Below are 115,343 nucleotides of genomic sequence, written 5' to 3'. Positions count from 1 at the left end.
GCGAACAGCCCGAAAGATAAGGTGGCGGACAGTAGAAACTCAGAAAACGCGCCTGCTGATCGCCACCGCCCACCAATTCGCAAAGCTCATCATAAAGCGGCACGATCTCGGGCATATGGGTTTCCATGGCCTTGCGGCATTCCAGGTATTTCGGGCGGGCATTATCACCCTCCCGCGCCCACCATTTATGGTAGCTGGGCCAGTATTCCGCAAAAAGCCCGGCCCATTTGGGGCCGGGTTGATCTTCGGATATGGCGCGCCAGAGGACGTCCATGAGCGCGTGTCAGAGGATCTTGTGGTGGTTGTCGGACAACTCTTGCGCGGTCGGCAGGGGCCGAGCCTCGAAAGCCGACTTGATACCGTGGATCCAGCGTTTCGCCCGCTCGTTGAGCTTGAAACCCGGCGTCATCGACCGCCCGCGCGTCACCAGGATGCCGAGATCCGCACCCTCATACCGGAAATCGCCCGGCTTCTGGATGCGCAGGAAAAACGCCTCGTTCTCGTTCTCGACCGCGCGGCGGTGATAGTCGAAGCGGTTGAACTCAACGCGCCCGTCCTCTTTCATCGTGTAGATGCCCGTGGGCGGCGCCTTGGTGATGACATCGACGCTGTCGTCCGTGTGTTTGATGACCATCTGCGACCAGTTGTCGATCATATCCGGATCGGCCCACCGTGCGTTCAACTCATCCACGTCGAGCTTGAATTTCTTGGCGCAAAACTCCAGCAGGTGGAACAGGAAGAGCGGCGCATCCGCGTGAGCAAAGGCCGCGTGGTTGGTCATCGACGACGCACCCGTAATCCGCGGGTTCAACTCGCCCAGCCAAAGATCCCCCGTCTTCTTGTCGATCAGGAAATCGAGTTCGAAATACCCGCGATAACCCTCCTTGCGGAGCTGCTCACCGAATTTGAAAGTCAGATCGCGCGCCTGTTGCCGGACCTTGGGCGAAAACGCGGTCGAAAAGATCTCGTTGCCACACCAGCCGCCGCGATAGGGCGTCAACTCCTTGAAACCCACAAGCTCGGTCATCAGCGGGCCAACAATCGTGCCCTCCGACGTGGCACAGGCCTCGATCGCCGATCCGCGGCAATCAATCCGCTTCATGATCTTGATCTCGCCCTCGCCCACGATCTCATGCTCATGGCGGCGGAAATCGGCCTCGGACTTGATGAAGAAGGTCGTGTGGCCGCTATCGCCGAAGGCCGATTGCAAGACGAGGTCATGGCCAATCCCGGCCTTCTCACAAACCTGGCGCAGATGGGCGTAATCCTTCACCACGCTCAAGGTATTCGGCACCGAGGGCACACCGGCCTTGTTGCCGATGCGGACGGTTTCGATCTTGTTGTCCATGCGCGTGCGCAGCTTGGCCTTGGGGAACCAGACCTTGCCGCCCAGCTCCTTGACCAGACGCTCGGTCTCTTCGTCGAACATCAGGAAGACAAAATTGGGCTTGCCGCCGCGCCGCTTGATAAGGTCGATCACCTCTTTGTGCTGCAGGAGATAGTTGTTGATATCCTCGATCGACTGGAACTCCGCATGGGGCGCCTCGGACGGGCAAAACACGTTCGGATGCTGGCCGTCATAGCAGTCTATGTAGCTGATAAACTTGAAATTCCTCGCCCATTCATCCAATCCCAACAGGTTGAAATTGGTGGCGGAGACGAAATAAATCGGATCTTCGCTCCGGTGGAAATACCGCCGGATTTCCGAGATATTCTGCAGCACCTTGCGCGGTCTCGGTTTGGCTTTTGCTTTCGGTTTCGCTTTGGTCGAGGTTTTCTTGGCCATGTTATCTGGTCCCTCCCTGATTATCTCTTATTCCGCGGCCCGGCTGGCGGCACCCTGCCCCATCTGGCGCGCAAGCGCCTCGGGCGAGAAGATGCGCAGACCCAGGTCGGGCCGGTATCCATGAATTTCGTTAACGTCGAGCGCCCGCATGAAGTCGAGGATTTCGTTCGAGATCACCTGCCCCGGCACAAGGATCGGGAATCCCGGCGGATAGGGGATGATGAACGAGGCCGAGACCATCTCCTGCCCTTCCTTGGCATGGGCAGTCTGCAAATCGACATAGTCACAATTACTTTCGTCATAACTCATAAAGAACGCGGTTCTGATATCGCCCTCCGGCGTTTCGTCATCGGTGCGGAAGGCATCGTGGAAACGGCTAAAATCCGGCAGGGGCGGCAGGTCTTCCATCAGGCTTTTCACCCGCGTGTCGAAGGCGCGCTGCTCCATCTGCGAGGCGTCGTCCTGCAAGTCATCCAGGTCCTGCGCGATCTGCACCAGGACCTCGATCAGGTACGCGACCGACGACCGCGTGGTGCCGATATTGGTCATGAAGAGCACGGTGTTGCGCGAGGTCTTGTTGATCTGGATGCCGAATTTCTCCATCAGGATCTGGGTCTTGAAGGTGTCGCCGTCCCAACCGGTGCCGCCAACGGAGAGCGTCACGCGGCTGGCGTCGAGGACAAATTCGTCCCGCGCCCAGCTATCCCAGATGTCGTCCCAGCCCTGCTCCGGCTCATGATAGGATTTGATCCCGCTGATCCGGTGCGCCTCGGGGATCATGTCCGAGGCGGTCAGAACCTTGAAATACTTCTTCAATAGCGGATGGGTGGCGATCGCCCGACGCATGGAAATTGCCGCCTCGATCTGCCGTTGGACGAATTCGAACCCTTCAAGTTCGACCTGCCGTCGCCCGACATCAAGCGAGGCGATGATCTGATAGTTGGGCGAGGTGGAGGTATGGGTCATGTAGGCTTCGTGGAAGCTCTGCTCGACCTCGCCTTTGAAATCCTGATCGTGGACATGGATCATCGACCCCTGCCGCAGCGAGGTCAGCGTCTTGTGGGTCGATTGCGTGGCGTAGGCCCGGACCCGGGCATCGGGCGGCGGGACCAGCCGCGTGTTAAGGAGCGCATCCATATCCGCGTCCTTGAGCGCCTCCTGCTGCGCTTCATAGGCCGTTGCGGCCCGGGGCGAGCGCAGATCATCGCGAAGCGCCTCGGCAGTGGCCATCGCCGTACGCTGGCGATAGGTCGGGTTGAACCGTGCGAAGGCAAACCACGCCTCATCCCAGAGGAACACCAGATCTTTCTTGATCGCCAGACATTCCTCCATCACGCGCCGTACGTCATAGACCAGCCCGTCGAAGGTACAATTGGTCAGCAAGAGCATCCGCACCCGGTCGAGCTTGCCTGCGGCCTTGAGCTCCAAAAGCTGTTTCTTGATCTCCCGCACCGGCACCGCGCCATACATCGAGTATTCATTGAGCGGATAGCTGTCGAGATAGACCACATTGGCGCCCGCAAGCACCATCCCGTAATGGTGGGATTTGTGGCAATCGCGGTCCACGAGCACGATGTCGCCGGGTTTGATGAGCGCCTGCACAACGATCTTGTTGCAGGTCGAGGTACCGTTGGTGGCAAAGAAAGTCTGCTTCGACCCAAAGGCCCGTGCCGCCTGCTCTTGCGCCTTCTTGATCGGTCCAACCGGCTCTAGCAGGCTGTCGAGTCCACCGCTCGTGGCCGAAGTCTCCGCCAGGAAGATATTGGGCCCGTAAAACGCGCCCATATCCTGAATCCAATGGCTGCGGGTGATGGATTTACCCCGGCTGATCGGCATGGCGTGGAAAACGCCGGTCGGTTGCTTGGAGTAATCCTTGAGCGCCGTGAAGAAAGGGGTTTTGACCCGCGACAACACCCCGCGCAGGATGTTCAGGTGCAGTTCCTGGAAATCCTCCTGATTATAGAACACCCGGCGGCAGCGGCCCAGGTCGAGCCCGGCAATCGCCTCCACCGACCGGTCGGTGATGAGGTAGCTGTCAAGCTCCGGGCGCACCTTGGCGATCAGGCGGGTCAGCTTGGGGCCGTAATCCTCGGGCCGCATCTCTTCGATATCCTCATCGACATCCATCAGCGTGAGATAGCGTTGCAGAACCGAGATTTCGTTCTTCGATTTGAGCGTCAGGCCCGGACGCACGACGACCGCCTGAATGTTGTGGTTGAACAGAATCCCGATCAGCGCATCTTCGAAACTCGGCACGATCACCGGTTCATAGGTGAACTGATCCTCGCTGCGGCGCATGCTCTGCATCGAACTGCGCAACCAACGTTCCTGGTGTTCGTTCAGATCATCAACGACAAGCACCTCGAAATAGGGCTTGGTCATGGCGCGGGCTTCGGGCGACAGCAGTGCCTCGTCTTCCAACTCCTCGGTATCGACCTCGTCCCGACCAAGCGGAATCGAGCGGCGGCGATAGGCCCCAGAGGTCAGCGCGCGGGTGATCCGCCGCGTGTTGAATGCAAGGTCCTCGAAATTGCGGTGCTCAAAATTGCGGCGCAGGTGGTCGAAGGCGCTGCTGCCGGGAAAGGCCCAATAGCTTTCGATGGGTGCAAGCTGCTGCAAAAGCTCTTCAATCCGGGGAGAGAGCTTTTGGATCGTCTTTTCTTCCGGGGATCGGGCCAGCGCATTCGCCGCCTCGTTCAGGGCGCTCCAGCGATCGGATCTCATTTGAATCGCGCTAAAGTAATTACTCATCGTCTTCATGAAAATACTCCTCCCTGTCCTGTTCAATCACCCGCACATGGCCCGATCTGCCGCCGGGTCCGTGCTTGTCGATTGTTGTCAGGGACGCGCGCTTCCGGCGCCCCTACCCGCTGGCCAGCTTATCGGCTGACGGGATTTCCTGGGCGTGACCAATATCGCCGTTTGCGGTCGGCAACGACGACACATTGGTTTCCACCCGAGGGTCACTCAACGATTGCGGCGCGCTTTTGTTCCATTGCTGCGGCATTTCGAGCGGCCCAAGCGTGTTGAGGAACGCATCCGCCCCGCTCGACCGGTCGTAAATCGGGAAATCGACCTCGCGGTCGCGGAAACTCTTGAGCACCTGGCCAAGGCCCTTCATCCCGGTCTCGCGCTGGCGACGGACCTGATCCATATCGACCTCGATCGGGAAGATATCCTCCTGTCCCGCCGCCTGGTGTAGCACCTGGGCCGACGGGTCCACCACGCAGGATCGGCCGACCCCGCCAGAGCCCAGGCCGTTCACGTCAAAGACATAGCATTGGAACTGCGCCGCCGTCGCCCGCGCAATCGCCAGCTCGGCATCACGGTCTGTCGTCCCCGTCAGGACCGGATGCAGCAGCACTTCGACCCCCTGGGCGGTCAGGTGCCGCGTGGTTTCCGGGAACCAGATGTCATAGCAGATCGAAAGGCCGAAACGGCCAACCTCGGGCACATCGAAAACGCAAAAGTCAGTACCTGCGGAAATCCCCGCCTCATAGGGGCGGAACGGAAACATCTTGTTGTAGGTCGAGACGATATCGCCATCGGGATTGATGACAAACGAGGTGTTGAAAATCCGGCCATCCGGCGCCTCGATGAACATCGACCCGGGGATCAGCCAGATCTTGTGGCGGCGCGCGTCCTCCTGCAGGAGCTTGATGGTATCGTTTTCCATCGGCTGCGCGAATTTGGTCAGCGGCCCGAAAGGCGACAATTCACTGCACAAGACCATCTGCGTCCAGGGGAACCGCGCCATGGTGACATCAATCTTGTGGCGCAGGGCATCGACATTTGAATGGGCAGCGGCAACATGCATCTGAATGCCGGCAATCGCAAAGGGTGTCACTTCGGTCGTTCCTCAATAAGCCGTATCGGCGCTTTGGTGGACTCGGAGTGTTGCATACCCACCCAAGACAGTCCACAGGCCGAAAGAAAACAATTCTGCACGTCCGGCCGCGGGCGACGCAACGTCAACCGGGCGTGCCGGCAGGGTAATTTTCGACATTGACATGACGCCGCTTAGCGTCTTCACCTGCAGACCTCAGGCAAGGACAAAGCAGATGACGAAGACGACCAGTGGCTTACCGCCCGCGCAGACCGTTTCGACCGGGTTCGTCGTCGCGATTGTCGGGTTTTTCAGCTCTTTCCCCATTGTCCTGCAGGGGCTCGACGCCATGGGGGCCAACAACGCACAGGCGGCATCGGGGCTCATGGCCGCGGCGATGTCCATGGGCTTGGCGGGTGTGCTGCTGAGCCTTTGGACGAAACAGCCGGTCAGCGTCGCGTGGTCCACGCCCGGTGTCGCCCTTCTCGCGGTCAGCGCGATGCCCGCCGAGGGGTTCGAAGGCGCCGTGGGGGCCTTTCTCGTCGCGGGGCTGCTGACCCTGATCGCGGGGCTTTTCCGACCCCTGGGGCGCCTTGCCGCGTCGATCCCTGCGCCGCTGGCACAGGCGATGCTCTCGGGTGTTCTCTTGTCAATCTGTATCCTGCCGTTCCAGGCTGCTGCCGAAACCCCCTGGACCGCGCTGCCGATCATCCTGACCTGGTTCATCATCGGCCGCATCAACAAGCTGGTGGCCGTGCCGGCAGCGGTGCTGATGGCGGCCTTCGTCGTGTTGCAGGCCAACGAATACGCCGTGCCCCTGCCCGCGTCCCCCTTTACCCAGCTTGAAATCATGTGGCCCAGCTTCTCGCTCGGGGCGATCCTGGGCATCGCGGTGCCGCTCTTTATTGTCACCATGGCCACGCAGAACATCCCCGGCATCGCGGTGATGAAAAGCTATGGCTACACGCCCGAACCCGGCCCTCTTCTGTCGGCCGTGGGTGGCGCCAGCATGATCTCGTCGCTGATCGGTGCGCCCGCCACCTGCCTGGCGGCCATCACCGCGGCGATGTGTTCGAACGAGGAAAGCCACCCCGACCCGGCGCAACGCTACTGGTCGGCGGCCATGGCGGGCGTGTTCTATTGCATCCTCGGGATCTTCGCCGCCATCATCACGGCCTTCGCCGCGGCGGCCCCGCCCTTGGTGCTTGGAACGCTTGCCGGGATCGCCCTGCTGGGCGTCTTCGCCAACAGCGCGCTTGCCGCGTTCAACGATGCCGATTACCGCGAGGCGGCGGCGATCACCTTCCTGATCACCGCCTCAGGTATCACGGTTTTCGGCCTTGGCGCCGCGGTCTGGGGCCTGGTGGCTGGCGGGATTGTGCAACTGGTGAAGAAACACGTCACTGGTTAATCGCACCCTCCGAACGATCACGGCTAGAGGCTCGAAGCAGCTCGCGCCCCTGTGCGCCGCTCACAATGAATCACAGCTCGACAACAACCTTGCCGACCACCTCTCCATCGGTCAGGTGCGCGTGAGCCGCGCCGATATCCGTCCACCCGAACGCCCGTTCGTCAACGACCGGCTTGAACGCACCTGCGTCCACCAACCCTGCCAGTGTCTTCAGGATGTCGCCATGGGTTTGCCGCCCGACATCATGCATCATCGGGATCAGCATGAAGACGACATGCAGGGACAGGCCTTTGAAATGCGCGGGCGACAGATCAATCTCGACCATGGCAACGGTTGACGCCACATGGCCGTTGAGCTTGGCCGCCGCGAAGGAATTTGCCATGTTTGGCCCGCCGACGCTGTCAAAAACCACGTCAAAGCCTGCGCCGTCGGTGTGCTCGGCCACGTAATCCTCGACCTTTTGCTTTGTGAAGTCCAAGGGACGCGCACCCAGTGCTTCGATCAGGGCCATCTGATCGGCACCACGACCCGTCGCGGACACAGTTGCGCCAAGATGCCTGGCGATTTGCACCGCAACATGGCCGACGCCACCCGCGCCGCCCTGCACCAACACGTTCTGACCCTCGCCGACACCGGCCCGGATCAACCCTTCGAAGGCGGTGATGCCCACAAGAGGAAGGGCCGCGGCTTCCCGCATGCTCAGGGTTTCTGGTTTATGTGCCAGCAGGCGGGCATCGGCGTTGATGAATTCTGCCAAGGTGCCTTGCAGGTCTAACAAACCACCGGCGCAGCCATAGACCTCGTCCCCTTCCACAAAACCCATCACGCCGTCGCCCACCGCCACGACAGTGCCTGCAAAATCCATGCCGAGGATCGCGGGCACTCCGGGTGACAAGGGCAGTTCAGCGCCCATCGTTCGGATCATCGTGTCAACGGTGTTGACGCTGCTCGCGGCGACCTTGACCACGACATGGCCCGGTGTCGCGACCGGGTCCGGTACCTCGGCCAGCTCAAACTTAGCGTCGGGTCCATAGGTATTCAAAACCATTGCTTTCATTGCAGTATTCCTTCTCAAGCGCCGTCGTTTCGGTGGGGTCGGTTCAGTTAATCTCCTGCACCTGCATCACCAGATCGCCCCATTTGCGCTGATTTTCGATGTCGTGTTCCAGGCCTTGTTCATCCGCGATAGCGAAGCGTTTGACCGCCGGGGTCTTGCTGGTCGCCTGATAAAGCCAATAGGCTTCGGCCCTTAGCGCCTGTTCAATGGGTTTGTCGATGGATTCGTAGACCATCTGCTTGCAGGCATTGATCGACGCTGCGGGGGATTGTGCGATCCGTTCGGCCAAGGCGTCGACATAGGGGCCAATTTCATCGGGCTCCAGGGCCTTGTTGATCGTCCCTAAGCGTTCCGCATCATCCGCGTCATAGTCCTGTGCGCTCAGGATGATCTCAAGGGCTTTGCCGAGGCCGGTCTGGCGCGCCATGCGGGACGTACCGCCGCCACAAGGCAGGATGTCCATGCCGACTTCCATCTGCATGAACTTGTACCTCCCGCGCGCCGCGAAACGCATGTCCAGCGCCAGGGCAAGCTCGTGCCCGCCACCCCGTGCGAAGCCTTCGAGCTTGGCAATGGTCGCTTGTGGCACTTTGCTGATCCGTTCGCAGACCGATTGCAGGTCGAGAAGCTCTACCTCGTCACGCGATACCGCTTCGGTGGACATGTCCTTGAGGAGATCGGTGTCGTAGTGGCAGACCCAGATTTCGGGATTGGCGGATTGAAAGATCACGACCTTCGTCTCGCGATCCCGTTCCAGCCGCATGGCAAGACTGTTTAGGTCGGCCAGCATCTTCTGGCCCTGCACGTTCACGGAACCGAAATTGAACGTCACCGTGGCGATGCCGTTGGCAACCGCAACATCAAAGGTTCGGAAGTTTTCATATTTCATCGGACAGTCCTTTCTTGGGCCTCTGCGCGCCACGCACGAGAGGGAGGGGGAACATAGTGGTGGATTGTTGGGGCAGTTGCGCCGCGCGGCTCAGCTTGCCTGGTTGGTCAGGTCCTTGATGGCGTTCATCACCTCGGTCGCGTGACTTTTGTCGCGTGCTGCGGCGTGCGGATCCGCAAAGGCCCCGCTGTCATTGTCAAAATAGGCCCCTGAAGCGTCAGCAAACCGCGCGCCTAGGGCCGCATCAATCAGGATGTCGGCACCAATGCCCAGGTCGTTGCCCGCCACCCCAAAGCCCTCTTTCACCATTTTCGATGCCAGAAGTGATCCGGGATTCACGGCTACCATCACCGGTCCGCCGGGCAATAGCTTGGCCCATTCCCGGGTCCAGATCGTGATGGCCAGCTTGCTTTGGGCGTAGGCGTCCATGTCCGCCATCGGCACGTTGCCGTACATGGCTTTCACATCAACCGGGGCCTGCGCCGCCGATGACAGGTTCACGACCCGCCCGTCGGTGGGCATGATGGGCAGGAGCAATTCCGTGAGCAGATATGGTGCGAACGTGTTGACCACGAAGCGGATGTCCTGCCCGTTCTCAAGCACCGATTGCGGGGCTTTCAGCACGCCCGCGTTGTTGATCAGCACGTCAAGCCGGTCATGTTTGGCCCGAACGTCCTCTGCCAGTTGTCGCACGGCCGACAGATCGCTCAGATCCGCGGCATAGGTTTCGACATTACCGCCGATGTCGGCGGCGGCGCTTTCCAACTTTGGCAGGCTGCGACCATGCAGCAGCACCTGATGCCCGTCGGCTGCCAGTTTCTTGGCCGTGAGCAACCCAATGCCATCGGTGGAACCGGTGATCAGGATCTTTTTGGTCATCTGTATCATCCTTCAAGAAAAGTCAGGCAGCACAATGTCCGCCAGATGTTTGAGAGTTGTGTCGATGGGCGCCTGGTTGAACCGAAGGTTCAATGCGACGTGATTGACGCCGAGCGTTTCGATCTCGCGCAGATAGCCGCGCAAGAAGTCGGTCCCCGAGCGAAACCCAAGGTGGATCGGGCGCGGCGGTGCGGCGGGGTCGTCGACGATATCGACATAGAGCGATTGCATGACCGGCTTATCCGGCTCTCCCGCCGCCCTCACACGCGCACGGTAATCGCCGATGACCTGTCCCTGGGCTGCGGCATTGCGCGGATAGGTCATCCACCCGTCCCCGTTCTGCGCCACCCAATCGGGCGCTTGTCGGCTGCTGCCCGTCACAAGCATTGGCAAGCGCGTGCCATGCGGTTTTGGCAAGAGGTCGATGTTGCCGGGCAATGTGCCTTGCGCGCTGTCATGTGCGGGATAGGCCGTGCCAGCCGCACGGATGTAGCCGACGCTATCGCGGAACCGCGCGCCCCGGTCGTCAAAGCTCTGGTTCATTGCAGGGTATTCCTCGGGCCGATCACCAGACGCCACACCCAAAAGCAGCCGACCCCCCGATAACTGGTCCGCCGTTGCCGCCGCCTTTGCCACATGGGCGGGGTGGCGCAGGGGCAAGATCACGCTGGCTGTCCCAAGCGCAATCCGATCCGTCGCCATCGCCAGCGCCCCCAGATAGACGAACGGATCGAATATTTGTCCGGCATCCCCGAAGCTCGGGACATTGAACGGCACATCGCGCAGCCAGAGGGCCGCAAACCCAAGCTCCTCCGCCATTTGCGCGGCCTGCAGGTGCCCGTCCAGCGTCGGCTCTGCGCCGACAGAATACGCTTCGAGCGGCAGCACAAGGCCAACGCTCAATCGCCCCGGACGAAACACGCTATTGTAGGCCGGGTTGATCTGCGCGAACTCTGTGGGCTGCATCTGGTCCAACATGTCTGGGTTTCCCTTCAATACCGTACCAAGGTGCGGCTCTCGATACTTTTGCGCGCCGTGGTCACGTTTGGATCCTCGATCATGTCGAGCGCACTATGTGCCGCGGATGGCCGCCCACGGTTATCGTAGATGTTAAAGATGGCCACCTCGTCCGGCGTCATCTTGGATTGATAAAACCATTCATGTCTTGGGTTCCCGGCCAGCCCCATGATCTGCCCTTTGCGATCAGGATAAATCAGGTCCAGCAAGATCCAGTCGGAAGGGTCCACCGATGACGGGCGCACGAAACCAAGAGGTGCTGAATTGATCGGGCGCTCCACAGGACGCCAGACGTTGACAAAGGCATAGTGACCTCGTGCCCACGCCGCTGCCGTCCTGGCACCCAGCAAATCGACAAGGCGCTGCTCCGCCCCGTTTTTGCTATAGTCGCTGTGTACGTTTCGGGCGGGTTTGCGCGTGGCCTCGGGATTATCCACACGGACCGTATGATCGAAGACCACAACCTCTTGCGCATCCAGCCTGTCCTCTAGCATCGCCGTCAGTTCCGCGTCATAGGCCGCTTTCCAGGCGTCGCCGGCAAAGTCCCTGACCTGCGACGGAAGCCGCATGAATTCCACGGCATCAGATGCAAACGTGACAGACGCCGGCATCGCACGGATATCCTCCAGTCCAACAGAGGTCGGCGCCAGTTCAGGAGAGACCAGGTTGCCTGCAACACCGCCTGCATCAAGCTCGAAAGCCTGCGGATAGGGTTTGTGCACATGGTAGTTGACTGTGGCGGTCCGTGTCATTGGCGCCTCCTGTTTGCGCTCCGTTGCGTTGTCGAAAGGGATTTAACGCCAATCAAATTCCAGATAAACTGAGCAAATCTGGATTGATAATTCGGGATACGGATATAATGGGCCTTGATACGGACGCGGTTCGATTGTTTGTAAGGGCGGCAGAGATGCTGAACATCAGTGCTGCGGGGCGCGCTTTGGGCATGGCACCCGCCGTTTCGAGCGCCAAGCTCGCCAAGTTGGAGCAAAGCCTGGGGTCTGACCTTCTGCACCGGACGACGCGTAAAGTGTCGCTGTCGCTCGAAGGCGCTGATTTCCTGCCCTTCGCCCGCGAAATCATTGCCCAGGAAGAGGCGGCACTCGCAGCCCTGGGCAAGCAGACAACCACGATCCAGGGGACGTTGCGCTTTGCGGCACCCAGCACCTTTGCGCAGCTCTACATCGCGCCGATCCTGCCGACGTTCCTGGAACAGCACCCTGACCTCACGCTGGATCTGCGCCTGTCGGACGTGCAGTTCGACCTGATCGAAGGCAGCTATGATCTCGCGCTCAGGAACGCGCCGCTTGTCGATACCAGCCTGAAGGGACGCAAACTGGCCGATGACCGGCGCATCCTCTGCGCGGCCCCAGACTATCTCGACAGCCATGGCAGTCCCAACACACCTGGCGATCTCAGCGGCCATCACTTGATCGCGTTCCAAAATCGCCAGCCACGCCCGCTGACAGGACCGATGGGCGAAACGGCCCGGTTCGACCCCGCAGCCGCCAAAAGTCAGCTGATCATGGACGACGGCCAAAGCCAGATCCGCGCAACACTTGCCGGGGCCGGTATTTCACTGAACGCCTTGTGGAGTGTGCATGACCACCTGAGGTCAGGTGAGCTGATACGCGTTCTGCCCGGCTTTGAAGCCGCAGAAGACAATGTCCTGTGGCTGATCTATCCCAAGTCCAACGTGCTGTCCCCCAAGGTGCGGGTGTTCATAGACTTTCTGATCGCAGAGATCGGCGCAAAACCGCCCTGGGAAGGTTGATCGACAAGACATCCTTCGCCTCTAGCGCGTCGCTGTATCGAGACCGCAGATGGTCGTTAACTGACCGCCTGATACGTGGTCGCAAAAGGGTGCTGCGTCCGAAAACAGACCTGCGAAACCTGACCTAGAGCGGGCTGAGGCCGTTTCGGAATTGACGCATCCGCGCCTGATAGTGCGCCGCGCTTTTCTTCAGGCCTTCGATCGCCGCCGCGTCCAATTCCCGAACAACCTTGCCCGGCACGCCCATGACCAGCGATCCATCGGGGATCTCCTTGCCCTCGGTAATCAGCGCCCCTGCGCCAATCAGGCAATTGTTCCCGATCTTCGCGCCGTTCAGCACCGTCGCGCCCATACCGATCAACGTATTGTCGCCAAGCGCGCAGCCATGCAGCATCGCCTTGTGACCGATGGTGCAGCCCTGGCCAATGACCAGCGGATACCCCATATCCGTGTGCATCACGGTGTTCTCCTGCACGTTCGTCCCCGCGCCGATATGGATAACCTCGTTGTCGCCGCGCAGGGTGCTGCCGAACCAGATTGAGGTGGCGCTTTCCAGCACGACGTTCCCGATCACATGGGCGCCGGGGGCGACCCAGTAGTCACCATCTTCGGGGGTCTCGGGGCGGCGGCCATCAAGCGCATAGAGTGTCATTGCATTTCCTCGAACTCGGTGTGGAGCATCTTGACATGGGCGTTCAGTCCGGGTTGCTGCAACCGTTTCAGGCGGGCGGCGGCGACGATGCTCTTGAGCTTCTTGTCGGTCTCTTCCAGGTCGTCATTGATGAGGACGTAATCATATTCCGCCCAATGGCTGATCTCGTCCCAGCTCTTGCGCATCCGCTTGGCGATAACCTCGGCGCTGTCCTGACCCCGCGTTTCCAGCCGGCGGTGCAACTCCTTGATCGACGGCGGCAGGATGAAGATCGACAGGGTGTGTTGCCCGAGGACCGAATTCTGCACCTGCTGCGCGCCTTGCCAGTCGATATCAAAGAGAACGTCCCGTCCCCCGTCGATGGCCGCCTGCACCGGGCCACGCGGCGAGCCGTAGAAATTGCCGAAGACATGGGCGTGTTCGAGCATCTCACCATTTGCCACGTCACGCTGAAACGCCTGCTCGGTCAGGAAATGATAATCCTCGCCATCCACTTCTCCCTCCCGCGGGGTGCGGGTCGTGGCGGAAACCGAAAAGGCGATGGTCGGATCCCAATCCCTGAGCCGCCGGGACAGCGTCGATTTACCGGCCCCGGAGGGCGATGACAGGATGATGAGAAGTCCGCGGCGGTTGGTCATGATCTGCCCCTATTCCACATTCTGTACCTGTTCGCGCATCTGGTCGATCACGGTCTTGAGTTCCAGACCGAGCGTCGTGAGCGCCACCGATCCGGCCTTGGAGCAGATCGTGTTGGCCTCGCGGTTGAACTCCTGGCTGAGAAAATCGAGCTTGCGGCCAATGGGTGACCCGGCCTTGAGCAGATCGCGCGCGGCAGTGACATGGGCGCCAAGGCGGTCGATCTCTTCGGTTACGTCCGCCTTGACCGCCAGCATGGCAAGTTCCTGCGCCACGCGGGCCTCATCCGCGCCATCGCTGTTGTCCAGAACCCGCGCCAATTGCGTCCGCAGGTTCGCGGCGACCTCGTCCTTGCGGGCTTCTGCCGCCTCTGCCGCCTTGGCGGTCAGGGTTTCGATCGTCGCCAATTGATCGGTCAGAACGGTCTCCAGCGCGCTGCCTTCGACGCCGCGCATCTTGAGGAAACTTTCGAGAACCGGTTCGAAATCCTTGAGCAGCGCCTTGCAGAGCGGCCCGGTATCCTGGTCCCCCGTCCCGGCCTCCAGCACACCGCGCACCGCGAGCACGTCCGCCGCATTGGCAGGCGCCAGCGACAGCCCCATGTCCATTGCGCGTGCCTCGACATCCCCCATGGCCGTCAGCACATCTTCGAGCTGCGCCTGATTGACCGAAAGGCCGCCGGTCTGCTCCTCGGATTGCACTCTGAGCGACAGCGCCAGATTTCCCCGGGAAACCGCCTTGCTCAGCCTTGCGCGAATGGCCGCCTCCAACCCTTCGATCCAGTCTGGCACCCTGAGGCGCAGGTCAAGCCCCTTCCCGTTGACGCTGCGCAATTCCCAGGTCCAGCTATAGGCTTCGAACGATCCCTTGCCGGATGCGAAAGACGTCATCGAGTATAACACGCAGTTCTCCACTTGAATGCCGCTCCGTCCTAGCCATTCAACCAGAGACTGGCAAGCTATCGTCTGACGGCGATGCGCTCCCACGGTTAACCAAGTACATAATTATTGTGAGCAATAACCCTAAAAATGAGTCATAATTGTTCCGAGTTGGTCAAGATGACCTACACGGTGACAGAACAAAGCTTATGGCGTAATGATTAGGTGACACATGCAAGAAGATATCAACTACGGAAAAGCGGCGCTTATGCACAGCGGCACCCGAGGTAAAGAAAAGAACCTTGCATCCTTCGTGACGTACTGGTCCAGCATGCGCAAAGGGCATGCGGTGCCGCGGCGCACGGACATTGATCCGCGTGGGATCGAGTCCCTTCTGGAAAACGCCTTCATCGCCGAAAAGATTGCACCGGGCCTGGCGCGGTTGCGGATCGCCGGCACGCATCTGAGCGATCTGATGGGGATGGAAGTCCGCGGCATGCCGCTCAGCGCCTTTATCGCGCCAGAGCAGCGCGAGGCCCTGGCGGAGCTGATGATCGAGGTGTTTGACCGCCCGGCCATCGTCAAGATCAACATTGAATCGCCCGCCGCGATCGGTCGCAATGCACTGAAGGGCACACTGCTTCTGCTACCGCTTCGCAGTGATCTGGGCGATACGTCGCGTGCCCTGGGATGCTTCCTGACCGATGGGCTGATCGGCCGCACACCGCGCCGGTTCAACATCATCAGCCATAGCGTCGAAGCGGTATCTGAGCCCGAAAGCGCCGAGTTGGTGACAAAGGTCGAAAAGGTGCGCGAAAAGGGCTTTGCGGAAACCAAGGTGCCGTTTGACGCGAAACCGCAGAAACATCCAAGCGAACGGCCCTACCTGCGGCTTGTGACCGATCAGGACGACGACAAAAGTTAATTTTCCAGAAGTGATAGTAAGAGTAGAAGCGGCGCCCTAACCGGCGCCGCTTTTTTCGTCTCGGACGTTCTCGTTTCAGACGGCCTGCGCCTCCGCCCGCGCATCGCGCAGGGCTGACAGTTCTTCGGCCACCAGAAAGGCAAGCTCCAGCGATTGGCTCGCGTTCAGCCGCGGATCGCAAGCAGTGTGATACCGCGCCGACAAATCCTCTTCGCTGACCGCGCGGACGCCGCCGGTGCATTCGGTCACATCCTGTCCGGTCATCTCGAAATGCACACCGCCGGGGATCGTGCCCTCGGCCTTGTGCACGCCGAAGAACTCCCGCACTTCCCGCAACACGCTGTCGAACGGCCGGGTCTTGTAGCCCGAGGACGACTTGATTGTGTTACCGTGCATCGCATCGCAGACCCAGACCACGTTGGCGCCCTCTTCGCGCACGGTCTTGATCAGGCGCGGCAGGTGCTCGGCCACGTTACCGGCCCCGAAGCGGGCGATAAGGGTCAGACGGCCAGCTTCGTTCTCGGGGTTGAGCCTGGACATCAGCACCTTGAGGTCATCGGCGGTCATCGACGGGCCGCATTTCAGGCCAATGGGGTTCTGAACGCCGCGGCAGAACTCCACATGCGCGCCGTCAGGCTGCCGCGTCCGGTCGCCGATCCAGATCATGTGACCGGACCCGGCCAGCCATTTTCCGGACGTGGAATCGAGCCGCGTCAGCGCCTCCTCGTATTCCAACAGCAGGCTTTCGTGGCTGGTGTAGAAATCGACCGTCTGCAACGTATGCGCCCGGTCGCTATCGACGCCCGCCGCCTGCATGAAATCAAGCGCGTTGCTGATGTTGTTGGCCATGTCGCGGTAGCGCGCAGCCTTTTCACCCTCGGTGAAGCCAAGCGTCCAGGAATGCACCTTGTGCACATCCGCATAGCCGCCCGTCGAAAACGCGCGCAATAGGTTCAGCGTCGCTGCCGCCTGGGTATAGGCCTGCAGCATCTTTTCCGGATCCGGGATGCGCGCCTCTGGTGTGAAGGCCAATTCGTTGATGATATCACCACGGTAGCTTGGCAGTTCCACGCCGTTCACGGTCTCGGTCGGCGCGCTGCGCGGCTTGGCGAATTGTCCGGCCATCCGGCCCACCTTCACCACCGGCACTTTGGCGCCATAGGTCAGCACCATCGCCATCTGCAGCATGACCTTGAACGTGTCACGGATCGCATCGGCGCTGAACTGCTCGAAGCTCTCGGCACAATCGCCGCCTTGCAGCAGGAACGCTTCACCCCGGGATGCGGCGCCAAGTGCGGCCTTCAGACGCCTCGCCTCGCCTGCAAAAACAAGCGGAGGATATTGCGAGAGTTTCGATTCAACCCGGTTCAACGCCGCGCCATCGGTATACTCGGGCATCTGCACCCGCGGTTTCGCGCGCCAGTCAGATTTTTGCCACTCAGCCATCGTCTTTCTCCGCTTTCAGACTTCGAGACCCGTCTATACTAAAACGACCTTCGGGACGCCATATATGTATTTCTCAAAAATACGCAATTTTGCATGACGACCCTTGCCAATTGCGACAGTTTCATAAATGTGGCCAAAATAGCCCAACGCACTAGGGGATTCGACTGCAATGAACTCGGGTACCACCGGCAAGCCAGACAGCAACGCCGTCAAACCTCGACGTTTCGTCTTTGTATTGCTGGACGATTTCACCCTGCTTTGCTTTGCGGCGGCGGTCGAAAGCCTTCGGATTGCCAACCGGATGGCGGATGAGACACTCTATGACTGGGTGTTGGCCGGCGAAGGCGGCAACGCGGTCACCTGCTCGGCGGGGGCAACTTTCAACGTCGATATGGACCTTGAAGAACTCAGGCGCGATGACGTCGTGATGATCTGCGGCGGTATCCATGTCCAGGCGGCGACCACCAAGAAAGTATTGAACTGGCTGCGCCGGGAAGCGCGCCGGGGATTAACGGTGGGTGGGCTTTGCACGGCGGCCTATACGGTCGCCAAGGCGGGGCTTCTCGATGGCAAACGGGCCACGATCCATTGGGAAAACCATGACAGTTTCCTTGAGGAGTTCGAGGAGGTCGATCTGACGAAATCGGTCTTCGTGGTCGATGGCAACCGCATGACCACCGCGGGCGGGACGTCGTCCATCGACCTGATGCTCAAGATCATTGCCGACGATCACGGCGAGAAGCTGGCCAATTCCGTAGCAGATCAGTTGATCTATTCCTCGATCCGCACCGATCAGGACACCCAACGGCTCAGCGTGCCTACCCGCATCGGCGTCCGTCATCCCAAGCTCAGCCAGGTGATCCAGATGATGGAGGCCAATATCGAAGAGCCGATCAGCCCCTCGATCCTGGCCAAGGATGTAGGGATGTCCACAAGGCAGCTCGAACGCCTCTTCCGCCGCTACCTGAACCGCAGCCCGAAGCGGTACTACATGGAGCTACGCCTGCAGAAGGCCCGCAACCTGCTGATGCAGACGGACATGACGGTCATTAACGTGGCCCTCGCCTGCGGCTTTGCATCGCCGTCGCATTTCTCCAAATGCTACCGGTCGCATTACAACACCACGCCCTACCGCGAACGCGGTGCACAATCGGCGCGACTATCGTTCTGAAGTTTTGAGCCGACGGCTTTTCTGATTAGGCTCGACCGGTCGCGATGGGCCCATCGCGGACATTGCCATCCTTAGTCCATAGCCGCGCGATCGCCAGACCGCGGGATGGCGACCAACCGCGGTTAGATGCGCTTTATCTTTGCAAAGTCTGAAAAAATCTCTGTGCAGTGCAAGACCCAATCAAATCGCCAGCCCTTGTGGGCGGTCTGGCGATCGCGCGGCGGCGCTACGCGCCTTGATTCCACGCGGGAAAATAGATTTGTACGGAGGCTAAGTCCCGCAAATCGTCCCCTGCCAAAATATGACCGCCCGGCCGACCGAAAACCACTCATGCCGGGCCGTCCCTTTTCTGGTCAGATATCCAGTGTGTTGTCTTTCTCCCACTGACTGAAATGGGTGACGAAGGATGTCCACTCCTGATGCTTCATCTTCAGGTAAGCCGCCGAGAATTCGTCGCCCATCATTGACTTCAGCTCCTTATCCTTGTCGTAAAGGCGCAGGGCGTCGAGCATGTTGAGCGGCAGCTTGGGTGCGCCGCGCACCTTGTGGCCCTCGGCATACATGTCGATGTCATAGCGTTTGCCCGGATCGGCCTTGTGCCGGATACCGCTGAGGCCCGCCGCGATGATGACCGCCTGCAACAGATAGGGGTTCGCGGCCCCGTCCGGCAGGCGCAGCTCGAACCGCCCCGGCCCCGGCACGCGGACCATATGCGTGCGGTTATTGCCGGTCCAGGTCACCGTGTTGGGTGCCCATGTCGCGCCGGAGGTCGTGCGCGGCGCGTTGATGCGCTTGTAACTGTTGACCGTCGGGTTGGTGATCGCCGCCAGCGCGGAGGCGTGTTTCATGATCCCACCGAGGAAATGCGCACCCTGATCGCTGAGACCCAGCTCCGCCGTCTGGCTGCCGCTTGTGGCATCGGTGGCAAAGACGTTTTTCGTGGCCTTGTCGCCGGGCGCGTCCCAGACCGAGATATGCGCGTGGCACCCGTTCCCGGTCAGCCCCTCAACGGGCTTGGGCATGAAGGTCGCGCGGAAGCCGTGCTTTTCGGCCACCGATTTGGTCATGAACTTGAAGAACGAGTGTTTGTCCGCCGTGCGCAGCACATCATCGAATTCCCAGTTCATCTCGAACTGGCCGTTGGCGTCCTCGTGGTCGTTCTGATACGGGCCCCAGCCCAGATCGAGCATGTAGTCACAAATCTCGCGCACGACATCATAGCGGCGCATCACGGCCTGCTGATCGTAACAGGGCTTCTCGGCGGTATCGAATTCGTCGCTCAAGGCCGATCCATCGGGCGTGAGCAGGAAATACTCCGCCTCGATCCCGGTCTTGACGTGCATCCCCTCGTCCGCGGCCTCAGCGATCAACCGGCGCAGCACGTTACGCGGCGCCTGCGCCACATCTTCTCCCTCCATCACCGGGTTCGCAGCGACCCAGGCCACCTCGGGCTTCCACGGAAGTTGAATGACCGAAGACGGGTCAGGCACGGCCAGCATGTCCGGATGCGCCGGCGTCATATCAAGCCAGGTGGCAAACCCGGCAAAGCCCGCGCCCTCTTCCTGCATATCGGCAATCGCCTGCGCCGGGACCAGCTTGGCCCGCTGCCCGCCAAAGAGGTCGGTGAATGAGATCATGAAATACTTGACGCCGTTCTTTGCGGCGAATGCGGCCAGATCTGTTGTCATGGCAGTTCCTTTCCCTGTTGTCGCTGTCTTGGGGGCGGTTTGGCCCGCCCCCCTGTTTGTTCAGAATGTCGTGCCGGGTTTGCCCGGCCACCAATCGGTTCCCGATAGTGGTACCTTGGCCATGGCCGCCGCTTCAAGCGTCAAGGCGCAGAGGTCCTCGGGCTCGAGATTAAGCACATGGCTCTTGCCGCAGGCCCGCGCCAGCGTTTGCGCCTCCAGCGTCATCACCTTGAGATAATTGTTGAGCCTGCGCCCGGCCTCAACCGGATCGAGGCGTTTGGACAGTTCCGGATCCTGCGTGGAAATCCCCGCAGGGTCTTGGCCCTCGTGCCAGTCATCGTAAGCGCCCGCGGTGGTGCCAAGCTCGTTATACTCGGCCTCCCATTTCGGGTCATTGTCACCGATGGCAATCAGGGCTGCGGTACCAATGGCCGTTGCATCCGCGCCGAGCGCCAGCGCCTTGGCCACATCCGCGCCGGTACGGATCCCGCCCGAGACGATCAACTGCACCTGGCGGTGCATGCCCAGATCCTGCAGCGCCCGCACGGATTCGCGGATGCAGGCCAGGATCGGTTGGCCCACATGTTCGATAAACACATCCTGCGTCGCCGCGGTGCCACCCTGCATCCCGTCCAGAACCACGACATCGGCGCCCGCCTTAACGGCCAGCGTGGTGTCGAAATAGGGCCGCGCGCCGCCGACCTTCACATAGATCGGCTTTTCCCAGTTGGTGATTTCACGCAGCTCGAGGATCTTGATCTCAAGGTCATCCGGGCCCGTCCAATCCGGGTGCCGGCAGGCGGAGCGTTGGTCTATGCCCTTGGGCAGGTTGCGCATCTCGGCCACACGGTCGGAAATCTTCTGACCCAGAAGCATACCGCCCCCGCCCGGCTTGGCGCCCTGCCCGACCACGACCTCGATCGCGTCGGCCTTACGCAGGTCAACCGGGTTCATACCATAGCGCGACGGCAAGTATTGATAGACGAGCTTGCTCGACTGCCCGCGTTCCTCGGGCGTCATGCCGCCATCGCCAGTAGTGGTCGAGGTTCCTGCCGCCGAGGCCCCGCGACCAAGGCTTTCCTTGGCCTGCGCGCTCAACGCGCCGAAGCTCATGCCCGCGATGGTGATCGGAATGTCGATCTCGATGGGTTTGGAGGCATAACGCGATCCCAGCACCACATTTGTGTCACAGCGTTCGCGGTAACCCTCGAGCGGATAGCGGCTGACCGAGGCACCGAGAAACAGCAGATCGTCGAAATGCGGCACGCGGCGCTTGGCCCCGCCGCCACGAATGTCATAGATGCCCGTGGCCGCCGCCCGCCGGATTTCGGCATTGACCTCGGGGGTGAATGTCGCCGACTGGATCGGCAATGTGCGGGGCGCGTGAGTGTCGTCCTTGGCCATGTGCGTTTCTCCTCAGTAGGCGTTGTCGATGTTGAAGTTGTAGAGCTGCCGGGCCGAGCCATAGCGTTTGAACTCCTCGGGCTTGGCATCGACGCCCGAGCGTTCGATCAGGTCCGCAAGGATCTCGATATGCTCGGGGCGCATCTCCTTCTCGACGCAATCCGCGCCGAGGGATTTGACCGATCCGCGCACGAAAAGCCGTGCCTCGTAGATTGAATCGCCAAGCGCATCGCCCGCATCACCGCACACAACCATGTTGCCCGACTGCGCCATGAAGGCGGACATGTGACCGACATTGCCCTGCACCACGATGTCGATGCCCTTCATCGAAATACCACAGCGGCTCGAGGCGTTGCCCTTGATGACCAGAAGGCCGCCATGACCGGTCGCCCCGGCATACTGGCTGGCGTCGCCTTCGACGATCACGGTGCCGCTCATCATGTTCTCGGCCACGCCCGGGCCCGCACTGCCATCGACACGGATCGTGGCCTGCGCGTTCATGCCCGCGCAATAATAGCCGGTGGAGCCGCGCACGGTCACGTCAATCGGCGCATCAAGCCCCACGGCAATAGCGTGGCTGCCCTTGGCGTTCACGACTTCCCAGGCGGTCTCATTGGTCTGCTGGCTTTGGGCCTGCAGGGCGGCATTCAGGGCGCGCAGCCCGTTGGCTTCCAGATCGAATGTCTGCATCTTAATGGTTCCAGAAATAGACGGTTGCGGGTTCGGGCTCCCAGACTTTGGCGTCTTCGATGCCCGGCAAGCTCACCAAAGCGCGGTATTCACTGCCGAAGGCCACGTATTGGTCGGTTTCCGCCATCACCGCGGGTTTGCAGGCGATCGGATCGCGGACCACGCCGAAGCCGTCCTTGGTGCCGACCACGAAGGTGTAGAACCCGTCGAGATCGTCGATGCCGCTCTCCAGCGCCTCGCCCAAGGTGCTGCCATTCTGCATCTTCCAGGTGAGGTAGGCCGCCGCCACTTCGGTATCGTTCTGCGTCTCCACATGCACGCCCTCACGCGCCAATTTGCGGCGCAGGGAGTTGTGGTTGGAAAGCGAGCCATTATGCACAAGGCATTGATCGGAGCCGGTCGAAAACGGGTGTGCGCCCAGGGTGGTCACCGCCGATTCCGTGGCCATGCGGGTATGGCCGATCCCGTGCGTGCCAGTCAGCTTCGGGATCTCGAACCGCTTGGCCACATCGCCCGGCAGGCCAACTTCCTTATAGATTTCGATCACCTCGCCTGCGCTCATCACCCGCGCTTCCGGGCGCAGATCCTTGAGTGCCGCGCGCGCCGCGCCCACCTTGTCTTCCGGCAGGTCGAGCACCGCATGGGTTTCGATCACCCGCACCGCCACATCGGTCCCGATGGCGGATTTCAGGTCATCGGCCAGATTGGCAAATGTCTGATCCGGGTCGGCCGCCTGCACGGTCAGCTTTGCGCGGCCCTCTGCCTCATCGCCATAGACCGCGATCCCGGCACTGTCCGGCCCGCGATCCGACATCGTAATCAGCATATCGGTCAGCATTTCACCCAGGCGCGGCTCCAGCGCCTTGTCCTTCAGAAACAACCCCACAATTCCACACATAGGCATCTCCATGAATCATCTCGGGATACGCTATCGGGTTGTTAATGTAATTTCAACCATAAGAATTTTTGTTTCCTGTCAGGAAAATTCTAGTGACTGGATTGCGGGTAGGAAATAACTGACAAGTAGCGCACTGGCAGTTTGATGAGTTGGTCCGGCCCGTGCGGGGCATCGGCGTCGAAAAAGAGGCTGTCCCCGGGACGCAGATGAAAGCTCTGATCGCCGTGACGGTACCCGACCTCGCCCTCAAGAACATAGAGGAGTTCGATCCCCTCATGCTGGAAGGTCGGAAAGATATCGGATTCTTCGGTGAGCGTGATCATGTACGGCTCGACCACAACACCGCTGTTATTGGCGCCCAGATGGCCCAGCAAGTTGTATTGATGCCCCGCGCGGGTTCCGGCCCGATCGGTCTCGACCGCATCGCCCGCCTTGACATGCACCGCCTCGCGCCGTTCCTCGAACCGCCGGAAAAAGGCCGTGACCGGCACGCTCAACGCCGCCGAGAGCGCCTGCAACGTGGTGAGCGACGCCGAGGTCACGCCGTTTTCGATCTTCGACAGCATCCCCACCGACAATCCCGTCACCTCGGCCAGGTCGGCAACGGTCATGCCGCGCTGCCGCCTGAAATCGCGGACCTCGCGGCCAATCGCCGTCTCGAGGTTCTTTTCCCGCACGTCCTTGACCTTGTGCGGGTCCTGGCTGAGCTTTCCGCTGGCCATGCTATCTCCCCCAATCCCCGGCGTTTTGCCGGTTATCGGCTCAAAGTAACCCCTTGTGGAACCGATGTAAAATCTCGGCGGTTCATAGCCCTGCCTTCTCGCATTCCTCGTTCAGAATGGGTGCGGCCAGTGCCATGGAGTGAATACCCATGATCGACGTGAGTTGCAGAACCTCGAGAATTTCTGCCTTGGTCGCACCTTCGCGCAGTGCGTTCTGCATATGCCGCCGCACCCCCGGCGCCCAGAGATGGGTCGTGGCCGCGTTGATCGCGATAAAGATCAGCTCCTTGGTCTTCTGCGGCAAGGGCCCCTGTTTCTGCGGCACCGCCCGAAAGGCGAGGAACGCCTCGAGGTAGTCGGGGTCCATCTCGGCCAACATGTCCCACATGGGATTCCAGTCATCGGTCTGGCGCTGCGCCTCTGTTGCGGGATAGGTCTTGTCGGTCATGATGCCTCTTTCATTGCGCCGCCCTCGCGGCGGTCCTTTACCACGGTGATGCGGTTCATGCAGCGATAGGCCGGCAGGTAATCGGCCACCGCATAATGCATGGTGCATCGGTTGTCCCACATCGCCAGGTCCCCCGCCCGCCAGCGCCAGCGCACCTGGTCCTCGGGCTTATTCATGTGGTTCGCCAGCCAGGTCTTGAGCGCATTGGCCTCGTTCGTGGGCAGGTTCAGGATATGGGTGACAAAAGCCTCATTGAAGTTGAGAAACCTGCGCCCCGTCACCGGATGGGTGCCGATCAGCGGCCGGACATTATGTCCGAACCGCGCCATGCCTTCGTCAAGCTGCGCTGGACTCTGTCCAAAGGAATTGCGGAAATCGCCCATGTCATGCACCGCCTCAAGCCCGTCGAGATCGGATTTCATGCCCTCGGACAGGCGGTCGTAAGCAGCATAATTCGACGACCACATGGTATCGCCGCCCACCTCGGGCACCACCCGCGCCACCAGGATCGAGGCAAAGGGTTGCTCGGCCTTGAAAGTCAAATCGGTGTGCCAGCTATTCGTGTCCGGCGGCGCGGTGCTGTCATTCTCCAGCTTCACGATCCGGTCGAACCCCTCCACATGCGGATAGAGCGGGTGCGGCGCGTCGATCTCGCCAAAGCTCTCGGCCAGTGCCATATGCGCCTCGGGCGTGATCTCCGTGCCCCGCAGAAAGATCACCTGATGGTCGAGCAGCGCCTGATAGAGCCCCTCGGTGATGGCCTCGCTCAGCGGTTGGCCGAGGTCCACCCCGGTGATCTCTGCGCCGATTGCGGGCGTGATCCTGTGCGTTTGCATCTACCTATCCTCCCCGATGTTTGAAGCTGTCCCTCCGGAAAGAATAGAGTGCTGCCGGATCGACGCTCACGTCAACCACGGCCGGTTTCCCGCAATCAAGCGCCGCCTCAATGGCCTGCGCCATCTCATCCAGCGTTTCGGCCTTGTAACCCTTGGCGCCATAAAGTTCCGCCAGCTTGTCGAAGGGCGGGCTTGAGATGTCCGCGCCGATATACCGCTCGCCAAAGAAGTCACGTTGATAGGCCTTCTCCGCGCCCCAGCAGCGGTTGTTCATCACAACGGTCACGGTGTTGATGCCGTAATCAACCGCCGTGGAAAGCTCCGAGACGGTCATGCCGAACCCGCCATCGCCCATGAGCGAGATGATGGGCCGATCAGGTGCCGCCAGTTTCAGCCCCAGCCCGCAGGCAAAGGAAAAGCCAACCAACCCGAAGTCGAGCGGCGTGAAAAGCGATTTCGGCGTCCAGTAGTTCAACGCATCCGTGGCTTGCAGACAGAGCGTGCCCGCGTCCATCGTGACCGCCGCGTCCTTGGGCATCACGTCGCGGAGCGTTTTGAACAGGCCCGAGGGGTGAATGGGCATGGCATCGACCTGCGCCTCCGCATCGCGTTTCGCCAGGTAAGCCTCGCGCTCGGCCTGGAACCCGATGGCCCAGGCATCCGCCGCGCCGCGGGTGTTGATCCGGCTCAATGCGTCGCGCAATTGCCGGGCCACGGTGGGCGCGTCGCCCATGATCCCGATCTCGGCCGGGAAATATCGGCCAATGGCCGTGGGTTCCATCTCCACATGGATGATCTTGGCACCTTTGTTAATGTTATCATAGCTGTAGAAAGTGGCGTTGAACCCGATCCGGGTGCCAAGGCCGAGGATCACGTCGGCCTCTTTCACCAGACGAGAAGCCACGACGTTGCCCCGTGGTCCCATCTGGCCCGCATTCAGCGGATGGCCAAAGGGGATCGCATCGCCATGGCCGGGCGAGGTCACGACCGGGCAATTCAGCGCCTCCGCCAGCCGCAGGCACTCCTCGGCCCCGCCGCTGTTCTTAATGCCGCCCCCGGCGATGATGACCGGCTGATTAGCACTGGCCAGCAATTTCGCCGCCGCCTCGACCGCCTCAGGCGCGCCACCGGGTGCCGCAAAGGGGCGGTACTGCGCCGGTGTCTGGAACGTGTCGAACTCCGCCTCAGCCGCCAGCACATCGCGCGGCAGGTTCAACTGCACCGGGCCACGACGCGGCGCCAGCGCCTCGCGGTAGGCCTCGCGCAACATCTCCGGCACGCGGTCCGCAGCAGTTGCGGTCCAGGTCTTCTTGGTGATCGGCTTGAATAGCGCGTCCTGATCGACCTCCTGGAACGCATCGCGGTAACGGTGCCCGCTGGCCAGCGCGCCACCGATGCTGACCACTGGCGAATAGGCTGCCTTGGCCTGCGCGAGGCCCGTCACGAGGTTCGTCACCCCCGGCCCGTTCTGCCCAGCCAGGATCACTCCCGCCTGCCCGCTCATCCGGGCGAACCCGTCGGCCATGTGCGTGCCGGTACGCTCGTCATGCACGCCGATGAACTTGATGTCATCCGCGTCATAAAGCGCGTCGAACATCTCCATCGTGGCCGACCCGATCAGGCCGAAGACATGGGATGTGCCCTCCGCCCGGATCGCCTCGACCGCTGCCTGACCGCCTGTCATTTTTTTCATGTGAAAGACCCCGTTCATTGTCTGTTGTTCGGTTCGCAGGACCGAACCGCGCCCGACCCTCCCCATGGGAGGGCGCATTGGTGATATTACGCACCCGGCGATTTTTGAGCATATTTCGTTGCACCGCATCGACCTGAGGTTTCCTGCGCCCAGCCAGGGTCGGGCGCGGTTCTCCCCGCATCAAAACACCCGGCCCAGGAATTCCTTCACCGGTTCTGCAAAAAGCTCAGGGCGCTCGACCAGCCCCATATGCTGCAACTCCGGCAGGATGATCACCTCGGACCCGACAATCTCCGAACCAATCGCATGGCTCATGGCCGGGGGCTGGCCGCTGTCGTTTTCACAGGTGATCACCAGCGTCGGATGTGTGATCGGCGGCTCAGGCCGAATGAGTTCCACCACCCCCGCCGCCAGCACGAAGCGATGTTTTGCGTAGTTCTCGTGATGGTTGGCCATGACCACATCCCGCACCTCGTCCAGCACGTCCTTGCGGGCCTCGCAAAAGGCGGGCGTAAACCACCGCGCCAGCGTCGCATCAATTGTCGCCCCCGGGCCGCCCGCAGAGGTATCGCGCGCGCGCTCCTCGACCAGCTTTTGCTGCGCGTCGCCGCGCTCATGCGGTGAGTTGAGGATGCAAAGCGCCGAAACCCGGTCCGGATGATCCATCGCCACCCGCCGGTTGATCATACCTCCCAGCGAAAACCCCACCAAAGCGGCCTTGTCGATACCCAGCTCATCCATCAACGCGATTAGCTGTTCTGACAGAACCGTCAGGCTGGGTTCGTCCACGGGCAAGGCGCTTTGCCCATGACCGCAGAGGTCATAGCTCAGCACCCGGAAACGATCGGCCAGCATCGGGATCATCTCCCGATACGTGGCATCCCGTGTCAGCCCCAGCCCGTGGATCATCGCCACAACCGGCGCGCCCTCGGGTCCAGACAGATCATAGGCCGTACCCGCGCGACTTACAGCCATCTAGACCCCCGCCGGATTGTCAACGTCGCGACCCATCTCTTCGAGATCCTTGTAGCGGTCCCCGATCCGATGGTTCGGATGCCCACCCAGCGACGCGCCAAGCGCCACGATCATCTCGTCTTCGGCGGGCGCATCCGGCACGCTGGTGTGGATCGTTTGGTAATGCGAGCGCCGCCCGCCATCATCCTTGTCCATCAGCGGGATCATCAGCGACGTCCCCGCCGCGCCGCGGGTGTTGGAAAAGACCAGGTAGGATTTCGCATTCACCGCATCGCGATACTGGTTGCCGAACCAGAGCGTATGGGTCAGCGCCTGCGCGTGTTCGACCTCGCCGCCCATGCCCACGACCGAGGCTTTACCGTAGCCTTCGACCGTGCCGCCGGTCTCCTTGAGGATCATGTCGGTCAAGAGTTTGCCCAGAACGGGCCCGTGTTCCTTGATCTCGGGGGTCAGATCCTCCACATGGCCCTGCCCGAACCACGGGTTGCGGATGATCGCCATCGCTGTGACCAGCTTGGTGGGCTCGGCCACCTCTTTCCAGCCTTCCTTGAAGGTCGTCTGCACCAAGGTCAGGGTGCGGCGGATTTCAACCGGCATGGGCCAGCTCCTTTTCTGCAAATGCGGGCATCACCTTGTCGATGAAAAGCTGGAGCGAGCGTTTCTGCTGCGCCATGTCCATCCCCATCGAGGCATAGTAGAGGAAAGCGTCGACGCCAATCCCTTCGTATTTCTTGAGCTTGGCGATCACCTCGTCGGGCGAGCCGAACATGAGGTTCTCCTCGAGCATCTCGGGATCAACCCGGGCATTGCCGTCAAGTTCGTCCAGCGGGACCCGGTCCGGGAAGCCATTGCGGACCTCGCCGCGTTGCATCATCAGGTTGCCGAACTGTCCCAGCACATTGCGGATCGAGGACATGGCATTCGCGCGGTCGCCTTCGTTGTCATAAACCGCCGTGTGCCGCATCACCGCCCAGGTGCCATTGTACTCCCCGCCGTGCTTGGCAATCGCGTCATCCAGACGCGCGCGATAGGTCTCGGCCTCGGAAAACGGCATGGTCAGCGGCCAGCTCAGGATGTTGCAGCCATGTTCGACCGCATAGTCAAACGTGATCGGCGCACGGGCGGCGACCCAGATTGGCACCTCCTCCTGTACCGGTTTGGGGCAGGATGTGGCGGTGGGGAAATGCCAGAACTCGCCGTCATGGGCATAATCGCCCTGCCAGAGCTTCTGCACCACCGGCAGCATCTCTTGCATGTAGCGCCAGCTATCCTTCTGATCGAGGCCGGGTTTCATCCGGTCAAACTCGCGCTGATACGCACCCGACCCGATGCCGAACTCCAGACGCCCGCCGCTGGTCAGGTCCAGAAACGCGGCCTCTCCGGCGAGGTTGATCGGATGCCAATAGGCCGCGTTCACCACGCCGACGCCAAGGCGGATGTTTTCCGTATGCTCCCCCCACCAGGTCAGGATCTGGAACGGGTTGGGGGCAATAGTCATCTCAAGCGCGTGGTGCTCGGCGGCCCAGGCAATTTCGAACCCTGCCGCATCGGCCATCTTGACCATCTCCAGCGTATGATCGCGCACGGCCTTGATATCCGTGCCGTCATCCATCCGCTCTAGATTGATCGCCAGTTGAAACTTCATCGTCGATCTCCTTTTCATCTTCGTCCCGAACTCAAGGGCTCGAAACCACGCCATATTCAATTATGCCGGTCGCCAGACCGGCCACGCGCCGACCGCCCCCATGGGCGGCGCGTTCCGCACCACCCGCGGTCGGCTTCCACATCTCTTCGTCGAACTTCGTACAACTGCATCAACACGCCTCCGGTCACCGCGCCACGAATTGGCTGCCCAATGGCTCGGACGAGGTATTCATCCACACCGTTTTGGGGCGCGTATAGTCATACATCGCCTGGAAACCGCTTTCGCGGCCATAGCCCGAATTTTTCATGCCGCCGAACTCGGCAATTGGCGACACGGCGCGGTAGGTATTGACCCAGACGATCCCGGCACGCACGGCGCGGCTCATCCGCAAAGCGCGGGCGCTGTCGCGGGTGAAGATCCCTGCGGCCAGCCCATGCTCGGTGTCATTTGCAAGTTGCAACGCCTCCTCCTCGGTCCTGAAGCGCAGCACGCTCAAGACTGGGCCAAAAAGCTCGTTATCGACGATCTCAAGATGCGGCCCAGGGCAATCGACGATCGTCGGCTCATAGAACATATCACTGCCCTGCCCGGTCGCGCGTTTGCCACCGCAGAGCACCTTGCCCCCCTGTTCAATGGCCTTGGCCACCTGCCGCTCGATGTTTCCAAGCTGGCCGTAGGTACAAAGCGGGCCCATTTCCGTCTCGTCCAGCATCGGATCACCGATCTTTGCATTCTTGGCGATCTCGACCATCCGGGCGAGGAAGTCATCGGCGATGTCTTCGTGCACGATCAGCCGGGAACCGGCGACGCAGGACTGCCCCGACGCCGCAAAGATGCCCGACACCGACCCGTTCACGGCACTTTCGACATCGGCGTCATCAAAGACAATGAATGGAGATTTGCCGCCCAACTCCAATGAGACCTCGGCGAAATTATTGGTCGAGTTCCGCAGGATATGCTTCGCTGCCACCGGCCCGCCGGTGAAAGAAATCCGCGCGACCAGCGGGTGCGAGGTCAGCACCTTGCCGCAAGGGTCCGCGTGGCCGGTCACGATATTGATCACACCGTCGGGGATACCGGCCTCGGCAAAAAGCCTGCCGAATTCGAGGATCACCGCAGGGGCAAATTCCGAGGTCTTGAGCACCACGGTATTGCCCGCCGCCAGCGCCGGTCCGATCTTGACGGCGGTCAGGAACATCTGGCTGTTCCACGGCACAACGGCGGCGATCACGCCCAAAGGCTCGCGGTCGGTGAAAACGAACATGTCGGGTTTGTCGATCGGCAGCGTCTCGCCATGCACCTTGTCGGCGGCTCCCGCGTAGAAATGTAGGAACTCGGCGATGTATTTTGACTGCCAGCGGGTTTCCTTGAGTATCTTGCCGGTGTCGCGGGTCTCGACCTCGCCGAAATACTCCGACTTTTCCGCCAAGAGGTCCGCAAGGCGGCGCAGGCAATGACCCCGCTGGGTCGCCGTCATCTGCGCCCACGGCCCGTCGTAACAGGCGCGATGCGCCGCACGGACCGCCCGATCGACATCTTCGGCGGTGGCTTCGGGGACAGTCGCCCAAATCTGACCCGTGGCCGGGTTCGACGTGGTGAAGGTGCCGCCGTCACTGGCATCCACCCAGGCACCGTCGATCAGCATCTGATAGGTTTGTGTCATGTCCGCTTATCTTTCGCGCAGCGCGCCTGAGACGCACCCAATTCCTGTTCAACTCAGACTGCCAGAGATTTACACTTCTTGAAAACGAAATTTTTTGCGTCATAAATGCGGAAATTTCGAATTATGAGTCTCGCCATGAACATCACCTCCCTCCAGACCTTCCTTGCCATCGTCGAAACCGGCAGCCTCGTGCGGGCATCACAGAAGATGAACGTCACCCAATCCACGGTCACCGCCCGCCTCAAGACACTGGAGGATGAGCTGGGGCAGATCCTGCTGAACCGGCAGAAATCCGGCACGACGCTCACCCCCGCCGGGACCAAGCTCTTGCGGTATGCGCGGATCATGACGGGCCTCTGGCGTCAGGCGAAGTTCGAAACCGGCCTGCCCGCGGGGTTAAGTTCTGTCTGCACCTTCGGCTGCGATCCGGGGCTCTGGCACGGGCCGGGCAAGGCCTTTTTCGACGGTGTCACCTCGGGCCACCCGGAGATGGCGGTATCGGTTCACCAGGGCAGCGCCCGTGATCTCGAAGAATGGCTTGCAACGGGCCTCGTCGACGTGATCCTCACCTACGATTCCGGCGCGCGCGGCCAGCAGACCGTGCATCCGCTTCCACCGGAGGAGCTTGTGCTCTATTCCGACCGATCCGACACACCGATAAAGGCCGACCCCAAATACATCTTCGTCGATCATGGCGAGGATTACCGCCGTGCCCATGGCGAAACCTATCACGACGCCGGTACAGCGCGGGTCAGTTTCGACAGCGCAAGATGGGCCCTGGAACATTTGCTGTCCCGGGGTGGATCGGCCTACCTGCCCCGCGCTCTGGCCGCACCTCTTGTCGCGCAGGGTACACTTCACGAATTGACCGAGGCGCCGATTTACCTGCGCAAGAAACACCTGATCGTGAACGACACCGCTGCGCAGAACTGGCACTGGTTCCGGCCTCTCGTCGATCAATTGGCCGGCTGACCCGCGGCAAAGGGGGCGCTTCGGTGCGGTTTTTCATGCGCTGTTCATCTTGAACAACAACGCCCGCGCCACTGGTCCACTTTCGCGCGCATATGTTCGGAAAGCCTGAAACTCGCCTGCAACAATTCGAAAAACCCGCATTATTGATAAAAAAAATTTCACTATACAAAGATTTGACCTGCTGAAAGACTTGCCATGGGCGCCCTGCTTGTGATCCTATTTCGTCAGGCAGGGGTACATCTGCCCGCCGCAACGCGGCACTAGGGAGAAAAATAAAACGTTCACGAAACCAACAACCGGATTCCGCCTAGAAGCGGGTCGAAACTGTCTGCGCCACGCAGATGTCCAACGTATGAGGAGATACATGATGAACAAGTTTACCGCCCTGATGGGCAGCACGATGATGGCAATGGCCGCGCCTGCGATGGCCGCCGATATCGTCATCGGTGTGCCCAACTGGCCGTCGGTCAACGCCACCGCGCATATCCTGAAGGTGGCCATCGAACAGAATATGGGCCTTGAGGTCGAGTTGCAGAACGGCACCAACCCGATCGTCTTCGAGGCGATGGACAGCGGTGCGATGCATGTGCACCCCGAGGTATGGATGCCGAACCAGCAGAACCTGCATGACACCTATGTGAAGGAGAAAGCCAGCGTCTCGATGAACCCCAACGGTGTCGAAGCGTTCCAGGGCATGTGCGTCGATCAGGCCACCGCTGACGCCCACGGCATCACCTCGATCGACCAGCTGACCGACCCCGACATTGCCGCGCTGTTCGACAGCAATGGCGACGGCACCGGTGAGTTGTGGATCGGTGCGCCCGGCTGGGCCTCGACCAATGTCGAGAAAATCCGCGCTAAGTCTTATGGTTACGCCGAGACCATGGAACTGACCGAGATCGACGAGACCGTGGCCTATGCCAATCTCGACAACGCCATCAAGGCGGGCGATCCCTGGGCGGGCTTCTGCTACACGCCGCACTATGTCTTCGCGCTGCATGACATGCAGATCCTCGAAGAGCCGGCCTATGACGCGGCCAAGTGGAACGTGACGCAGCCCACCGACGATCCGAACTGGCTCGAGATTTCCGATGCCGGCGTGGCCTGGGACCTGGCTTATCTGCACGTGCACTATGCCAAGTCGCTCGAAGAATCGCACCCGGACGTCGCCAAGATGCTGTCGAATGTGAAGTTTGACACGGACACGGTGTCGGCCATGACCTACGCGCTGGTGATCGACAAGCAGGAACCGCTTGCCTATGCCGAAGCCTGGGTTGCCGAGAACGAAGACGCCGTCCTGGGCTGGATGTCCGAGTGATCTTCGCCACAAGGCACTGACTTCTATGACAGGCCGCAGGGCATCCCCCGGCGGCCTGTCTCATATCGAGGGGAGAGATATGAGCGAAACAGTCGTCAAGCTGACGGATGTCTGGAAAATCTTCGGCGCCCGCGCAGACGAGGCCATGGCCGCCGTCAAATCCGAGGGGATCGGCAAGCCCGAAGTATTGGAACGCTTTCAATGCGTCGTTGGCGTTCAGGGGGCCACGTTCGATGTGCCTCGGGGCGAAATTTTCTGCATCATGGGCCTGTCGGGCTCTGGCAAATCCACGCTGGTGCGTCACGTCAATCGGCTGATCGAACCGACGGCGGGCAAGATCGAGATCATGGGTCAAGACGTGTCGGCCATTTCCGAAAACGAACTGCGCCGCATCCGCGCCCAGCAGATCGGCATGGTCTTTCAGCACATGGCACTGATGCCGCACCGCTCGGTGCGCGATAACGTCGCCTATCCTCTTGAAATCCGGAAAGTTTCCAAATCGAAACGCTGGGCGGTGTCCGACCATGCGCTTGGCCTCGTGGACCTGACCGGCTACGAAGACCGCCTTCCCAAGGAACTCTCGGGCGGCATGCAGCAACGGGTCGGTATCGCCCGCGCGCTGGCCTCGGACCCTGAAATCCTCTTGATGGACGAACCCTTCTCGGCGCTCGACCCGCTCATCCGGCTTCAATTGCAGGACCAGTTCAAGGCGCTGGTGGCGCAGCTCAAGAAAACCACGCTCTTCATTACCCACGACCTTGATGAGGCGATCCGCATCGGCCACCGCATCGCGATCATGAAGGACGGGGTGATCGTCCAGATCGGGACGCCCGAGGATATCGTGATGAACCCCGCGGATGAATATGTCCGCGAGTTCGTGCAGGGCATTTCCAAACTCAAGCTGGTCAAGGCGCATTCCATCATGGAACCGCTGGAAAAGGCCACCGGATCGCTCGACGGGGCGCCGCGCGCCGACCATGGCGCCGACCTCGATCAACTGATCGACCTCGCCGTCACCACCGAGCAACCCGTCGTCATCACCGATGGCGGCACGGATGTGGGCATTGTCACCAAACCGCGCCTGCTGCGTGGCATTCAGGGGGGTAAAGATGACTGATACCGCCACCGAACTCAAAGTCACCGCCGCCTCGGATATCGAGGTAGATCGCGACGCGCTCGACAATTCCATCCGGGAATTTGCCGAAGTGAATGGCGACTATTACATCGGCGCCTTTCACAAGATCCACGATGCCACGGGCTTCCTGCCCAACACGTTCAACCTGTGGGCCGCCGTGCTGGGGCCACTCTGGGCCGCGAGCCGCGCCATCTGGGGCATGTTCTGGACGTTCCTCATTCTCGAAGTCATCGCCTGGGTGCAGATCGGGCGCGGCTGGTGGGGCAATCCCGGGGCCGACATGTCCGAACGCGCCGCACGCCAATCGGCCCGCGCGCAGGAGTTGCTCGACAAGGCCGCGGCAGCCACCGAACAGGCCGATGTCGACCGTTTCACCAAACTTGCCAACAATATCCAGGCAGCGGCCGACAAAAGCATGGTCCAGGCCGAAGCGGCGCAGGCCGAAGCCTTCGGGATCATGATGACAGGGTTTCTGCTCCTGCTGATCTTCAAGCTGGTGCAGGGTCTCTACGCTGACCGTGTCTACGAAAAGCAGTACTCCAACTGGCGGATCGACCCGGCGAATACCGAAAGCGGCCGATCACAGAGCAATACCGTGATGGGCGCAATTCTGGCCGCCGCCATCGGACCGCTCATCGTCTACAAGTTCACCGTCAACTCGTCGATGGCATTGCTGGACGAATTCCCCGAGGAAGGGGCATCGGCACTCTTCCTTGGCGAAGGCAACGGCACGCTCTTCTCGCGGCTGGCCAATTGGATGGAAGCGCGGATTGATGCCGCCGCCGCCGCCGGGGGCGATTTCTTCGATGGCATCGTCTATGGCGTCCGCGTGGTGCTCGATACGCTGACGGTGGCGCTCAACGGCTCGCCCTGGCCCGTGGTCATGCTGGTCATTGCGGTCACCGCCTGGCGCGCCGCCGGCCCGCGCGTCGCGATCTTTACCTGCGCCGCGATGGCCTACACGGCGCTTTTGGGCTACTGGGAAGTCGCAATGGAAACCGTGGCCCTCGTGGGCGCGTCGGTGATCCTCTGCGTGGTCATCGGCATCCCCTTGGGGATCTGGTTCGGCAAATCCCGCCGTGCCTACAAGGCGGCCGAGCCGGTGCTGGACCTGATGCAGACCCTGCCCGCCTTCGTCTACCTCATCCCGATCATCGCGTTTTTCGGCACCGGCAATCCGCCGGGCATTCTGGCCACGATCATCTTTGGCATGCCGCCGGTCATTCGTCTGACCGCACTCGGTATGCGCGGCGTCCCGGAGAGCATCAAGGAAGCCGCCGTGGCCTTTGGCGCCTCCAAATGGCAGCTCCTTAAGGACGTGGAGATCCCGTTGGCCTTGCCGTCAATCATGACCGGGGTGAACCAGACGATCCTGATGTGCCTTTCCATGGTGGTCATCATCTCGCTCATCGGTGGCGGGGGATTGGGCAAGGAAATCCTCGAGGCGCTGCAATACGCGGCCAAGGGACCCGGCCTGCTCGGCGGTTTCGCCATTCTCTTCCTCGCCATGGTCATGGACCGCATTGTCCAGGGCGCCTTCCGCCGCGAAGACCAAAAGGACTGACGAACTGACGGATCCGGCATTGTGCCGGGTCCGCCTCCTCTTAGACTCCTTGAAAAACTCAATTGGAAGGGCCGTGGTCATGACCGATCCGTACCAGAAGTCGATGATGGACAACCTCTATTGGTGGGGCATCCCCACCATGTTCCGTTGCCCCAACGAACCGGCCGACGGGCAGGACATCGCCCTTGTCGGCGTGCCTCATTCGACGGGTAACGGCACCACCGAACGGGATCAGCACCTGGGTCCCCGCGCCCTGCGCCACGTCTCAGCCGTGCAGCGCCGCGTACATTCGGTCTTTGAAATCGACCCATGGCAAAGCTGCAAGATCGCGGATGTGGGCGATGTTCCCTTCCCCCGCGCCAACGACAATGAAGACTGCATCCAGCAGATCACCGATTTCTACACCGATATCGACGCCGCCGGCGCACGTCCGGTGTCCATCGGCGGGGATCATTCGATCACCGGCGGGATCGTGCAGGCATTGGGCTGCGGCAAGATCGCGGGGGACGAGCCGGTCAGCTTCCTGCATCTCGATGCCCATACGGATGTTTTCACCAAGGTCGACCATTTCCTCGGCGCCAAGAAATCTGCGGCACATTGGGGCGCCTACCTCGCCGATCAAGGTAAGGTCGATCCAAGCCGTTCGATGCAGATCGGCCTGCGCGGTCATCCCCGGAGCCTCGATTGGCTGCAACCCAGCTACGATTACGGTTACAATATCGTCACAATGGCCGAATTCCGGCAGCGTGGGCTGGAAGATGTGGTTGCTCAGACCCGCGAAGTGCTGGGCGACAAGCCGGTTTACATCACATTTGATTTAGATTGTCTGGACCCGACGGTGGCCCCCGCTGTGTCAAACCTCGAACCCGGTGAGAAGGGTTTCGATATCGACGAGGCGGTCGGCATCCTGCGCGCCGCACGGGGTCTCAACATCGTCGGGGGCGACGTCGTTTGCATGATGCCAACCAAGGATTCCCCCAATAATATCACAGCCTTGACCGCAGCGGCCGTGATGTTCGAGATGATCTCGATGATTGCCGAAAATTGCGCCAAATAACCGTCACATGAAACTTCATTGCGCGCCCGAGTGCCGGTGAGAGCAAACGGGCGCAGGCTATCAAGCGCCGGATCGCATTGCGTCAAATACGTGACGAATTGCAAATATGTAATAAAACTTGTCTGGTTTCGAACGCACTATTGGCGCATTCTTAAGTCACTGTCTGCGAATGTACTTAGTAATGGGCTCTGTTCAGCCCAATCTGGCTGAATAGCTGCCCCTGGAAAATTGGAGCAGAGCTATGGCAACAGCCACACCTCCCACACCGCCCGTCAAGGATGACGTGAAACCCGCCAGCATGGCGATTCAACCGCCCCCGGGCGCACATAGACCCAAACCGAAACCGATGACCTTTACGGATTTCGCCAGCATCTGATTGCTGACACCGGTTGTTTTGGACGAGTGACGGCGCATGTGTTCGCGCTGACCAACCTTAAACCTTATTGGTTGGACAAGATGAAGTAACGTTGGCAATACGTTATCTTCACTGAGTTTTTTCACTCAAGTCGAATTCTTTTGCTGGTTTCCCGAGGCCGGATTATTGAAAAGCCCATTTCGTATACCTATGTATACATTATGAAAGAGGCATTTCAACAAGACCTCGATACGGAACTCGAAAAGCTGAAGACGATGGCCCGACGGCTGGATGCGCTGTTTCGCATCCCCGGCACGCGGCTGACAGTCGGTATCGACAACCTCCTGGGCTTTATCCCTGTAATCGGCGACGCCGCCGCCCTGGCCCCGGCACTCTGGCTCGTGTGGAAAGCACGTCAGCTTGGTGCCACGCCCGGTGCCTTGATCGTTATGCTGGGGAACCTTGTGATCGACCTTGTGATCGGCTCTGTCCCCCTGATCGGTGATCTTTTCGATATCGCCTATAACGCCAACATCCGAAACATGCGGCTCTTGGAGACCAACCTGCGCAAACGCGCGGCTCGCGCACAGGAGGTCGGCCCGGCGCATATCAACACCTGAAAAAAGGGCGGCCACATCCGCGATGCGCCGCCCCTTGTCACAATATTCCGTGATGGCTTAGCCGACCAGTTCCAGACCCGAGAAGAAATACGCGATTTCCACCGCGGCGGTTTCCGGCGCATCCGATCCGTGGACCGAGTTTTCGCCGACCGATTCCGCGAATTCGGCGCGGATGGTGCCGGGGGCCGCATCGGCGGGGTTGGTCGCGCCCATGACTTCGCGGTTCTTGGCAATCGCGCCTTCACCTTCGAGGACCTGAACCACAACCGGCTCGGAGGCCATGAATTCACAAAGCTCGCCATAGAACGGACGCTCGGCATGCACGGCATAGAACACGCCCGCTTGCGCCGGGGTCAGGTGGATGCGCTTTTGCGCCACGATCCGCAGGCCCGCGTCCTCGAACTTGGCGTTGATCTTGCCGGTCAGGTTACGCTTGGTTGCGTCGGGTTTGATGATGCTCAATGTACGTTCGACAGCCATGTCAGTCTCTTCTTCCGTTAAAGTCCGGGCCGGCCCTTTGCCCGCCCCTCAGGATTGCGGCCCCGATACCATGGGCAAACGCGCTTGAAAACCCGCGATTTGGGAGATTCTTGCCGCACGAAATCACGACAAACCGGCGATGATTAAGCTCATATTTTAGGTTTTTTGCCGGGCCGCGTTTACGAGGCCTTGGGATGCCCTTGCGTAGTTTCGACGCGGGAAACAGACGTGGATTTGGGCATTGCAGCGCATCATCACCTTTATTGCACCGCAACGGATGATCGACTGGCCGCTTGGCGTGTTGATCTGGGGTCTTGCCGCGTCGGTCCTTGGCGCAGGTGTCGAATTCCTCATGATGGGGGAGCTGGATGATACACTACTGGATCATACGATCCTGACCATCCTGATTGCCGCACCTTTCATTCTTGTTGCGATGAAACTCATCAGCCATCTCGATCAGTTGCAGCGCAAGCTGGCACGACTGGCCGCGACGGACCTGCTGACCGGTCTGCCCAATCGCCGCGCTTTTCTGGAACAGGCCAGCGTTCAGACCGACGGCATTGTCCTGATGATCGACATCGATCACTTCAAACGGATCAACGACACCTATGGCCATGCGGCGGGCGATGCCGTGCTTCGCAGTTTTGCCGAGGAATTGCGCGCCTCGGTCCGCAGCACGGACCTGCTGGGGCGCATTGGTGGGGAGGAATTTGCCGCCTATCTCATCGACGCTGGCCCCGAAGAGGCCGAGAAAATCGCCGGGCGCCTCTGCGGTGGGTTGAAAATGGCGGTCGAAGAAAGTGATGAGGTTCTGACGATCAGCGCCTCGATTGGCGCAGTGGAATCCGTAACCGGCCAGGATATCGGCGATTTGCTCAAACACGCGGATGACGCGCTTTACGCGGCCAAGGCGCAAGGCCGCGCCAGGCTGGTCTTTTGCCCGACCTCTGCGGCCCTGGCACGGGACGCCGCGTAAATCAACGATTTCGGGCGCTGGTCCCCCGCCGAAGCCTCTGCTAAGAGCCGGGCATGTTGCGCATCAATGACATATCCTATGCAGTCGCGGGCCGCCCCCTGATCGAGCATGCCACGGCCACGATCCCCGACGGGCACAAGGTCGGCATCGTGGGTAGGAACGGCACGGGCAAGACCACGCTCTTTCGCTTGATCCGGGGCGAGTTGGCGCTTGAGACGGGTGAGATCACCCTGCCCGCCCGCGCGCGGATTGGTGGCGTCGCGCAGGAAGTTCCGGGCAATGACGTGTCGCTCATTGACACCGTGCTCGCAGCCGATACCGAACGCGCGGCGCTTCTGGTCGAGGCGGACACCGCCAGCGACGCGGCCCGTATTGCCGAGATCCAGACACGGCTCGCCGATATCGACGCCTGGTCCGCCGAAGCGCGCGCCGCGTCAATCCTCAAGGGCCTGGGTTTCACCGATGCCGAGCAAAAGCAGCCTTGTAGTGACTTTTCAGGCGGCTGGCGGATGCGCGTGGCGCTTGCCGCGGTTCTCTTTGCGCAGCCTGACTTGCTTTTGCTCGATGAACCGACGAACTACCTCGACCTCGAAGGCGCGCTCTGGCTGGAGAGCTACCTCGCGCGGTATCCGCACACGGTTCTGATCGTGAGCCACGACCGCGGATTGCTTAATCGCGCCGTGGGGTCGATCTTGCATCTCGAAGACCGGAAACTGAGCCTCTACCAAGGCAATTACGACACCTTCGCGCAGACCCGGGCCGCCCGTCTGGCCGCGGCGGAATCCGAGGCCAAGAAGCAAGAAGCCCGCCGCGCGCATCTGCAATCCTATGTCGATCGCTTCCGCTACAAGGCCGACAAGGCGAAACAGGCACAGTCCCGGATCAAGGCGCTGGAAAAGATGAAACCGATCACCCGCCCGCAAGAGGCGGCGTTGAAACGGTTCACCTTCCCCGAGCCCGAGGAGCTGTCGCCGCCGATCATCCGGGTGGAAAATGGCATTGTGGGCTATGACGACAAACCGGTTCTGTCGCGCCTGGACCTCAGGATCGACCAGGATGACCGCATCGCCCTTCTGGGCCGCAACGGCGAAGGCAAATCGACGCTGTCGAAGCTGCTGTCGGACCGCCTGCCGTTGATGCAGGGGCGCAAGACGCAATCGTCAAAACTCCGCGTCGGCTATTTTGCCCAGCATCAGGTGGATGAGCTACATGTGGACGAAACGCCCATCGACCATATCCGCCGCCTCCGCCCCGAAGAGGCCCCGGCCAAGCTACGCGCGCGCCTCGGCGGGTTCGGCATCGGCGCAGAGCAGGCCGACACGCTGGTCGGAAAGCTCTCGGGCGGGCAAAAGGCGCGGCTTTCCCTGATGATCGCCACGATCGACGCGCCGCATATGCTCATCCTCGACGAGCCCACGAACCACCTCGATATCGAAAGCCGCGAGGCGCTCGTCGAGGCGCTGACCGCGTATTCCGGCGCGGTGATCCTGGTGAGCCACGACATGCACCTACTGAGCCTCGTGGCGGATCGTCTGTGGCTGGTCAAGGACGGCGCGGTAAGCCCCTATGAGGGCGACCTGGAGAGCTATCGCCAACTGCTTCTGGGCAGCGACAAGCCCGCCAAATCGGAAGCCAAGACAAAACCTGTCAAACGTCCCACCCGCGATATGCTCCTGGCCCGCCGCCAGGAGGTCCGCAAATGCGAAGAGCGCGTCGAAAAGCTCAACGAGATGCGCGACAAGATCGCCGACAAGCTCGCTGACCCGGCGATGTATGACGAGGACAACGTGGTCGAGGCCACGAAATGGCAGAAAAAATACAGCGAGGTCATGGATGGGCTGGATCGCGCCGAAACCCTGTGGATGAAGGCGCTGGAAAAGCTCGAACAGGTTGAATCCCGCATGTAACTCATTAGGTTGGCCCGAAACCGCCTTCGGGCCACACATCCTTACAGGAGCTCCCATGAAGACCCGCACCTTTCTCCAGGCAAGTGCGCTTGCCGTGTCCCTGCTGGCCCTTGCACCGCTGGCGCAACCGGCCATGGCGCAGGAAGAGCCGATCAAGATCGCCGTCGTGAACATGGATCAGGTCATCGCCCGTTCGGCGGCGGGATCGGCGCTCAACGACAAGCTGCAGGCCTTCCAGAACGAGGCGCAGGAGCAGATCGCCGAACAGCAGAAAACCATTCAGGAGATGCGTGAGAGAGTGACCGAGGCCACGACAAATGGCGAGGATCAGGCACAGCTCATCAACCTGCAGAAGCAATTTGAGGACGCGACCCTGCAGCTTCGCCGTTTCAGCGATGACAAGCAGCGCGAAGCCCAGAAGATCCGCGCCGAAGGTCTGAAGGAAATCCAGGCGCAATTCGACCCGGTCTTTGAGGCGATCCAGCAAGAGTTCAGCTATGACCTGATCCTGAACCAGCAGCCCGGTGTCGTGCTGATGGTCGGTGATCGCGTCAACATCACCGATATGGTCATTGACCGGCTGAAGTAACGCCGTCGGCATACGCGCAGAACTGCAAATTGTGGATCTGCACCTCCCCGCCCTGAACGGTCACGACCCCAAGGGCGGGCGCCTCGGTCGCGGGAGCAAAACTGTCCCAGGTCCAGGCCGGAACTGGCGGCGGCGCCTGATAAAGAACCGCGGGTAACGTCGCAAAGGGAATGCCCCGCACCGATCCGGTGATCGGACGATGCACATGGCCGATGCAAAGCTGCCGGACCTGCGGGTGCAGCGCCAACAGGTCCAGAAGCGCCGCGCTGTCTTTCAACCTGTCCGCATCCTGCATCGGCAGACCAAGAGCCATCGGCGGATGGTGCATGACGATGATCGCAGGTGTCTCGGGGGCCGCGCTCAGCCGTTGCGCCAGCCAATCCAGGCGCCCCTGGCAAAACGAGCCGTGATCAGCACCCGGCGTCAGCGTATCGAGGCAGATGAGATGGGCCGCGTCCGTCCTTACCGCGTATTGAATGAAGTCATCCATCACGGTTTCCGGAAGCGGCATGGCGCGACGCAGAAGGGCGCGGTCATCGTGGTTGCCAACCATCGGCAGACAGGGCACCGCCAGACGGCCCAAATGTGACGCAACCGCCGCATAATCCCGCTTCGTGGCACGATCAACCAGATCTCCCGAGATCACGCAATACGCCGCGTCCGGGTGGTGCATGTTGATAAAATCGACCGCCCGTGAAACCCGCTCAACCGGATCATGCCCCTGCACCGTGCCATCGGCCACGAAATGCAAATCGGAAAGCCAGATCAGTTTCATGGGGGCTGCCATCCTTTACGTCACACTGCGTCTTGCGCGCCAGTCTAGGCACCTGAACCGTGGCGGCAAGCCACGCAGTTCGTCCTTGGCAAAGCGCCCCATCCATGTTGAAAGAGAGCAACGCAACAGCATGGCACCTCTATGGATTCTGCCTTTCTCATCACGGCCTTTGTCACGCTTTTCGTGATCATGGACCCGCCGGGCATGACGCCCATGTTCCTGGCCCTGACCCAGGGCATGGATAGCGCGCGCCGCCGGGTGATTGCCCTGCGGGCCTGCCTGACCGGGGCGATCATGCTGATCGCCTTTGCGACATTTGGTGAACAACTGCTCGGGTTCATCGGCATTTCGATGCATGCGTTCCGCATCGCCGGGGGGCTTCTTCTGTTCCTCACCGCGCTTGAGATGCTGTTCGAACGCCGCAGCAAGCGCCGCGAAGACCGCGCCGAGGAAGACGACCACGAGGATCCATCGGTCTTTCCTCTGGCCATTCCGCTGATTTCCGGCCCCGGGGCCATCACCTCGGTCATCCTGCTGGCGGGTCAGCAACCCGGTTGGGCGGGCCTCGGTGTGGTGATCGGCGTGATGCTGAGCGTGATCCTGCTGGTTTATCTCTGCTTCCTCTCCGCCTCCTTCTTCGAGCGCCTTCTGGGCAAGACCGGCATCATCGTGCTCACCCGCGTGCTTGGCATGCTGCTTGCGGCACTGGCGGTGCAATTCGTGCTGGACGGGATCAAGGGCTTCGGTTTTGGCGGCTGATCTTTCGCAAAGCCCGCCCTGCCCCTATATGTGATCCGTGACGACGCCCCGGGGAGGCCCATGCAAGATTTCGAAACCGCACATCTGATTTACCTGATTGTCCTGGGACTGGCTGTGGTCTTCTGGTTCGTGGCCCAGAACCGCGAAAAGCTTGGCACCGTTGTGCAGCAGGCGCTGATCTGGGGTCTGCTTTTCATCGGTGTCATCGCCGCCTATGGCCTTTGGGACGATATTCAGCCGGTGGGCCAATTCAGTCAGAAGATCGCTGCCGATGGCGACCGGATCGAACTGCCGCGCCATGTCGATGGCCACTATTACCTGACCGCGGATGTCAACGGCGAGGCCATCACCTTCGTGGTCGATACCGGCGCCACCGACATCGTTCTCAACCAGGATGACGCGCGCAGGGCCGGCCTGGACCCCGACGATCTCGCCTATGTCGGACGCGCCTTCACCGCCAATGGCGAGGTGCGCACCGCACCGGTTCGCCTTGACAGTGTCGAGATCGGCCCGATCCGCGACACCGGCGTCCTGGCGGTGGTCAATGAGGGCGCGCTTGACCAATCGCTTCTCGGGATGAGCTATCTGCAGCGGTATTCAAGCATCCAGATTGCGGAGGGGCGGCTGGTCCTGACCCGTTAGACCCTATCCGGGCCGCAAGTCGTCCTGATAGGCAAAGAGCGCCGGAACTCCGCCGGTATGCACGAAGAGTACCTTGGACCCACGGGCAATCTCGCCGCTTTCGATCAGGTCGATCACCCCGGCGAAACACTTGCCGCTATAGACCGGATCGAGGAACAGCCCCTCGCCCTCCGCCATCATCCGGATCGCCCGCATGACCTTTTCGCTCACCAGCCCATAGCCGGGCGCAAGGGCGCTGTCATGGGTGTGGATATCGGCCTCCCGGAGCCAGGGCCGCGTCCCCAGCAGATCGGCCAAGCGGTCGGAAATCTCCTTTAGTCGCGCGAATTGCGCGGCCCGGTCACGACGGACGCAGATGCCGTGAACCGGTGTGCCGACGCCAAGGGCGCGCAGCCCCGCCAGAAACCCACCATGGGTTGCGCCACTACCGGAGGGGATGACGATGGCGTCGAACATGTTGGTCTCTTCCATGACCTCCTGGGCCGCGATCACATAGCCGAGCGCACCAAGCGGTTTGTTCCCCAAACCCAACGGGATGACATAGGGGTGCCGCCCCTCCTGCCGCAGGCGCGCGGCATGGTCGTTCAACGCGGCGTCGGCACCGGCCTCATCCTCTCCTCCGGGATAAAAAACATGTTCCGCCCCGAGGAGTTTCGCCAGAAACACGTTGCCGGAACTTTGGTATGCCGCGCCCATTCCGGGCACCCGGTCTTCGAGCTGCAGAACCGATTTCATGCCGCATCGCGCGGCTGCAGCGGCGGCGGCACGGACATAGTTGGACTGAACCGCGCCGGTGATGAGGATCGTATCGGCACCCGCGTCTCGAGCGGCGCCAAGGTAGAACTCCAACTGCCGGATCTTGTTGCCCCCGCCGCCGAGCCCTGTCAGGTCATCGCGTTTGATCCAGAGCTCCACACCCAGTTGTGCCGACAACCTCGGCAGATGCTCAAGCGGGGTCGGGCCGGTCAAAAACTGCTCGCGCGGGAACGCCGCCAGCCTGTCGAAGATATCCGCTTGCACTACCGCCTCCCGGGTTCACCGCCCGCAAGACTGCCGCATCCGTGGATCAATTGAAACATCGTTTCAGGTCGGCGCGTCACCTTCCCAGTGCAGCGCAACCCAGGACAGGCGCCAGCAGAACGTCAACCAATACGCAATCCCGAAGAGCTTGGCACCGTCTTCGAGGATACGGTGTGGCACACCGTCCAGCAGGTAAAAGACATCGGTCGTCAGGCTCACAACGAAAAACACAGTCGCCACGACGAGAAGGCCACCGGCCATGCGGCGGATCTCGGTAAAGAAGACAACGATAATCGTGAGGAGCGCGGCGACATAGGTCAGGAAAAACAGCTTTTCGGGGATGCCAAGCAAGATTGGGCCGACCCGTTCGTGTATGATGAAAAAATCATCGACCGCCAGGACGAGCGACAGGACAGCCAAAGCGCCCAGCATGACCGAGGTTCTCTTGGTGGCAGCCATTGTCGCGGCGAAACCCGCCGCCGCGGAAGATGCCACCCAGGCCATGATGCCGAAATTCGACAGGAATCCAGCCAAGGGGATCGTGTTCCGGTCTTCCATCTTGAACACGACCGCCTGAACATCACGCAACGCCTCGGTCAACGTGATCCAGGGTTGAAGACAGGCAATGACAAGGAGGAACGAGGCGCAGATTGCCGGCAGGGCAAAAATCCAGCTCGGCGTGCGCAGGACGGGGACACGGGTTGGCAAATCGGTAACAAACATCAGGGGGTGATAAGCCATGGAAGCCTGTTTGATAAGCCCTTGAATTCGAAACATTTGACCCGTGGTGTTTACCATTGGGTTACAATTCTCCTGTGGGGCACGGGGACTGTTTCTGCGCACAAAACAAATGTCGGGAGTTTGCGGGAATGGACCCAAGTCCACCCGGCAATGGCCAGTCTGAAGCATTGTCCTTGATCCAATGGCGACGGAATGGCGCGCATGTCCTCCCTGCCCGCAAAAAACAGCCGTTCGGGCGGCGCCATGTGGACATTTGATGTTTGCCCGGCCATGGTCCGGCGAAAGAGTTTGAGGCCCTCAATGACATCGCGCAAGATCATCATCGACACCGACCCCGGCCAGGACGACGCCGTGGCCATCCTGCTGGCGCTGGCCAGCCCGGAGGAGGTTGAGCTTCTCGGCATCACCTGCGTCGCGGGCAATGTGCCGCTAAGTTACACGACCAAAAATGCGCGTATTATCTGTGAGTTGGCGGGCAAAACTGATGTTCTTGTCTATGCTGGCTGCGATGCGCCCCTGGCGCGGAAACTGGTGACGGCCGAACATGTCCATGGCCGCACCGGCCTTGATGGCCCTGATCTGCCGGACCCGCACATGCCGCTGGCAGAGGGTCACGCCGTTGACTTCCTCATCGAAACCCTGCGCAGCCATCCCGCGGGCAGTGTCACGCTCTGCCCGATCGGGCCGCTGACCAACATAGCCACAGCATTCAAAAAAGCCCCTGATATCATTGAAAAGGTGCAGGAAATTGTCCTCATGGGCGGCGCTTACTTCCAGGTCGGCAACATCACCCCGGCAGCAGAATTCAACATCTATGTCGATCCCGAAGCCGCCGGGATTGTCTTTGCAGCCGGTGTGCCGATCGTGGTGATGCCGCTTGACGTCACGCATCAGGTCCTGGTGACCCGCGCGCGCAACGACGCCATTCGCGGCCTCGGGACGCCGGTCGGGACCGCCGTGGCGCAGATGACCGACTTCTTCGAACGTTACGACCGCGAGAAATACGGCTCCGACGGCGCGCCGCTGCATGATCCTTGCGTGATCGCTTATCTCATCCGACCCGAGCTCTTTTCGGGCCGGCACATCAATGTCGAGATCGAAACCGCTTCCGAGCTGACCCTCGGCATGACGGTCGCCGACTGGTGGCGCGTCACCGACCGCCCGGCCAATGCAACCTTCATGGGAAGCGTGGACGCCGATGGCTTTTTTGACCTTCTGACCGAAAGGCTGGCCCGCCTGTGACCGCTCTCAACCTCGCCAAACCGGACGACCTCGACCGGCTCATGCCGCTTGTCACCGCCTTTCACGCCGAAGAAGGTGTCAACCTCGACGAAGACGCGCGCCGTGCCGCGATCCAGCCGCTGCTTGACGGCTCGCCCCATGGTGCGATCTACCTCATAGGTCCGGGGCGCGCGCCCATCGGGTACATCGTGATTACCTTCGGCTGGTCGATCGAATTTGGCGGTTTGGAAGGTCTTGTGGACGAGTTTTTCATCCGTCCCGGCGTGCGCGGGCGCGGAATTGGCTCCGAAGTGCTTCGGCAACTCCCCAAGGCCCTGGGCGCTGCGGGCGTCAAGGCGTTGCACCTTGAGGTTGCCCATGACAACACCCGCGCGTTGCAGCTTTACAAACGACTGCGGTTCGAACCACAAGAGAACTACATGCTAATGTCCCGGAAAATATAGGAAATCATGCCCCTCCATATTCCTTTTTACAACAGCTATGTACGTTTGCCGGGGAAGTTCTTTGCGCGCCTCGATCCGTCCCCTGCACCCGATCCGCACCTGATCCGTTTCAATACCGACCTGGCGGAGGCGTTGACCATGACGCCCGGCACCCCCGACGAGGTGGCGCAGGTCTTCTCCGGCAGCCAGGTGCCCGACGGCGCAGAACCGCTGGCGCTGGCCTATGCCGGGCATCAGTTCGGCGGGTTTTCCCCACAGCTCGGCGATGGCCGCGCCAACCTTCTGGGCGAGGTGATCGACGCGACCGGCGCGCGGCGGGACATTCAACTCAAAGGCTCAGGCCCCACGCCCTGGTCGCGCAGCGGGGACGGCCGCGCCTGGTTGGGGCCTGTGTTGCGGGAATATGTCGTCAGCGAAGCGATGCACGCGCTCGGCATCCCGACCAGCCGCGCATTGGCCGCCGTGGCCACCGGCGCCCCGGTTTACCGCGAAACGGGCGCCCTGCCCGGCGCCGTCCTGACCCGTGTGGCCAGCAGCCATATCCGCGTCGGCACATTCCAGTACTTTGCCGCCCGGCGCGATACCGAGGCGCTGCGGGCCCTTTATGACTACACCATTGACCGCCACTACCCGGATGTGACCGACCCCGCCGACCTGCTGCGGCGGGTGATCGACAAGCAGGCCCGGCTGGTGGCGCAGTGGATGTCCGTGGGCTTCATTCACGGGGTGATGAATACCGACAACACCACGATCTCGGGCGAAACCATCGACTATGGCCCCTGCGCCTTCATCGACACCTATCATCCGCAGACGGTGTTCAGCTCGATCGACGCCCATGGCCGGTATGCCTATGACAACCAGGCGAATGTGATCGTGTGGAACATGGCACAACTGGCCACGGCGCTGGTACCGCTGATGCCGGATACCGAAAAGGCCATTGCGGTGTTTACCGAGGCCGTGCACGCCATGCCGGACTTGTTCCAGGCCGAGTGGCTAGGCGCCTTTGGCCGGAAAATCGGTCTGTCGCAGGCGACCGGCGACGATGCCACGCTCATCAACGACCTGTTGACCCGGATGGCGCAGGAACGCGCGGATTTCACCAACACGTTCAATGCGCTCAGCGGCGACAAGGCCCGCGATCAGTTCACCAACCCGGAGAGTTTCGACACCTGGGAGGGTGATTGGCGCCGGCGGCTGGAGGCCGAAGACGCGCCCAATGCGGTGATGGCGGCGGCAAACCCGGCCATCATCCCCCGCAACCACCGGGTCGAGCAGATGATCCAGGCCGCGGTTGACGGCGATTACGCGCTATTCCACCGGCTGGTCGATGCCCTGTCCTCCCCGTTCGACGCTGGTGCTGATGTCGATGACCTTCGGCGCCCGCCGGAGCCATCGGAGGTTGTTCAGCAGACGTTTTGCGGCACCTGATCCCCGGCACGGGGGCGATTTTCATCGGCGAGTGGCCCATTCACGCTCGGCGCAATGCCACCCATGAGGCGAATTATTAACTATTCCCCTCACCTCTTTGCCCAAAAATATGCCAGTCTGGCCAAGGAGATTTTGGGAGGACATCCATGAGTATGATGAAGACACTGGCCAAGGTGGCCATCGGCGTGGCGCTTGCGAAGGGGGCAAGCAGCATGATGAAAAAGGGCGCCAGCACGCGCGGAGCCGCGGGCGATGGGGGGCTTTTTGGCGGCGCGCATTCGCCCGAGCGGCAGAAGCAGGCGCAGGCCGGCGGCGGGCTTGAAGAGATGCTGGGCGGGCTTCTGGGCGGTGGCGGTGGCAGCGCCCAACGGGGCGGCGCCGCCGGTGGTCTTGGCGGATTGCTGGAGCAGCTCGGCGGTGGCACGTCTTCGCGCGGTGGCGCGTCCGGCGGCTTGAACGACCTTCTGGGTGGGCTCGCGGGGGCGGCGCAAAAAGGCGGCGGGTCCGGTGGCGGTCTTGGCGGTCTGCTCGGTGGTTTGCTGGGCGCAGGGGCCGCACAGGGCGGATCGCAAGGCGGGTTTGGTGATTTGCTCAACCAGGCCATCGCCCGGCAGGACGAACCCGAGGTTCAGCCCTCGCAGGATCAGGAAGCAGCCGCGGCGCTGATGCTGCGGGCGATGATCCAGGCGATGAAATCAGATGGCGAGATTGACCAGGCCGAGCAGGCCAGGTTGATGGACCGCCTGGGCGACGTATCCCGGGAGGAGCGTGAGTTCGTGCAAGGCGAAATGCAGCGGCGCATCGACGTGCAGGACCTGGCCAATGACACCCCGCGCGGGTTGGAACAGCAGGTCTATGCGATGTCGCTGATGGGGATCGACCTCGATAACCAGAACGAGGCGCAATACCTGCACCAATTGGCCACCGCGATGGGGATCGCGCCGGAAATGGCGAACCACATCCACGACCAGATGGGCGCGCAACGGATCTACTCCTGAACACGTTTCGTCCGTGGGGGCGCAAACTACCCCGGCGCCACCGAAAACGTCTGGTTGAGCGCGATGAATTTTGTCTTCAGCCGTTGGCGGCTGAAGGCGGAAATTATGGCTCTTCCGCCCGGAACACTTTTTGCATACCGGCTCTGGCCTCCCGCTTTGCGGGTTATACCGTCATCCGCTGACCCTAAACAAAGCTGATTTCCTGTGCGGTCGCCTGACTGATCAGGGCACCAGTATTCACGGCCGAATAGATTGGTGTGGGTGGGCGCGCGGTCTCATCAACGCTCCGACGCACCCAGCTTCTTCCTTCCATCGTTTGCAGTGATTGCGATAATGCTCGATCCGTGATCGAGGGCAGGCCTCGCTTGATATCTCTGAACCGTCTCGGTGTGTGGAGCGACGTCAGCACGGGTAACGTCCAGGATCTACGGAGCAGGTCTTGATCTGCGTCACCGGCGGCAACATGAATTTTATTGGCGATGGCAGCAGCGGAAACCCCTTGTGGCGTGAGGCGAAACTCAGGTCGCAGCGGATGTCCATGACCGGGGTTTCGTTCTAGTAGTCCTGTCTTGATTAGGTGATCGACGCTTTGGGCGAATGCGGTTCTACTCGCCCCCGTCGCAGCCAACAAAGGGGCCTGTCGCCCGGCAACACCTGCATGCAGGTTTGACAGAATGGGTATTGCCCAAGCTCTTGAAGTCACATTGACAAATAGCTGTATGTCCATAAAATATAGTTAATATATATAAATCAAAAAGGAAAGCCGATGCCGCTTGTTTCGCCCGACGAAAACATCACGATTGCCATGTCCGTAAAGGATCGCCACGTCAGTGCTGAGTGGTACAACAGCATGTTGGGATTTGAGGCCATTTACCACGCAGACGACGCAGGGTGGTCGGAACTTCGGACGAACACGGGCGGCGTCACCATTGGCCTTGGCGAACATACCAAACCTATGCCGGGCAACTGCGTACCAGTCTTTGGAGTAAGTGACCTGGACGCGGCAAGACAGAAATTGGAGCAAGCCGAAGTCAAATTCGATGGCCCGACGGATGTCGTGGAAGGCATGGTCAAGACGGCAACTTTCTACGATCCCGATGGCAATGCACTTATGCTCGCCGAGGATTTGACCGGCGGATCATGATCGTTGATGGCCGCTCCAGGCGATCGTCGACATAGCTGCCATTCAAGCATTCTCCAGCATGCAACGACGGGGGTTCAAACTTCCCCTTCGCGATTTCGGGCGTTCTTGCGTCACGTTGTTTGGAAGAAAACCCGCGACAGGTAGATCCTTGTCGCGGGCAATATCGTCATGCTGCCTTGCGCTGCGGTTTGTTGCGGCGGCGTCTGTTTGGTCGTCCGCCCCCGGGTTTGCCCGCGGGTTTAGGCCCCTGCGCATGAGCGCCCTGCCCCTGCGGCTTACCGCCTCCCGGTTTGCGGGACCGGCGGCGCGGGCCGCCACGGCCCTTGGGTTTGCTGCCCGGCTCTTCGAGCTTTTCCCAAGGACGTCCCGACGCAACCGGGATCGAAATGCCCATGACCTTTTGAATGTCCTTCAGCTCACCCATCTCATCGGGCGCGCAGAAGGCCACGGCCATGCCATCCCGGCCCGCGCGCGCGGTGCGCCCGATCCGGTGCACATAGTTTTCCGGCACATTCGGCAGGTCGAAATTATAGACATGTTTGACGTCCGGGATATCGAGTCCTCGTGCGGCGACATCCGTGGCGACCAGCACCTTGACCTGCCCCTCGCGGAAGGCCTTGAGCGCGCGTTCCCGCTGCCCCTGGCTCTTGTTGCCATGGATCGCGGCGACCGAATATCCCGCCGCCTCCAGCTTGCGCGCGAGCTTGTCTGACCCGTGTTTGGTCCGGCCAAAGACCAGCGCCAACTCGTCGCGATGCGCGTCCAGCAATTCGATCAGCAAGTTGGGTTTTTCAGCCTTGGCGATGAAATGGATCGACTGCGCGATCTTGTCGGCGGCCTTGCCCGGCGGGTTGACCTGCACCCGTTTGGGATGGGTCAGGTAGCTTGCCGCGATCTCTTCCATCTGCTTGGGCATCGTGGCCGAGAACAGCATCGTCTGGCGCTCGGACGGCAACAGCCCCGCGATCTTGCGCAGCGCGTGGATAAAGCCCAGGTCGAGCATCTGATCGGCCTCGTCGAGCACCAGGAAGCGCGTCGCATCAAGCCGCAGCGCCTTGCGGTCCAGCAGATCGAGCAAGCGCCCCGGCGTCGCCACCAGCACATCGGTGCCCCGCTCCAGCCGTTTGATCTGCGCATTGATCGACGCACCGCCCACAACGACGCCGATCTTGATCGGTGTGTCCTTGACCATCGGCATCAACGCATCGCGGATCTGCCCCGCCAATTCGCGCGTCGGCGCCAGGATCAGGCTGCGCACCGTGCGCGCCTCGGGTTTGCCGCGCATCTCCATCAACTGCGCCAGGAGCGGCAGGCCAAAGGCGGCCGTCTTGCCGGTGCCGGTCTGGGCCAGACCCATGACATCATTGCCATCGAGCGCATGCGGGATCGCATGGGTCTGAATGGGTGTGGGCTCTTCGATGCCCATGGCCTTGAGTTTTTTAACCAGCGGGGCCGGAAGCCCCATTTCTGCAAACAAATTCACTTCGTTCCTTTCACGCGCACCGGCCACATGCCGGCACGACGTCATCTTTTCGACCCCGCGCCAAAGGCCTCAGGGGTCGCATTCGTGGTTCCGCCTGCACGCTCACCAGGCGCAACATCGCGCCCCGGCCGGTCAGACGTTTGGCCCCACGCGTGATTTTGGGATCATATGGACGACATTTCGCTTTATCGGTGGCCGCCTCTTTCCGGGCGGCATCTCTGCTCACGCGGCAGGAAATGTCGGTTGGGCGCTACATGGTGGGTTACAGGTCAGAAGTCAACAGAAGGTTTCCAAGCGACTGGAAACCGTTGCAAAATCCCGGTATGCCGCATCCAGCGATCGAGGGGGGTTAACCCATGGCCGACACGATCATCAACCGGTGCCGGGAGAAGGGCCTGCAGATGACACCGCACCGCCGGATCATCGCCGACGTGCTTGAGGCGTCCGCCGATCACCCCGATGTCGAGGCATTGCACCAACGGGCTCAGGCCCGGGACCCGGCGATTTCGGTAGCCGTTGTCTTTAGTACCGTGAAGCTCTTCGAGGAGGCGGGCATTATTGACCGGCTGGAGTTCGGTGATGGCCGCGCGCGATACGAGGACGCCGAACGCGATCACCACGATCATCTGATCGACATGAACACGGGCGAGGTGATCGAATTTGTCGACCCCGAGATCGAGATACTGCAGGAAAAGATCGCCGAACGGCTGGGCTACCAGCTCAAGGGTCACAAGCTTGAACTTTACGGTGTGCCGCTGAAAAAGGACTGACGCCTGCCCCCGGGGCCGCGTCCCCTTGCCAAAGCTGCGCCGCGGGCGTAGGCCTGTGGCCAGTCACCACCCCCGGAGATGGCATGGACAACATACGCGGCAGCGCCCTGATGGTTCTGGCCATGGCCGGATTTGCGCTCGAAGATACCTTCATCAAGTTCCTGTCCGCCGATCTCGTCGTCGGGCAAATCCTGTTCATGATGGGCATTGGCGGCGCGTTGATTTTCGGCGCGTTCAGCCTGGTCAAGGGCGATCGCCTGTTTTCCCGCGACTTCCTGATGACGCCGGTCCTGCTGCGGAACCTGGGCGAAATGATCGCGGCGTTCGGTTATATAACCGCGCTGACGCTGATCCCGCTGTCGTCGGTGGCCGCCATCATCCAGGCAACGCCGCTCTGCGTCACGCTCGGGGCCGCCCTTTTCATGGGGGAGCAGGTCGGCTGGCGCCGTTGGAGCGCGATCGTCGTGGGATTCATTGGCGTGCTCTTGATCATCCGGCCCGGCCTCGAAGGGTTTCAACCGGCCTCCCTCTTTGCGGTGATCGGCGTCGCGGGCCTGGCGCTGCGCGATTTGTCTACGCGCAAGACACCGGCGAAGGTCTCGTCCATGCAGATCTCCTGCTATGCTTTCGCGATGGTCATCCTGATCGGCGCGGCGCTGCTCCTCATCGACGGCGGCGCGGTGCAGCCATCGGCGAAGAACTGGGTTCAGCTTGGTTTCATGCTTCTCTTCAGCGTCGTGGGGTATTACGCGATTGTCGCTGCGATGCGGATCGGTGATGTGTCGTCGATCATGCCGTTTCGCTATTCGCGACTGGTCTTTTCACTGATCATCGGCATTTCGATCTTTGGTGAACGCCCTGACTGGCTGACCTATACCGGTGCGGCGCTGATTATCGGCAGCGGCTTTTACTCGATCCTCCGCGAACGCCGGTTGCTGAAATCGACCGCCTGACGGCTTCGCGCGCTGCGCTGCCGCAGGTCGCATTTACATTCCCCGCCCACCTGTTATGACACCGGCAAAATCTGACTGCCATCCGAGGGACCGAACATGAGCACCATCATCGACATTCACGCGCGCGAAATCCTGGACAGCCGGGGCAATCCGACGGTCGAGGTCGATGTGATCCTCGAAGACGGCACCATGGGCCGCGCCGCGGTCCCTTCGGGTGCATCGACAGGCGCCCACGAGGCGGTTGAAAAGCGCGATGGCGACAAGGCGCGTTACATGGGCAAGGGCGTGCTTGAAGCGGTGGCAGCCGTGAATGGCGAGATTGCCGAGGACCTTCTGGGCATGGACGCGACCGAGCAGGTGGCCATCGACATGGCGATGATCGAGTTGGACGGCACAGCCAACAAGGGCCGTCTGGGCGCGAATGCCATCCTGGGCGTCAGCATGGCCTGCGCCAAGGCGGCGGCGGATTTCTCGGCGCAGCCGCTTTTCCGTTATGTCGGCGGCACCTCGGCGCGCGTCCTGCCCGTGCCGATGATGAACATCATCAATGGCGGCGAACATGCCGATAACCCGATCGACATTCAGGAATTCATGATCATGCCGGTGAGCGCAGGCAATATCCGCGAGGCGGTACGCATGGGCTCAGAGGTGTTCCACACGCTCAAGAAGGAGCTGTCGGCAGCGGGGCTTTCCACCGGGATCGGCGACGAAGGCGGCTTTGCCCCCAACATCGCCTCGACCCGCGAGGCGCTCGATTTCATCCTCAAATCCATCGACAAGGCGGGCTACAAGGCGGGTGACGACATTTACCTGGCGCTCGATTGCGCCGCGACAGAATACTTCAAGGACGGCAAATATGTCTTTGCCGGTGAAGGAAAATCCCTGTCTCCGGATGAAAATGTCGCCTATCTCAGTGCCCTGGTGAACGACTACCCGATCATCTCGATCGAGGATGGCATGAGCGAGGATGACTGGGACGGCTGGACCGCGCTGACCGCGGAAATCGGCGACAAGGTGCAGCTTGTGGGCGATGACCTCTTTGTCACCAACCCCGCCCGCCTGGCCGAAGGGATCGAACGTGGCGCCGCCAACTCGATGCTGGTCAAGGTCAATCAGATCGGCTCTCTGACCGAAACGCTCAAGGCCGTCGATATGGCGCACCGCGCGCGGATGACCAACGTCATGTCACACCGCTCGGGCGAGACCGAGGATGCGACCATCGCCGACCTCGCCGTGGCCACCAATTGCGGGCAGATCAAGACCGGCAGCCTGGCGCGTTCGGACCGGTTGGCCAAGTATAACCAGCTGATCCGCATCGAAGAGGCCCTGGGCGAAACCGCCGAATATGCGGGGCGGTCGATCCTGCGCTAAATCCGTCGGAATTGCGCCGGAATTTGACCGGGATCAACGTGGCGATTCACCCCCGCTGATACGCTCCTTTTGTAACGGGCCCTGCGCCCCATTTCCAAAAGGAGAACCCAACGATGTCAGCGGTTTACAGGCTGGTTTCCGTATTTTTCGTCCTGGTCATGTTGTCAGGTTGTACCGATCCCAAGACCTATCCGGTTTCCGGGCAGGAATGCGGACCCGATGACCCGGTTCATGATGTAGACGGTACACTTGGTTCGTGCCCTAGCGCGATCTGACACGCCACCGGCACCACGACAAATCAATGACAGGGCGCGCGCGAGCGCACCCTGTTTTTTTGGGTCCATGTACAGGTCTCTACGGGCAGGGCGCCTCGTAATAGGTGCCGTCGCCCCGCGCATAGGCGCAGGTGTTACGCGCATTGTTCTGCGCCACCACGGTGCCGGCAGCCGCCCCCGCCAGCGCCGAGATCAGCTTCCAGTCGCTATCGGCATCAAAGGCCTCCGCCGCGATCAGGCCCGCCGCCGCCCCTCCCGCAGCGCCCGCGACCACCCGGCCCTCCTGAGTCATGTTTTCACATCCGACCAGGGCCAACATCGCCGCTCCGGCGGTCAAAATACGCCAGTTTTTCATTTTCAAGCTCCTTTTCCAGACTTGTGCCTTCAAATGGCGGGCGCATCGGGTCCAGGGGAACGCATGGCAGGAACCCGCCTGACTTCTGGCCAAATTCCGCGAAAATCCCGGGCATTGGGCAGCGAAATCGCGCCTGCACCCTTGCAAAGACGCTGTGATGCCCCCTGCCCGGCATCCTTGACCCCGGCGACAAACCTGCTTTCCCCCACCGTGATCACGCGATAGCGTCACGCCATGGACGCACACGACATCATCGAGAGACTGGCCCTTTCCCCTCACCCAGAGGGCGGCCATTACCGCGAAACCTGGGTGGCCGATGGTGCGGGCCGGCCTGCGGGGACTTGTATCTATTTCCTTTTGCAGGGCGGTGAGAACAACCACTGGCACAAGGTTGATGCCGCCGAAATCTGGCATTTCTATCGCGGGTCGCCACTGGTGTTGTCGATATCCGAGACCGAGGCCGGACCGGCGCGCGATGTCCGGTTGGGTCCCGATCTCATGGCCGGTGAGCACCCGCAGGTGATCATCCCGCCGAACCACTGGCAAAAGGCAACCTGCACCGGGGCCTACACGCTGGTTGGCTGTACCGTGTCGCCCGGGTTTCAATTCGACCACTTCACGCTGGCTGAACCGGGTTTCGACATTCCCCGCCAGGCGTGAGCCAAAAAAAATTTCATGGACTGAAACTTTTCCTCAACCGGTCCCGTGACTGTCGGTACCTGGCCCGGAGAAACCGGGACCTTAACCGGAGGAAAGACCTTGAATACGATTAAGAAAATTACCTTTGCGACGGCACTGACGACACTTGCCGGCATGGCCATGGCGGCCAACCCGATGGTAGGTGGCGCACCGATGTATGAGCAGAAAACCATCGTTGAAAACGCGGTGAATTCTGCGGATCACACTACGCTTGTCGCCGCCGTCAAGGCCGCCGACCTGGTGGATACGTTGAATTCCGCCGGACCGTTCACCGTCTTTGCACCGGTCAACGACGCCTTTGCCGCGCTGCCTGAGGGAACGGTTGAAACGCTGCTCAAGCCGGAAAACAAGGCGATGTTGCAAAAGGTGCTGACCGCCCATGTGGTCGCCGGTGACTGGTCCGCCGCGGAGATTGCCGAAGCCGCCCGCAACAGTACCGATGGATTCTATCATTTCAACGCGGTCTCGGGCGACGCGCTCTCGGCGCAGGTCAAGGGCGGCGACGTCTATATCTATGACGAATCGGGCAACGCTTCGAAGGTCACCATCGCCGATGTCGATCAGTCGAACGGCGTTATCCACGTCGTCAACGGGGTGTTGGTTCCCAAGTAAACCGCACCCTCGTCATTCCGGGGTGTGCGAAACGCACGCATCCCGGTTCGGGTGGGCGATCTCGGGGGGAAGAGTATTCTGTTACAGGTTTCCAGATCGCCCGCCCGTCTTGCTGCCAGAATGGCGCAGGGCGGACGGATCATCCCATGTTTTGTTGTACGAAACTAACCAGTTGCCGGGTTGATCCGTCCTTTGCCGCCCCGTCCTGCTGTCCCGCAAGGATGGGCTCTAGTTCGGTCGCCAGCACTTTGCCCAACTCCACGCCCCATTGGTCAAACGAATTGATCCCGAGGATCACCCCTTCGACAAAGACACGGTGTTCGTAAAGCGCCAGGATCTGCCCCAGACGGCTTGGCGTCAGCTGATCGTAGATCAGCGTGGTCGAAGGCCGGTTGCCGGCAAATACCCTGTGCCGTGCCTGCCGTTCCAACTCGTCACCCTCAAGGCCCCTGTCGGCCATCATCTGTCGCGCCACGTCAATTGACCGCCCGCGCATCAGCGCCTCTGACTGCGCCAGGCAATTGGCGACAAGGAGCGTGTGGTGATGCGAAAGATCGGGTTCGTGGCCACGGGCCGCCACCATGAATTCGCAGGGTACGATCTGCGTCCCCTGATGGATGAGCTGATAGAACGCATGTTGACCATTTGTGCCCGGCTCCCCCCATACGACCGGTCCGGACGGACCATCGACCGCATCGCCATTCATGGTGACGCTTTTGCCGTTGCTCTCCATCTCAAGCTGCTGGAAATAGGCGGGCAATCGCGCCAGCCTTTGGTCATAGGGAAGCACCGCGCGGGTTGCGTATCCGCAGACCTGGTGATGCCACATGCCCGTCAGCGCCAGCATCACCGGCATGTTGCGGTCCATCGGGGCGTCGCGGAAATGCGCATCCATCGCCTCCGCCCCTTGCAGGAAGTCGGTGAAGCGGTCCGGCCCGATGGCGATCATCAGCGCAAGGCCAATCGGGCCCCACATCGAATAACGCCCGCCGACCCAATCCTCGAACCCGAAGACCCGTTCGGGCGCGATGCCGAAAGCGGCGGTCTTGTCCTCGGCGCTGGACAGGGCCGCGAATTGTGCACCCGGGGAGGGAACGGCGGCCGCCATCCAATCCTGCGCTGTGCGGGCGTTGGTCATGGTCTCGATCGTGGTGAAGGTTTTCGAGGCCACGATGACCAGCGTCGTTTCCGGGTCGAGCCCCTTGAGCGTATCGGCAATATCCGCGCCATCCACGTTCGAGACGAAATGACAGCGCGGCCCGTCATGATAGGGCGCGAGCGCCAATGTCCCCATCTCCGGGCCAAGATGCGACCCGCCGATGCCGATATTGACCACATCGGTGATGGCTCCGCCCGCGCCCTTGAAAGCGCCGCTGCGCACTTGGGTGGCGAAATCCGTCATCCGGTCGAGGGTCGCGCGCACCTCCGGCATGACGTCCGTGCCATCTACGGTGACAGGGCCGCCCGACAGGTTGCGCAGGGCCGTGTGCAGGACGGCGCGGTCTTCGGTCTCGTTGATCTTGTCCCCGTGGAACATCGCGTCGCGGCGGTGGCCGACCTCACGGGCCTCTGCAAGCGCGATCAGCGCCGCGCGGATATCGTCGGTGAGGTAGGTTTTGGAATAGTCGAAGAGCATCCCGTCAAACCGGACGCTAAACGCCTCGGCCCGGCCTTCATCGGCGAAGAGCTCAACCAGATCGCCTTTCATCGCCTCGGTCGCCATGGCCTTGAGATCATTCCACATCGTCATGCCTTACGCCGCCCAATGCACGGTCAGGTCCGACAAAACCGCTGCCACCGGCGCCTCCGCGTGCGGCAGGCCGCGGGCGCGTTCCAGTGCCGCGCGTTTCTGTTGCCCGGTGATGACCAGGTGTTTCGACATCGCCTCGTTCAGCACCCGCGCCGATAGGGTGATCCGCGGCTCGGGCGCGCTACCGCCCCGCATCGGCACCAAAATGGGCGCATCACGCCGCAGCGCCTCTTCGAGCCGGTCCGCGCCGGGGAACATCGACGCCGTGTGCATATCCGCCCCCATGCCCAGAAGCAGGACCGAAATCGGCAGGTCCGGCGTGATGTTGGCCTCAAGCTCCGGCAGCACCTCTTCCGGTGTCTCGGCCTTGGCATAAAGCGGCAGGTAACGCGCCTTGGCGGCCCGGCCGGTCAGCAGCCTTTCGCGGATCAGGCGGGTGTTGGAGCGCACATGCACTTCCGGCACCCAGCGTTCGTCGCTCAGCATTACATCAACGCGGGACCAATCGAGGTCGGCGTCGCAGAGATCATCGAAGATCGGCCCCGGCGTCGTCCCGCCCGGCACCACCAACAAAGCGCGCTCCTCGTGATCCAGCGTCGCGGTGAGCTTGCCCGCAAGGATATTGGCCACGTTGATGGCCAGCATCTCTTCGTCCGCATAATCGATGATATTCATGCCTTGATCTCCCGCCAGCGGCGCCCGTCGCGATGCATCAGCATCAGCGCGTCATCCGGTCCTGAACTGCCCGTGGCATAGGCGATCGGCAGTTCGCGGCTGTCGCCCCAGGCCTCGATAATCGGATCGGTCCAGGCCCAGGCGGCCTCGACCTCGTCCCCGCGCATAAAGAGGGTCTGATTGCCGCGGATCACGTCCATGATAAGCCGCTCATAGGCGTCGGGAAAATCGGCATCATCCGGCCCCAACACCTCGGCGAATGTCATGTCGAGCGGCACATCGACAAGTCGCATCCCCCCCGGTCCCGGCTCCTTGATCGTCACGCCCAGTTCGATCCCCTCATTGGGTTGCAGCTTGATCGTCAGGATGTTGCGATGACGGCCCGCGTCCTCTTCGAAAATCGAATGCGGCGTGTCCTTGAAAACCACGGCGATCTCGCTCGCGCGTTCCCTGAGCCGCTTGCCCGTGCGCAGGTAGAACGGCGTTCCGGCCCACCGCCAGTTGCTGACATGCGCCTTCAATGCCACGAAAGTCTCGGTGGTGCTGTCGCGGTTTTCGACCTGATTGCGATAGCCAGGCCGCTTGCCGTCGCCCTCATACTGACCACGCACGATGTTGTCCGGCTTCACCGGATCAAGCGCGCGGATCACCTTGAGCTTTTCGTCGCGCACCGCATGGGGATCGAACTTGGCGGGCGGCTCCATCGCGATGAGGCAAAGAAGCTGCATCATGTGGTTCTGGACCATGTCCCGCATCGCGCCCGACCGGTCGTAATAGCCGCCGCGCGTGCCAACGCCCACCTCTTCGGCCACGGTGATCTGGATATGATCCACATACTGGCTGTTCCAGAGCGGCTCGAAGAGCATATTGCCGAACCGGACCGCCATCAGGTTCTGCACTGTCTCTTTGCCCAGGTAGTGGTCGATCCGGTAAATCTGCGTCTCGTCAAAATGTTGCGCCAATCCGCGGTTCAACTCACGCGCGGATTTGAGGTCACGCCCGAAGGGTTTCTCGACCACGATCCGGCACTCGCTGTCGGCCATGCCATATTTATGCAGCCGCTCGGCCAAGTCGCCAAACAGCCCCGGCCCGACGGAGAAATAGAATGCCCGAATGCGGTCGGATTTGACCAGCTTGGCCAGCGCCTTCCACCCGGTAGTGCCCCGCGCGTCGAGCGTGACGTAATGCAGCATCGCCAGGAAATCCTTGAGCCGCCCCATGTCGCAGCCTTCATGCTCGGAAAATTCGGCAATGGCGTCCGAGGCCATCTTGCGAAAGCCCTTGTCGTCCATCTCGGTCCGCGACGCGCCGATCACGCGGGATTCGTCACCAATCTGACCGGCACAATAGCGCCGGAAAAGGGCGGGCAGGATCTTGCGCCGGGCAAGATCGCCGGTACCGCCAAAGATCACCAGATCGGCCGGATCCACCGGAATGATACGCGAAACCATGTGACACTCCTGCCGTTATTCTGCCCCGCCGAAATCGCCCCGCAGGTCGCGAAACCCATGGCGCAAGCGCAACTCTAACACGCTCATGGCTGTTCACAATGGTGTCAGTATCCTTTCGCGCGCTTCCCTTACCGGAAATGACGCGATAAGCCGAAAAGCGCAGGAATATCGGGTAGTAAGATGAAAGACACGGTTGCGAACCTGGCCAATGCCGGGAAATTTCAGGACCCGGCGGTCACCGCTGACGGGCAGACCCGCGCAACCGTTGCGCTCAGCCATCCGGAGACGCTCTGGTTCAACACCGGGACGCTCTGCAACATCGAATGCCTGAACTGCTATATCGAAAGCTCGCCCAGCAATGACCGGCTGGTCTATATCACCGCCGATGAGGTGCGCGACTACCTCGATCAGATCGAAGAGCGCGGCTGGCCCATCCGCGAAATCGCCTTTACCGGCGGCGAACCTTACATGAACCCCGAAATGAACGCGATGACCCGTGCGGCGCTGGAGCGGGGGTATGACGTGCTGATCCTGACCAACGCGATGCGTCCGATGATGCGCAAATCCGTGCGCGCCGGATTGCTTGAACTGGCCGAGGCCTATCGCGACAAGCTCACCTTGCGCATTTCGGTCGATCACTGGTCAGAGGACCTGCATGACAAGGAGCGCGGCAAGGATGCGTTTCGCCGGACGGTCGAAGGCATGGAATGGCTGCGCGATAACGGCATCCGCATGGCCGTCGCGGGCCGTACCGTCTGGGGTGAAACCGACGCCCAATCGCGCGACGGCTACCGCGCGCTCTATGCCCGGCATGGGTTTGAGATCGACGCCGACAATCCCGGCGAAACGGTGCTTTTCCCCGAGATGGACGAAACCGCCGAGGTCCCGGAGATCACCACAGCCTGCTGGGATATCCTGGGCAAGTCCCCCGACGCGGTGATGTGTGCGTCGTCGCGCATGGTGGTGAAACGCAAAGGGGCCGCGACACCAGCTGTTCTGGCCTGTACCCTCCTGCCCTACGCCCCGGAGTTCGAGCTTGGCACAACGCTGGCCGAGGCCGAGCGCGACGTCTCGTTAAACCATCCGCACTGCGCCAAATTCTGCGTCCTTGGCGGCGCGAGCTGCTCAGCCTGAGCCGGGTTCGTGGTGCGTCTGAACAGGCCTCAAACCGCAATCATTCAATTCCGTGATATCTCTGCCGGTTCTGACTAACTTTCGCCACTTTTCTCCTGCATTCCGCTCCGGGAGTTCAATTTAAAAGTGTGGGAGGGGTCACCCCATGGCAAGAGCGGATTTTCAGGATCGACTGCAACGGATCGGCACACAGCCACCCAATCACGATGCCGCCGAACCACCATCGCCAAAGCCGAAAGCTAGCGGTCGTCAGACCATGCATCACGGATTGATGGCCGTTGGGGCGATCTTCATGGCGGCCAGCATTCAGGCGCTGAAATACGCCTACCAGAATCATGAAGCGATGCGGGAAAGCGGTGCGTTCGGCACATTGGCCGGGCTGGTCATCGGCGGCGTTGTTGCGCTGTTGATTGGTGCCATCGCGATGTTGCGAGCAATCCCCAAGAAGGATGCAACCAATCAGGACGCCACCCAACCCGAGCATCCCGTCCGCCAACCGTCAGCCATGGCACGGGTCCTCTTTTCGCTCCTTGGTGTGGCCTTGGGGTCGATCGCAATCCTCTACATGTTCATGGGGGCCGCCGTCCGTTTTCTTCCCGGTGAAAAGGCACAGCTCTTTTCAGCCGGTTCCGTCGTCATCGCACTCGCGCTCTTGGGTGTGTCGTTGTTGTTCGGCCTGGTGAGCCTGTTCCTGCGGGGTTATGCGCTCGGGCGGGTCCCGGTTTACTTCGTTCTGGGCGGGATTTTCACCTATGCGGTGGTCCAAATTGCGCGGGTCAATTTCCTTGAATGGGACGGGCTGGTTGCGGCTCTGCAATAGCGGACAAGAAGGCGACCACTCTGAAACTGGCCACCCGGGTCTCCTGACGAGTTTCGGTTCTCACAGTGTCAAGGGCCTAGGCGAACCCGTATTGGAAGCAACAATTCCATCTATTTCACACTGCGCCCGCGCCGGGGCTGTGGCCGGGTCGGGATTTCCTTGAGCAGGCCACCCACCCCCATCCGGGCGATTTCCGCATCGCCAACCGGAATGCCGCAGGCCACGCGCGACAGCACCCAGTCCGCCCCATGCAGCACCGGCGACCGGGCGCTGCCCGGCAGGCCAACAACGGGCTTGTCGCCGAGGCGCCCGAGGAACAGGAGGTTGCCGGGATCGACCGGCATGCCGAACCGCTCCAACACCCCCCCGGCGGCCACCAGTGCCGCGGGGGCCGTGTCACACGCGTCCGATGTGGCCGACCCGGTGATGATCAGGATGATATCTCCGGTTGCGGCCAGAAGCCGCTCGGCAAGGGCACGGTCCTCATGGCGGCAGGTCAGCGTCTCGACAAGCTCCACCTCCAGCCCCGTCAACCGGTTTGCAATTGCCTCAACGCCCCTGGGGCCGGTTGTGCCGTCGATTTCACTGACTATCAGGCTGGCGGTGGCATGGACCGGCGGCGCCAGGCTGATCGCACCGCGGGCAGCCTCGCAGGCCCGCGCGACGGCGGCCCCGTCCACGCCATAGGGGATGATCTTGACCGTTGCCACCATCCCGCCGCGATGGATCTGGTGATGGGGGGGCACGGTGGCAATGGTAATTGACGGGTCAATCGCGTTCGCCGCATGGATCGCCTCGGCCTCAATGCAGACCACACCGGGCCGCTCGGCGACCAGGTTCACACGGCCCGTAAAGGCCTCACTTTGCTGCAGGAATGCGCGGCCCTCCCCCAAGGCTGCGGCCAGGGCGCGGGCGGCTTCATCCTCATGCAGGTCAGTCGGGTCAAGCCGGGCCACCACCACGTCGTCAAGACCGGCAGCGACAAGCGCCTGCACATGACTGGCGTCCAACCGAACCCCCTTGCGCAACCGCCCCCCGGGCAAACGCAGAGAATGCGCCAGGATCGCCCCTTCCGCCTCCGCAACAGGGACGGGGCCGAACTTCACGCGCCCTGCCTCAGTACACGCGTCATCTCGGCCAGGATGGCCACCGCGATCTCTGCCGGGCCGGTCGCGCCGATATCAAGGCCAATCGGCCCGTGGATGCGCGCCACATCCGCCTCGGAGAAGCCAGCAGAGCGCAGCCGCTCCACCCGCCTGGCGTGGGTGCGTGTCGATCCCAGAGCGCCGATATAGAACACATCCGATGTCAACGCCCGCTCCAACGCCGGGTCATCCAGCTTCGGATCATGAGTCAGCAGGACAAGCGCCGTGCGCGCATCGAGCCCCTGCGCCGCCACGGCCTCATCCGGCCAGTCGTGCAGCAACGCCTCACCCGGGAACCGCGCCGCGGAGGCAAACCCTTCGCGCGGGTCGATCAGGACCGGATCATAGCCCGCGATACGCGCCATCGGCACAAGGGCCTGCGCGATGTGCACCGCACCGACGATCATCAACCGCAAGGGCGGGTTGTGAATGGTCACGAAGGTCTGTCCGTCATCCTCAAAGCCCGAACGGTCCATGCGGAACCGCTCCTTATGGCCGGTGCGCATCACATCACGACCCGCGGGCCCGGTCACGTAGGCCACCGGTTGCCGCGCGGCCCGCGCCGCGACAAGCGCCGCAAGGATCTCTTCCGGCAGGACCACGCCGACCGGTTCGACGAGGATACGGATCGTCCCGCCACAGGCCAGACCAACCGCAAACGCATCGTCGTCGCTGACGCCATATTCAAGGGTTATGGGGTTCCCGGCCTCAATCGCGTCGAGCGCCTCGGCCACCACCGCACCTTCGACGCAACCGCCCGAGACCGACCCCGCCATCTCGCCGGTGCCGGAAATGGCCAACTGGCTGCCCACCCGGCGCGGGGCACTGCCCCAGGTTTCCACAACCGTGGCCAGGGCCGCGCCCTTGCCGGCCCGGTACCAATCCAAGGCCTGCTCGGGAATATTGTCAAATTGCGCCATTCGCCATCCACCGGTCATCCAAGCAGAGACTGTGCCATTCCACCGGTGCTTTCAATGCGTTGCCTTGTCTTTGGCTGAAAAAACTTGCGCGGTAGCGCGCATTTGGATCACGTTCCCACGGTCAGAGCTGCGCCAGCAGGCGGGCTTTCTCCCCGGGGTCGCGCGCGTCCGAGATGGCCGCGGCCAGGTATTCCAGCGAGGCAATGGAATGACCCGCGCGAAAACTGTCCACATGGGGCAACATCGCGGCGATGCCTTGCGCCTTGGGGGCAAATTCTTCCCACCGCAGAAGCGGATTAAGCCAGATCAACCGCCGCGAAGACAGGTGCAGCCGCTCAACCTCCCGCACGAGCCCCGCCATATCGCCGCGATCAAGACCGTCGGTTATCAGCAGGACCACCGCCCCCTGCCCCATAACGCGCCGCGACCAGTCGCGATTGAAGGCGTGCAGACAGGCGCCGATCCTTGTGCCGCCCTCCCAATCCTGCGCATGGCTGCCCGCCGCGGCAAGGGCCGCATCGACATCGCGCGTGGCCAGATGCCGCGTGATATTGGTGAGTTGCGTACCGAAGGTGAAGGCATACACCTTGGCCCATCCCTGCCCCTTGGCATTCGCGACCGCATGCAGGAAATGCAGCACCATCCGGCTGTACTGGCTCATCGAGCCCGAGATATCGCACAACACCACAAGGTTTGGCCAGCGCGGCCGCGGTCGTTTCATCGCAAGCCGGTCAAGCTCCCCACCGCGCCGCATCGCCCGCCTGAGGCTCCGGCGCGCATCAACCGTGCCACCCGCCGCACTGGGCTGCCCCCGCCTTGAGGCGAGCGGCTTGATCGGCAGGCGCAACTGCGCCAGCATGCGTTTGGCCTGGGCGACCTCGTCGGTACTCATCTGCTCGAAATCGAGGGTCCGAAGCCGCTCGTCGCCGGACATGGTGGCGCTGGCATCGACCTCGATCAGCGTCTCTTCGCCCTCCATCTCGGACAGGTCCGGCAAATCCCGCTCTGCCCCATCAAGCAATGCCTCCGCCGCGCGCTTCTCGGCGGATTTCGCCGCGCGATCCTCCTGCGCCCCCCGGATCGCCGGGAGCATCATCGCCATCATATGTTCCATGAACCGTGGATCACGCCAGTAGAGGCGAAAGACCTGCCCAAAGACGTCGCGATGTTCCGGTCGGTTCACGAAACAGGCATGCAGCGTCCAGTAGAAATCCTGCTTGTCGGTAAACCCCGCGGCCTCAACCGCCCGCACCGCATCCATCACCCGCCCCGGCCCGATGGGCAGACCCGCCCGCCGCAGCGCCCGCGCAAAATGCGTGATGTTGTGCATCAGCTGCGGATTTTCCGGTAGTTCCGGTGGCAGCGCCTCACTCATCGCGTACCGCCTGCGGGCCAGCCCGCCAACATGCCCCGAAATCCTGGGAAAACCGTCCCATCAGGCGGGTTCCAATGACGCCCTGACCTCTTCCAGAATGCGCTTGGCCTCTGAGCCTTGCAGTTTCTGAATGTCGTCCTGGTACTTGAGAATGGCCCCCAGCGTATCGGCGATCACCTCGGGGCTGAGGTTGATGACATCGAGCGCCAACAGGCATTTGGCCCAGTCGATGGTTTCGGCCACGCCGGGTTTCTTGAACAGATCCTCGGTCCGCAGCCGCTGGACAAAGGCCACGACCTCGCGGCTGAGGTGTTCTGCGGCTTCGGGCGCGCGGGTGTGCAGGATCTCGATCTCCCGCTCGAAGCTCGGGTAGTCCACCCAGTGATAAAGGCAGCGCCGCTTGAGCGCGTCATGCACTTCGCGGGTCCGGTTCGAGGTGACGATCACGATCGGCGGCTCCGGCGCGGCGATGGTGCCAAGCTCGGGGATCGTCACCTGGAAATCGCTGAGTGCCTCGAGCAGAAACGCCTCGAAGGGCTCGTCGGTCCGGTCCAGCTCGTCAATCAGAAGAACCGGCGCGCCGCCCGGTTGCGGCCGCATCGCTTCAAGCAGAGGGCGCTCGATTAGGAACTCATCGGTAAAGAGCTCATCCTTGAGGTCGCCGCGATCCACCCCGCCCGACGCTTCGGCCGTGCGAATCGCAATCATCTGCTCGGCAAAATTCCACTCATAAACCGCCGATGCCGCATCAAGGCCTTCGTAACACTGCAAACGGATCAGGCGCCGCCCCAAACCACTGGCCAATGCCTTGGCGATCTCGGTCTTGCCAACCCCCGCCTCGCCTTCGAGGAAGAGCGGCCGACCCAGTGTCAGGGCCAAAAAAACCACCGTTCCCAAAGGTCTGCCGCAGACATAGCCTTCGCTGCCCAGCATTTCCTGCACCGCATCAATCGAGCCTGGAACGCCCATGAACTTCCTCCGTTTGACGCAAGCACTGCATGGGCCGACGGGCCGCGTCAAGCGCGACACCCGTCGGTGTTGAGGGGGATATGTCGGAAACAGCTTGGAATCCCGGTCAAGAACCCGGATGATGGCACCGTGTTTTTAAGCCCGCCGGATGACAGGCAGGCAAGAGTGCTGAGGGCCGAGTAAGATGAAAGATATCCCCGACGGATACGAAACCCCCTTGGGCGGTTTGGCTTGGCAGGATTGGCTTGAGAAGCTGACCGTTATTACCGATGACGACGGGTATACCGAACGCCTCGGCGCGCGTCATGCCGCGATCCTGGTCGAGGAAAAACCCACCCTGCTGGTCACCTTTGAGACCCATCAGGGGATCTCGATGCGCTCGGATCTGGGCCATCCCATGGGGTGGGAAATGGTCAAGGCGCTCGGCTGGTCGCACCTCTGCCTCGTGAGCGATGGCGACACATGGTTCCGCGACCCGCATGTCTATGCCTATTTCGACCGGCTGGTCGATGACGGCTTCCTTGAGGATTTCGATCAGGTCATCTTCTACGGCGCGGGCGCCTGCGGCTATGCGGCGGCGGCATTTTCGGTGGCCGCCCCGGGGGCGCAGGTCCTCGTGCTGCAACCGCAAGCCACGCTCGATCCCGGTGTTACCGAATGGGATCCGCGATTCCGTCACATGCGTCGGACCTCGTTCACCGACCGCTATGGCTATGCGCCCGACATGCTGGAGGCCGCGAAAGACGCGGTCGTCATCTACGATCCCAACATCCGCGAAGACGCCATGCACGCGGCACTCTTCAACCGCCCCAATGTCACGCGCTTCCGGATGCGCCATCTCGGGGCCGAGATGGAAAAATCGCTTCTGCGGATGAACATCCTGCTGCGCATGATCGCGCAGCACAGCGCCGGCAAGCTCGACCGCAAGCGGCTGGCGCGGCTCTATCGGTCGCGGCGCGATGATGCGACCTATCAGTTCAACCTGCTCAAACGCCTGACCACCGACAATCGCCCCTATCTGGTGATGTTGCTCGCGGGCAAGGTGCTTGAGAAGCGCGAGGCGCCGGCCTTCCGCAAGGCCTTTGCCCGCGCCCGCAACCGCTTGGGTCTCATCAGCAAGTAGGAAGACAGGTTTACGGCAGTTTTCGCGCATTCACATCTGGCGCGGCCGGATGCGATTGTGTAAGGCCGTGCCATGACCCAGACCCTGACGATCCGACGCCCCGACGACTGGCACCTGCACCTGCGCGACGGGGCGATGCTCCGGGCCGTCCTGCCCGAGACCACCCGCCATTTCGCCCGCGCGATCATCATGCCCAACCTGGTCCCGCCCGTGGTAACCGGTGCACAGGCCGCGGCCTACCGTGACCGCATCCTGTCGGCCCTGCCCGATGGTGCGGATTTCGCGCCGCTGATGACGCTTTACCTGACCGAAGACACCGACCCCGATGATGTGGCCGCCGCCCATGCCAGCGGCCTCGTGACGGCGGTCAAGCTCTACCCCGCTGGGGCCACGACCAACTCGGCCAGCGGTGTCACGGATTTCGACAAGGTGCGCGGCGTCTTGGAGCGCATGGCCGAGATCGGCCTGCCACTCTGCGTTCATGGTGAGGTGACCAATGCGGAGATCGACATTTTCGACCGCGAGGCCGTGTTCATCGACCGTGTCCTTGACCCCATCCGCCGCGCCACGCCGGGCCTGCGCACGGTGATGGAGCATATCACCACGCGCGACGGGGTCGACTACGCCAAGACCCAGGACAACCTGGGCGCCACGATCACCACCCATCACCTGGTCATCAACCGCAATCATATCCTGGCGGGTGGGATCAGGCCGCATTACTACTGCCTGCCTGTAGCCAAGCGCGAAGAACACCGGTTGGCCCTGCGCGCGGCGGCAACATCTGGTGATCCTCGCTTCTTCCTCGGCACCGACAGCGCACCACACACCGATGCGCTCAAGGAAAATGCCTGCGGCTGCGCGGGCTGTTTCACCGCCACCAACACGATGTCGATCCTCGCCCACGTATTCGAAGAGGAAGGCGCGTTGGACCAGCTTGAGGCGTTTGCCTCGCGCAACGGCCCTGCTTTCTACGGCCTGCCGGTCAATGACGCGACGATCACCCTGACCAAGGGCGAAGCGGTCACCTACCCCGACAAGATTTTCTCCGAAGATGGCACCGTGACCGTCTTCGACCCGGGTTTTGACCTCTATTGGTCCGTGACCGCCTGACCCCCTACCGGAGCCTGCCCCATGATCCCCTCGAGCTTTCCCGACGCCGCCGAAATCGCCCGCCTGAGCGCGCGCATGCTTCTGGAGATCGAAGCGGTGCACTTTAACGCAGATGAGCCTTTCACGCTGGCCTCCGGCCTGCCGAGCCCGACCTATATCGACTGCCGCAAGCTCATCTCCTACCCACGCATCCGGTCCACGTTGATGGATTTCCTGACCGTCACGGTCATGCGCAACGCGGGCTTCGAGGCGTTCGACAACATCGCCGGGGGCGAGACCGCGGGCATCCCCTTTGCCGCCCTGGTGGCCGAACGCATGGCCCTGCCCATGACCTATGTGCGCAAGAGACCCAAAGGTTATGGCCGCAACGCCCGGATCGAAGGCGCGATGAGCGAGGGTGAGCGCGTGTTACTGGTCGAAGATCTGACCACCGATGGCGGCTCCAAGCTGAGCTTCGTCGATGCCATCCGCGAAACCGGCGCCAGCTGCGGGCATACGGCGGTGATTTTTTACTACGGCATCTTCCCGGAAACCGAAAAAACGCTCGGCGATCACGGGGTCCAGCTGCATCACCTCTGCACCTGGTGGGACGTTTTGGCCGAGGCGCGCGAGCAGGGCAGTTTTACCGCGGCAACCCTCGACGGGGTCGAGGCATTTCTCAACGATCCGCGTAAGTGGCAGGAAGAAAACAAGAAATAAAATTCGCTGTGGAAAACCGCGATTCCCAGGCGGCGAATCGCGCCGGGAACACCGAATATAGACTTTTTGCCACCCTCTGCTACACTATCTAGGCGCCTTGCGCGCCAGGCGGGTTTTGCACTGATTTATCCCGGCAGATATCCACAAATCTGTCCCGATGGCCCCCATGTAGAGCTATGGCTTGCGTTGAGCTACAACGCCTCCAGGGACCAACGACAATAAAAAGACGAGGGAGCGGACGTGAACGAAATCACCAGTTTCAATGCCACCGGCGCCGAGGTGCAGGACGCCGAAACCATGCCGCATTCGATCGAGGCGGAGCAGCAGTTGCTCGGTGCGATCCTGACCAACAACGACGTCTACGACCGCGTGGCGAGCATCATCGGGCCGCAGCATTTCTATGACCCCGTCCACGCCCGCATCTACGACGTGGCCGCCGCGCGCATCGCCAAGAACAATCTCGCCTCGCCGGTGACACTCAAGGCGTTTCTCGAAGAGGATGAGGGGCTCAAGGAGCTGGGCGGGCCCGCCTACCTGACCCGGCTTGCGGGGGCCGCGATCAGTTCGTTTGCGGTACGCGATTACGCGCAGATGATCTATGACATGGCGATCCGGCGGGAGCTGATCGGGCTGGGCCATGAGATCGCCGGAAAGGCCGCGCGGCTCGACGTCGAAAGCGAGCCAAAGGATCAGATCGTCGAGGCCGAACAGAAGCTCTATACCCTGGCTGAACAGGGACAGACCGAGAGCGGGTTCCAATCCTTCCTGAAGGCGGTCACCGATGCGGTCAATGTCGCCAACGCCGCCTATCAGCGCGATGGCGGGCTGGCGGGCGTCTCGACCGGTCTTGCGGATATGGACGCCAAGCTCGGCGGGCTGCACAAATCCGACCTCCTGATACTCGCGGGGCGCCCCTCGATGGGCAAGACCTCGCTTGCGACCAACATCGCCTTCAACATCGCCAAGGCCTATAAACGCGGGACGTTTCCGGACGGTACCGAAGGCGCGGTCAATGGCGGTGTCGTTGGCTTCTTCAGCCTCGAGATGAGCGCCGAGCAACTGGCCAGCCGTATCCTTGCGGAAGCCTCTGAAATCTCGTCCCACAAGATCCGCCAGGGGGACATGGACGAAGGCGAGTTCCGCAGGTTCGTTGATGCCGCCAAGACATTGGAATCATGTCCTCTTTTCATTGACGACACCGCCGCGATCCCGATCGCCCAACTGGCCGCCCGGGCGCGGCGTTTGAAGCGGACCCATGGGCTTGATGTGCTGATCGTGGACTACCTGCAGCTTGTGCGCGGCACCTCCGACAACCGGGTGCAGGAAATCGGTGAGATCTCCATGGGCCTCAAGGCGATCGCCAAGGAGCTTGAAATCCCGGTGATCGCGCTGTCGCAGCTCTCGCGCCAGGTCGAGTCGCGCGACGACAAACGCCCGCAGCTCTCGGATCTGCGCGAATCCGGGTCGATCGAACAGGATGCCGACGTGGTGATGTTCGTGTTCCGTGAGGAATATTATGTCGAACGGGAAAAACCTTCCGAGGAGAAGCTCGAAGAAACCGCCGAATGGCAGGAACGCATGGCGCGCCTGCACGGCAAGGCCGAGGTGATCGTCGGCAAGCAGCGACACGGCCCCATCGGCACGGTCGAGTTGAGCTTCGAGGCGCAATACACGCGGTTTGGCAACCTCGTGAAACCCTGGCAGCAAGGCGGCGGCGATCAGGAATTCTGACCCCGTCCGTTCGCTTTTTCTTTAGACTTTCCTGCTGGTTTCTTGCGCAAGCGAGGGATGTCCCTTTGCGCGCCAGCCGCGATTAACGCGAAGTTTACGATTACCGGTCATTGATAAATCCGTTCGCAAAGCATCAGCGAACTGCATGTGGGGTGTATCATGGGGCCGAACGAAACCATCGCTAACGGTGGGCCGTACATTTTGGACGAGAGCATTCGAAAAGAGCGCGATTATATCGCGCGTATGAGCAAACTAAGCGCCCTGCACTGGTTTGCCGTTCTTTTGTCGCTGCTTCTCACAACGGGTGCATGGTATTTTACCAGCCTCCAGGTTCAAAACCAGGCACAGAACAGGTTTGACAGGTATTCCGATCAGGTCATCCGCCTCGTTCGGGAACGGATGATGCATTATGAAGATACGCTGTCATCGGGCGTCGCCGCCATTCATGCGGCAGGCGGTGACATGACCCATCGTCAATGGGTCGAGTTCGCCAGCGCACTCGACATCGACACAAAATACCCCGGAATCAACGGGATGGGGGTCATTTACAAGGTTGAGCGCGACCATGTGGACGGGTTTGTCCGCGATCAGCGTGATACCCGCCCGGAATTCCGCATTCACCCGGAACATGATGGCGATACCCTTTATCCGATCACCTATATCGAGCCGGTCTCCACCAATCTTGCGGCCGTCGGTCTGGACATGGCGCATGAGGAAAACCGGTTGCAGGCCACCCTTCGCGCCCGCGATACCGGACAGGCGCAGGTGACGGCGCCCATCGTGCTGGTCCAGGATGCCCAGAAAACACCGGGCTTCTTGTTCTACATGCCCTACTACACGGACGGGTTGCCCGAAACGCTGCAGGAGCGGCGGGATACGTTTGTCGGCATGGTCTATGCACCGTTCGTGTTTCAGAAACTGATCAAAGGTGTTTTGGGCAAGGAAAACCGGCTGGTCCATTTCTCGATCAACGATGACGGCACCCAACTCTACAGCGAGCAAGACGAGATGCAGAGCGGCTTTGAGCCGGAGTTTCGCAGGACAATTGATATCTCCGACTATGGCCGCAACTGGACCTTCGACATCTGGGAAACCCCCCAGTTTCAGGAAGCAAGCCACAGCAATGAACCGATCATGATCCTCATCGGCGGGCTCATCATCGACGGGCTGCTTTTCGGTCTGTTCGTCACGCTGGCCAATTCCAACAAGCGCGCCCTTGGCTTCGCGGACCGGATGACACGGGAGGCCAGTGACCGGGCAGAGTCATTGCAGAGATCGAATGAAGATCTGGAGCGGTTCGCCTATGTGGCGTCCCATGATCTCAAGACGCCCCTGCGTGGGATCGGTTTTCTTGCGGAGTGCATTCGCGACGATATCGAAACACCGATCGACCACAGCAACCATGCCGAATTGATGGAAAACCTGGGTATGTTGGACGACCAGGTACGTCATATGGACAGCCTCATCACGGGTATCCTGGCCTATTCCAGCGTGCGAACGCAGACCGCCGAGCATGAGATGGTCAACACCTCGAAACTGGCCGCGTCAATCTGCGCCTCCTCCGGGTTGAAACCGCACCAGTTCGTGCTGACCGGCGACAAGGTTGATTTTCAGACAGACGTCATCCGCCTGCAACAGGTGCTGCAAAACCTTGTTGGCAATGCCTACAAGTACCATCCCGACGTCAATGAGTTGATGGTGACGATAGACGTCAAGGACACCGGCCAACGCCTTGAATTCACCGTATCGGACAATGGTGTTGGCATTGATGACCGCTATCACGAGAAGATTTTCGAGATGTTCCAGACCCTCCAGGCGGAGAAGGTCGCTGGCAGCACGGGCATCGGCCTGGCAATCGTTCAGAAGATTGTCACGCTTTACGGCGGGACCATCCGCCTCAACAGCCAGCCCGGCGAGGGCAGCAGCTTTACCTTCGACTGGCCCAAGACCCTAAGTGACACGGAAAATGCACAGGTGGCGGCATGAATGTAGCTTCGCAAAAGGACGTCAAACTGCTCCATGTGGAAGATAGCGAACTGGATGCCAGGGCGCTCCAGCGGGCTTTCAAGAAGCTGGACATCGAACTTGACCTCGCGCGCGCCAAGGATGGTATCGAGGCGCTCGAGTTGCTGGGCGCTGCCGATCAGGAATTCGCTCAGGAAGCGCAAACGATCGTTTTGCTGGATATCAACATGCCGCGGATGAACGGGATTGAGTTTTTGAAGGAATTGCGCAACGATCCGGCCCTGCATCACACACCGGTCTTCGTGCTGACCACGTCCGAACGTCCATCGGACATTCGTGATGCCTACAAACACAATGTGGCGGGCTATATCGTCAAGCCACTCAGCTCCAGCAGCTTTGTCGAACGCATTTCCCAGTGGCGCCAGTTCCTGTCCATCATCGAACTGCCCGGCACCGCCTGATCCCTCATTTCTATGCCGTAATTCAGGCTTCATTGACCATATGAGACGGCCCTGGTGCCTCCTGATGTTTCCGCGATTCAGCGCGAACACCGCTTCCTTTTTGTCACCTGTCCGAGCAAGCGTCGCATTCCCCCTTGACCCGACCGACAGGCATGTCAAAACCCCTCTCCATGGGTACCGCGACACTTACAATTGACCTCGGCGCACTGACGGAAAACTGGCGGGCGCTCGACGCTCTGAGCGACTGCGAGACATCTGCCGTCGTCAAGGCCGATGGCTATGGCCTCGGCGCCGATCGTGTCGGCCGCAGCCTTGCTCGCGCCGGTGCCAGGACGTTTTTCGTGGCCGCCGCCGAAGAAGGCGCCACGCTGCGGCAGGCGCTCGGCCCCGGCCCCGCCATCAACGTGTTCTCCGGCCATATGCGGGGTGACACGGACATGATCGGCGATATGGGCCTCACGCCGATGGTCAATTCGATGGATCAACTGGTGCGCCATGTTGAATCCCTGCCCGGCCACCCGTTCGGTATTCAGCTTGATACCGGCATGAACCGCCTCGGGATGGAGCCCTCCGAATGGGCCGCGGTCCGCGAGATCGCCATGGCGCAGAACCCCACCGTCATCATGAGCCACCTCGCCTGCGCCGACGAACCCGAGCACGAGATGAATGGCCAGCAACTCACCACCTTCCGCGAGATGACGGCGGATATCGACGCCCCGCTCAGCCTCGCCAATACCGGTGGAGTGCTTATTGGGCCGGACTATCATTTCGACCTGACCCGCCCCGGTATCGGCCTTTATGGCGGCGCGCCTTATGCCGCGGCCAAACCCGTTGTGAGCTTGTCGATCCCGGTCATTCAGTGCCGGGATCTGGAGGTCGGCGAGACCGTCGGCTATGGGAACAGCTTCACGGCCACCCGCCCGACCCGCATTGCAACCGTCGCCGCCGGATATGCCGACGGGATCATCCGCGCCATGGGTCCGGGCACGGTTCTCCACCTCGGCGATCAGGCCTGCCCCGTGGCGGGCCGGATCTCGATGGACATGATCGGCGTCGATATCACCGATCTGGACGAGCCGAACCCGAGGGTCCTCGATCTTCTCGGCGCAGCACAGTGTGTTGATACGCTGGCCGATGCGGCAGGCACGATCGGCTATGAAATCCTGACCTCCGTGGGTGCCCGCTATCAGCGGCGCTATATCGGCGGATGAGCTGGCTTTTCGCCCTCCTTGCCGCAATCGGCCGCCCCGTCACGGGCGGGCTGGCCACGTTGGGCCGCCTGACAATATTCGCAGGTCAGACCCTCAGCCACATGCTGAGACCGCCATTCTACCTTAAGGAAATCCTTCAAAGCCTTCTGAATGTTGGGTATTTCAGCCTTCCGGTTGTGGGCATGACGGCCATCTTCACCGGCGGCGCCCTCGCTCTGCAGATCTATTCCGGTGGTGCGCGCTTCAATGCCGAGGCGGTCGTGCCGCAGATTGTCGCCATCGGCATGGTGCGTGAACTTGGCCCGGTTCTGGTCGGCCTGATGATCGCCGCGCGGGTCACCTCCTCCATCGCCGCCGAGATCGCGACCATGAAGGTGACCGAACAGATCGACGCGCTGGTAACGCTCTCCACCCATCCGATGAAGTATCTGACCGTGCCGCGGGTGCTTGCGGGCCTCATCATGGTGCCGCTTCTCGTGGGCATCGGGGACATCATCGGCATCCTGGGCGGCTATATCGTCGGGACCAAATCCCTTGGTTTCAACCCGGCCGCCTATCTCAAGAACACCGTCGATTTCATCGAGATGCGCGATGTGATTTCGTCGCTCATCAAGGGCGCGGCGTTTGGCTTTATCGCGACGCTTCTGGGCTGCTATCACGGTATGCACACCGGCCGCGGTGCCCAGGGCGTGGGCCGGGCCACCAAGAGCGCGGTCGAAAGTGCCGCGATCCTGATCCTGGCCGCCAACTTCCTTCTCACCAGCATCCTGTTTTCGCTATGATCGAGCTTGACGACGTCCATAAGGCCTTTGGCAGCAACAAGGTGTTGCGGGGTGTCAACCTCAGGATCGACAGCGGCACGTCAATGGTGGTCATCGGCGGCTCCGGCACCGGCAAATCCATTTGCCTCAAAAGTATTCTTGGCCTCGTGACCCCCGATAGCGGCACGATCACGCTGGATGGCGAGGATGTCACCCGCGCGGAACGTGACAGCTTCCTGGCGCGGTTCGGGATGCTGTTCCAGGGTGGCGCGCTCTTCGACAGCCTGCCCGTCTGGCAAAACGTGGCCTTCCGCCTGCTGCGTGGCTCTCTGAAACGGCCCAAGGACGAAGCCCGCGCCATTGCCGTCGAGAAACTTCGCCGCGTTGGCCTGAAGCCTGACGTCGCGGACCTCTTCCCCGCGGAACTTTCCGGCGGGATGCAGAAACGTGTGGGTCTCGCCCGCGCCATCGCCGCGGAGCCGGAGATCATCTTTTTTGACGAGCCCACCACCGGGCTTGATCCGATCATGTCAGGCGTCATCAACGACCTCATCCGCGAGATCGTGGTCGAGATGGGCGCCACGGCCATGACCATCACACATGACATGACCTCAGTCCGCGCCATCGCCGATAACGTCGCCATGTTGCATAACGGCGTGATCCAGTGGACCGGGCCGGTCTCGGAAATGGACAGGTCAGGCGATCCTTACCTCGAACAGTTCATCACCGGCAGCGCGGACGGCCCGATCGAGGCCGTGCGCTAGGCAATTTGCCATCCTCTTTGGCGTTTCGAACCAATTGGATTGGAAAGTCATTTTCCGATGGATCTCGGTGCAATATCCCGCTGTTTCGATGAACGGGATGCACGCGCCCAGCACAACACCATACGCCACACCCCCGTTCAGCGAGGCGTGACAACCCCCGGGAGAAGGCACAAGGAAAGTCAGGATCAGAGGGCTGTCGGGATCAGGCCCCGACAGTTACCAACACAATACTCAGAAACAAGATAATCGATATAAAACGCATAAATCCCCCCTCCTTGGCGAAATCTACCAAATCGGGACGCCTCCCAAAAGTCGTGGAATCCTTACCTTTTGCGGTGTTTTCTCGCTTAATGTAAAAAAGATTTACATAGCCCCTTGCAAGTGCCGTTCACGATACCAATCTTAGCAATGTGAAAGACATTCACATACACACCCGATACAGCAAAAAGGAAACCTCGATGACCACCCTCGCGCAAAATTCTTCGGCCTCCGGCTTTACCGGCTGGCTTCACCGGGCCGAAGCCTGGCTGGACAGCAAGGGCCGTGGCGCCTGGATCGCGGCCATGGTTGTCTCTTTCATCCTCTTCTGGCCGCTTGGCCTGGCCCTTCTGGCCTACATGATCTGGAGTAAGAAAATGTCCTGTGCAAGCAACCGCATCTCTCGTTTCGGCAGCAAACACCGTCATGGTGGGGTCTACCGCGCGACCGGCAATGCCGCGTTCGACGCCTACAAGACCGAAACACTGCGCCGTCTGGAAGAAGAGCAGGAAAATTTCGAAGCGTTCCTGCAACGTCTGCGGGACGCCCGCGACAAGGCCGAGTTCGATCAGTTCATGGACGAGCGCGCCAAGCCGCAGGCAACCGATGAAGGCGACGAAAAAACCGCCTGAACGCGACTGGCCCGGGGTTCAACCGGGCCTCTCCTTCTCCTATATCTATGGACGAGATGACCGACACCACCTGGCATATCCCCGACCCGCAGATGCAGCCCGACTTCTATGCGGATGTCCCCACCAAGCGGCTTGTTGCCTGGGTGGCGGATACGGTCGTCGTGCTGATCTTCTGCCTGCTAATCCTGCCCTTTACCGCCTTCACTGGGTTGCTCTTCTTCCCCTTGCTCTTTCTGACGGTGAGCTTTGTCTACCGCGTGCTCACGATCGCGCGCGGGTCGGCCACCTGGGGCATGCGCCTCACGGCGATCGAGTTCCGCACCCAGCAGGGCGACCGGTTCGACCTGTCGACCGCGTTCCTGCACACGTTGGGCTATAGCATTGCCTGGGCGTTTTTCCTTCTGCAGATCGCGTCGGTTGTGCTGATGCTGACGACGTTGCGCGGTCAGGGCCTCAGCGATCACCTGCTGGGGACCGTTGCCATCAACCGCCGCGCCCGTTCCTGACCCCACCACCGGTTAATCGCAATTTTCATAAAGTCTTGGCGTGTTACCGGGTTGTTGTTATCGTACCCTTACGACAAGTAACCGGTTGAGATGCGCCACACACTTCCCATTGCGCCCCAGTTCTATGTGACGGCTCCGCAGCCCTGTCCTTATCTTGAGGACCGGATGGAACGGAAGTTGTTCACGGCGTTGCAGGGCGAAGGTGCGCAGCGGTTGAATGACGGCCTCTCAAAGCAGGGCTTCCGGCGCTCGCAGAACGTGCTTTACCGGCCCTCCTGCGCCGATTGTGCGGCCTGCCTTTCAGCGCGGATTTCCGTCGAAGATTTCACCATGTCGAAGAGCCAGAAGCGCACGTTGAAGCGCAACGAAGGGCTTGAGCGGCGTGCTACGTCTCCCTGGGCCACGGACGAGCAATATGACCTCTTCCGCACCTACCTGGAAAGCCGTCATGCCAGCGGCGGCATGGCCGATATGGACGCCTTCGAATTCGCCGCCATGGTCGAAGAGACACCCATTCGCACCCGGGTGGTCGAATATACCGACCGGGAGACGGGCGAATTGGCCGCCGTCTGCCTGACCGATGTGCTCGATGACGGGGTGAGCATGGTCTATTCGTTCTTCACGCCGGACCGTCCCAAGGACAGTATCGGCACCTATATCATCCTCGATCATATCCGCATCGCGCGCGAAGCTGGCCTGCCCCATGTCTACCTCGGCTATTGGGTGCCCGGCAGCGCCAAGATGGGCTACAAGGCCGGGTTTTCCGGGCTTGAGGTCTATGTGAACGGTGATTGGGAGCCGATGCGCGACCCGGCGGATTACGACGCGCGGCGCCATCCGCTCAGCAACGATCCGATTGCCGAGCAGGTGGCCGATATCTCCCTGCCCGATGGCCGCCCCCTGCGCCCGAGCCGCTAGACCGTCATCCTATCTGACAGACGACGCCCCAGGGCATTGGTTGGCCGTTCGATCAGCCGGTATGTGACGACCGAGAGGGCAATTGTCGCGCCGGAGACCAACAGGAACTTGGCCAGATCCGGTAGCGCCGCGTAGGTACCCCCCATGATCCGCACGCAGAGATAGACCACCAGCAGGTGCCAAAGGTAGATGCTGTAGCTGATCGAACCGACGAGCATGAAGGGGCGCGAGCGCAGAAGCTGCACGCCATCCGGGCGCACCCGGTAACTGACGATGATAAGGGCCGTGGCAACCGCCATCAGAGCCGCAGACATGCCGGTCTTGGTCAACAAAGCCAGGGCAAAGACCACATACCCGGCAAGAAGCCAGCGATGCGCGGCGAAGCCCGGCGTGTCTGTCATCTGCGCGCGCATGTGGTGGCACCACGCGCCGAGGAAGAAATAGGCGCCATAGGTGGTGGGCATGAAATGCGCCGCGTGTTTCGGCAACCACAATTCCCCCGCTGCCCGCGTCAGGCCCGACAGGATCAGCAAGCCGAAGAACATCATGGCGAAGCTGCGCGGCGTGCTGCGCCAGGCCAGCAGGAACGGCAACGCCGCGTACCAGAAGATCTCGACCGGGATCGTCCATTCCACCCCGATCAGGGAATTGGCGATGCGGGCATCCCAGGCGCTGAGAAAGCTCAGGTGCATCAGCAGGTTATAGGCATCCGCCTCGCTGCCATAGAGCTGCATGAAATAGGGGGCGACCATGGCGCCGCTTGCAATGAGGCCGAAGAACACCAGCACGGCAATGTAGTAGAGCGGCGCGATCCGCATCAGGCGGCGGATGAAATACGGGCCGAAGCGCCCCGCCTTGAGGTAGGTTGCGGCAATCGTATAGCCCGAGATCACAAAGAAGATCTGCACCCCGTATTTGCCATTGTCACTGGCGGTCTCGCCGATGGGGCCGAACCCGTCGAAGGCACGGGTGTGGACGGCCACGACCATCAGCGCGGCAATCGCCCTCAGCCCTGTGATGAAATCCGTATCGCCGTAATGCCTCAGCAGCATGTGTTGCCTTGCCCTTGCCGAAGGGCCTTGCACCCTGCCCTTTCCGCGTATTCAGCGCGGCGTGAAACGTCAATGGGCCGCAACGCAAAAGGGCGCCCCGCAAGGCGCCCTTTGTTTGTTCTGAGCCGTGGCCCGATCAATTCGGGATCAGGTTCGGCACGATGGTCACGATCGCCGGGAAGAACCACAGGATCGCAAGCCCCACCACCTGGATCAGCACAAAAGGGAAGACCCCGCGATAGATATGGCCCGTGGTCACTTCCTTTGGCGCGACCCCCCGTAAATAGAAGAGTGCGAAGCCGAATGGCGGCGTGAGGAACGAGGTCTGCAGGTTCACCGCAATCATGATCGTCACCCATTTCGGGTCGAACGTGCCGCCATAGATGACGGGGCCGACGATGGGGATGACGATGTAGATGATTTCGAGGAAATCGAGCACGAAACCCAGCACGAAGAGCACCAGCATTACGATCAGGAAGACCTTGAACTCGCTGTCGAAGCTCTTGAGGAATTGTTGAATGTAATGCTCACCGCCGAAGGAGATCACCACCAGGTTCAGAAGCTGCGAGCCAATGAGGATGGTGAAGACCATCGACGTGACCTTGGCGGTTTCGCGCACGATGGGCGAGAGCACGCCACCGGTGAAAAGCACCCAGCACGAGAACAGGAGGCCGAAAAGCGCGAAGAGATAGGCGGCCTTGGCCACGGCAAAGGCGATCCAGGTCTCGACGGTGACGTCCGCCACGTTGATCCGCAGATCGAAATTCACCCCCATCAGGATGGCGACGATAATCGCGAAGGTGGCGTAGATGATGACCTTGCCCGAGCGTTCGTCATCGCGCAGCTTGCGATAGGCGGCGAGCATGATCGCCCCGCCCGCGCCAAGTGCTGCCGCGGGTGTGGGGTTGGTGATGCCGCCCAGGATCGAGCCCAGCACCGCGACGATCAGGACGAGCGGCGGGAAGACGACGCGGATCAGCTCATTCTGCGCCAGCCGCCCTGCCCCGTGGGCGCAGCCGTAAAGCGCCATTGCCAGCGGGATTGCGAGCAGGATGATGCTGAGCCCCGGGCTGGTCGAAGGCGCGATCAGCAGGATATCCACCAGAAGCCCCAGCACGATCCCAAGCCCACCGATCAGCAGAGGCGCAGGTGTTGACGAGGGGCTGACACCCCGCGCGACCGCAAGGATCAAGCCAAGCAGCAGGAAGATGACCGCGACACCGGTGCCGATGGGCGCGGCGGCGGCCTCTTTCGCGATGACAGCTTCGGCGATCTCTTCTTCGGTCAGCTTGACGCTGGCCTGCGAGCCACCCGCATCGTTAATCGCGGTCTGTTCCGCCACGGCCTTGTCCCAGGCTTCCTGCCCGTGCAGTTCGATCATCGAGGCTTGGCAATCGGGGCTGACATTGGTGCGCAGCGATGCCGCCTCACCGCGCTCCGAATAGCTGTCGACGATCAGGCTCTGCGAGCCGACGACACCGGCGGAGGACAGCATGATGACACCGAGGATCATCGCCAGCGGCACACCCAGATACCAGGTCAGCGCCTCGCCACGGGTGACAACCTCGTTATTGCTCGACCCCATCTCGACAGCGGGTGCCTTGGACGGGTTGAAGAGCGCGTAGCCGAAGGCATAGAGCGCATAGAGCAGCGCCAGCATGATCCCGGGCAGCAGCGCCGCCTGGAAGAGCGTGCCCACGGAGACAACCGCCGGCTCGCCCAGATAGGTGAGCGCGTCGGTACAGCCCGCAACCAGTGCGCGGTTTTCCTGCGCGACGGAATAGAGATCCCCCGCCAGCGTCCCCAGAAGGACGATCACGATGGAGGGCGGAATGATCTGCCCCAATGTGCCCGACGCGGCGATCACACCGGTCGCAATCTCGGGCGAATAATTGTTGCGCAACATGGTGGGCAGGCTCAGGAGGCCCATGGTCACCACGGTCGCGCCAACGATGCCGGTCGACGCCGCGAGGAATGCACCCACGACCACAACCGACACGGCTAGACCGCCCGGCAGCGGGCCAAAGACACGCGCCATTGTGGTCAGGAGGTCGTTGGCGATCTTGGACCGCTCCAACGTGATGCCCATCAGGACGAACATCAGAACCGCCAGCAGGGTTTCGATGGATTGCCCCGCGAGGACCCGTTCGTTCATGCGGTTGACGATGAAGGACACGTTGCGGTCAAGCGCGGTTTCCCAGCCCTGGATAAAGACCGGCTGTTCGATCCGGGGCAGGTCGGGATATCGGAAGACCGATATGGTTTCGGCCTTCACGCCGCTGGCCACGACCGCGCGGAACGCATCGCTGCCGGTGTCGATCGCCTGGTGGATCAAGAGCCCCGCACTGTCGAGCGCGGCGATGATCGCGAATGAAATGATCCCGGCACCACCGATGGCAAAGGCCACCGGAAACCCGGACAGAATCCCGCCAAAGAGGCAGAGAAAGACGATGATCAGGCCGATTTCGACGCCATCAAGTCCAAATAACATATCTCATAGTCCCCTTAGTGCGTGCCTTCGTAGGCTTCTTCGCCCTCGCCAAGACTATCCTTGTCGAGGTATTTTCCTTCGCTTTCCGGTCCCTCTTTCCACTCGAGATACGAGCGGAGGAAGAAGGCGATCGCGTGGATGAAGACCATGCCCGCGAAGGCGACCAGAAGGATTTTGAACAGGAAGTAGGCGTTGAACCCGTTGGGGCTGAAGCCGATGGTTTCCAGGTTCCAGCGCAAGGCGCGTGATTTCAGCACCAGCCTCTCCAGCGTGTCGCTGGCCGACGGGTTCGGCACGATCATGTGCCGCCACATGAAGTACCAGCCATACATCCAGGTCAGGATCGCCATCGGCATCATGAAGACCAGGCTGCCCAGCATGTCGATCACCCGCTTGGTGCGGAAGCTGACGGCGGAATAGATCAGGTCAACGCGCACGTGACCGCCCTGCACGAAGGTGTAGGTGCAGCACAGGCACACCACGAGCGCGTTATAGAATTTCAATTCTTCGGCCCACCAGCTGATGTCGAACTGCATCGGGATGCCGAAGCCCAGCACGATGTCCGGCCGGGTAAAGACGCGCTGGATAAAGACGATGATGATCTGTTGCAGCACCATCAGAAGCCCGGCCCAGGCAAAAAAGCGGCCCACGGTATTGGCAAACCCTTCGAGGACACGCACGGTGCCCCACATGAAACCGTTTCGCCAGAAGCCGATGCCCGCGATGATCAGGATGAAGGTGAAGATGACAAAGAAGAACTCGACCGAGCCGCCGTAATAGACGAAACGCATGATCGCTTCTTTGTCGGACCAGTCCAGCCAGCTTGCCGGGTGGGTGATCGCGTATCCGAAATTGTAAAAGGCAAATGCGATGTTCTGGAAGAACCAGACGACTGCGTCCAGCATTGGTCTCCGCCCCCTTTTGGCCTGTTGCGGCCTGTCATCCCTGGCCTTTGCGGCCCCTCAGTCATTGCGCGGGTCCCGTTGCCGGAACCCGCCGTCTTTTGGTCGTAAGGCCTTAGCCCAGAACGCGGTCGCGCTGGTTGCGGTAGGCGCTGATCGAGCTTGTCAGCCAGCCCGACGATGCCTTCATGGAGCCGACGTAGTCGTCGTAGATTTCCTTGAAGAGGTCGTCGCCCATGAACTCGTCATAGACTTTCTGGCTGGCCCCGCCCATGGCATCCCAGACGCTGGCCGGGAATTCGAGGACGTTGACGCCACCGGCCTTCAGACGCTCAAGCGCCGCACCGTTGTTCATCAGGAACTGGCTGAGGTTCCAGACGTTGGCATGGCCTGCGGCAATTTCGATTGCCGATTGCTGTGCCGGTGTCAGGCTTTCGAAGACTTCACGGTTTGTCACCAGCGACAGACCCGCCGACGGCTCGTGGAAGCCCGCGGTGTAGTAGAACTTGGTGATTTCCTGGAAGCCGGCTTTCTCGTCCGCCCAGGGGCCGATCCACTCGGTACCATCAATCGCACCGGAGGCCAGCGCCTGATACACTTCCGCGCCGGGCAGGTTCTGCACCGAGGCGCCCATGTAGCCGAGCGCTTTGCCGCCGAGGCCGGGCATGCGGAACTTGAGGCCGTTGAAATCTTCGGGGCCCTTGATTTCCTTGGCGAACCAGCCACCCGCCTGGGTGCCGGTGTTGCCGCCGAGGAAGGATTTCAGGCCAAAGATCTCGCCCAGCTTGTCGTGCATCGCCTGGCCATTGCCATGGTAGTACCAGTTGTTCAGCTCGGTCGCGGTCATGCCAAAGGGCACACCGGTGAAGAAAGCGAAGCCCGGGTGCTGGTTGACGAAATAATAGTCCGCCGCGTGGTACATGTCCGCCTGCCCCGAGGACACCGCGTCAAACACTTCGAAGGCACCCACAAGTTCACCAGCCGCTTTCACGTCGATGGTCAGCGAGCCGTCGGTGATGGCGTTGATGTTGTCAGCACATTTCTGCGCGGCGTCAAAAACGCCCGCCAGACCACGGCCCCAGCTTGTTACCATGGTCAGGGTGCGGTTGCCCTGCGCGTATGCCGGTGCCGCCAGCGCCGTTGCCGCCGCAGCCGAGCCACCCAGAGCCGAATTTTTCAGAAAAGAACGACGATCCATATAGAAGTACCTCCCAAAGTGATTGATGCGCGCCGCTCCCCAAAGAGGCAGCACGCGGATCGTTGCAAGTGTCAGCACCCTAGCGTGGCGGCCATGGGTTGGGAATACCGAGTACTGCGTAGAAAACCCGCCTCCGGTAACAAGATTTGACCAGTTTGCGGTCATTTTGCCGCCATCCGGGCGCAAACTCTGGGAATCACCGGTGATTCGACGTATCGATTCGCCATGGGCCAGATACGCGACAAACTTTGGCGAAACTACGGGCAAAAGCTCTTTCTGACCGCCACCCTGCCGCTCATTCTGGCGGCGGTGGTGATCTCGGTGCTGGTGACGCTGCAATCGCGGCAACTGGCCGAACGCGAGATCCGCAACCTCGAAGAGCAGCTCATCGCGGCCAAGAAGGACGAGCTCAAGAATTACCTGTCGATCGCCCGCACGGCCTTCATCAACATCTATGGCCGCGCCGCGCCGAATGACGAGAAGGCCAAACTCATGATCACGCAGATCCTGTCGGGGATGCTTTATGGGCAGGACGGGTATTTCTTTGTCTACGACTACGAGGGCAACAACTTGGTCAGCCCACGCCAGACCCACCTGATCGGCAGCAACTGGACCGGTCTCACCGACCCCAACGGCATCGCGATCACCGACAAGCTGATCGCGCTGGCCCGGTCCGGCGGTGGCTATCACAGCTATACCTCGGTCAAGCCCAGCACCGGTGAGACCGCCCGAATGGTAGCATATGTCATCGGTCTGCAGGATTGGCGATGGGCCGTGGGCACCGGCGTCTTCGTCGATGACGTCAAGGCCACGGTCGCCGCCTCGCGCGCCGAGGTCGAAACCCGCATCCGACAGACGTTTCTCTATATCGGGGCCATCACGCTGGCCACGCTGCTGCTCGTCTTCGGCTCGGGCCTTTTCATCACCATCCGCGAACGCCGCCTCGCCGATGCCAAGCTCAAGAAGCTGACCCAACGGGTTTTCGACGCCCAGGAAGAGGAGCGCGGGCGCGTGGCCCGGGAATTGCATGACGGCATCAGTCAAATCCTCGTCGGTGTGCGATACGCGCTCGACACCGCGCGGCGGCGGCTTTCGACTGGCGATACCACCCGGGCCGCCGGGACGCTGGATAATGGCATCGACCACCTATCCGGCGCCATTCAGGAGGTCCGCCGGATCAGCCGCGATCTGCGCCCTGGCGTACTTGACGATCTGGGCCTTGGCCCCGCGCTCAAGACCCTGACCGAGGATTTCGGCACCCGTACGGGCATCGAGACCGAGTTTAACACTGTCGTGTTCCGCAACCGGCTCGACGACAATGCCAAGATCGCGCTTTACCGCGTGGCGCAGGAGGCGCTCACCAATGTCGAGCGCCACGCGGGCGCCACCAAGCTCAGCATCGACGTGCGCGGCCATGCCCGCGGGGCCACCTTGCGGATCGCCGACAACGGCTGCGGGCTGGACCATTCCCAGGCGGATGGCACGCCGTCATCCGGCCTCGGCCTGCGCAACATGCAGGAACGGATAGAGCAGCTTGAAGGCAACCTGCGCATTCTGTCGAGCAAGACCGGCACCGTCATCGAGGCGACCGTGCCACTGAGCCACCTGTTGCCACCCGAGAAATCCACCGAACCCGAAAAGAAGGCCAGCGCATGACCGATCCTGACCGCGCCCCCGCCCCCACCCGCATCGTGATCGTCGATGACCACCCGATGGTGGCCGAGGGCATTCAATCCATCCTCGAAAGCTATGATGATGTGGCCGTGATCGCCACGCTGAGCGACGGGCAGCAGATCATCGACCAGGTTGAGCAACTCGATCCGGATGTGATCCTTCTCGACCTCAACATGCCGGGCATCGGTGGCCTGACCGCGACGGAAATCATCCTGGAGCGCCGCCCGGACACGCGCATTCTGATCCTCTCCATGCATGACAGCCCCGAATACATCTCCTCCGCGCTGAGCCACGGTGCCATGGGCTATGTCCTCAAGGACGTCCCCACCGATGAGATCAAGCGCGCCATCGACGCGGTGATGCAGGGGCAGCGGTATCTCTGCACCGGTGCGCGCGGATCCCTGGAGCCTTTCGACAGCACGAACCGCGAACAGCTCACCAATCGCGAACAGACGATCCTCTTGCAACTGGCGCAGGGCAAATCGAACAAGGAAGTGGCGAGCGAGTTGGATATCTCGGTGCGCACCGTCGAAACCCACCGCAAGAACATCAAGCGCAAGCTCGGGATCTCATCCACTGCCGGGCTGACCCGTTACGCGATGGAACATGGCGTGTTGCAGGGCACCGGCGTGCAGATCTGATCGCGGCCCCGCGCGGGTTCGATCACGCCGATTGTCGGTCATCCGCCGATTTTCCGCCGAAAAACAACGAGCGGTTGCCATGGTCCCTGTCCGCGTTCAGACTATGATCTCCATGAGCTACTGGAGAGATGTTTGAAGTGGCAAATTCCATTATCGAAAAAGACCTCATCATCGACGGCAACGTAAGCTCCGGTGAAGGTGGCATAGAAATAAACGGCAAAGTAACCGGCGACATTACCGCAGATGCCGTTTTCGTACAGCAAGGCGGATCGACCAAGGGCAATTTGTCGGCCAAGTCGATCACGATCGAAGGCGAGCATACCGGCAGCCTGCGATGCGACGACCTCAAACTCGGCACCACTTCCAAGGTGCATGCCAATGTCATTGCCAAGACCATGGCCGCCGAAAGCGGTGTTCAGGTGACGGGCAAGATCAAGGTGACCGGCTAAAGATCGGTTACTGTCAGTCGCTAATATCGGCCGATCTGAGACGTTGAGGCGGGATCGCATCGCAATGATCGACCCCACCCCCGGGTACCGTGGCGCGCATTCAGGCCCGCACCAGCCGGCAAATGAAGGCTGTCAGGCGCCCTGCACCTCGTTGAGGACAGCACATGCATCGCCATACCACTCCGCCGCACGGTCGATATGGTTGCCGTAACTCCTGATGCGCCAGTGGTTCTTGCTCGACGGATAGATCCCCCCGGCATTGTAGGCGGCGGCAACCAGAAGCGGGTTGTTCCCGGTCTTGCTCATATTGTGCCGGATATAGGCGGTCCCGACATCAATGGCGATGTCTCCATCATAGAGGCCAAGCGTGTCCGGCGCCCTCGACGGGCGGTTTTTGAAGAACGGAAAGACCGCCGCGTTGTCATACCCCAGATTATATTTGTTGTTGGTCCAGCGGGCGGTATCCGACATGACCTGCATCGGCCCTGCGCTGTAATCTCCCTTCTCCCGCCCATCGAGGGTGCTGTCCCCGGTTGAGCCGACGGCAAAGCCTTGCTCCCAACGGAATGTCCGGGGGCCAGTAAACCCGTTCTGACGGTATGCACCGGTTTCCGCGGCGATTGTCATCACGATCAGGGCTGGGGGTACGTCGTATTTCTCCGAGGCTTTCTTGATGGCCGTATCAAAGAGCGTCAGGATTGCCCTGGCCGTAATCGGCGCACCGGCGGTGCGCCAGAGTTTGAGCTGACCCAGGTGATCCTTGGTGAAAACGCCGTGACTGTTATATGCCCAGGCATCGCCTCCGAATTTCGACTGCCAGGTCAACCCATCCCCCGTCGAGGTGGTCCCAGTCGCAACGAGCGGCAGGGCCGGGCGTTCATCGGTCGACGGTGCCGGGGGCGCATTGCCGGCGGTCCAACCCGCGATCGCGCCTGCCAGGTTGTCCGCCCAACTACCATCACCGTCATCGGGGTAATCCCCGTTCATGAGCCGCGTCAGGGAGTAATCGGCAAGCTGCACATGCGGCCGTTCGAAACTCAAAGGTTCCAGCCCGTTCTTGATCGCAATCTCATGGAACCTGTCCCACTGCGCCTTTTGTTTCGCGGTGCTGTCGTTCCAGTTCCATTTGCCGTTCTCAAATCTGACGAAGTCGGCGGCGAGCCCATATTGGTGATAGGATTCCCAGGCCTTCGCACCGGTGACGATATCGCCGGGCCGCGTCCGCCCCTGGGCATAAAGGTAGGCCTGCCGATGCGGGCTGCGGAAACCTTCGAAGACCTTCATCGGAATGTCCTCCTTGTCGAGTTGCCGCTGGATCGCCGCAACTTTTTTCCGCACGACCGGATGCAGATGCCCAAGGTCGACATCCCGCTTGGTGGGGCTGACCGGCGCGGTGAGCGATGACATCGCGGGCACGGCGGCCGCATTCGCCAGGAGGGTTGCAACGGTGTCTGGCGCGTTGCCCGCCCCGGCTCCCGGCGCCGGGGCGGCAGCCGCGTTGGCCATGCAGGTCACCTTGAGGTTTCCGTTCGGCTCGGTTTCGGTCACCAGGGTGCCATTGCTCAGGCTGCAATTATTCTGCAATCCAGGCAGATGCTCCTGCCCGGCATTTCCAACGGTCCAAATAACATTGCTGGTCATATCTTTCTCCTTAAAGTTTCAAAATGTCGACGATGCGGCGGTTGCCGTCCGCGTTCGCCGGATTGGTAATCGTGTTGACTGCGCGGGTGTTGGGGTCGCCTTCCTTGGCCACATCGAGCTTTTCGGATTCGGCGACCGCGAGATACGCCCGAGCGTGATCGGGCGATTGGCCGGTGAAGTCATAGAGCTTCTGCGCCGCGCTCCTGACCTGTGGATCGTCGCTCAGAACGAAACCTGGCGCCTTGGTCAGGGCTTCGACGGCCTTCGGTTTTGACGCCGCTTCGACCGCCGCACCTCCGGATGCGAAACTGGTGCGGATCTGAACCTTGTCCGAAAACGGCCCCTCGGCCCCTTTCGTTCGCTTCAGATCAAAGCGCGACACCATGTTGACCGCCTCGCCCGAGGGTCGGCCATCCTCACTTTCACCCTTGGCGGGTACGAAGCCAACGACCCGTCTCTTCAGGCCCGCATTCACCTCAAGCGGCGACCCTTCGGCCATATCCGAGCGGACCGCCAGATTGACACCGGTGCGGTCCGCAAAGACAAGCGCGCGCTCACATCCGGATACAAATGCAAGCGCCAGGGCGAGGCCGGCGATCGGCAGGTTTGTGGGCTTCAACTTTGTCCAGCTATTCATTTCTTCAGCCCTCCTCGATTTCGCAGTCGAATTTGGATGGGGTCAGTGCGCCGCTTTTGACGTGTGCCACGGCCGCATCACCGGTGATCATGACGTCCGAATAGGCGTTCAGGTAGATGCCATCGATCTCCAGCTCCGTGCAGTTGACGAGAGCCATCGCGTCTTTCTCTCCGGTCGAGGTCGGATCCACCGATTTGGGGATGACAGTCGCAAAATCCCTGTCATAGCCGACAACAAGCTGACCCTTTTGCCGCCCCTGGTTGACCACGGCGTTGATGCCAAGCACCGTGTCATGGGCAACGTAGAGGTTGCGCGTATCGCACCCTGGCAAAAGCACCAGGGATGCAAAAATCAATCCGGTAAATTTCATTTCTTATTCTCCTTTTCGTTACAAATCTTCGGGTCAGGCCCGGTAAAGACCGTCTGATCCGGATGGCTTGGCCTGAAGGACAGCGACCGGTGCGCGCCCGCACCCTCGCCGGTCATCTGCACCAGCAGGCGTTCATGCAGCCCCAGCGAAAAGCGGAGCTCGTCGCGGCCAATCGCAATCTGCAAACCAATCATGCGGCTATAGAGAAGCGGTGGACGGCGGGGCCCCGTATCCTGGCAGGCAGGCGGCACGATCCACGCGGCGTCAAACACCCCTAGCGTCAGGCTTGAGCGGTCATTGCGCGCGTCGGTATGAAGGCCAACGGCCGACGTGGTCCGGACCTTGGCATCGCCAGCGGCGAATGCCCTGGCCTCCACAACACCGAAGTCATTGACCGAACACGCCGCCAACACGGGCCAAAGCATCAACGCGGCGATGGTGCCATGTGCTTTGCTCGGCATTATCTGCGCCCTCCCCACCCGCCGTTTCAGTTACGCGCGCGGATGCGAAGCGGTCCGACGACCTTGGCGGTGATGTCCAACCCTTCGACACCGGTCTGTACACGGATCAACCGCGCGCTTGCCTGGGCATCGAGAAAAACCCCGGGCGTCAATTCCCGCCTGATCGCCCGTCCGAGACCGTCACCGATCCGCCGGGCGTCTTCCGAAAGATCGAGTTCCAGCAGTTCAGACAGCCGTTTGGACATTACGGATCCGTCGCGCAGGACCACGCGGGAAAGCGCGTTCAGAACAAAATTGTCCTTGAAATCCGCCTTGGCGTCGATGAAGCGGAGGGTTTGCGTTTCCCGGTCAAAACTCGGGGTCGCGGAAATCGTCACCTGCCCCTTGTAGCGATCGAAACCACCCGCCTTGATCCAGGCCGCCGCGCCATTCAACTCGGTGGCCAGATCAAGTTTAAGCGCCAGCCTGCCATCGCGCCGCGTCACGACCGCCCGCGAGACATGAACCTCGCCCCGGAGCTCGTCGGATGCACGCACCGGCAGGCTCAGAGGGAGCTTTTGCCTGAGGGTCTTGTTGACGGCTTCATAGGGAACATGCAGGGGAACCTTGAGGTCGAACCCGGCGGCACCGACCGGCACCTGGCGAAGGTTAGGCAAAGGCGTCTTGCGGTTGCCATCCCCGGTGGTCGTGATTTTCGCGACACCGGTGAGATGCAGTGCAAGCCGCAACTCCGATCGTGAGACCGACAGCCCCGAAAAGCCGATCGTTTCCGGACTGAAGTGAAAATAGGCCGGTGATCGGGCACCGTGTATTCGAATCGGGACGCGCCGCTGAAGATCGCGCCAGATTTCGGACGCGGCCTTGTGCACCGGAATTGCCCTGACTTGCCTCTGAAAATCCTGCTTGAAATCGGCGATCGCCGCGTTGAGCTGTGGTTCGACCTTGCCGGCGAATGTCACTGTGAACAGATTGAAAAGCACAAATTGAGGCCGGTCGATCCACCGGTAATTCACATCAATCGGCGCCGAAAGCTGCCAGTCAGGCGACAGGCTCGGGCTGAGTGACAGGCTGACCGCGGCGCGGGCATGTGCCGTTTCGCGGATGTGTTTGCCGATCTCGCCGCGTCCACGAACCGTCGCCCGCGCCAGAATATTTTGATGAAATTCAAGCCGGTTGCCACTGCCATTGACCTGCAAAGGTCCGTCGCGGGCAACATGTTCTTCGAGATCGCAGGATATCCGGGGCGTAACGTCGACGCATTCCATCCGGGAGTAAATCTTGAAGCCCCGGAATTCCGGTATCTTGGTGCATATCCGCTCCGCCTCGACACAGGTTTCCTTCCGAGGACCGGCATGATGCAAAACCTGCGGGATCTTGTTGTTCAGCACCCCGGCGATGTCCGAAAGCGGGACTGAAACCGGTACCGAAAGTGATGCTTTTTCCCCGGCGCTTGCAGGGGACGCGTCAATGGAAAAAGCCACAGCGCCGGCGCATATCACTTGGCATATCGAAAGCCGTGTCAAGATGTTTACTCCTTTTGTCTGAGGACAAACCTTCCCTGTTCCGACCCCGCCATGGGATCGGTGGCTCTTACTTTTCTGTCGAACAATTCGCCTTGTTTGGCCGGGTCGGGCTTAGCGGTAGCCCAACCGCGGGATTATCGGTGGTTTGGGATGCGAAATCCGTCCCCCACCCAGTTTCGCCGCTGTAATCTCGTCTTCCGTTCCGTCCGAATGATACGGGATCGGAAAGGGGCCTTTTCCCTCGCTGCGAACAGATGCGGGATAGAGATAGGAACTGGCAGATTTTACGACATCTCCAGTTTCCAGCGCCTCAACAAAGCTCTGCGCCACGAACCGGGTTGCCAGTGCCGACGCAAAACTGGTCCCGCGCATGGGGACGCATGATCCGTCGCTGGCACCGGCCGCCAAAAGACCCGCATGGGTGCGGCTGTCATCGGTCGGCAGGCTGGCCGTTGGTGCCCGTCGGGCGTTTTCGCCAGGCGCCGCCACCTCTGGCCCAAGACCTGCCGCCGAGTACGGTGTCGGGCATCCGTCGCTTAGCCGATACCCCGCCACGCAGGCGACACCCTTATGCGTCGAAGAGGCGCTCATCGAGCCATGCCGTGTCACGCCCCCGTCACTATCGGTCACCGTCCATTTCTTGTCGCCGAACTTGTCATCGAAGAGGATGGCATCCCGTTCACCGCCAATGTCGGTGAAACGTTGATAGTCTTTGTCGTCAAAATAGGATCGCCGCCCCACCCGTCCCGATGGCAGCGTGGACTGATCCGTCTGGATCATGCCGCGAACCCGGATATTGCCCTTGCTCATATTGCGGATCTTGATTGTCCACGCCCCTGACGGAACAACCTGCGCATTCGGCAAGGGACTTTCTGTCGGGGCAGTGCAGATCAGGAAGCCCTGCCATTTGGGCGGCTTCCCGGTCATTGTACCGACCGGCTCCGGCACCGACAGGCTATAAATGCGGACGCCATTTTGCACATCGAGCATCGTCCCCGGTTCACCTGCTGTTAGTGCCTGGTCTGTGCCGGGCGGCGAGACCGCCAGAGCGACCTCAGGATCGTTATTTGAACCCTCTTCGGTATTGTCGGCCCAGATCTCGACAAAGTTGCCGGACTGGTCCCCGGGCTGCAGGCGCCATGTCAGGCACGCTGTTTCGTCGGGTTTCAGCTTGTGGTTGGAATGAACGCGGTCCTGATTGTCGTTACCGGCGGGCATGACCACCTCAAAGCGGGCGGCCTTCTCATATTTTTTGCCCGCAACAAGCGTCTTTCGCTTTTGCTTCAACCGATTGATGAATTGCGGAAACAGGTCGATATCCGGGTTCTTTGACGCTGCCTGACGACCAAAGGACAAGTTGACCACAGTCGGATAACCAAAGACCTTCATCTCTGCCTGCCCATAGGTCTTTTTCCAGATCGCATCGGAAACGTCGTGGATGTACTGCAGCGCCAGGACCATAAACAAGTCCAGGAACTCACCGGATTCGCCGAATATCCGACGACTTGGAAGAGTGACCGTAATAATCCCAACCTTCCCGGCAAACCCATCGGGATCATTCGGGTCGCACCCGGCGGCCAAATCCAGCACATGTGTGCCATGGGCGAACCTTCCCGCAAGCGCGTGTGGTCCGAACGGCTCCGACATGTTCAAGAGTCCCGCCTCGGTGTTGAAAGCATAAGTGTCGAGCGGGCCATCCAGCCTGCCGCCGCTATGTTTTTCCAGAAGTTCGGTGAGACGATCACGGTAAAGCGCATGGCCAAGCGGGAGGTTGGTTTCGGCATCGCCCTCCGCCTCCATCTGCCAGGCGGCAAGCACGCGGCTTGCGCCCTGCGCATCGCGAAACGCCCGATGCCCCAGGGCGATATCAGTGTCTATCACCCCCACGATCGCCTGGATACCCGGCGCCGTTGGCAGCTTGTCGACTTGTGGCACCAAGGTGGTCATCCGGCGGATCAGCGCATTGCTGTCCGCATTGCCCCGAATGCCGAAACGTTCGATGGTCCGGCGGCGCATGTCATCATCATGCAGCGACATCGCGTGAACGACATAGGCATCGGGTTCGCTTGCACCGCCAAGAAAATGCACAGCCAGCGCATCTGCCCTCGAGACGGACTGCATGTCGGCCAAGAATTGGCTGCCTGGCCCTGCCTGTGTCTTCCGGGATTGCAACCAGTGGACATAGGCCGAGATATTGGGATTTTCATCCTGGTATGGATGCCATTGGGGATCGACCGGTGCCATTAGCTGCTACCTCCGGATGCCGTCGACCATTCCCCTTGGGCCTTACCAACCATCTCATTAAGCGCCGCCGAAGTTGGTGCTGCCCCCTCCAATTCTGCGGGTTTGTAGTGGTTGCGGAACCAGCACGGCAGGAAATCCTGATCCCCCGCAAGGGCCACTTCACCCGGGCCGTAACCGGCCTTGGAACAGGCACCGCCCGCGGCCATCCTGTTGATGACATCGCCGATCTGACATCCCAGGAACGCACCGGCGGCGGAATCGACCGGGAAGTGTACGCCCGCGACCACGCGGTTGGCGGCGATCCGGTGCGCCAACAAGAACGCCGGGTGGTTTACATCGACTTGCCCCTTTCCCGTGTCCAACGCCGACAGCACCGTTGCGATGGCGAAGGATTCCGTGGCGTGACCAGAAGGAAAAGCGGAATGATCCGGTGTCTGGATCACAGGCTGCACCTTGTGGGTCCAGTCAATCGGGCGTGGCGCGCGGCAATAATGTTTGACCTGCATCTCGATACTGACGCAAAGCGACTGCGTGAGCTGCAACAGTTCAAGCGTGTGCTTGCGCCGCGAGGCATTGAGCATCGCCAAGGATCCGAAAAACGAAAGGATGTCTGAGGTCTGCACATTAATTTCGGGATTCCGGTCGATCCGGAGATCGGCATAGCTGCGCAGGTAGACCAGTTGTTGTTTGAACTCCGCCGGACTGGGCCTGACAATTTTCGCAATCGGCGCGCCCGCCCCTCGCAAATGCACTTCAGCGACGCCGTCTTTGCCCAAGACGCGGAAGTGTGACAGCAACTCGCCGAAGGTGACTTGCATGCGCCGCGCTGGCGACAGGTAGTCGAGATCGCCCACGGATGCCGGAAATGCCGGTTGGGTCACGTCGCTCACGCCGTCCCAATACCCGACCGTCGCATCATGGGTCATTGTCAGAGCATGGGTCAAAAGGGGCGAGTACCCGCCTCCCGCGTGGGATAATCCATGGCCCCCGCCATGACCGCCGCCGTGGCCCCCACCGTGTCCGCCGCCATGACCTCCGCCATGGCCGCCGCCGTGTCCACCCCCATGTCCGCCGCCATGACCACCACCAATTTCAAATCCGGATACCATTCGTTTTCTCCCCAAAATGTTCGCTTATTAATAGTCTGCCGACCGCTCAACTCGCGCAACGGGGTCGCACGAGAATTCACGGAGGCTTAACGATAGAGAAAAAATACAGTACGTTAACGTATAAATTGCAGCAAATTAGGGCCGCATCGACGTTAGGTTGCGTTTTTTCGATTTTGGAGAAGACATTGGGGAATGCACATATCGAATTCATTTTTCACCTGAATGGGCGATTTCGAATCGAAACCTCGGGCGGCGAGGAGATCGTGCTATCGAGCGCGAAAGCCTGCGGCCTGCTCGCCCTTCTTGCCACCGAAGAGACCCTGACCCGGCATCGGATTTGGTTGCAGGACAAACTTTGGAGTGATCGCCGCGCGGAACAGGGCGCGGGAAGCCTCCGACAGGTTCTCGTCCAGATAAGGCGCGCCTTCGGGGCGGCCTCGGATATTCTTTCTGCTGATCGTACGGTCGTTCGCCTCGATCCTTCGCGGATCGAAATCAAACGAGATGGTAAAGGTGAATTCCTCGAAGGGATCGATATTCGGGACCCGGAGTTCAACACCTGGCTGGCGTCGATGCGGTCTGGCCAGCCCGTGGTTGCCGCCGCAGCACATCCCGTTTCGTTCGATCGCCCGCGCAAGCGACGCGAGCTCATCATCGAACCTTTCAATCAACCCGACAGCACCCTGGGGGTTCTCGAAGCGCGTTTCGGCGACATCCTCCACCGGTCGCTGCGGGAGGTGGTTGAGTTTGCTCCGGCGCAATCGACAAACGCCATCCCGCAACCGGGTACTTTGGTTCTGGCGGTGCAGGCGTTTGAGGCCGGGGATGGCTACACGGGTCTGCGCGCCTCCATCTATGAGGGCCAGAGTGCGGGACCCCATTGGGCGGATAGCGCCCTTGGGCAAGCGCCGGTTGGAAATGGCGAGTTTGGGCTGGAATACCTCAATCTGTGCCACAAGATCTGCGATACGCTGTCCGAGTTGCTCTGCCGCCCCGTTGTCGGCTCCCCCGACGAGCTGGACGCAAATTTCCTTGTTGGACGGGGCCTCAGACAGATGTTTTCCATGCGGCGCGACGGTCTGGAAGCCGCGGGTCACCTCTTTGACCGGGCCTATGAGATCAACCCGCGCGGATTGTATCTTGCCTGGAAATCGCAACTGGCCGTCATCGACTTTGTCGAGTCCGGAGGCCAGCGGCGTGAGGAACTGCGCGCGCTGGCCGATGAGAGCTGCGCCAGGGCGATTGCTGACGAGCCTACAAATTCGGTGGTTCTGGCAGCGTCGGCAAATGCGCGGCTGGTTTTGGACAACGATGCCCAGGCCGCCTGTGATCTGTCGCGCCTCGGGGTGCATGCGAACCCCTCCAACCCTCTCGCCTGGTGGGCGTGGTCCAATGCGCTTCTCTACTCCGGCAACAGCAACAAATCGCACCAGGCCGCGCGCACCGCCCAACACCTTTCGCGTCAGGGGAGCTTTCGCTACTGGGCCGATTTTCAGGTCGCCCTGACCTCCGCCATCGTCGGTGATCTCGACAGTGCCATAAAAAATGCACAGCGCGCGCGCGCCTTGTGCCCGTCTTTCAGGCCGCCGTTGCGGTACTTGATCGGGTTCCTGAGCAGCCGTGGAGATCTCGAGCAGTCGAATGAAATCTTTCAACGGCTGAAGAAAATTGAACCGGAGATCACGATCGACAAGTTTCTGAATGACGACACCTATCCGATTTCGATGCTTCGCAAAGCCAAGCTCGTCAATAAAGACCTATTGCGTTCCAGCTAAGGCAATAGCGAAAAAACCGGTGACGATATTCGGCGCGGGCATCGCACAAGATCAACCTGTATCCGGCGTTGCGCCGGTTTTCCGGAATCACGCTGCAATAACGCGGCCATGCCAATCTTGTCCCACGACACAAGACAGGTGGAACTCAAAAGGCATGAAAATGAACTTAGCAGAGGCCGAAGATGAAGTGATGATCCTGGTTGCCACGGCAATCGAGAAAGATGACGGCACGGGAACCGGTGTCGGTGATAGCTGGCTTGAACACGAACTGGCCCGGACAGCCATTTTGCAGACAAGCGAAACCGCCCTGGTTTCTCTCTCTGATCCCCCCCGCATGTCAGCCCTCGGGCGGCGCATCAAGGAACGTCTGATCCGGGAGATTTGCAGCCTTCTGTGCAGCGATGATCCTGATGACGTTGCGGATCGAAAACTGCTCGGCATTGACGAAGCGACCTTTGTGGGCGCCATTTTGATTGCGCTCACCGGCGCATTCGGGGTCAGCACGAACATCGCCCTGGTCATTGCCGCCCTGTTGTTCCGTCGATTGGTTGAACCCACGCGGCAGGAGTTGTGCAGGTATTGGAAAACAACGCTGTCGGACAACCATGACGGTTGAGACGCTGCACCGGCCGGGGTGCCCGCGGTCCTGCCCCCGACGACACATGAACCTCGATAGCCGACCACTTCCGAGAGGGGGATCACCACGATGAAACGGAAAAAAGTTGTTGTCCTCAAAGCCGACCAGATGTTCTCCAATGACCTCATTGGCATCGCACCCTTGTCGGACCATCAACTGGTCGGCCACAAAATCACCATGCACGAAGGCTTTGACCAGTCTTCGCTGAGGACCGAAGTGGTCGAGGCAACCGATCACGAAGTCAGCATGTTGAAAAGAGACAAGTCAGTCGTCGGCGTCTTGCCCGACATGCCCTTCAGACATGTCCAGGACATGTCAGGCGCCGCCAACGCCAAGGAGGTGGCATTCGAACCACCGGCCATCTCCTGGGGTATTGAAAGCGTTGGCGCGCACACCCTTCCGGAAACCGCAGGCGCAGGCGTCAGAGTGGCGATCCTTGATACCGGTATCGACACGGCGCATCCTGCCTTCCGCAAATTGGATCTCTCGAACAGTTACCGGGATTTCACCGGCACGGGTCTGGAGGATGGGGTTGGGCACGGGACGCATTGCGCCGGGACGATCTTCGGTGCTGACGTCACGACCACCTATGACCAGAAGGAACATTCAACGCGGATCGGGATCGCCCGCGGCATCGACGAGGCGCTGGTCGCCAAGGTTCTTTCCGCGCGCGGGGGCAGTACCGAAACCGTTGCCGATGGCGTCTTGTGGGCGATGCGGCGCAAGGCACATGTCATCTGCATGTCATTGGGGCTGGACTTTGCGCTGGAGGTTGAGCGCCACCGGGCGGACGGGCTGGACGATGCGCCCGCCTATTCGATGGCCCTTGCCAATTATCGCGAGAACATCCTTGTGTTCGAACGGCTCGCCTTCCTTGCGGGGTCCGCGGTCAGTTGGCCATTGCCGTTGATTATTGCCGCAGCCGGCAATTCGAGCCAACGGCCGCGCTATGTCGTCGAGGTCGAGCCACCGGCCGCCAGCACCGGAATTCTGTCTGTGGCGGCGCATTCGTCTTCCTATGAAATCTGGGACAGGTCCAACGCCGCCCCGGACCTGTCGGCACCGGGGGTCAAAATCTGCTCGGCGGTTCCCGGTGGCGGCTTGGCCCTCTCCACCGGTACAAGCATGGCCGCGCCGCACGCCACCGGGGTCGCCGCCGTCATCGCCCAGCGCCTGATAGAAGAAGGGAAATTCAACGCAGATCGGTTGCGCAGGGGGCTCCTGGCCACATCCGCCGCGCTGCCCGGCGATCCAAGGGACGTTGGCGAAGGCAGGGTGGTGCTTGGATGAGCGATCAGAACGGGAGCGCGGACGCCGGTATTGCCCGCATTGTCGGGCCAGATGACAGGCTGATCGGGATGGGCATTCTGCTGACGGATTACCACGTCCTCACTTGCGCCCATGTTGTCAATCTGGCGCTGGAGCGATCGCCCTACGAGGGCTCCGTCCCTCACGAGGGTGCGACGATTTCGGTCAACTTCCCCTTCGCGACCGAGTTGCCGGAACCGGCCGTTGTTGTCGCGTGGGACCCGCCCGGGAGGGAGGGCGAGGATATCGCGCTGCTTGAACTGACAGGTGGAACGGCCCCGCCCGAGGCCAGCCGGGCAATCCTGGTTCACCAGTCGGACAATGATAACCATCTCGGTTCCGGCACGATCCTCAGGATGCGACGTGCGACCGATGCCGGGTTCTACGAAGAGGTTCAACTGCGCCCAAGCGTGGGCAGATGGCATCAACTGTCCCTCAAGGACGAGGCGCTGCCGCCGGGGACGAGCGGTTCCGGTGTTCATGACGCCACCCTGGGCGGCACTGTCGGGATCGTGGTCGCCTCCTCTACCGCAGGCCCGTCCTCCTACATGATCCCGGCGCATCGCATCGCCAAGCGTATCCCGGAATTGCCGATCGAACCGCCGCGTCCGACGGAGGGATGGGTCAGGCTGTGGCAGGTGCTCTCGCTGGTGGCGCTGCAACTGGCCGTGATGCTTGTTATCGACATGCAATCAAGCGAGACCACCGGATACCTGAGTTTTCTGACAAAGGGCGACGAGGTGCTGTCGGCTCATTTCGGTCTGACCCTTCTTGGCCCGTTGCTGACTGTGGTCTTTGTCGCACAGGGCCGCATCGCCCGTTCTTTCAGTCAGAGGCGGTGGTACAAGCGCATTCCCCTGCCCATCGGCAAGGGCATCGGCCCGGACGGGGCAAGGGACGCCGTACTCGCCGGGAGTGTGATCTTCTTTCTCAACCTTCTTCCGGCTTACGGGCTTGGCGTGTTTGCCGAACGTATTTTGCACGACGAGGTGGCGATCGTCGTCTACACGTCTGACCTGTCCGAGGCCGAGCGAGACCTCTGCGAAGAGGTTGCCGAGGGAAAATGCCGCCACCCCGATGTGGGCCTCTGGTCGACGCTTCCGGGCCATCCTTACATCAACAACGGGTATCACATTCTCGGGACATCCGGGAATGCCGTGAACACGGTGACCTATTGGCCCATCCTTGCGCCGTTTGTGCAGATCACGACCACCGCAACGGCGTTCGCCTCTTTTCTCTGGGCCATGGCACTGACCTTCCGATCCCCGACACGGCAGCGTTTCAAACGGAAGGCGGAAAGCTCGGACGGTTAGACTTGCGCCCGCTCCAGCCTACAGCCGCGAAAATTGCGCCTGTTGACGGGCGTTCCAACGTACCTGCAGCTCAAAGCCATCCTCGCCTTGCGTCTCCGCCTCGACCAGGCCGCGTTCGAAGAGCCAGGCGCGCTTGCGCCCCTCTTTGAAGCCCAGTGACAAGGTCGCCTCGACCATATCGCCTGCCAGCGCCTCGGTGATGCCGGTGACCAGCGCCGCCATCCCTGCCCCGGTAATTGCCGACAGCGCCAGCACATCGTCCATCCGCGCCGCTTGTGTCATCACCGTGTTGAGCGTGTCCCCATCCAGCCGGTCGATCTTGTTCCAAACCTCGATCTGCGGGGTTTCTTTGGCCACGCCGAGGCTTTCCATGATGGCGCGGACATCTTCGGCCTGCTCAGCGGTTTCGGGGTGAGAGATATCGCGCACATGCACGATCAGATCGGCGGCCAGTACTTCTTCGAGTGTGGCCCGGAAGGCGGCGACCAGCTCCGTGGGCAGGTCGCTGATAAAGCCTACCGTGTCCGACAGAATGATCTCTGGCCCGCTATCGGGCAATTCGATCCGCCGCATGGTGGGATCGAGCGTGGCAAAGAGCATGTCCTTGGCCATTACCTCCGCCCCGGTCATGCGGTTGAAAAGCGTCGATTTGCCCGCGTTGGTATAGCCCACAAGCGCCACGATCGGAAACGGCACCTTGGCGCGCGACGCGCGGTGCAGCGTGCGGGTCTTGACCACCTTGTCCAATTGCCGGCGCAGGCGCACCAATTGTTCGTCAATGGCGCGACGGTCGGCCTCGATCTGGGTCTCGCCGGGGCCGCCAACGAAACCGAGGCCCCCGCGCTGCCGCTCCAGGTGGGTCCAGGCCCGCACGAGGCGGGTGCGCTGGTAGCTCAGCGCCGCCATCTCGACCTGTAACACCCCCTCGCGGGTTGCGGCACGGTCGCTGAAAATCTCGAGGATCAGCCCGGTCCGGTCCAGGAGTTTCAGCCCCCAGGCCTTTTCCAGGTTGCGCTGCTGCACCGGTGTGACCGGCCCGTCAATGAGAACGAGCGCCACGTCTTCGGCCTCGAAAAGCGCCTTCAGCTCGTCAATCTTGCCCTTGCCGAAGAGCATGCCGGGATGCGCCTTGGGCAGGCGTACGACACCGTCGCCCACCACATCAAGCTCGGGCAAGGCATGGGCCAGCGATACCGCTTCCTCCAGCGCAAGCGCCGGGTCGCGGGTCGTAGTGGATGTCTTGATGTCAGGATGCAGAACCCAGGCCCGGGTCGCCTCCCGCGCGGTCTCGGTCAAGAGGCGTCTTCACCATCGTAAAGGTTCACCGGCTGCGACGGCATGATGGTCGAAACCGCATGTTTGTAGACAAGCTGCGACTGACCATCCCGGCGCAACAGGATGCAGAAATTGTCAAACCAGGTGATCACACCCTGCAGCTTGACCCCGTTGATCAGGAACACGGTGACCGGAATCTTGGTCTTTCGCACCTGGTTCAGAAATGCGTCTTGCAAATTTTGTCTGTCAGCAGCCATCTTGTCCTCAATACCTTTGTTCTTGCATGCACCGCGGATCGGCACTCGTCAGTCACGTCGCACGAGTATGTAGCGCGCCGAAACAGGTTACCAGCCTAAAATTCATCTTTGCACGTGGGATGCAAGCCCTTCCGTATCAATCCCGCCACAGGCCCGGGTTGAAAAGCGCGATGATGGCAAGGGTTTCGAGCCGCCCGAGCACCATCGCAGCCGACAGGACGAGCTTGGCAGCCGCCCCCATCTGCAGCAGGTTGATCGGGTCTTCGGCGGCAACCTGCACCAATGGGCCGGTGGTCGAGATCATCGCGATGGCCAGCACGATCGCCTCCTGAAACTCCATGCCCAGAAAAGCCAGTGTCACCGTCACGAAGGCCAGCGACAGCGCGAAAAGCATGAAGAAAATCCAGGCAACAAAGGCGCCCTGACGGCGGATGCGCCGCCCCCCCGCGCTCGCGCGGCCCACCGATGAGGGATGCACCAGCCGCTCCATCTCGCGGCGGCCATTGAGGTAGAGCGCATAGACCCGCAGCAGCTTCACGCCGCCCGCGGTGGTCGCGACACCGCCACCGACCAGCGACAGGCCCAGCAAAATAAGGCCAGGCGTCCCGAGGCCCGACCAGATGCGGGACACTTCCCAATCGGCGCTCTCGAAACCGGTGGTCGAAAGGAACGACAGAACGGTGAAAACGCCGCCCCAAAGCGCCTTGAGCGCAAGATAGATATTCGGCGTCTCGTTCACGTCCGCGGCTCCGAGCCAGTGACGCGCGAAAAGAAGCAGCGGTACCCCCAGAACAAGCAGCACACCGATGCGGAATTCCGGATCGCTACCGAGCCCCGGGCGCGCGGTGGTGACCGTGTCCGAGGAGAAGGTCAGGCGCGACAAGGCAAAGAGCAGAAAGAGGAAAATTACCATCTCGCCGGTGATGCCCGACGTGCCGTTCTGCACCCCGCCGATGGGCGATATTCCGCTGGTGGCGAGGGTCGACATGGCATGGATCAGCGCAACCATCGGCCGGTCGCCCCCAATGAGCAGCAAGAGCCAGAGCGCACAGGTCAGCCCGATATAGATCGGCCCCAGTTGCAGCGTGATCTGCCGGATGCGTTTGGCAGCGGTGGCGCGTTCGAACCGGCCGGAATAGGCCTCCCCCTGCCCCGGTTCGGCGCTGGCGGTGACCTCGAACCCGCCAAGATTCAGCGGCGCCAGGACCGCCGAGGCGCTGACCCAGATCAGAAGACCACCGGCCCAGCCCACCATCCCGCGCCACAGATGCAGCGTGTCGCCGAGACGCGCGGGGTTTTCAAAAAGCGTGGCCCCGGTGGTGGTGATACAGGAGACCATTTCGGTATAGGCATTGAGGAAGCTCGTCGTCTCAAGCCCCTCGTAGAACGGCACGGCCAAAAAGAGCGGCAAAACCGAGAAGGCGAGGAAGAGCGACAGCAGGTTCTGCAAATCGGTCTGCCCGACCCGCTCCCGGCCCGACATGGCCAGCCCGACCACCATCACAAGCGCCAGCCCCAGGATGCCGGAATAGGCGAAGGCGCGCGACACGCTGTGATCCTCGTTCACCAGCGCATGCAGCGACGGGATGAACATCGCCACGGCAGACAGGCCCGTCAGCACCAGGATCAGGGGGAATGACAGGATGCGGGCGATCATCGGATCAGAAGAAATCAATCGAGACCTGGAGCAACTGCTCGACCATGGGCACATCGGACGACAGCGCAAACAGGACGATCACATCACCAGCCTCGATCCTGAGCCCGCCGGTAGGCTTGAAGACTTCGCCATCCTTCATGACCCCGCCGACCAGAACGCCTTCGGGGAAGTCGATGTCGCGGATGGCGGATCCGGCGATGCTGGAGGTCGACATGACCTCGGCCTCGATCACCTCGGCCTCGGCATCGCCGATGGAATAGACACCGCGCACCTTGCCGTGGCGGATATGGCGCAAGATCGAACTGACGGTCGTAGCGCGCGGGTTGATATGGGCGTCGATGCCAAGCGGGCTCATCAGCGGCACCAGCGTGGGATCGTTGATGAGCGAGATCGCGAAAGGGCACCCTTCGGCCTTGGCCCGCACCGCCGAGAGCATGTTGACCTTGTCGTCATCGGTGACCGCAAGGACCGCATCGGCGCGGGAAATCCCGGCCTCGTTCAGGAGCGACGAATCAAGCCCGTCGCCATTGAGCACAATCGTCCGTTCCAGCGCATCGGCGGCCAGCTCGGCGCATTTGCGGCTCCGCTCGATGACCTTGACCCGGATCCGTCCACCACGTTCTTCAAGCGCGCGGGCCACGGCAAGGCCGATATTGCCGCCGCCCACGATCACGATGCGCTCCTGCTTGAACTCGGTCTTGCCGAAAACTTCCAGCGTGCGCGGAATATCCTCGACCGGGGCGAACACATAGCACTCGTCGCCGACAAAAAGCTGATCGCCCGCCTCCGGCGCGAAAAGCCGCCCCTCGCGGCGCACCGCGAGCACCACCACCCGCAGGGTCGAAAACAGGTCGCTCAACTGCCGCAGCGGCGTGTTGACCACCGGGCAGTCCTCATCAAGCCTGAGGCCCATGAGCTGCGCCTTGCCGCCAAGAAAGGTCTCGGTGTCAAAGGCCGCGGGCGAGGCCAACCGCTGCAACGCTGCCTGGGCCACCTCGCGCTCGGGGCTGATCACCACGTCGATCGGCATGTGATCGCGCCGGTAAAGGTCAGAATAGATCGCATCGAGGTAGGATTGACTGCGCAGGCGCGCCACCTTGCGCGACACCGCAAAGACCGAATGCGCCACCTGGCAGATGACCATGTTCACTTCGTCGGAATAGGTGGCGGCAATCACCATATCGGCGTCGCGCGCCCCCGCCCGGTCCAGGATGTCCGGATAGGACGCGAAACCGGTGATGCCCTGCACATCCAACGTATCCGTGGCCCGGCGGACCAGATCGGGGTTATTGTCGACCACCGTGACATCGTTGTTTTCGCCAGACAGATGGCGGGCGATCTGCCAGCCTACCTGGCCGGCACCGCAGATGATGACCTTCATACGTCTTGCCTCATCCTCTCTGAAGGTGTTGCATGACAGAAGGGAAATGCGTGGTCAATTGCTTTGTCCCGCTGACGGCCCGGCCTGTTATCTGTCAAATACGAGTAAAGCCATGAAAAACCGTACAAAAACCCTGATCGCCGCCTGCATTCTAGCCGCGGGATGCACTCCCTTGCATCTTTATTACAAAGAAGGGGAAACCGTCGCCAAGATGGATCGTGACGAAACAATCTGCGAGACGACGGCATTGCGGCAGGTTCCGGCAGATATCCGCACACGCTACATCCCGCCGACCTATCAGAACTACAAGGTCTGCCATGCGGTCGGGCATTGCAGTTGGCATCGCCGCCTGATCTCACCGGGCCGGTATGAAAGCTATGACGCCAACCTGTCGTTGCGCACCCGCGTTACCGAACAGTGTATGGCCGACAAGGGTTATGTCCGCACCAAGATCAAACGCTGCGACACGGCCACAACGCGGGCCACAACCCTGCGCGCCACGCAGGTCTTGCCGCCGGTTACCGCGCAATCCTGTGCCATCCGGCTTAAATCCGGTCGCTGGCAGATCGTGACACCCGGCACGCAATAGCCCGCCCCGAGGGTGGTCAGCCCGCTCATTTACTTTGGAAAGGCCGAAGTTACGCCTTCGTCCGCCTGTCTGTACCGCTGGTAAAGTAGAGATCGTCCACAAAAGCCCCGCAGTCAAAACCGTGAGTGGTGGCTTGGAAAACCGTTAACGTCTAAATCCTTTTCCTTCTTCAATACGCGCAAACCAACAAATTATCGCGCTCATAAAGCTGGGCGCTTAACATAATCATAGGCCGTTTTTGCTGCTCAGTACATATGGTACTTTCCAGCAAAATACTACCTTGGCGCGAGTAAGTCAAAACCCGATTGCATTTTTTCAATCACAGGTCGGAAAAGCATCGCCAAAGATCAGCTTTCCGCCGGTTCCGCCTCTTCCGCCTCGCTCACGTGGGCGACGCGATTTCCCGCCTTGGCACTTGTGACCACGCCTAGGGATTTGAGCTTGCGGTGCAGCGCACTGCGCTCCATGCCGACGAATTCCGCCGTCCGACTGATATTGCCGCCAAACCGGTTGATCTGCGTCAGCAGGTATTCCCGTTCAAATGCCTCGCGCGCCTCGCGCAGCGGCAGGGTTGCGATCGAGCCTGAAAGGACCACGCGGCCCTCTTCCGGCGTGGCTTCGCTTTCGCCCGGCAATTCGCGCACCTCGATCTCGTCGCTGTCATCGCCGAGGATCAACACCCGTTCGATCACATTGCGAAGCTGCCGCACGTTGCCCGGCCAACTCATGGTCTGCAAAAGCGCCGCCGCCTCGCTGCTCACCTGGCGCAGCGGCAGGCCCTGGCTCTGGTTGAACATCTCGATGAAATGCGCCGCCAGTTGCGGAATATCCTCGCGGCGTTCCTCCAGCGACGGCACGGCAATCGGCACGACGTTGAGGCGATGATAGAGCTCCCGGCGAAACCGGTCAGCGGCAATCTCGGCCTCCAGATCGCGATTGGTTGAGGAGATGACCCTGAGGTCCACCTCGATCTTTTCCGATCCGCCCACGCGCATGAAGGTCTGATCCACCAGCACCCGCAGAATCTTCGACTGCGTCCCCGAGGGCATATCCGCCACCTCGTCGAAATAGATCACGCCGCCATTGGCCTCTTCCAGAAGACCCGGCTCCACGCCCCTGTCCTCGCCTTCACGGCCAAAAAGCACCTCCTCCATCCGGTCGCTTTCGATCGACGCGCAGCCGACGACCACAAAGGGCGCCTCGGAGCGGTTCGAATTGGCGTGGATATAGCGCGCCGCCAATTCCTTGCCGCAGCCCGCGGGCCCGGTCAGCATCACCCGGCCATTCGATTTGGTCACCTTATCGAGCTGACTGACCAACGTCCGGAAGGCCGCGCTTTCACCCAGCATCTCGGCGGGTGCCGTGTCGCGGCGCTTGAGTTCGGTGTTTTCGCGGCGCAGGCGCGATGTTTCCATGCCGCGCCGGATCACCACCATCAACTGGTCGATATTGAAGGGTTTCTCGATGAAATCATAGGCGCCCTGCTTGATCGCCGCGACCGCGATTTCGATATTCCCGTGCCCCGAAATGATAACAACCGGCACCTCCGGGTAGTCGCGTTTGACCGCCTTGAGGATGTCGATCCCATCCATGTTGCTGTCTTTCAGCCAGATATCGAGGATCAGAAGCGCCGGCTGGCTGTCGGCGATCGCGCTCATCGCGTCGTCCGAATTCCCCGCCAGCCGGGTTCCGTATCCTTCATCTTCGAGGATATCCGCGATCAGCTCGCGAATGTCCCGTTCGTCGTCGACAATCAGAATATCGCTCATCTTTTCCTCACACCGCTTGTTTGTCTTGTTGTTGGGTTTCCGCCTGCGCCAGCAGGGGTAGTTTAATGACGGCCATCGCGCCCGCTCGCGCATCCGGGCCGAAGGGGTCGGCATCGTCCAGCTCCAGCGTACCGCCATGCTCCTCGATGATCTTCTTGACGATGGGCAGGCCCAGACCGGTGCCCTTCTCGCGCGTCGTCACATAGGGCTCAAACAGGCGACTGCGGTCCTGCGGCAGGCCGATTCCATTGTCCGAGATGCGCAGGACGGCCATACCGTCCTCTATTGCGCTGCTAACCCGGATCGTCGGCGCATGACCGTCCGGCGCACCTTTTTCCTGAAGGCTTTCAATGGCTTCGCCCGCGTTCTTGATGAGGTTGGTCAGCGCCTGCGAGATCATCGTCGCATCCACCTCGGCCAGCAGATCATCGTCGCAGAAATTGGTTTCAAACCGTACGTCTGGCTGCCCCCCCTCCTGCAGAAGCGCCGCCTCTTTCAGAAGCCGGCTCAGGCTTTCTTCCTTGGTCTCGGGTTCGGGCATCCGCGCAAATTTGGCGAACTCATCGACAATCCGGCGCAAATCGTTGGTTTGCCGGACCACCACATCGGTCAGTTGTTCAAGGCTTGCGGCGTTTTCTTCATCGAGCTGGCGGCCGAACTTGCGCTTGATCCGCTCCGCCGAAAGCTGAATAGGCGTCAGAGGGTTCTTGATCTCATGGGCGATCCGCCGGGCCACATCGCCCCAGGCCGCCATCCGCTGTGCAGCGACAAGATCGGTCACATCGTCAAAGGCCACAACATAGCCCTCGCGCTTGCCCTCTTCGTTCAGGCGTTTGGACATCCGGACCAGCAGGTTTTCTTGCCGCTTGCCGCGCGAGACCTTGATCTCTTCCTGCACGAAACCGCTGGCACTGCCGCGCAGACGCTCGAAAAGCGCGCCGAATTCGGGCACCGCGACGCTGAGCGACAGGGATTGCTGATCCTCGTGCCAATCAAGCAAGCGTTCCGCCGCCTTGTTCACGAACGCCACGCGACCCTTCGCATCGAGCCCCACAACCCCCGAAGAGACCGAGCCCAGGACCGAGTCAAAGAGCCGTCGGCGGCGCTCGATCTGCTGCGTGTTGGTCAGAAGCGTGTCGCGCTGCCCCTTGAGCTGTCGGGTCATCTGGTTGAAATAGGTGCCCAGCATGGCGATTTCGTCATCGCCTTCCTCCTCGCGCACCTGGGTGTCGAGATCCCCCTCACCCACCCGTTGCGCCGCAAGGGTCAGACGGCCCACCGGGCGCGAGAGGCGCTCTGCAAAGAGCATGCCGAGCCACACCGCGGCAAGGATCAGGAGCAGCGCAAAGCCGAGGTACACCAGCCCGAATTCAAACAGGACCCGCCCCCGCTCGCTTTCGCGTTGCTTGTAGAACCGTGCGGTTTCCTGCGTCTCGTCGAGGAGGTTCAGGATGTCGCCATCGACATTGCGGCTCACGTAAAGGAACCGGTCGGGGATTTCGGTCAGGGGCATCAGCGCGCGGAATTCGTTGTTGTCCCAGTCCTGGATGATGACGATGCCCTCCTCCAGCGCGGTGGCAATCTGCATCGACGTGGGCTGCTCATAATCGAAAAGATACGACCGCTCCCCGCGCGACCGCAGATCGCCGGTACCGTCGATCACAAAGGCCTCGCGCAACCCGCGTTGGATCTTTTGCTGCCCCTCGGAAAGAACCTTGCGGATATCGCCATCGTCCATGAACACCACGGCCCGTTTGGTCGCGTTGAGGAAGGATGCCAGCGCGCGGGCATCGGTGATGAGGTCGCGGCGATGCTCCTCCTCATAGGCCTGCGCGGCGGCCACGGAACTGTCGACCACCCGGCCCACCCGGTCGGAAAACCACGCCTCCATCCCCATGTTCACGCTGAGCGTGGCAAAAACCGCGACGGTGATCGTCGGCAGAAGCGCCATGATCGCGAAGACCCAGGTCAGGCGCAGGTGCAGTTTCGATCCGGCGGAGCGTTTGCGCCGATCCGCCACCATCCGCGCCACCCGTTGCAGGATCAGCGCGGCGACGATGATGACATAGACCATATCGGCCAGAAGGACGCTGCGCAGCACGTTGGTCGACGCGCCCTGATCGAGCGGCCCCATGACCAGGTAGGTGGCAATCGCCAGCACCGGCCCCAGGATCACCAGCCCGAAGGTCGCGGCCATCTGCAACCGCCGCAGCCGCCTCAGACGGCTCAGACTTTCCCAGGTTATCCTGCGTGTCCGCGTTGCCACGGGCTGCCCTCATCCAGTTGAGGTGCACACAGTTGCACCCCGCTACATATGGTGGCCTTGCGGGCGCCTGCCCCCGAATAGCCACAGCTATGTTGCAGTTTTACATCAACTTGCGGCGGCGTGTCACGCGAATATCAAGCTCTGTAATCTTCTTACGCAGGGTATTTCGGTTGATCCCCAGCAAATCGGCACACTTAGCCTGGTTTCCTCCAGTGGCATCCAGCGAGATTTCAATCAGCGGATGTTCGATTTCTCGCAGAATTCGCGCATAAAGCCCCGCAGGCGGCAGCATTTCACCATGCAGATCGAAGTATCGCTGCAAATGGCGGCCCACTGATTCCGACAGGCTTTCGCTATCGCTCTGGCCCAAAACCGGCTGCGCGGCGGGTTGCGTGCTCAACATCGCCTCGACCTCGGCGCGGGTGATCTCTTCGCCCTGCGCGGTCAGGGCAATCCGCCGCACGGCGTTTTCAAGCTGTCGCACATTCCCGGGCCACACATAGCTGCGCATCAGTTCCAGCGCGTCGTCCGACATCGACCGCGCGCCCATCCCGTCCCGCTCCGAGCGCCCGAGGAAATGCGACACCAGCAGCGGAATGTCATCCACCCGGTCGCGCATCGACGGCACGTCAATCACCGCACCGCCCAGCCGGTAGTAGAGGTCTTCGCGCAACCCCGCGGCCTGCATCGCCGCCGACCCGCTGATCTGCGTGGTGGCCATGAACCGCGGCTGACCATCCCCGGGCGCATCCATCATCCGCACCACCCGGCCCTGCGCCTCGGCATCGAGATCAGCGATCTCTTCGAGCACGATCGTGCCGCCCCGCGCCCGCGCCATCAGTTTGGTCGGCCCCTCAAGATCGACAAGATCGCCCGGGGTGACCGTGACAAAGGGCATGGTGCGCCGGTCGCTGAAGTCATGAATCGCGCGGGCGATCAGGCTCTTGCCCGTCCCGGAATCGCCGCAGATCAGGACCGGCAGATCGGTGTTCATCACCCGCGCCACCACGCGATAGAGCAGTTGCATCGCAGGCGTCCGCCCGATCAGTGGCAGCTCTTCCGGCGCATCCGGCGCATCGCGCTTCTTCGGGGTCCGCGCCGAGACGTCCAAGGCCCGCGCCGTGCGTTTCATCAGGTCCGGCAGATCAAAGGGCTTGGGCAGGTAATCATAGGCATCGGCTTCATTGGCCTTGATCGCGGTCATGATCGTGTTCTGCGCCGAGATGACAATCACCGGCAGGCCGGGCCGGTCCTCGGCGATCTTGGGCAGCATCTCGAGCCCATTGCCGTCAGGCATCATCACATCGCTGATGACCACATCGCCCTTGCCCTCGCTCACCCACCGCATGAGCGTCGTGAGGCTTGACGTGGCATGGACCTTGCACCCCGCCCGCGTTAGCGCCTGCGTCAGAACCGTTCGGATCGTGCGATCGTCATCCGCGACCAGTACCGTGCCATCCATCAGCTTTGCTCCTTGTCATCATGTCCCGCCGGTGCCTCGTCGGCGCGCGGCAGGGAGATCCGGAAAACCGTCTTGCCCGGGGTCGAACTGACCGAGATCCAGCCGCCATGGTCCGACAGGATCTTGGCCGCCAGCGCGAGCCCCAGCCCGGTGCCGTTTTCACGGCCCGAGACGAAGGGCTCAAAAACCTCTTCGGCGATATCCTCGGGCAGACCCGGCCCGTCATCCTCGATCTCGACCTGAAGCGGCAGGGATCGCCCCGCGCCGTTGTCGCGCCGCACCCGGAGCGATTGTTCATAATAGCTGCGCAAGATGATCCGCCCGCCCGCATCGCCCGCCGCCTCCGCCGCGTTCTTCAGGAGATTGAGCACCACCTGAAGAAGCTGATCCGGGTCCGCCTGCGCCAACGGCAGCGAGGGATCATACTCTTCCACAACGGTCATCTTCGCCGCGAACCCGACGATCGCCGAGCGTCGCGCACGGTCCAGCACATCATGCAGGTTCACCGGTTGCAGCGCCGGGGCGCTGACATTGCCGAATTGCTCGACCTGATCCAGGAGCGAAACGATCCGACGGCTTTCACTGACGATCAGGTCGGTCAGTTCCAGGTCATCCGCCTTGAGGCCCATCGACAAAAGCTGCGCCGCGCCGGTGATCCCCGCGAGGGGGTTCTTGATTTCATGCGCCAGCATCTCGGCCATCCCGATGGCCGAACGCGCGGCAGATTTGACCGAGATGTTCTGCGTGACCCGCCCCGCCAACTCCCGTGGCGAAATCAGAAGCAGCATCTTCCCCGCCTGCCCGGCCAGGGGCGCGATCTGCAACGTGCATTGCACCGGCGCACGGTCGCCCGTCCCCACATCCACGTCATTGACGAAAAGCGGCGCATCATGACGGCGCGCGCGGTCCAAGGCCTCTTCGAGCGGGGCATCGACCGCCAGACGGTCCCAGACCGGCTGACCGATCAGGGCGCGAGCCGAGGACATGAGGAACCCCTCCGCCGCCGGGTTGATCCGCGCGATCCGGTCGGCCTCGTCCAGCATCAGCGCCGGCACCGGCAGCGAGGTCCAGATCGCGTCATCCATCGCGCTCATGCCGCCACCCTCTCGCGATCCGCAAGGGCCTCGGGGATCAAGCGCAGGACCTCATCCCCATCGCGGCAGGTCAGCACGCGCTTGCGCATCTCCACGCCGGTACCGGCATCGTCGAGATACCAGCCGAGGTGCTTGCGCCCGACGCGATTGCCCAATTCAGCCCCGTAAAAATCCAACATCGCGCTGTAATGACCACAAATCATATCGGCCAGCGCGGCGCCTTCGGGGATTTCCGGCGCAGTACCACCGCCCAAGGCATGGGCCACCTCCGCCAGTTTCCAGGGTCGTCCCTGCGCGCCCCGCCCGATCATCACCCCATCCGCGCCGGAGAGGCGCAACGCCTCGCGCGCTTTGGCCACATCTGTAATGTCGCCATTGGCGATCACCGGAATGCTAACCGCCGCCTTCACCGCCCGGATCGCCGCCCAATCCGCGGCTCCCTTGTAGAACTGGCAACGGGTGCGCCCGTGGATCGTGACCATCTGCACACCGGCATCCTCCGCGCGGCGCGCGAGTTCGGGCGCATTCAGCAAATTGTCATCCCATCCAAGCCGGGTTTTCAACGTGACCGGCACATCAACTGCGCCAACGACCGCCTCGATCAGCGTCAGCGCATGATCGAGGTCTTTCATCAAGGCCGATCCGCTTGCCCCCGCCCCGCTCGCGCTGGTCACCTTCTTGGCCGGACACCCCATGTTGATGTCGATGATCCTAGCCCCGTTGGCTTCGACCATGCGTGCGGCTTCGGCCATCCAATGCGCCTCCCGACCCGCAAGTTGCACCGCCGTATTGGCAATGCCATAACCCAACTCCGCCTTCTCGCGCACCCCCGGCTTCGCCTGCACCATTTCCTGACTGGCGACCATCTCGCTCACCACGAGGCCCGCGCCGAAGCCGGAGACCAGCGAGCGAAAGGGCAAATCGGTGATTCCCGCCAGCGGGGCCAGCAGAACAGCGGGTATATCGGACGCCTTGGTTACGGGTAGGGTCAAATGCCTAATCCTTGTGCAACACATGTGTTTTAGGCACCTACCCCCGATTTCACAACGATTACAGGCCCGATTGATATGCGTGGCGTATCCATATGCCTAATTTTTGTGCACTTATGCCTACCATTGCGCTTATTCTCGCCGCGCCGTAATCAAGAACCATGAGCACAGCCGCCATCATCGTTGCCGCAGGGCGTGGCACCCGGGCCGGGGGGGATCTGCCCAAACAATGGCAGATGCTGGCTAGTCGTCGCGTGGTCGATCGAACGCTCGATGCTTTCCTGTCTGCGCCCGAGATCGGTCCGGTTGTTTTGGTACTGCACCCCGACGATACCGGGCATTTTGAACCGACAGACCGCATCAAGGTCGTCCATGGCGGTGCAACCCGCGCGCAATCCGTCCGCAACGGGCTTGAAGCCCTCACCGACGCGGCCCCGGATCACGTGTTGATCCATGACGCAGCACGGGTTTGCGTCAGCCAGATGCTGATCTCAAAGATCGTCGCGGCGCTGCGCGAGGGGCCTGCCCGTGCCGTTGCCCCGGCGCTTGCTGTCACCGATGCGCTCTGGCGGGGGGACGGGGATACCGTGACCGGCACGCAGGATCGTGCGGGCCTTTTCCGGGCGCAGACCCCCCAGGGGTTCGCCTTTACTGACATTCTCTCCGCGCACCGAAATCACGCGGGCGGCGCCGCCGACGATGTGGAGGTCGCCCGCGCGGCCGGGATTGAGGTAACGATGGTCGAAGGCGACGAAGACAACCTCAAGATCACCGGGCCGGAAGACTTTGCCCGCGCCAAAAAAACATTGCGAGGTCAGATGGATATACGGACAGGCTCAGGTTATGACGTGCATCGTTTCGGCCCCGGCGACCATGTGATGCTCTGTGGTGTGAAGGTGTCGCATGATCGCGGTCTGCAGGGGCATTCCGATGCCGATGTGGGCATGCACGCGCTGACCGATGCAATCTATGGCGGGTTGGCGGAGGGGGATATTGGCCGCCATTTCCCGCCCTCCGACCCGCAATGGAAGGGGGCCGAGAGTCATATCTTCCTGCGCCATGCGGCTGACCTTGCAACGGAAAAAGGCTTCGAGATCGGCAATATGGACGTC

General features: G+C 61.3%; 107 protein-coding genes (2 of these 107 cut by a window edge). 48 read left to right on the top strand and 59 right to left on the bottom strand.

Annotated features, from left to right (window positions below):
• The 4 genes from RBB29_RS08055 to RBB29_RS08040 all read right to left on the bottom strand — a co-directional run.
• Positions 1 to 274, bottom strand: partial view of a C45 family peptidase gene (locus RBB29_RS08055; protein WP_306114058.1) — the 5' end (the start) only. 716 nt of this gene lie to the left of the window's left edge; 274 of the gene's 990 nt are visible here — the first part of the coding sequence; its start codon is at positions 272 to 274; its stop codon lies off the left edge, out of view.
• Between the two features lie 9 nt (positions 275 to 283).
• Positions 284 to 1,786 (bottom strand): biotin carboxylase, encoded by a 1,503-nt coding sequence (locus RBB29_RS08050; protein ID WP_306114057.1) that lies wholly within the window; start codon positions 1,784 to 1,786, stop codon positions 284 to 286.
• A gap of 27 nt (positions 1,787 to 1,813) precedes the next feature.
• Entirely contained in the window at positions 1,814 to 4,510 is a 2,697-nt protein-coding gene (locus RBB29_RS08045) for an aminotransferase class I/II-fold pyridoxal phosphate-dependent enzyme (protein ID WP_371931452.1), read from the bottom strand.
• A gap of 139 nt (positions 4,511 to 4,649) precedes the next feature.
• Positions 4,650 to 5,633, bottom strand: coding sequence for a carbon-nitrogen hydrolase family protein (locus tag RBB29_RS08040; RefSeq protein ID WP_306114055.1), 984 nt, complete (start codon positions 5,631 to 5,633; stop codon positions 4,650 to 4,652).
• Positions 5,634 to 5,847: 214 nt separating this feature from the next.
• Between RBB29_RS08040 and RBB29_RS08035 the strand changes: the two genes are divergently transcribed.
• Entirely contained in the window at positions 5,848 to 7,023 is a 1,176-nt protein-coding gene (locus RBB29_RS08035) for a benzoate/H(+) symporter BenE family transporter (RefSeq protein WP_306114054.1), read from the top strand.
• Positions 7,024 to 7,093: 70 nt separating this feature from the next.
• Here RBB29_RS08035 and RBB29_RS08030 read toward each other — a convergent pair whose 3' ends face one another.
• The 5 genes from RBB29_RS08030 to RBB29_RS08010 form a co-directional block, all read right to left on the bottom strand.
• Entirely contained in the window at positions 7,094 to 8,080 is a 987-nt protein-coding gene (locus tag RBB29_RS08030; RefSeq protein WP_306114053.1) for a zinc-binding dehydrogenase, read from the bottom strand.
• 43 nt (positions 8,081 to 8,123) lie between these two features.
• Complete coding sequence (locus RBB29_RS08025; protein ID WP_306114052.1) at positions 8,124 to 8,969, bottom strand: enoyl-CoA hydratase/isomerase family protein; 846 nt, start codon at positions 8,967 to 8,969, stop codon at positions 8,124 to 8,126.
• A 90-nt stretch (positions 8,970 to 9,059) separates the two neighbouring features.
• Complete coding sequence (locus tag RBB29_RS08020) at positions 9,060 to 9,848, bottom strand: SDR family NAD(P)-dependent oxidoreductase (protein ID WP_306114051.1); 789 nt, start codon at positions 9,846 to 9,848, stop codon at positions 9,060 to 9,062.
• Positions 9,849 to 9,860: 12 nt separating this feature from the next.
• Entirely contained in the window at positions 9,861 to 10,826 is a 966-nt protein-coding gene (locus RBB29_RS08015; RefSeq protein WP_306121123.1) for an LLM class oxidoreductase, read from the bottom strand.
• 14 nt (positions 10,827 to 10,840) lie between these two features.
• Positions 10,841 to 11,617, bottom strand: coding sequence for a CmcJ/NvfI family oxidoreductase (locus RBB29_RS08010; protein WP_306114049.1), 777 nt, complete (start codon positions 11,615 to 11,617; stop codon positions 10,841 to 10,843).
• A gap of 107 nt (positions 11,618 to 11,724) precedes the next feature.
• On the opposite strand from RBB29_RS08010, the gene RBB29_RS08005 reads away from it, so the two are divergent.
• Complete coding sequence (locus RBB29_RS08005) at positions 11,725 to 12,636, top strand: LysR family transcriptional regulator (protein ID WP_306114048.1); 912 nt, start codon at positions 11,725 to 11,727, stop codon at positions 12,634 to 12,636.
• 124 nt (positions 12,637 to 12,760) lie between these two features.
• Here RBB29_RS08005 and RBB29_RS08000 read toward each other — a convergent pair whose 3' ends face one another.
• From RBB29_RS08000 to RBB29_RS07990, 3 genes are read right to left on the bottom strand one after another with little or no spacing between them, the layout of a single operon-like run.
• Positions 12,761 to 13,288 (bottom strand): gamma carbonic anhydrase family protein, encoded by a 528-nt coding sequence (locus tag RBB29_RS08000; RefSeq protein ID WP_306114047.1) that lies wholly within the window; start codon positions 13,286 to 13,288, stop codon positions 12,761 to 12,763.
• Entirely contained in the window at positions 13,285 to 13,926 is a 642-nt protein-coding gene (gene gmk / locus RBB29_RS07995) for a guanylate kinase (RefSeq protein WP_306114046.1), read from the bottom strand. Before gmk ends, RBB29_RS08000 begins: the two co-directional genes overlap by 4 nt.
• A 9-nt stretch (positions 13,927 to 13,935) precedes the next feature.
• Positions 13,936 to 14,826 (bottom strand): YicC/YloC family endoribonuclease, encoded by an 891-nt coding sequence (locus RBB29_RS07990; protein WP_306121122.1) that lies wholly within the window; start codon positions 14,824 to 14,826, stop codon positions 13,936 to 13,938.
• A gap of 208 nt (positions 14,827 to 15,034) precedes the next feature.
• On the opposite strand from RBB29_RS07990, the gene RBB29_RS07985 reads away from it, so the two are divergent.
• Positions 15,035 to 15,727: a PAS domain-containing protein gene (locus tag RBB29_RS07985; RefSeq protein ID WP_306121121.1), complete on the top strand. Its 693-nt coding sequence runs from the start codon at positions 15,035 to 15,037 to the stop codon at positions 15,725 to 15,727.
• Positions 15,728 to 15,802: 75 nt separating this feature from the next.
• On the opposite strand, the gene RBB29_RS07980 is transcribed toward RBB29_RS07985, so the two are convergent.
• Positions 15,803 to 17,173, bottom strand: a complete 1,371-nt coding sequence (locus RBB29_RS07980; protein ID WP_306114044.1) for a class II 3-deoxy-7-phosphoheptulonate synthase — start codon at positions 17,171 to 17,173, stop codon at positions 15,803 to 15,805.
• A gap of 169 nt (positions 17,174 to 17,342) precedes the next feature.
• Between RBB29_RS07980 and RBB29_RS07975 the strand changes: the two genes are divergently transcribed.
• Entirely contained in the window at positions 17,343 to 18,344 is a 1,002-nt protein-coding gene (locus tag RBB29_RS07975) for a GlxA family transcriptional regulator (protein WP_306114043.1), read from the top strand.
• Positions 18,345 to 18,697: 353 nt separating this feature from the next.
• Here the strand turns inward: RBB29_RS07975 and glnT are convergent, their stop codons facing one another.
• The 12 genes from glnT to RBB29_RS07915 form a co-directional block, all read right to left on the bottom strand.
• Positions 18,698 to 20,032, bottom strand: a complete 1,335-nt coding sequence (glnT, locus tag RBB29_RS07970) for a type III glutamate--ammonia ligase (protein WP_306114042.1) — start codon at positions 20,030 to 20,032, stop codon at positions 18,698 to 18,700.
• Positions 20,033 to 20,092: 60 nt separating this feature from the next.
• Positions 20,093 to 21,436: an FMN-binding glutamate synthase family protein gene (locus tag RBB29_RS07965; RefSeq protein ID WP_306114041.1), complete on the bottom strand. Its 1,344-nt coding sequence runs from the start codon at positions 21,434 to 21,436 to the stop codon at positions 20,093 to 20,095.
• 12 nt (positions 21,437 to 21,448) lie between these two features.
• Entirely contained in the window at positions 21,449 to 22,126 is a 678-nt protein-coding gene (locus tag RBB29_RS07960) for a GXGXG domain-containing protein (RefSeq protein ID WP_306114040.1), read from the bottom strand.
• A gap of 1 nt (position 22,127) precedes the next feature.
• A complete protein-coding gene (locus RBB29_RS07955) occupies positions 22,128 to 23,024 on the bottom strand; it encodes a glutamine amidotransferase family protein (RefSeq protein WP_306114039.1) in 897 nt (298 codons plus the stop codon).
• An 89-nt stretch (positions 23,025 to 23,113) separates the two neighbouring features.
• A complete protein-coding gene (locus RBB29_RS07950) occupies positions 23,114 to 23,746 on the bottom strand; it encodes an XRE family transcriptional regulator (RefSeq protein ID WP_306114038.1) in 633 nt (210 codons plus the stop codon).
• An 82-nt stretch (positions 23,747 to 23,828) separates the two neighbouring features.
• Complete coding sequence (locus RBB29_RS07945; RefSeq protein WP_306114037.1) at positions 23,829 to 24,194, bottom strand: carboxymuconolactone decarboxylase family protein; 366 nt, start codon at positions 24,192 to 24,194, stop codon at positions 23,829 to 23,831.
• The gene (locus RBB29_RS07940; RefSeq protein ID WP_306114036.1) at positions 24,191 to 25,030 is read right to left on the bottom strand and encodes a TauD/TfdA family dioxygenase; all 840 of its coding nucleotides are present in this window, start codon (positions 25,028 to 25,030) and stop codon (positions 24,191 to 24,193) included. The genes RBB29_RS07945 and RBB29_RS07940 overlap by 4 nt, the downstream gene beginning before the upstream one ends.
• A 4-nt stretch (positions 25,031 to 25,034) precedes the next feature.
• Complete coding sequence (locus RBB29_RS07935; protein ID WP_306114035.1) at positions 25,035 to 26,723, bottom strand: thiamine pyrophosphate-binding protein; 1,689 nt, start codon at positions 26,721 to 26,723, stop codon at positions 25,035 to 25,037.
• Positions 26,724 to 26,903: 180 nt separating this feature from the next.
• The gene (locus RBB29_RS07930; RefSeq protein WP_306114034.1) at positions 26,904 to 27,698 is read right to left on the bottom strand and encodes an alpha/beta fold hydrolase; all 795 of its coding nucleotides are present in this window, start codon (positions 27,696 to 27,698) and stop codon (positions 26,904 to 26,906) included.
• The gene (locus tag RBB29_RS07925; RefSeq protein ID WP_306114033.1) at positions 27,699 to 28,295 is read right to left on the bottom strand and encodes an amino acid synthesis family protein; all 597 of its coding nucleotides are present in this window, start codon (positions 28,293 to 28,295) and stop codon (positions 27,699 to 27,701) included.
• The gene (locus RBB29_RS07920; RefSeq protein WP_306114032.1) at positions 28,285 to 29,343 is read right to left on the bottom strand and encodes an LLM class flavin-dependent oxidoreductase; all 1,059 of its coding nucleotides are present in this window, start codon (positions 29,341 to 29,343) and stop codon (positions 28,285 to 28,287) included. The genes RBB29_RS07925 and RBB29_RS07920 overlap by 11 nt, the downstream gene beginning before the upstream one ends.
• Before the next feature lie 184 nt (positions 29,344 to 29,527).
• Positions 29,528 to 31,006, bottom strand: coding sequence for an aldehyde dehydrogenase (locus tag RBB29_RS07915; protein WP_306114031.1), 1,479 nt, complete (start codon positions 31,004 to 31,006; stop codon positions 29,528 to 29,530).
• A gap of 135 nt (positions 31,007 to 31,141) precedes the next feature.
• On the opposite strand from RBB29_RS07915, the gene RBB29_RS07910 reads away from it, so the two are divergent.
• The 6 genes from RBB29_RS07910 to RBB29_RS07885 all read left to right on the top strand — a co-directional run bounded on the left by RBB29_RS07910 (position 31,142) and on the right by RBB29_RS07885 (position 38,027).
• Entirely contained in the window at positions 31,142 to 31,978 is an 837-nt protein-coding gene (locus RBB29_RS07910; RefSeq protein WP_306114030.1) for a LysR family transcriptional regulator, read from the top strand.
• 367 nt (positions 31,979 to 32,345) lie between these two features.
• Entirely contained in the window at positions 32,346 to 33,296 is a 951-nt protein-coding gene (locus RBB29_RS07905) for a glycine betaine ABC transporter substrate-binding protein (protein WP_306114029.1), read from the top strand.
• 79 nt (positions 33,297 to 33,375) lie between these two features.
• Positions 33,376 to 34,413: a glycine betaine/L-proline ABC transporter ATP-binding protein gene (locus tag RBB29_RS07900; RefSeq protein ID WP_306114028.1), complete on the top strand. Its 1,038-nt coding sequence runs from the start codon at positions 33,376 to 33,378 to the stop codon at positions 34,411 to 34,413.
• Complete coding sequence (locus RBB29_RS07895) at positions 34,406 to 35,995, top strand: proline/glycine betaine ABC transporter permease (RefSeq protein ID WP_306114027.1); 1,590 nt, start codon at positions 34,406 to 34,408, stop codon at positions 35,993 to 35,995. Before RBB29_RS07900 ends, RBB29_RS07895 begins: the two co-directional genes overlap by 8 nt.
• Positions 35,996 to 36,074: 79 nt before the next feature.
• Complete coding sequence (locus RBB29_RS07890; protein ID WP_306114026.1) at positions 36,075 to 37,052, top strand: arginase family protein; 978 nt, start codon at positions 36,075 to 36,077, stop codon at positions 37,050 to 37,052.
• Positions 37,053 to 37,628: 576 nt separating this feature from the next.
• Entirely contained in the window at positions 37,629 to 38,027 is a 399-nt protein-coding gene (locus RBB29_RS07885; protein WP_306114025.1) for a DUF4112 domain-containing protein, read from the top strand.
• A gap of 57 nt (positions 38,028 to 38,084) precedes the next feature.
• On the opposite strand, the gene ndk is transcribed toward RBB29_RS07885, so the two are convergent.
• The gene (ndk, locus tag RBB29_RS07880; RefSeq protein WP_085800163.1) at positions 38,085 to 38,507 is read right to left on the bottom strand and encodes a nucleoside-diphosphate kinase; all 423 of its coding nucleotides are present in this window, start codon (positions 38,505 to 38,507) and stop codon (positions 38,085 to 38,087) included.
• A gap of 241 nt (positions 38,508 to 38,748) precedes the next feature.
• Between ndk and RBB29_RS07875 the strand changes: the two genes are divergently transcribed.
• From RBB29_RS07875 to RBB29_RS07865, 3 genes are read left to right on the top strand one after another with little or no spacing between them, the layout of a single operon-like run.
• Positions 38,749 to 39,483, top strand: coding sequence for a GGDEF domain-containing protein (locus tag RBB29_RS07875; protein WP_306121120.1), 735 nt, complete (start codon positions 38,749 to 38,751; stop codon positions 39,481 to 39,483).
• Between the two features lie 53 nt (positions 39,484 to 39,536).
• A complete protein-coding gene (locus RBB29_RS07870) occupies positions 39,537 to 41,390 on the top strand; it encodes an ABC-F family ATP-binding cassette domain-containing protein (RefSeq protein WP_306114023.1) in 1,854 nt (617 codons plus the stop codon).
• A 55-nt stretch (positions 41,391 to 41,445) separates the two neighbouring features.
• The gene (locus tag RBB29_RS07865) at positions 41,446 to 41,979 is read left to right on the top strand and encodes an OmpH family outer membrane protein (RefSeq protein WP_306114022.1); all 534 of its coding nucleotides are present in this window, start codon (positions 41,446 to 41,448) and stop codon (positions 41,977 to 41,979) included.
• Here the strand turns inward: RBB29_RS07865 and RBB29_RS07860 are convergent.
• Positions 41,960 to 42,754 (bottom strand): phosphodiesterase, encoded by a 795-nt coding sequence (locus RBB29_RS07860; RefSeq protein WP_306114021.1) that lies wholly within the window; start codon positions 42,752 to 42,754, stop codon positions 41,960 to 41,962. The two genes, RBB29_RS07865 and RBB29_RS07860, sit on opposite strands and share 20 nt — an antisense overlap.
• 141 nt (positions 42,755 to 42,895) lie before the next feature.
• On the opposite strand from RBB29_RS07860, the gene RBB29_RS07855 reads away from it, so the two are divergent.
• Positions 42,896 to 43,513: a MarC family protein gene (locus tag RBB29_RS07855; RefSeq protein ID WP_306114020.1), complete on the top strand. Its 618-nt coding sequence runs from the start codon at positions 42,896 to 42,898 to the stop codon at positions 43,511 to 43,513.
• 60 nt (positions 43,514 to 43,573) lie between these two features.
• The gene (locus RBB29_RS07850) at positions 43,574 to 44,155 is read left to right on the top strand and encodes a TIGR02281 family clan AA aspartic protease (RefSeq protein WP_306114019.1); all 582 of its coding nucleotides are present in this window, start codon (positions 43,574 to 43,576) and stop codon (positions 44,153 to 44,155) included.
• Positions 44,156 to 44,158: 3 nt separating this feature from the next.
• Here RBB29_RS07850 and RBB29_RS07845 read toward each other — a convergent pair whose 3' ends face one another.
• Positions 44,159 to 45,175, bottom strand: a complete 1,017-nt coding sequence (locus tag RBB29_RS07845) for a D-cysteine desulfhydrase family protein (RefSeq protein ID WP_306114018.1) — start codon at positions 45,173 to 45,175, stop codon at positions 44,159 to 44,161.
• 63 nt (positions 45,176 to 45,238) lie between these two features.
• Positions 45,239 to 45,916 carry a hypothetical protein gene (locus RBB29_RS07840; protein WP_306114017.1) on the bottom strand — a complete coding sequence of 226 codons (678 nt, stop codon included), beginning with the start codon at positions 45,914 to 45,916 and terminating at the stop codon, positions 45,239 to 45,241.
• A gap of 300 nt (positions 45,917 to 46,216) precedes the next feature.
• On the opposite strand from RBB29_RS07840, the gene RBB29_RS07835 reads away from it, so the two are divergent.
• The 4 genes from RBB29_RS07835 (at position 46,217) to RBB29_RS07820 (ending at position 50,027) form a co-directional block, all read left to right on the top strand.
• Positions 46,217 to 47,158 (top strand): nucleoside hydrolase, encoded by a 942-nt coding sequence (locus RBB29_RS07835; protein WP_306114016.1) that lies wholly within the window; start codon positions 46,217 to 46,219, stop codon positions 47,156 to 47,158.
• Positions 47,155 to 47,601, top strand: coding sequence for a GNAT family N-acetyltransferase (locus RBB29_RS07830; RefSeq protein ID WP_306114015.1), 447 nt, complete (start codon positions 47,155 to 47,157; stop codon positions 47,599 to 47,601). The genes RBB29_RS07835 and RBB29_RS07830 overlap by 4 nt, the downstream gene beginning before the upstream one ends.
• Before the next feature lie 6 nt (positions 47,602 to 47,607).
• On the top strand, positions 47,608 to 49,029 hold the full coding sequence (locus RBB29_RS07825; protein WP_306114014.1) for a YdiU family protein: 1,422 nt from the start codon (positions 47,608 to 47,610) through the stop codon (positions 49,027 to 49,029).
• A 146-nt stretch (positions 49,030 to 49,175) separates the two neighbouring features.
• A complete protein-coding gene (locus RBB29_RS07820; protein WP_306114013.1) occupies positions 49,176 to 50,027 on the top strand; it encodes a DUF533 domain-containing protein in 852 nt (283 codons plus the stop codon).
• A 184-nt stretch (positions 50,028 to 50,211) separates the two neighbouring features.
• Here the strand turns inward: RBB29_RS07820 and RBB29_RS07815 are convergent, their stop codons facing one another.
• Entirely contained in the window at positions 50,212 to 50,754 is a 543-nt protein-coding gene (locus RBB29_RS07815) for a winged helix-turn-helix transcriptional regulator (RefSeq protein ID WP_306114012.1), read from the bottom strand.
• Between the two features lie 39 nt (positions 50,755 to 50,793).
• Between RBB29_RS07815 and RBB29_RS07810 the strand changes: the two genes are divergently transcribed.
• Positions 50,794 to 51,171, top strand: coding sequence for a VOC family protein (locus RBB29_RS07810; protein WP_306114011.1), 378 nt, complete (start codon positions 50,794 to 50,796; stop codon positions 51,169 to 51,171).
• Positions 51,172 to 51,337: 166 nt separating this feature from the next.
• On the opposite strand, the gene RBB29_RS07805 is transcribed toward RBB29_RS07810, so the two are convergent.
• The gene (locus RBB29_RS07805) at positions 51,338 to 52,654 is read right to left on the bottom strand and encodes a DEAD/DEAH box helicase (protein ID WP_306114010.1); all 1,317 of its coding nucleotides are present in this window, start codon (positions 52,652 to 52,654) and stop codon (positions 51,338 to 51,340) included.
• A gap of 356 nt (positions 52,655 to 53,010) precedes the next feature.
• Between RBB29_RS07805 and RBB29_RS07800 the strand changes: the two genes are divergently transcribed.
• From RBB29_RS07800 to eno, 3 genes are all read left to right on the top strand, one after another.
• Positions 53,011 to 53,424: a Fur family transcriptional regulator gene (locus tag RBB29_RS07800; RefSeq protein ID WP_306114009.1), complete on the top strand. Its 414-nt coding sequence runs from the start codon at positions 53,011 to 53,013 to the stop codon at positions 53,422 to 53,424.
• An 83-nt stretch (positions 53,425 to 53,507) separates the two neighbouring features.
• Entirely contained in the window at positions 53,508 to 54,377 is an 870-nt protein-coding gene (locus tag RBB29_RS07795; RefSeq protein ID WP_306114008.1) for a DMT family transporter, read from the top strand.
• Positions 54,378 to 54,473: 96 nt separating this feature from the next.
• Positions 54,474 to 55,748, top strand: coding sequence for a phosphopyruvate hydratase (gene eno, locus RBB29_RS07790; RefSeq protein WP_306114007.1), 1,275 nt, complete (start codon positions 54,474 to 54,476; stop codon positions 55,746 to 55,748).
• Between the two features lie 354 nt (positions 55,749 to 56,102).
• On the opposite strand, the gene RBB29_RS07785 is transcribed toward eno, so the two are convergent.
• Positions 56,103 to 56,378: a glycine zipper 2TM domain-containing protein gene (locus RBB29_RS07785; RefSeq protein WP_306114006.1), complete on the bottom strand. Its 276-nt coding sequence runs from the start codon at positions 56,376 to 56,378 to the stop codon at positions 56,103 to 56,105.
• 234 nt (positions 56,379 to 56,612) lie between these two features.
• Between RBB29_RS07785 and RBB29_RS07780 the strand changes: the two genes are divergently transcribed.
• Entirely contained in the window at positions 56,613 to 57,038 is a 426-nt protein-coding gene (locus RBB29_RS07780) for a cupin domain-containing protein (RefSeq protein ID WP_306114005.1), read from the top strand.
• 153 nt (positions 57,039 to 57,191) lie between these two features.
• Positions 57,192 to 57,689 carry a fasciclin domain-containing protein gene (locus RBB29_RS07775; RefSeq protein ID WP_306114123.1) on the top strand — a complete coding sequence of 166 codons (498 nt, stop codon included), beginning with the start codon at positions 57,192 to 57,194 and terminating at the stop codon, positions 57,687 to 57,689.
• 139 nt (positions 57,690 to 57,828) lie between these two features.
• On the opposite strand, the gene pgi is transcribed toward RBB29_RS07775, so the two are convergent.
• From pgi to zwf, 3 genes are read right to left on the bottom strand one after another with little or no spacing between them, the layout of a single operon-like run.
• Complete coding sequence (pgi, locus tag RBB29_RS07770) at positions 57,829 to 59,433, bottom strand: glucose-6-phosphate isomerase (RefSeq protein ID WP_306114122.1); 1,605 nt, start codon at positions 59,431 to 59,433, stop codon at positions 57,829 to 57,831.
• Positions 59,434 to 59,442: 9 nt separating this feature from the next.
• Entirely contained in the window at positions 59,443 to 60,114 is a 672-nt protein-coding gene (gene pgl / locus RBB29_RS07765; RefSeq protein WP_306114004.1) for a 6-phosphogluconolactonase, read from the bottom strand.
• A complete protein-coding gene (gene zwf, locus RBB29_RS07760) occupies positions 60,111 to 61,565 on the bottom strand; it encodes a glucose-6-phosphate dehydrogenase (RefSeq protein WP_306114003.1) in 1,455 nt (484 codons plus the stop codon). The genes pgl and zwf overlap by 4 nt, the downstream gene beginning before the upstream one ends.
• 180 nt (positions 61,566 to 61,745) lie before the next feature.
• On the opposite strand from zwf, the gene RBB29_RS07755 reads away from it, so the two are divergent.
• Together RBB29_RS07755 and RBB29_RS07750 are read left to right on the top strand one after the other, a co-directional pair.
• Complete coding sequence (locus tag RBB29_RS07755; protein ID WP_306114002.1) at positions 61,746 to 62,699, top strand: radical SAM protein; 954 nt, start codon at positions 61,746 to 61,748, stop codon at positions 62,697 to 62,699.
• 145 nt (positions 62,700 to 62,844) lie between these two features.
• Positions 62,845 to 63,519: a hypothetical protein gene (locus RBB29_RS07750; RefSeq protein ID WP_306114001.1), complete on the top strand. Its 675-nt coding sequence runs from the start codon at positions 62,845 to 62,847 to the stop codon at positions 63,517 to 63,519.
• A 110-nt stretch (positions 63,520 to 63,629) separates the two neighbouring features.
• Here the strand turns inward: RBB29_RS07750 and RBB29_RS07745 are convergent, their stop codons facing one another.
• From RBB29_RS07745 to RBB29_RS07730, 4 genes are all read right to left on the bottom strand, one after another.
• Entirely contained in the window at positions 63,630 to 64,625 is a 996-nt protein-coding gene (locus RBB29_RS07745) for a molybdopterin-binding protein (RefSeq protein WP_306114000.1), read from the bottom strand.
• A complete protein-coding gene (locus RBB29_RS07740; protein WP_306113999.1) occupies positions 64,622 to 65,584 on the bottom strand; it encodes an XdhC family protein in 963 nt (320 codons plus the stop codon). Before RBB29_RS07740 ends, RBB29_RS07745 begins: the two co-directional genes overlap by 4 nt.
• Positions 65,585 to 65,705: 121 nt before the next feature.
• Entirely contained in the window at positions 65,706 to 66,959 is a 1,254-nt protein-coding gene (locus RBB29_RS07735; protein WP_306113998.1) for a VWA domain-containing protein, read from the bottom strand.
• A gap of 60 nt (positions 66,960 to 67,019) precedes the next feature.
• Positions 67,020 to 67,928 (bottom strand): MoxR family ATPase, encoded by a 909-nt coding sequence (locus tag RBB29_RS07730; protein ID WP_306113997.1) that lies wholly within the window; start codon positions 67,926 to 67,928, stop codon positions 67,020 to 67,022.
• A gap of 184 nt (positions 67,929 to 68,112) precedes the next feature.
• Between RBB29_RS07730 and RBB29_RS07725 the strand changes: the two genes are divergently transcribed.
• The 12 genes from RBB29_RS07725 (at position 68,113) to RBB29_RS07670 (ending at position 80,067) form a co-directional block, all read left to right on the top strand.
• The gene (locus RBB29_RS07725; protein ID WP_306113996.1) at positions 68,113 to 69,051 is read left to right on the top strand and encodes a phosphoadenosine phosphosulfate reductase; all 939 of its coding nucleotides are present in this window, start codon (positions 68,113 to 68,115) and stop codon (positions 69,049 to 69,051) included.
• A gap of 72 nt (positions 69,052 to 69,123) precedes the next feature.
• The gene (pyrC, locus tag RBB29_RS07720) at positions 69,124 to 70,161 is read left to right on the top strand and encodes a dihydroorotase (RefSeq protein WP_306113995.1); all 1,038 of its coding nucleotides are present in this window, start codon (positions 69,124 to 69,126) and stop codon (positions 70,159 to 70,161) included.
• A 21-nt stretch (positions 70,162 to 70,182) separates the two neighbouring features.
• The gene (locus RBB29_RS07715; protein WP_306113994.1) at positions 70,183 to 70,860 is read left to right on the top strand and encodes an orotate phosphoribosyltransferase; all 678 of its coding nucleotides are present in this window, start codon (positions 70,183 to 70,185) and stop codon (positions 70,858 to 70,860) included.
• A 240-nt stretch (positions 70,861 to 71,100) separates the two neighbouring features.
• A complete protein-coding gene (locus RBB29_RS07710; RefSeq protein WP_306113993.1) occupies positions 71,101 to 72,591 on the top strand; it encodes a replicative DNA helicase in 1,491 nt (496 codons plus the stop codon).
• A 243-nt stretch (positions 72,592 to 72,834) separates the two neighbouring features.
• Positions 72,835 to 74,577: a CHASE domain-containing protein gene (locus RBB29_RS07705; protein WP_306113992.1), complete on the top strand. Its 1,743-nt coding sequence runs from the start codon at positions 72,835 to 72,837 to the stop codon at positions 74,575 to 74,577.
• Entirely contained in the window at positions 74,574 to 75,017 is a 444-nt protein-coding gene (locus RBB29_RS07700; protein WP_306113991.1) for a response regulator, read from the top strand. The genes RBB29_RS07705 and RBB29_RS07700 overlap by 4 nt, the downstream gene beginning before the upstream one ends.
• A 170-nt stretch (positions 75,018 to 75,187) precedes the next feature.
• Entirely contained in the window at positions 75,188 to 76,228 is a 1,041-nt protein-coding gene (alr, locus tag RBB29_RS07695) for an alanine racemase (protein ID WP_306114121.1), read from the top strand.
• The gene (locus RBB29_RS07690) at positions 76,225 to 77,010 is read left to right on the top strand and encodes an ABC transporter permease (protein ID WP_306113990.1); all 786 of its coding nucleotides are present in this window, start codon (positions 76,225 to 76,227) and stop codon (positions 77,008 to 77,010) included. The genes alr and RBB29_RS07690 overlap by 4 nt, the downstream gene beginning before the upstream one ends.
• Positions 77,007 to 77,753: an ABC transporter ATP-binding protein gene (locus RBB29_RS07685; protein ID WP_306113989.1), complete on the top strand. Its 747-nt coding sequence runs from the start codon at positions 77,007 to 77,009 to the stop codon at positions 77,751 to 77,753. Before RBB29_RS07690 ends, RBB29_RS07685 begins: the two co-directional genes overlap by 4 nt.
• 458 nt (positions 77,754 to 78,211) lie before the next feature.
• Entirely contained in the window at positions 78,212 to 78,643 is a 432-nt protein-coding gene (locus RBB29_RS07680) for a DUF2852 domain-containing protein (protein ID WP_306113988.1), read from the top strand.
• Positions 78,644 to 78,699: 56 nt separating this feature from the next.
• Positions 78,700 to 79,149 carry an RDD family protein gene (locus RBB29_RS07675; RefSeq protein WP_306113987.1) on the top strand — a complete coding sequence of 150 codons (450 nt, stop codon included), beginning with the start codon at positions 78,700 to 78,702 and terminating at the stop codon, positions 79,147 to 79,149.
• Between the two features lie 90 nt (positions 79,150 to 79,239).
• Complete coding sequence (locus RBB29_RS07670; RefSeq protein WP_306113986.1) at positions 79,240 to 80,067, top strand: arginyltransferase; 828 nt, start codon at positions 79,240 to 79,242, stop codon at positions 80,065 to 80,067.
• Here the strand turns inward: RBB29_RS07670 and RBB29_RS07665 are convergent.
• The 4 genes from RBB29_RS07665 to RBB29_RS07650 all read right to left on the bottom strand — a co-directional run bounded on the left by RBB29_RS07665 (position 80,064) and on the right by RBB29_RS07650 (position 85,710).
• A complete protein-coding gene (locus RBB29_RS07665; protein WP_306113985.1) occupies positions 80,064 to 81,119 on the bottom strand; it encodes an acyltransferase in 1,056 nt (351 codons plus the stop codon). The two genes, RBB29_RS07670 and RBB29_RS07665, sit on opposite strands and share 4 nt — an antisense overlap.
• Before the next feature lie 136 nt (positions 81,120 to 81,255).
• Positions 81,256 to 83,610: a TRAP transporter large permease subunit gene (locus tag RBB29_RS07660; protein WP_306113984.1), complete on the bottom strand. Its 2,355-nt coding sequence runs from the start codon at positions 83,608 to 83,610 to the stop codon at positions 81,256 to 81,258.
• Positions 83,611 to 83,624: 14 nt separating this feature from the next.
• Positions 83,625 to 84,515 (bottom strand): TRAP transporter small permease subunit, encoded by an 891-nt coding sequence (locus RBB29_RS07655; RefSeq protein ID WP_306113983.1) that lies wholly within the window; start codon positions 84,513 to 84,515, stop codon positions 83,625 to 83,627.
• A 112-nt stretch (positions 84,516 to 84,627) separates the two neighbouring features.
• Positions 84,628 to 85,710 (bottom strand): TRAP transporter substrate-binding protein, encoded by a 1,083-nt coding sequence (locus tag RBB29_RS07650; RefSeq protein ID WP_306113982.1) that lies wholly within the window; start codon positions 85,708 to 85,710, stop codon positions 84,628 to 84,630.
• A gap of 225 nt (positions 85,711 to 85,935) precedes the next feature.
• On the opposite strand from RBB29_RS07650, the gene RBB29_RS07645 reads away from it, so the two are divergent.
• From RBB29_RS07645 to RBB29_RS07635, 3 genes are all read left to right on the top strand, one after another.
• Positions 85,936 to 87,366: a cache domain-containing protein gene (locus RBB29_RS07645; RefSeq protein ID WP_306113981.1), complete on the top strand. Its 1,431-nt coding sequence runs from the start codon at positions 85,936 to 85,938 to the stop codon at positions 87,364 to 87,366.
• Positions 87,363 to 88,025, top strand: coding sequence for a response regulator transcription factor (locus RBB29_RS07640; protein ID WP_306113980.1), 663 nt, complete (start codon positions 87,363 to 87,365; stop codon positions 88,023 to 88,025). Before RBB29_RS07645 ends, RBB29_RS07640 begins: the two co-directional genes overlap by 4 nt.
• A gap of 128 nt (positions 88,026 to 88,153) precedes the next feature.
• A complete protein-coding gene (locus RBB29_RS07635; RefSeq protein WP_306113979.1) occupies positions 88,154 to 88,474 on the top strand; it encodes a polymer-forming cytoskeletal protein in 321 nt (106 codons plus the stop codon).
• Positions 88,475 to 88,606: 132 nt separating this feature from the next.
• On the opposite strand, the gene RBB29_RS07630 is transcribed toward RBB29_RS07635, so the two are convergent.
• From RBB29_RS07630 to RBB29_RS07600, 7 genes are all read right to left on the bottom strand, one after another.
• Entirely contained in the window at positions 88,607 to 90,115 is a 1,509-nt protein-coding gene (locus RBB29_RS07630) for a transglycosylase SLT domain-containing protein (protein ID WP_306113978.1), read from the bottom strand.
• Positions 90,116 to 90,125: 10 nt separating this feature from the next.
• Positions 90,126 to 90,752 carry a hypothetical protein gene (locus RBB29_RS07625; protein WP_306113977.1) on the bottom strand — a complete coding sequence of 209 codons (627 nt, stop codon included), beginning with the start codon at positions 90,750 to 90,752 and terminating at the stop codon, positions 90,126 to 90,128.
• 4 nt (positions 90,753 to 90,756) lie between these two features.
• Positions 90,757 to 91,122 (bottom strand): hypothetical protein, encoded by a 366-nt coding sequence (locus tag RBB29_RS07620; protein WP_306113976.1) that lies wholly within the window; start codon positions 91,120 to 91,122, stop codon positions 90,757 to 90,759.
• On the bottom strand, positions 91,119 to 91,583 hold the full coding sequence (locus RBB29_RS07615; protein ID WP_306113975.1) for a hypothetical protein: 465 nt from the start codon (positions 91,581 to 91,583) through the stop codon (positions 91,119 to 91,121). The genes RBB29_RS07620 and RBB29_RS07615 overlap by 4 nt, the downstream gene beginning before the upstream one ends.
• A 26-nt stretch (positions 91,584 to 91,609) precedes the next feature.
• Positions 91,610 to 93,064 carry a DUF4403 family protein gene (locus tag RBB29_RS07610; RefSeq protein ID WP_306113974.1) on the bottom strand — a complete coding sequence of 485 codons (1,455 nt, stop codon included), beginning with the start codon at positions 93,062 to 93,064 and terminating at the stop codon, positions 91,610 to 91,612.
• 153 nt (positions 93,065 to 93,217) lie between these two features.
• Entirely contained in the window at positions 93,218 to 95,350 is a 2,133-nt protein-coding gene (locus RBB29_RS07605; protein ID WP_306113973.1) for a hypothetical protein, read from the bottom strand.
• Complete coding sequence (locus RBB29_RS07600) at positions 95,350 to 96,276, bottom strand: phosphatase PAP2 family protein (RefSeq protein ID WP_306113972.1); 927 nt, start codon at positions 96,274 to 96,276, stop codon at positions 95,350 to 95,352. Before RBB29_RS07600 ends, RBB29_RS07605 begins: the two co-directional genes overlap by 1 nt.
• Here RBB29_RS07600 and RBB29_RS07595 point away from each other — a divergent pair.
• The 4 genes from RBB29_RS07595 to RBB29_RS07580 all read left to right on the top strand — a co-directional run bounded on the left by RBB29_RS07595 (position 96,276) and on the right by RBB29_RS07580 (position 101,492).
• Complete coding sequence (locus RBB29_RS07595) at positions 96,276 to 98,234, top strand: hypothetical protein (RefSeq protein ID WP_306121119.1); 1,959 nt, start codon at positions 96,276 to 96,278, stop codon at positions 98,232 to 98,234. The two genes, RBB29_RS07600 and RBB29_RS07595, sit on opposite strands and share 1 nt — an antisense overlap.
• A gap of 19 nt (positions 98,235 to 98,253) precedes the next feature.
• Positions 98,254 to 98,850, top strand: a complete 597-nt coding sequence (locus RBB29_RS07590) for a hypothetical protein (RefSeq protein WP_306113969.1) — start codon at positions 98,254 to 98,256, stop codon at positions 98,848 to 98,850.
• Positions 98,851 to 98,940: 90 nt separating this feature from the next.
• A complete protein-coding gene (locus tag RBB29_RS07585; RefSeq protein ID WP_306113968.1) occupies positions 98,941 to 100,161 on the top strand; it encodes a S8 family serine peptidase in 1,221 nt (406 codons plus the stop codon).
• On the top strand, positions 100,158 to 101,492 hold the full coding sequence (locus tag RBB29_RS07580) for a serine protease (protein ID WP_306113967.1): 1,335 nt from the start codon (positions 100,158 to 100,160) through the stop codon (positions 101,490 to 101,492). Before RBB29_RS07585 ends, RBB29_RS07580 begins: the two co-directional genes overlap by 4 nt.
• An 18-nt stretch (positions 101,493 to 101,510) precedes the next feature.
• Here the strand turns inward: RBB29_RS07580 and hflX are convergent, their stop codons facing one another.
• The 4 genes from hflX to trkA all read right to left on the bottom strand — a co-directional run bounded on the left by hflX (position 101,511) and on the right by trkA (position 106,062).
• Entirely contained in the window at positions 101,511 to 102,788 is a 1,278-nt protein-coding gene (hflX, locus tag RBB29_RS07575; protein WP_306113966.1) for a GTPase HflX, read from the bottom strand.
• Complete coding sequence (gene hfq, locus RBB29_RS07570) at positions 102,785 to 103,024, bottom strand: RNA chaperone Hfq (RefSeq protein ID WP_085800088.1); 240 nt, start codon at positions 103,022 to 103,024, stop codon at positions 102,785 to 102,787. The genes hflX and hfq overlap by 4 nt, the downstream gene beginning before the upstream one ends.
• 136 nt (positions 103,025 to 103,160) lie before the next feature.
• Positions 103,161 to 104,681, bottom strand: coding sequence for a TrkH family potassium uptake protein (locus RBB29_RS07565; protein WP_306113965.1), 1,521 nt, complete (start codon positions 104,679 to 104,681; stop codon positions 103,161 to 103,163).
• Between the two features lie 4 nt (positions 104,682 to 104,685).
• Complete coding sequence (trkA, locus tag RBB29_RS07560; RefSeq protein ID WP_306113964.1) at positions 104,686 to 106,062, bottom strand: Trk system potassium transporter TrkA; 1,377 nt, start codon at positions 106,060 to 106,062, stop codon at positions 104,686 to 104,688.
• A gap of 112 nt (positions 106,063 to 106,174) precedes the next feature.
• Here trkA and RBB29_RS07555 point away from each other — a divergent pair, with 112 nt between their 5' ends.
• Positions 106,175 to 106,651 (top strand): hypothetical protein, encoded by a 477-nt coding sequence (locus RBB29_RS07555; RefSeq protein WP_306113963.1) that lies wholly within the window; start codon positions 106,175 to 106,177, stop codon positions 106,649 to 106,651.
• Positions 106,652 to 106,998: 347 nt separating this feature from the next.
• Here the strand turns inward: RBB29_RS07555 and RBB29_RS07550 are convergent, their stop codons facing one another.
• From RBB29_RS07550 to dusB, 5 genes are all read right to left on the bottom strand, one after another.
• On the bottom strand, positions 106,999 to 108,420 hold the full coding sequence (locus RBB29_RS07550; RefSeq protein WP_306113962.1) for a sigma-54 dependent transcriptional regulator: 1,422 nt from the start codon (positions 108,418 to 108,420) through the stop codon (positions 106,999 to 107,001).
• A 7-nt stretch (positions 108,421 to 108,427) separates the two neighbouring features.
• Positions 108,428 to 110,617 carry a PAS domain-containing sensor histidine kinase gene (locus RBB29_RS07545; RefSeq protein WP_306114120.1) on the bottom strand — a complete coding sequence of 730 codons (2,190 nt, stop codon included), beginning with the start codon at positions 110,615 to 110,617 and terminating at the stop codon, positions 108,428 to 108,430.
• Positions 110,618 to 110,786: 169 nt separating this feature from the next.
• Positions 110,787 to 112,148: a response regulator gene (locus RBB29_RS07540; protein WP_306113961.1), complete on the bottom strand. Its 1,362-nt coding sequence runs from the start codon at positions 112,146 to 112,148 to the stop codon at positions 110,787 to 110,789.
• Complete coding sequence (locus RBB29_RS07535; protein ID WP_306113960.1) at positions 112,148 to 113,242, bottom strand: nitrogen regulation protein NR(II); 1,095 nt, start codon at positions 113,240 to 113,242, stop codon at positions 112,148 to 112,150. Before RBB29_RS07535 ends, RBB29_RS07540 begins: the two co-directional genes overlap by 1 nt.
• Positions 113,239 to 114,258, bottom strand: coding sequence for a tRNA dihydrouridine synthase DusB (dusB, locus tag RBB29_RS07530; protein ID WP_371931448.1), 1,020 nt, complete (start codon positions 114,256 to 114,258; stop codon positions 113,239 to 113,241). Before dusB ends, RBB29_RS07535 begins: the two co-directional genes overlap by 4 nt.
• A 134-nt stretch (positions 114,259 to 114,392) precedes the next feature.
• Here dusB and RBB29_RS07525 point away from each other — a divergent pair, with 134 nt between their 5' ends.
• Positions 114,393 to 115,343, top strand: partial view of a bifunctional 2-C-methyl-D-erythritol 4-phosphate cytidylyltransferase/2-C-methyl-D-erythritol 2,4-cyclodiphosphate synthase gene (locus tag RBB29_RS07525; RefSeq protein ID WP_306113958.1) — the 5' portion only. The gene runs 186 nt beyond the window's last position; only the first 951 of its 1,137 coding nucleotides appear in the window; its start codon is at positions 114,393 to 114,395; its stop codon lies off the right edge, out of view.

The sequence above is a fragment of the Roseovarius sp. MMSF_3359 genome (assembly GCF_030733385.1).
Classification (GTDB): Bacteria; Pseudomonadota; Alphaproteobacteria; order Rhodobacterales; family Rhodobacteraceae; genus Roseovarius.
This window is presented reverse-complemented; position numbering and strand designations above follow the sequence as displayed.

Bases quoted from the DNA above. Each gene is read 5' to 3' on its own strand.
- RBB29_RS08050 (WP_306114057.1), bottom strand. From the start codon at position 1,786: ATGGCCAAGAAAACCTCGACCAAAGCGAAACCGAAAGCAAAAGCCAAA.
- RBB29_RS08045 (WP_371931452.1), bottom strand. From the start codon at position 4,510: ATGAGATCCGATCGCTGGAGCGCCCTGAACGAGGCGGCGAATGCGCTG.
- RBB29_RS08035 (WP_306114054.1), top strand. From the start codon at position 5,848: ATGACGAAGACGACCAGTGGCTTACCGCCCGCGCAGACCGTTTCGACC.
- RBB29_RS08030 (WP_306114053.1), bottom strand. From the start codon at position 8,080: ATGAAAGCAATGGTTTTGAATACCTATGGACCCGACGCTAAGTTTGAG.
- RBB29_RS08025 (WP_306114052.1), bottom strand. From the start codon at position 8,969: ATGAAATATGAAAACTTCCGAACCTTTGATGTTGCGGTTGCCAACGGC.
- RBB29_RS08020 (WP_306114051.1), bottom strand. From the start codon at position 9,848: ATGACCAAAAAGATCCTGATCACCGGTTCCACCGATGGCATTGGGTTG.
- RBB29_RS08015 (WP_306121123.1), bottom strand. From the start codon at position 10,826: ATGTTGGACCAGATGCAGCCCACAGAGTTCGCGCAGATCAACCCGGCC.
- RBB29_RS08010 (WP_306114049.1), bottom strand. From the start codon at position 11,617: ATGACACGGACCGCCACAGTCAACTACCATGTGCACAAACCCTATCCG.
- RBB29_RS08005 (WP_306114048.1), top strand. From the start codon at position 11,725: ATGGGCCTTGATACGGACGCGGTTCGATTGTTTGTAAGGGCGGCAGAG.
- RBB29_RS08000 (WP_306114047.1), bottom strand. From the start codon at position 13,288: ATGACACTCTATGCGCTTGATGGCCGCCGCCCCGAGACCCCCGAAGAT.
- gmk (WP_306114046.1), bottom strand. From the start codon at position 13,926: ATGACCAACCGCCGCGGACTTCTCATCATCCTGTCATCGCCCTCCGGG.
- RBB29_RS07985 (WP_306121121.1), top strand. From the start codon at position 15,035: ATGCAAGAAGATATCAACTACGGAAAAGCGGCGCTTATGCACAGCGGC.
- RBB29_RS07980 (WP_306114044.1), bottom strand. From the start codon at position 17,173: ATGGCTGAGTGGCAAAAATCTGACTGGCGCGCGAAACCGCGGGTGCAG.
- RBB29_RS07975 (WP_306114043.1), top strand. From the start codon at position 17,343: ATGAACTCGGGTACCACCGGCAAGCCAGACAGCAACGCCGTCAAACCT.
- glnT (WP_306114042.1), bottom strand. From the start codon at position 20,032: ATGACAACAGATCTGGCCGCATTCGCCGCAAAGAACGGCGTCAAGTAT.
- RBB29_RS07965 (WP_306114041.1), bottom strand. From the start codon at position 21,436: ATGGCCAAGGACGACACTCACGCGCCCCGCACATTGCCGATCCAGTCG.
- RBB29_RS07960 (WP_306114040.1), bottom strand. From the start codon at position 22,126: ATGCAGACATTCGATCTGGAAGCCAACGGGCTGCGCGCCCTGAATGCC.
- RBB29_RS07955 (WP_306114039.1), bottom strand. From the start codon at position 23,024: ATGTGTGGAATTGTGGGGTTGTTTCTGAAGGACAAGGCGCTGGAGCCG.
- RBB29_RS07950 (WP_306114038.1), bottom strand. From the start codon at position 23,746: ATGGCCAGCGGAAAGCTCAGCCAGGACCCGCACAAGGTCAAGGACGTG.
- RBB29_RS07945 (WP_306114037.1), bottom strand. From the start codon at position 24,194: ATGACCGACAAGACCTATCCCGCAACAGAGGCGCAGCGCCAGACCGAT.
- RBB29_RS07940 (WP_306114036.1), bottom strand. From the start codon at position 25,030: ATGCAAACGCACAGGATCACGCCCGCAATCGGCGCAGAGATCACCGGG.
- RBB29_RS07935 (WP_306114035.1), bottom strand. From the start codon at position 26,723: ATGAAAAAAATGACAGGCGGTCAGGCAGCGGTCGAGGCGATCCGGGCG.
- RBB29_RS07930 (WP_306114034.1), bottom strand. From the start codon at position 27,698: ATGGCTGTAAGTCGCGCGGGTACGGCCTATGATCTGTCTGGACCCGAG.
- RBB29_RS07925 (WP_306114033.1), bottom strand. From the start codon at position 28,295: ATGCCGGTTGAAATCCGCCGCACCCTGACCTTGGTGCAGACGACCTTC.
- RBB29_RS07920 (WP_306114032.1), bottom strand. From the start codon at position 29,343: ATGAAGTTTCAACTGGCGATCAATCTAGAGCGGATGGATGACGGCACG.
- RBB29_RS07915 (WP_306114031.1), bottom strand. From the start codon at position 31,006: ATGACACAAACCTATCAGATGCTGATCGACGGTGCCTGGGTGGATGCC.
- RBB29_RS07910 (WP_306114030.1), top strand. From the start codon at position 31,142: ATGAACATCACCTCCCTCCAGACCTTCCTTGCCATCGTCGAAACCGGC.
- RBB29_RS07905 (WP_306114029.1), top strand. From the start codon at position 32,346: ATGAACAAGTTTACCGCCCTGATGGGCAGCACGATGATGGCAATGGCC.
- RBB29_RS07900 (WP_306114028.1), top strand. From the start codon at position 33,376: ATGAGCGAAACAGTCGTCAAGCTGACGGATGTCTGGAAAATCTTCGGC.
- RBB29_RS07895 (WP_306114027.1), top strand. From the start codon at position 34,406: ATGACTGATACCGCCACCGAACTCAAAGTCACCGCCGCCTCGGATATC.
- RBB29_RS07890 (WP_306114026.1), top strand. From the start codon at position 36,075: ATGACCGATCCGTACCAGAAGTCGATGATGGACAACCTCTATTGGTGG.
- RBB29_RS07885 (WP_306114025.1), top strand. From the start codon at position 37,629: ATGAAAGAGGCATTTCAACAAGACCTCGATACGGAACTCGAAAAGCTG.
- ndk (WP_085800163.1), bottom strand. From the start codon at position 38,507: ATGGCTGTCGAACGTACATTGAGCATCATCAAACCCGACGCAACCAAG.
- RBB29_RS07870 (WP_306114023.1), top strand. From the start codon at position 39,537: ATGTTGCGCATCAATGACATATCCTATGCAGTCGCGGGCCGCCCCCTG.
- RBB29_RS07865 (WP_306114022.1), top strand. From the start codon at position 41,446: ATGAAGACCCGCACCTTTCTCCAGGCAAGTGCGCTTGCCGTGTCCCTG.
- RBB29_RS07860 (WP_306114021.1), bottom strand. From the start codon at position 42,754: ATGAAACTGATCTGGCTTTCCGATTTGCATTTCGTGGCCGATGGCACG.
- RBB29_RS07855 (WP_306114020.1), top strand. From the start codon at position 42,896: ATGGATTCTGCCTTTCTCATCACGGCCTTTGTCACGCTTTTCGTGATC.
- RBB29_RS07850 (WP_306114019.1), top strand. From the start codon at position 43,574: ATGCAAGATTTCGAAACCGCACATCTGATTTACCTGATTGTCCTGGGA.
- RBB29_RS07840 (WP_306114017.1), bottom strand. From the start codon at position 45,916: ATGGCTTATCACCCCCTGATGTTTGTTACCGATTTGCCAACCCGTGTC.
- RBB29_RS07835 (WP_306114016.1), top strand. From the start codon at position 46,217: ATGACATCGCGCAAGATCATCATCGACACCGACCCCGGCCAGGACGAC.
- RBB29_RS07825 (WP_306114014.1), top strand. From the start codon at position 47,608: ATGCCCCTCCATATTCCTTTTTACAACAGCTATGTACGTTTGCCGGGG.
- RBB29_RS07820 (WP_306114013.1), top strand. From the start codon at position 49,176: ATGAGTATGATGAAGACACTGGCCAAGGTGGCCATCGGCGTGGCGCTT.
- RBB29_RS07815 (WP_306114012.1), bottom strand. From the start codon at position 50,754: ATGGACATACAGCTATTTGTCAATGTGACTTCAAGAGCTTGGGCAATA.
- RBB29_RS07810 (WP_306114011.1), top strand. From the start codon at position 50,794: ATGCCGCTTGTTTCGCCCGACGAAAACATCACGATTGCCATGTCCGTA.
- RBB29_RS07800 (WP_306114009.1), top strand. From the start codon at position 53,011: ATGGCCGACACGATCATCAACCGGTGCCGGGAGAAGGGCCTGCAGATG.
- RBB29_RS07795 (WP_306114008.1), top strand. From the start codon at position 53,508: ATGGACAACATACGCGGCAGCGCCCTGATGGTTCTGGCCATGGCCGGA.
- eno (WP_306114007.1), top strand. From the start codon at position 54,474: ATGAGCACCATCATCGACATTCACGCGCGCGAAATCCTGGACAGCCGG.
- RBB29_RS07785 (WP_306114006.1), bottom strand. From the start codon at position 56,378: ATGAAAAACTGGCGTATTTTGACCGCCGGAGCGGCGATGTTGGCCCTG.
- RBB29_RS07780 (WP_306114005.1), top strand. From the start codon at position 56,613: ATGGACGCACACGACATCATCGAGAGACTGGCCCTTTCCCCTCACCCA.
- RBB29_RS07775 (WP_306114123.1), top strand. From the start codon at position 57,192: ATGGCCATGGCGGCCAACCCGATGGTAGGTGGCGCACCGATGTATGAG.
- pgi (WP_306114122.1), bottom strand. From the start codon at position 59,433: ATGTGGAATGATCTCAAGGCCATGGCGACCGAGGCGATGAAAGGCGAT.
- pgl (WP_306114004.1), bottom strand. From the start codon at position 60,114: ATGAATATCATCGATTATGCGGACGAAGAGATGCTGGCCATCAACGTG.
- zwf (WP_306114003.1), bottom strand. From the start codon at position 61,565: ATGGTTTCGCGTATCATTCCGGTGGATCCGGCCGATCTGGTGATCTTT.
- RBB29_RS07755 (WP_306114002.1), top strand. From the start codon at position 61,746: ATGAAAGACACGGTTGCGAACCTGGCCAATGCCGGGAAATTTCAGGAC.
- RBB29_RS07750 (WP_306114001.1), top strand. From the start codon at position 62,845: ATGGCAAGAGCGGATTTTCAGGATCGACTGCAACGGATCGGCACACAG.
- RBB29_RS07740 (WP_306113999.1), bottom strand. From the start codon at position 65,584: ATGGCGCAATTTGACAATATTCCCGAGCAGGCCTTGGATTGGTACCGG.
- RBB29_RS07735 (WP_306113998.1), bottom strand. From the start codon at position 66,959: ATGAGTGAGGCGCTGCCACCGGAACTACCGGAAAATCCGCAGCTGATG.
- RBB29_RS07730 (WP_306113997.1), bottom strand. From the start codon at position 67,928: ATGGGCGTTCCAGGCTCGATTGATGCGGTGCAGGAAATGCTGGGCAGC.
- RBB29_RS07725 (WP_306113996.1), top strand. From the start codon at position 68,113: ATGAAAGATATCCCCGACGGATACGAAACCCCCTTGGGCGGTTTGGCT.
- pyrC (WP_306113995.1), top strand. From the start codon at position 69,124: ATGACCCAGACCCTGACGATCCGACGCCCCGACGACTGGCACCTGCAC.
- RBB29_RS07715 (WP_306113994.1), top strand. From the start codon at position 70,183: ATGATCCCCTCGAGCTTTCCCGACGCCGCCGAAATCGCCCGCCTGAGC.
- RBB29_RS07705 (WP_306113992.1), top strand. From the start codon at position 72,835: ATGAGCAAACTAAGCGCCCTGCACTGGTTTGCCGTTCTTTTGTCGCTG.
- RBB29_RS07700 (WP_306113991.1), top strand. From the start codon at position 74,574: ATGAATGTAGCTTCGCAAAAGGACGTCAAACTGCTCCATGTGGAAGAT.
- alr (WP_306114121.1), top strand. From the start codon at position 75,188: ATGGGTACCGCGACACTTACAATTGACCTCGGCGCACTGACGGAAAAC.
- RBB29_RS07690 (WP_306113990.1), top strand. From the start codon at position 76,225: ATGAGCTGGCTTTTCGCCCTCCTTGCCGCAATCGGCCGCCCCGTCACG.
- RBB29_RS07685 (WP_306113989.1), top strand. From the start codon at position 77,007: ATGATCGAGCTTGACGACGTCCATAAGGCCTTTGGCAGCAACAAGGTG.
- RBB29_RS07680 (WP_306113988.1), top strand. From the start codon at position 78,212: ATGACCACCCTCGCGCAAAATTCTTCGGCCTCCGGCTTTACCGGCTGG.
- RBB29_RS07675 (WP_306113987.1), top strand. From the start codon at position 78,700: ATGACCGACACCACCTGGCATATCCCCGACCCGCAGATGCAGCCCGAC.
- RBB29_RS07670 (WP_306113986.1), top strand. From the start codon at position 79,240: ATGCGCCACACACTTCCCATTGCGCCCCAGTTCTATGTGACGGCTCCG.
- RBB29_RS07665 (WP_306113985.1), bottom strand. From the start codon at position 81,119: ATGCTGCTGAGGCATTACGGCGATACGGATTTCATCACAGGGCTGAGG.
- RBB29_RS07660 (WP_306113984.1), bottom strand. From the start codon at position 83,610: ATGTTATTTGGACTTGATGGCGTCGAAATCGGCCTGATCATCGTCTTT.
- RBB29_RS07655 (WP_306113983.1), bottom strand. From the start codon at position 84,515: ATGCTGGACGCAGTCGTCTGGTTCTTCCAGAACATCGCATTTGCCTTT.
- RBB29_RS07650 (WP_306113982.1), bottom strand. From the start codon at position 85,710: ATGGATCGTCGTTCTTTTCTGAAAAATTCGGCTCTGGGTGGCTCGGCT.
- RBB29_RS07645 (WP_306113981.1), top strand. From the start codon at position 85,936: ATGGGCCAGATACGCGACAAACTTTGGCGAAACTACGGGCAAAAGCTC.
- RBB29_RS07640 (WP_306113980.1), top strand. From the start codon at position 87,363: ATGACCGATCCTGACCGCGCCCCCGCCCCCACCCGCATCGTGATCGTC.
- RBB29_RS07635 (WP_306113979.1), top strand. From the start codon at position 88,154: ATGTTTGAAGTGGCAAATTCCATTATCGAAAAAGACCTCATCATCGAC.
- RBB29_RS07630 (WP_306113978.1), bottom strand. From the start codon at position 90,115: ATGACCAGCAATGTTATTTGGACCGTTGGAAATGCCGGGCAGGAGCAT.
- RBB29_RS07625 (WP_306113977.1), bottom strand. From the start codon at position 90,752: ATGAATAGCTGGACAAAGTTGAAGCCCACAAACCTGCCGATCGCCGGC.
- RBB29_RS07620 (WP_306113976.1), bottom strand. From the start codon at position 91,122: ATGAAATTTACCGGATTGATTTTTGCATCCCTGGTGCTTTTGCCAGGG.
- RBB29_RS07615 (WP_306113975.1), bottom strand. From the start codon at position 91,583: ATGCCGAGCAAAGCACATGGCACCATCGCCGCGTTGATGCTTTGGCCC.
- RBB29_RS07605 (WP_306113973.1), bottom strand. From the start codon at position 95,350: ATGGCACCGGTCGATCCCCAATGGCATCCATACCAGGATGAAAATCCC.
- RBB29_RS07600 (WP_306113972.1), bottom strand. From the start codon at position 96,276: ATGACCCATGATGCGACGGTCGGGTATTGGGACGGCGTGAGCGACGTG.
- RBB29_RS07585 (WP_306113968.1), top strand. From the start codon at position 98,941: ATGAAACGGAAAAAAGTTGTTGTCCTCAAAGCCGACCAGATGTTCTCC.
- RBB29_RS07580 (WP_306113967.1), top strand. From the start codon at position 100,158: ATGAGCGATCAGAACGGGAGCGCGGACGCCGGTATTGCCCGCATTGTC.
- hfq (WP_085800088.1), bottom strand. From the start codon at position 103,024: ATGGCTGCTGACAGACAAAATTTGCAAGACGCATTTCTGAACCAGGTG.
- RBB29_RS07565 (WP_306113965.1), bottom strand. From the start codon at position 104,681: ATGATCGCCCGCATCCTGTCATTCCCCCTGATCCTGGTGCTGACGGGC.
- trkA (WP_306113964.1), bottom strand. From the start codon at position 106,062: ATGAAGGTCATCATCTGCGGTGCCGGCCAGGTAGGCTGGCAGATCGCC.
- RBB29_RS07555 (WP_306113963.1), top strand. From the start codon at position 106,175: ATGAAAAACCGTACAAAAACCCTGATCGCCGCCTGCATTCTAGCCGCG.
- RBB29_RS07550 (WP_306113962.1), bottom strand. From the start codon at position 108,420: ATGAGCGATATTCTGATTGTCGACGACGAACGGGACATTCGCGAGCTG.
- RBB29_RS07545 (WP_306114120.1), bottom strand. From the start codon at position 110,617: ATGGCCGCGACCTTCGGGCTGGTGATCCTGGGGCCGGTGCTGGCGATT.
- RBB29_RS07540 (WP_306113961.1), bottom strand. From the start codon at position 112,148: ATGGATGGCACGGTACTGGTCGCGGATGACGATCGCACGATCCGAACG.
- RBB29_RS07535 (WP_306113960.1), bottom strand. From the start codon at position 113,242: ATGAGCGCGATGGATGACGCGATCTGGACCTCGCTGCCGGTGCCGGCG.
- dusB (WP_371931448.1), bottom strand. From the start codon at position 114,258: ATGTGTTGCACAAGGATTAGGCATTTGACCCTACCCGTAACCAAGGCG.